The organism is Paenibacillus sp. 1_12, assembly GCF_900114475.1.
Classification (GTDB): domain Bacteria; phylum Bacillota; class Bacilli; order Paenibacillales; family NBRC-103111; genus Paenibacillus_S.
This window is the reverse complement of the sequence record NZ_FOTE01000007.1, coordinates 57672-173014: the sequence shown is the minus strand read 5'-3', so window position 1 is coordinate 173014 and position 115343 is coordinate 57672. Positions and strand designations below refer to the sequence as shown.

The 115343-nt window shown below is 43.8% G+C and carries 106 protein-coding genes, 1 pseudogene and 2 riboswitches (1 of these 109 only partly in view); of the genes and pseudogenes, 25 read left to right on the top strand and 82 right to left on the bottom strand.

All coding sequences use genetic code 11. The features are described 5' to 3' along the window. The 4 genes from BM210_RS17410 to BM210_RS36280 all read left to right on the top strand — a co-directional run. A protein-coding gene (locus BM210_RS17410; RefSeq protein ID WP_256223708.1) for an MFS transporter crosses the window boundary here: on the top strand, window positions 1-313 show its 3' end. The gene continues 890 nt to the left of window position 1, outside the view; the window shows 313 of its 1203 coding nt (coding positions 891-1203); its start codon lies beyond the left edge, outside the window; its stop codon occupies window positions 311-313. 349 nt (window positions 314-662) lie between these two features. Beyond that, on the top strand, window positions 663-1043 hold the full coding sequence (locus BM210_RS17405; protein WP_091170661.1) for a VOC family protein: 381 nt from the start codon (window positions 663-665) through the stop codon (window positions 1041-1043). A gap of 208 nt (window positions 1044-1251) precedes the next feature. Further along, window positions 1252-1581 (top strand): glycoside hydrolase family 130 protein, encoded by a 330-nt coding sequence (locus tag BM210_RS36285; RefSeq protein ID WP_371263490.1) that lies wholly within the window; start codon window positions 1252-1254, stop codon window positions 1579-1581. A 295-nt stretch (window positions 1582-1876) separates the two neighbouring features. Beyond that, window positions 1877-2110, top strand: coding sequence for a maltose acetyltransferase domain-containing protein (locus BM210_RS36280; RefSeq protein WP_091171054.1), 234 nt, complete (start codon window positions 1877-1879; stop codon window positions 2108-2110). A 530-nt stretch (window positions 2111-2640) separates the two neighbouring features. On the opposite strand, the gene BM210_RS17390 is transcribed toward BM210_RS36280, so the two are convergent. The 9 genes from BM210_RS17390 to BM210_RS17350 form a co-directional block, all read right to left on the bottom strand. Continuing rightward, window positions 2641-3018 (bottom strand): response regulator, encoded by a 378-nt coding sequence (locus tag BM210_RS17390; protein ID WP_091170658.1) that lies wholly within the window; start codon window positions 3016-3018, stop codon window positions 2641-2643. Between the two features lie 154 nt (window positions 3019-3172). After that, window positions 3173-4195, bottom strand: a complete 1023-nt coding sequence (locus BM210_RS17385) for an ROK family protein (protein WP_177237865.1) — start codon at window positions 4193-4195, stop codon at window positions 3173-3175. A gap of 29 nt (window positions 4196-4224) precedes the next feature. Beyond that, complete coding sequence (locus tag BM210_RS17380; RefSeq protein WP_091170654.1) at window positions 4225-4428, bottom strand: LbetaH domain-containing protein; 204 nt, start codon at window positions 4426-4428, stop codon at window positions 4225-4227. 112 nt (window positions 4429-4540) lie between these two features. Next, window positions 4541-5329 (bottom strand): sugar phosphate isomerase/epimerase family protein, encoded by a 789-nt coding sequence (locus tag BM210_RS17375; RefSeq protein WP_091170651.1) that lies wholly within the window; start codon window positions 5327-5329, stop codon window positions 4541-4543. A 512-nt stretch (window positions 5330-5841) separates the two neighbouring features. Next, on the bottom strand, window positions 5842-7227 hold the full coding sequence (locus tag BM210_RS17370; RefSeq protein ID WP_091170650.1) for a protoporphyrinogen oxidase: 1386 nt from the start codon (window positions 7225-7227) through the stop codon (window positions 5842-5844). Between the two features lie 310 nt (window positions 7228-7537). Beyond that, window positions 7538-9130 carry a hypothetical protein gene (locus BM210_RS17365; protein WP_091170647.1) on the bottom strand — a complete coding sequence of 531 codons (1593 nt, stop codon included), beginning with the start codon at window positions 9128-9130 and terminating at the stop codon, window positions 7538-7540. Further along, complete coding sequence (locus BM210_RS17360) at window positions 9127-9840, bottom strand: ABC transporter ATP-binding protein (RefSeq protein WP_091170645.1); 714 nt, start codon at window positions 9838-9840, stop codon at window positions 9127-9129. The genes BM210_RS17365 and BM210_RS17360 overlap by 4 nt, the downstream gene beginning before the upstream one ends. A gap of 4 nt (window positions 9841-9844) precedes the next feature. Further along, the gene (locus tag BM210_RS17355) at window positions 9845-10225 is read right to left on the bottom strand and encodes a GntR family transcriptional regulator (protein ID WP_091170642.1); all 381 of its coding nucleotides are present in this window, start codon (window positions 10223-10225) and stop codon (window positions 9845-9847) included. 109 nt (window positions 10226-10334) lie between these two features. Next, entirely contained in the window at window positions 10335-11690 is a 1356-nt protein-coding gene (locus tag BM210_RS17350) for a sedoheptulokinase (RefSeq protein ID WP_091170639.1), read from the bottom strand. A gap of 308 nt (window positions 11691-11998) precedes the next feature. On the opposite strand from BM210_RS17350, the gene BM210_RS17345 reads away from it, so the two are divergent. Next, a complete protein-coding gene (locus tag BM210_RS17345) occupies window positions 11999-12484 on the top strand; it encodes a PCYCGC motif-containing (lipo)protein (RefSeq protein ID WP_091170638.1) in 486 nt (161 codons plus the stop codon). Between the two features lie 12 nt (window positions 12485-12496). Next, a complete protein-coding gene (locus tag BM210_RS17340) occupies window positions 12497-12955 on the top strand; it encodes an SRPBCC family protein (RefSeq protein ID WP_091170635.1) in 459 nt (152 codons plus the stop codon). 101 nt (window positions 12956-13056) lie between these two features. Here BM210_RS17340 and BM210_RS17335 read toward each other — a convergent pair whose 3' ends face one another. The 22 genes from BM210_RS17335 to BM210_RS17230 all read right to left on the bottom strand — a co-directional run bounded on the left by BM210_RS17335 (window position 13057) and on the right by BM210_RS17230 (window position 38740). After that, entirely contained in the window at window positions 13057-14688 is a 1632-nt protein-coding gene (locus BM210_RS17335) for an MDR family MFS transporter (RefSeq protein WP_256223707.1), read from the bottom strand. A 364-nt stretch (window positions 14689-15052) separates the two neighbouring features. After that, on the bottom strand, window positions 15053-17314 hold the full coding sequence (locus BM210_RS17330; RefSeq protein WP_091170632.1) for a helix-turn-helix domain-containing protein: 2262 nt from the start codon (window positions 17312-17314) through the stop codon (window positions 15053-15055). A 125-nt stretch (window positions 17315-17439) separates the two neighbouring features. Next, window positions 17440-18315: a carbohydrate ABC transporter permease gene (locus BM210_RS17325; protein WP_091170630.1), complete on the bottom strand. Its 876-nt coding sequence runs from the start codon at window positions 18313-18315 to the stop codon at window positions 17440-17442. An 18-nt stretch (window positions 18316-18333) separates the two neighbouring features. Next, window positions 18334-19290, bottom strand: coding sequence for an ABC transporter permease (locus tag BM210_RS17320; RefSeq protein ID WP_091170627.1), 957 nt, complete (start codon window positions 19288-19290; stop codon window positions 18334-18336). Window positions 19291-19410: 120 nt separating this feature from the next. Next, on the bottom strand, window positions 19411-20925 hold the full coding sequence (locus tag BM210_RS17315) for an extracellular solute-binding protein (RefSeq protein WP_091170626.1): 1515 nt from the start codon (window positions 20923-20925) through the stop codon (window positions 19411-19413). Window positions 20926-20995: 70 nt separating this feature from the next. Continuing rightward, a complete protein-coding gene (locus BM210_RS17310) occupies window positions 20996-22042 on the bottom strand; it encodes an amidohydrolase family protein (protein ID WP_091170623.1) in 1047 nt (348 codons plus the stop codon). A 29-nt stretch (window positions 22043-22071) separates the two neighbouring features. Beyond that, window positions 22072-22539: a Rieske (2Fe-2S) protein gene (locus BM210_RS17305; protein WP_091170622.1), complete on the bottom strand. Its 468-nt coding sequence runs from the start codon at window positions 22537-22539 to the stop codon at window positions 22072-22074. A 48-nt stretch (window positions 22540-22587) separates the two neighbouring features. Beyond that, the gene (locus tag BM210_RS17300) at window positions 22588-22824 is read right to left on the bottom strand and encodes an amidohydrolase family protein (protein ID WP_177237863.1); all 237 of its coding nucleotides are present in this window, start codon (window positions 22822-22824) and stop codon (window positions 22588-22590) included. A 414-nt stretch (window positions 22825-23238) separates the two neighbouring features. Beyond that, the gene (locus tag BM210_RS17295; protein ID WP_091170617.1) at window positions 23239-24693 is read right to left on the bottom strand and encodes a response regulator; all 1455 of its coding nucleotides are present in this window, start codon (window positions 24691-24693) and stop codon (window positions 23239-23241) included. Beyond that, entirely contained in the window at window positions 24671-26425 is a 1755-nt protein-coding gene (locus BM210_RS17290; protein ID WP_091170615.1) for a sensor histidine kinase, read from the bottom strand. Before BM210_RS17290 ends, BM210_RS17295 begins: the two co-directional genes overlap by 23 nt. A gap of 122 nt (window positions 26426-26547) precedes the next feature. Beyond that, window positions 26548-27519 (bottom strand): aldo/keto reductase, encoded by a 972-nt coding sequence (locus BM210_RS17285; RefSeq protein WP_091170613.1) that lies wholly within the window; start codon window positions 27517-27519, stop codon window positions 26548-26550. Window positions 27520-27546: 27 nt separating this feature from the next. Further along, entirely contained in the window at window positions 27547-28452 is a 906-nt protein-coding gene (locus BM210_RS17280; RefSeq protein ID WP_177237862.1) for a phytanoyl-CoA dioxygenase family protein, read from the bottom strand. Window positions 28453-28562: 110 nt separating this feature from the next. Then, window positions 28563-29447, bottom strand: coding sequence for a carbohydrate ABC transporter permease (locus tag BM210_RS17275; protein WP_091170609.1), 885 nt, complete (start codon window positions 29445-29447; stop codon window positions 28563-28565). A 17-nt stretch (window positions 29448-29464) separates the two neighbouring features. Further along, window positions 29465-30358 carry an ABC transporter permease gene (locus BM210_RS17270; RefSeq protein ID WP_091170606.1) on the bottom strand — a complete coding sequence of 298 codons (894 nt, stop codon included), beginning with the start codon at window positions 30356-30358 and terminating at the stop codon, window positions 29465-29467. 63 nt (window positions 30359-30421) lie between these two features. Beyond that, window positions 30422-32143 carry an extracellular solute-binding protein gene (locus tag BM210_RS17265; RefSeq protein ID WP_091170604.1) on the bottom strand — a complete coding sequence of 574 codons (1722 nt, stop codon included), beginning with the start codon at window positions 32141-32143 and terminating at the stop codon, window positions 30422-30424. Between the two features lie 348 nt (window positions 32144-32491). Continuing rightward, complete coding sequence (locus BM210_RS17260) at window positions 32492-33559, bottom strand: amidohydrolase family protein (RefSeq protein ID WP_091170601.1); 1068 nt, start codon at window positions 33557-33559, stop codon at window positions 32492-32494. A gap of 23 nt (window positions 33560-33582) precedes the next feature. Further along, window positions 33583-34668 carry an amidohydrolase family protein gene (locus tag BM210_RS17255; RefSeq protein ID WP_091170599.1) on the bottom strand — a complete coding sequence of 362 codons (1086 nt, stop codon included), beginning with the start codon at window positions 34666-34668 and terminating at the stop codon, window positions 33583-33585. 435 nt (window positions 34669-35103) lie between these two features. Next, window positions 35104-35697 carry a kinase gene (locus tag BM210_RS17250; RefSeq protein ID WP_091170597.1) on the bottom strand — a complete coding sequence of 198 codons (594 nt, stop codon included), beginning with the start codon at window positions 35695-35697 and terminating at the stop codon, window positions 35104-35106. Between the two features lie 87 nt (window positions 35698-35784). Continuing rightward, window positions 35785-36375, bottom strand: coding sequence for a chloramphenicol phosphotransferase CPT family protein (locus BM210_RS17245; protein ID WP_177237861.1), 591 nt, complete (start codon window positions 36373-36375; stop codon window positions 35785-35787). A 10-nt stretch (window positions 36376-36385) separates the two neighbouring features. Next, window positions 36386-36949, bottom strand: coding sequence for a GNAT family N-acetyltransferase (locus BM210_RS17240; RefSeq protein WP_091170593.1), 564 nt, complete (start codon window positions 36947-36949; stop codon window positions 36386-36388). A 375-nt stretch (window positions 36950-37324) separates the two neighbouring features. Continuing rightward, window positions 37325-38092: a hypothetical protein gene (locus BM210_RS17235; protein ID WP_091170591.1), complete on the bottom strand. Its 768-nt coding sequence runs from the start codon at window positions 38090-38092 to the stop codon at window positions 37325-37327. Between the two features lie 219 nt (window positions 38093-38311). Continuing rightward, window positions 38312-38740, bottom strand: a complete 429-nt coding sequence (locus BM210_RS17230) for a penicillin-binding transpeptidase domain-containing protein (RefSeq protein ID WP_256223752.1) — start codon at window positions 38738-38740, stop codon at window positions 38312-38314. 298 nt (window positions 38741-39038) lie between these two features. Here BM210_RS17230 and BM210_RS35370 point away from each other — a divergent pair, with 298 nt between their 5' ends. Further along, window positions 39039-39164, top strand: a complete 126-nt coding sequence (locus BM210_RS35370; protein WP_218184936.1) for a YjcZ family sporulation protein — start codon at window positions 39039-39041, stop codon at window positions 39162-39164. Window positions 39165-39315: 151 nt separating this feature from the next. On the opposite strand, the gene BM210_RS17225 is transcribed toward BM210_RS35370, so the two are convergent. Continuing rightward, the gene (locus BM210_RS17225) at window positions 39316-39948 is read right to left on the bottom strand and encodes a CAP domain-containing protein (RefSeq protein WP_091171049.1); all 633 of its coding nucleotides are present in this window, start codon (window positions 39946-39948) and stop codon (window positions 39316-39318) included. A gap of 15 nt (window positions 39949-39963) precedes the next feature. Next, a riboswitch (cyclic di-AMP (ydaO/yuaA leader) is annotated at window positions 39964-40097 on the bottom strand. 277 nt (window positions 40098-40374) lie between these two features. Between BM210_RS17225 and BM210_RS17220 the strand changes: the two genes are divergently transcribed. From BM210_RS17220 to cydC, 4 genes are read left to right on the top strand one after another with little or no spacing between them, the layout of a single operon-like run. Next, window positions 40375-41778 (top strand): cytochrome ubiquinol oxidase subunit I, encoded by a 1404-nt coding sequence (locus BM210_RS17220; RefSeq protein WP_091170587.1) that lies wholly within the window; start codon window positions 40375-40377, stop codon window positions 41776-41778. Next, window positions 41762-42778, top strand: coding sequence for a cytochrome d ubiquinol oxidase subunit II (gene cydB, locus BM210_RS17215; protein WP_091170585.1), 1017 nt, complete (start codon window positions 41762-41764; stop codon window positions 42776-42778). Before BM210_RS17220 ends, cydB begins: the two co-directional genes overlap by 17 nt. 41 nt (window positions 42779-42819) lie before the next feature. Beyond that, window positions 42820-44514: a thiol reductant ABC exporter subunit CydD gene (gene cydD / locus BM210_RS17210; RefSeq protein ID WP_371263489.1), complete on the top strand. Its 1695-nt coding sequence runs from the start codon at window positions 42820-42822 to the stop codon at window positions 44512-44514. Further along, window positions 44511-46280 carry a thiol reductant ABC exporter subunit CydC gene (cydC, locus tag BM210_RS17205; RefSeq protein WP_256223699.1) on the top strand — a complete coding sequence of 590 codons (1770 nt, stop codon included), beginning with the start codon at window positions 44511-44513 and terminating at the stop codon, window positions 46278-46280. The genes cydD and cydC overlap by 4 nt, the downstream gene beginning before the upstream one ends. 91 nt (window positions 46281-46371) lie before the next feature. Here cydC and BM210_RS17200 read toward each other — a convergent pair whose 3' ends face one another. From BM210_RS17200 to blaOXA, 3 genes are all read right to left on the bottom strand, one after another. Then, window positions 46372-46701: a hypothetical protein gene (locus tag BM210_RS17200; protein WP_091170580.1), complete on the bottom strand. Its 330-nt coding sequence runs from the start codon at window positions 46699-46701 to the stop codon at window positions 46372-46374. A gap of 195 nt (window positions 46702-46896) precedes the next feature. Further along, a complete protein-coding gene (locus BM210_RS17195) occupies window positions 46897-47616 on the bottom strand; it encodes an FHA domain-containing protein (RefSeq protein ID WP_177237860.1) in 720 nt (239 codons plus the stop codon). Window positions 47617-47639: 23 nt separating this feature from the next. Then, window positions 47640-48425 (bottom strand): class D beta-lactamase, encoded by a 786-nt coding sequence (gene blaOXA / locus BM210_RS17190; protein ID WP_256223751.1) that lies wholly within the window; start codon window positions 48423-48425, stop codon window positions 47640-47642. 369 nt (window positions 48426-48794) lie between these two features. On the opposite strand from blaOXA, the gene BM210_RS17185 reads away from it, so the two are divergent. Beyond that, entirely contained in the window at window positions 48795-49859 is a 1065-nt protein-coding gene (locus BM210_RS17185; protein WP_091170575.1) for a copper amine oxidase N-terminal domain-containing protein, read from the top strand. A 178-nt stretch (window positions 49860-50037) separates the two neighbouring features. Here the strand turns inward: BM210_RS17185 and BM210_RS17180 are convergent, their stop codons facing one another. From BM210_RS17180 to BM210_RS17110, 15 genes are all read right to left on the bottom strand, one after another. Further along, window positions 50038-50832 carry a protein-glutamine gamma-glutamyltransferase gene (locus tag BM210_RS17180; RefSeq protein WP_091170572.1) on the bottom strand — a complete coding sequence of 265 codons (795 nt, stop codon included), beginning with the start codon at window positions 50830-50832 and terminating at the stop codon, window positions 50038-50040. Between the two features lie 169 nt (window positions 50833-51001). Next, window positions 51002-51955 carry an EamA family transporter gene (locus tag BM210_RS17175; protein ID WP_091170569.1) on the bottom strand — a complete coding sequence of 318 codons (954 nt, stop codon included), beginning with the start codon at window positions 51953-51955 and terminating at the stop codon, window positions 51002-51004. 77 nt (window positions 51956-52032) lie between these two features. Beyond that, window positions 52033-52132, bottom strand: a riboswitch (purine riboswitch). A gap of 117 nt (window positions 52133-52249) precedes the next feature. Beyond that, entirely contained in the window at window positions 52250-52813 is a 564-nt protein-coding gene (locus BM210_RS17170) for an LOG family protein (protein WP_091170567.1), read from the bottom strand. A 163-nt stretch (window positions 52814-52976) separates the two neighbouring features. Continuing rightward, window positions 52977-54944, bottom strand: a complete 1968-nt coding sequence (locus tag BM210_RS17165; protein ID WP_218184935.1) for a glycoside hydrolase family 127 protein — start codon at window positions 54942-54944, stop codon at window positions 52977-52979. 25 nt (window positions 54945-54969) lie between these two features. Further along, complete coding sequence (locus tag BM210_RS17160) at window positions 54970-55932, bottom strand: sugar phosphate isomerase/epimerase family protein (RefSeq protein WP_091170564.1); 963 nt, start codon at window positions 55930-55932, stop codon at window positions 54970-54972. Between the two features lie 65 nt (window positions 55933-55997). After that, complete coding sequence (locus BM210_RS17155; protein ID WP_091170561.1) at window positions 55998-56837, bottom strand: carbohydrate ABC transporter permease; 840 nt, start codon at window positions 56835-56837, stop codon at window positions 55998-56000. Further along, window positions 56834-57772: a carbohydrate ABC transporter permease gene (locus BM210_RS17150; RefSeq protein WP_091170559.1), complete on the bottom strand. Its 939-nt coding sequence runs from the start codon at window positions 57770-57772 to the stop codon at window positions 56834-56836. The genes BM210_RS17155 and BM210_RS17150 overlap by 4 nt, the downstream gene beginning before the upstream one ends. A 58-nt stretch (window positions 57773-57830) precedes the next feature. Next, window positions 57831-59084, bottom strand: coding sequence for an ABC transporter substrate-binding protein (locus BM210_RS17145; RefSeq protein ID WP_091170557.1), 1254 nt, complete (start codon window positions 59082-59084; stop codon window positions 57831-57833). Window positions 59085-59290: 206 nt separating this feature from the next. After that, entirely contained in the window at window positions 59291-61168 is a 1878-nt protein-coding gene (locus BM210_RS17140) for a sensor histidine kinase (protein WP_091170553.1), read from the bottom strand. Then, the gene (locus BM210_RS17135; protein WP_091170550.1) at window positions 61161-62678 is read right to left on the bottom strand and encodes a response regulator; all 1518 of its coding nucleotides are present in this window, start codon (window positions 62676-62678) and stop codon (window positions 61161-61163) included. Before BM210_RS17135 ends, BM210_RS17140 begins: the two co-directional genes overlap by 8 nt. Window positions 62679-62976: 298 nt before the next feature. Further along, window positions 62977-64362, bottom strand: a complete 1386-nt coding sequence (locus BM210_RS17130; protein WP_091170549.1) for a sulfatase family protein — start codon at window positions 64360-64362, stop codon at window positions 62977-62979. Window positions 64363-64406: 44 nt separating this feature from the next. Continuing rightward, window positions 64407-65354, bottom strand: a complete 948-nt coding sequence (locus BM210_RS17125; protein WP_091170547.1) for an ABC transporter permease — start codon at window positions 65352-65354, stop codon at window positions 64407-64409. Next, window positions 65351-67621, bottom strand: a complete 2271-nt coding sequence (locus tag BM210_RS17120) for a helix-turn-helix domain-containing protein (RefSeq protein WP_091170544.1) — start codon at window positions 67619-67621, stop codon at window positions 65351-65353. The genes BM210_RS17125 and BM210_RS17120 overlap by 4 nt, the downstream gene beginning before the upstream one ends. A 61-nt stretch (window positions 67622-67682) precedes the next feature. Then, a complete protein-coding gene (locus tag BM210_RS17115; protein WP_091170543.1) occupies window positions 67683-69263 on the bottom strand; it encodes a type 2 periplasmic-binding domain-containing protein in 1581 nt (526 codons plus the stop codon). A 55-nt stretch (window positions 69264-69318) separates the two neighbouring features. Beyond that, complete coding sequence (locus BM210_RS17110; RefSeq protein ID WP_091170540.1) at window positions 69319-70176, bottom strand: carbohydrate ABC transporter permease; 858 nt, start codon at window positions 70174-70176, stop codon at window positions 69319-69321. A gap of 482 nt (window positions 70177-70658) precedes the next feature. On the opposite strand from BM210_RS17110, the gene BM210_RS17105 reads away from it, so the two are divergent. Continuing rightward, window positions 70659-71162 (top strand): C40 family peptidase, encoded by a 504-nt coding sequence (locus BM210_RS17105; protein WP_177237859.1) that lies wholly within the window; start codon window positions 70659-70661, stop codon window positions 71160-71162. Window positions 71163-71570: 408 nt separating this feature from the next. On the opposite strand, the pseudogene BM210_RS17100 reads toward BM210_RS17105, so the two are convergent. The 9 genes and pseudogenes from BM210_RS17100 to BM210_RS17060 form a co-directional block, all read right to left on the bottom strand. Further along, window positions 71571-71921, bottom strand: a pseudogene (locus BM210_RS17100) (S-Ena type endospore appendage); the annotation flags it as partial. Window positions 71922-72367: 446 nt separating this feature from the next. Then, entirely contained in the window at window positions 72368-74056 is a 1689-nt protein-coding gene (locus tag BM210_RS17095; protein WP_305728465.1) for a BclA C-terminal domain-containing protein, read from the bottom strand. 354 nt (window positions 74057-74410) lie between these two features. After that, complete coding sequence (locus tag BM210_RS17090) at window positions 74411-74953, bottom strand: NADPH-dependent FMN reductase (RefSeq protein ID WP_091170534.1); 543 nt, start codon at window positions 74951-74953, stop codon at window positions 74411-74413. A gap of 85 nt (window positions 74954-75038) precedes the next feature. Beyond that, complete coding sequence (locus BM210_RS17085) at window positions 75039-75371, bottom strand: hypothetical protein (RefSeq protein WP_177237857.1); 333 nt, start codon at window positions 75369-75371, stop codon at window positions 75039-75041. Beyond that, a complete protein-coding gene (locus tag BM210_RS36275) occupies window positions 75347-75574 on the bottom strand; it encodes a hypothetical protein (protein ID WP_091170529.1) in 228 nt (75 codons plus the stop codon). Before BM210_RS36275 ends, BM210_RS17085 begins: the two co-directional genes overlap by 25 nt. A 153-nt stretch (window positions 75575-75727) precedes the next feature. Beyond that, window positions 75728-76180 (bottom strand): GNAT family N-acetyltransferase, encoded by a 453-nt coding sequence (locus BM210_RS17075; RefSeq protein ID WP_091170526.1) that lies wholly within the window; start codon window positions 76178-76180, stop codon window positions 75728-75730. A 260-nt stretch (window positions 76181-76440) separates the two neighbouring features. Then, on the bottom strand, window positions 76441-76758 hold the full coding sequence (locus BM210_RS17070) for a rhodanese-like domain-containing protein (protein WP_091170523.1): 318 nt from the start codon (window positions 76756-76758) through the stop codon (window positions 76441-76443). Window positions 76759-76809: 51 nt separating this feature from the next. Beyond that, a complete protein-coding gene (locus BM210_RS17065; RefSeq protein ID WP_091170521.1) occupies window positions 76810-77076 on the bottom strand; it encodes a metal-sensitive transcriptional regulator in 267 nt (88 codons plus the stop codon). Window positions 77077-77387: 311 nt separating this feature from the next. Then, a complete protein-coding gene (locus BM210_RS17060; protein WP_091171037.1) occupies window positions 77388-77732 on the bottom strand; it encodes a potassium channel family protein in 345 nt (114 codons plus the stop codon). Window positions 77733-77944: 212 nt separating this feature from the next. Between BM210_RS17060 and BM210_RS17055 the strand changes: the two genes are divergently transcribed. After that, window positions 77945-78502, top strand: a complete 558-nt coding sequence (locus BM210_RS17055; protein WP_091170518.1) for a DJ-1/PfpI family protein — start codon at window positions 77945-77947, stop codon at window positions 78500-78502. Between the two features lie 134 nt (window positions 78503-78636). Here the strand turns inward: BM210_RS17055 and BM210_RS17050 are convergent, their stop codons facing one another. The 3 genes from BM210_RS17050 to adh all read right to left on the bottom strand — a co-directional run bounded on the left by BM210_RS17050 (window position 78637) and on the right by adh (window position 81981). Then, window positions 78637-79911, bottom strand: a complete 1275-nt coding sequence (locus BM210_RS17050) for an erythromycin esterase family protein (RefSeq protein WP_091170515.1) — start codon at window positions 79909-79911, stop codon at window positions 78637-78639. A 171-nt stretch (window positions 79912-80082) separates the two neighbouring features. Continuing rightward, entirely contained in the window at window positions 80083-80448 is a 366-nt protein-coding gene (locus BM210_RS17045) for a DUF779 domain-containing protein (RefSeq protein ID WP_091170512.1), read from the bottom strand. A gap of 12 nt (window positions 80449-80460) precedes the next feature. Beyond that, window positions 80461-81981, bottom strand: a complete 1521-nt coding sequence (gene adh / locus BM210_RS17040; protein WP_091170509.1) for an aldehyde dehydrogenase — start codon at window positions 81979-81981, stop codon at window positions 80461-80463. A 491-nt stretch (window positions 81982-82472) separates the two neighbouring features. Between adh and BM210_RS35720 the strand changes: the two genes are divergently transcribed. Together BM210_RS35720 and BM210_RS17030 are read left to right on the top strand one after the other, a co-directional pair. Continuing rightward, the gene (locus BM210_RS35720) at window positions 82473-82613 is read left to right on the top strand and encodes a helix-turn-helix domain-containing protein (protein WP_256223691.1); all 141 of its coding nucleotides are present in this window, start codon (window positions 82473-82475) and stop codon (window positions 82611-82613) included. 137 nt (window positions 82614-82750) lie between these two features. Further along, window positions 82751-83488: a ZIP family metal transporter gene (locus BM210_RS17030; protein WP_091170504.1), complete on the top strand. Its 738-nt coding sequence runs from the start codon at window positions 82751-82753 to the stop codon at window positions 83486-83488. Here the strand turns inward: BM210_RS17030 and BM210_RS17025 are convergent. From BM210_RS17025 to BM210_RS34860, 8 genes are all read right to left on the bottom strand, one after another. Then, window positions 83453-84778: a putative bifunctional diguanylate cyclase/phosphodiesterase gene (locus BM210_RS17025; RefSeq protein WP_091170501.1), complete on the bottom strand. Its 1326-nt coding sequence runs from the start codon at window positions 84776-84778 to the stop codon at window positions 83453-83455. The genes BM210_RS17030 and BM210_RS17025 overlap by 36 nt on opposite strands. 5 nt (window positions 84779-84783) lie before the next feature. Next, a complete protein-coding gene (locus tag BM210_RS17020) occupies window positions 84784-85197 on the bottom strand; it encodes a PAS domain-containing protein (protein WP_091170497.1) in 414 nt (137 codons plus the stop codon). Window positions 85198-85240: 43 nt separating this feature from the next. After that, window positions 85241-85528, bottom strand: a complete 288-nt coding sequence (locus tag BM210_RS17015) for an STAS domain-containing protein (protein WP_091170494.1) — start codon at window positions 85526-85528, stop codon at window positions 85241-85243. Between the two features lie 211 nt (window positions 85529-85739). Then, on the bottom strand, window positions 85740-86594 hold the full coding sequence (locus BM210_RS17010; RefSeq protein ID WP_091170492.1) for a hypothetical protein: 855 nt from the start codon (window positions 86592-86594) through the stop codon (window positions 85740-85742). Between the two features lie 32 nt (window positions 86595-86626). Next, window positions 86627-89062: a heavy metal translocating P-type ATPase gene (locus BM210_RS17005; RefSeq protein WP_091170489.1), complete on the bottom strand. Its 2436-nt coding sequence runs from the start codon at window positions 89060-89062 to the stop codon at window positions 86627-86629. A 31-nt stretch (window positions 89063-89093) separates the two neighbouring features. Next, a complete protein-coding gene (locus tag BM210_RS17000; RefSeq protein WP_091171035.1) occupies window positions 89094-89294 on the bottom strand; it encodes a copper ion binding protein in 201 nt (66 codons plus the stop codon). A 207-nt stretch (window positions 89295-89501) separates the two neighbouring features. Next, window positions 89502-89819, bottom strand: a complete 318-nt coding sequence (locus BM210_RS16995) for a metal-sensitive transcriptional regulator (protein WP_091171033.1) — start codon at window positions 89817-89819, stop codon at window positions 89502-89504. A 104-nt stretch (window positions 89820-89923) separates the two neighbouring features. Continuing rightward, window positions 89924-90535, bottom strand: coding sequence for a TetR/AcrR family transcriptional regulator (locus BM210_RS34860; RefSeq protein ID WP_177237856.1), 612 nt, complete (start codon window positions 90533-90535; stop codon window positions 89924-89926). A 243-nt stretch (window positions 90536-90778) separates the two neighbouring features. Here BM210_RS34860 and BM210_RS16985 point away from each other — a divergent pair, with 243 nt between their 5' ends. Then, a complete protein-coding gene (locus tag BM210_RS16985) occupies window positions 90779-93970 on the top strand; it encodes a bifunctional cytochrome P450/NADPH--P450 reductase (RefSeq protein WP_091171031.1) in 3192 nt (1063 codons plus the stop codon). 150 nt (window positions 93971-94120) lie between these two features. Here the strand turns inward: BM210_RS16985 and BM210_RS16980 are convergent, their stop codons facing one another. Both BM210_RS16980 and BM210_RS16975 read right to left on the bottom strand, forming a co-directional pair. Beyond that, on the bottom strand, window positions 94121-94399 hold the full coding sequence (locus BM210_RS16980; protein WP_091170487.1) for a DUF2277 domain-containing protein: 279 nt from the start codon (window positions 94397-94399) through the stop codon (window positions 94121-94123). 95 nt (window positions 94400-94494) lie between these two features. Further along, window positions 94495-95535, bottom strand: coding sequence for a YeiH family protein (locus BM210_RS16975; RefSeq protein WP_091170485.1), 1041 nt, complete (start codon window positions 95533-95535; stop codon window positions 94495-94497). Between the two features lie 165 nt (window positions 95536-95700). Between BM210_RS16975 and BM210_RS16970 the strand changes: the two genes are divergently transcribed. Continuing rightward, entirely contained in the window at window positions 95701-96585 is an 885-nt protein-coding gene (locus BM210_RS16970) for a LysR family transcriptional regulator (RefSeq protein WP_091170483.1), read from the top strand. A 235-nt stretch (window positions 96586-96820) separates the two neighbouring features. Then, complete coding sequence (locus tag BM210_RS16965) at window positions 96821-97954, top strand: GNAT family N-acetyltransferase (protein WP_177237855.1); 1134 nt, start codon at window positions 96821-96823, stop codon at window positions 97952-97954. Window positions 97955-98137: 183 nt separating this feature from the next. Here BM210_RS16965 and BM210_RS16960 read toward each other — a convergent pair whose 3' ends face one another. Further along, complete coding sequence (locus BM210_RS16960; RefSeq protein WP_091170478.1) at window positions 98138-98611, bottom strand: SRPBCC family protein; 474 nt, start codon at window positions 98609-98611, stop codon at window positions 98138-98140. Window positions 98612-98674: 63 nt separating this feature from the next. After that, on the bottom strand, window positions 98675-99580 hold the full coding sequence (locus tag BM210_RS16955) for a MerR family transcriptional regulator (RefSeq protein ID WP_091170476.1): 906 nt from the start codon (window positions 99578-99580) through the stop codon (window positions 98675-98677). Between the two features lie 192 nt (window positions 99581-99772). On the opposite strand from BM210_RS16955, the gene BM210_RS16950 reads away from it, so the two are divergent. Both BM210_RS16950 and BM210_RS16945 read left to right on the top strand, forming a co-directional pair. Next, on the top strand, window positions 99773-100699 hold the full coding sequence (locus BM210_RS16950; protein WP_091170473.1) for a methyl-accepting chemotaxis protein: 927 nt from the start codon (window positions 99773-99775) through the stop codon (window positions 100697-100699). A gap of 148 nt (window positions 100700-100847) precedes the next feature. Further along, on the top strand, window positions 100848-101399 hold the full coding sequence (locus tag BM210_RS16945) for a hypothetical protein (protein WP_091170470.1): 552 nt from the start codon (window positions 100848-100850) through the stop codon (window positions 101397-101399). Window positions 101400-101526: 127 nt separating this feature from the next. Here BM210_RS16945 and BM210_RS16940 read toward each other — a convergent pair whose 3' ends face one another. Next, entirely contained in the window at window positions 101527-101943 is a 417-nt protein-coding gene (locus BM210_RS16940) for an organic hydroperoxide resistance protein (RefSeq protein ID WP_091170467.1), read from the bottom strand. A 101-nt stretch (window positions 101944-102044) separates the two neighbouring features. After that, entirely contained in the window at window positions 102045-102839 is a 795-nt protein-coding gene (locus BM210_RS16935) for a helix-turn-helix domain-containing protein (protein ID WP_091170465.1), read from the bottom strand. A 269-nt stretch (window positions 102840-103108) separates the two neighbouring features. On the opposite strand from BM210_RS16935, the gene BM210_RS16930 reads away from it, so the two are divergent. Further along, window positions 103109-104665 (top strand): ABC-F family ATP-binding cassette domain-containing protein, encoded by a 1557-nt coding sequence (locus BM210_RS16930; protein ID WP_091170463.1) that lies wholly within the window; start codon window positions 103109-103111, stop codon window positions 104663-104665. Window positions 104666-104927: 262 nt separating this feature from the next. Beyond that, on the top strand, window positions 104928-105419 hold the full coding sequence (locus BM210_RS16925; protein WP_091170461.1) for a C40 family peptidase: 492 nt from the start codon (window positions 104928-104930) through the stop codon (window positions 105417-105419). Window positions 105420-105503: 84 nt separating this feature from the next. Here the strand turns inward: BM210_RS16925 and BM210_RS16920 are convergent, their stop codons facing one another. Then, window positions 105504-106160: a phosphatase PAP2 family protein gene (locus BM210_RS16920; protein ID WP_091170460.1), complete on the bottom strand. Its 657-nt coding sequence runs from the start codon at window positions 106158-106160 to the stop codon at window positions 105504-105506. Window positions 106161-106387: 227 nt separating this feature from the next. Between BM210_RS16920 and BM210_RS16915 the strand changes: the two genes are divergently transcribed. After that, window positions 106388-107554 (top strand): glycosyltransferase, encoded by a 1167-nt coding sequence (locus BM210_RS16915; protein ID WP_091170457.1) that lies wholly within the window; start codon window positions 106388-106390, stop codon window positions 107552-107554. 33 nt (window positions 107555-107587) lie between these two features. Here the strand turns inward: BM210_RS16915 and BM210_RS16910 are convergent, their stop codons facing one another. The 5 genes from BM210_RS16910 to BM210_RS16890 form a co-directional block, all read right to left on the bottom strand. Next, window positions 107588-109054 (bottom strand): SGNH/GDSL hydrolase family protein, encoded by a 1467-nt coding sequence (locus tag BM210_RS16910; RefSeq protein WP_177237853.1) that lies wholly within the window; start codon window positions 109052-109054, stop codon window positions 107588-107590. A 188-nt stretch (window positions 109055-109242) separates the two neighbouring features. Continuing rightward, entirely contained in the window at window positions 109243-110868 is a 1626-nt protein-coding gene (locus BM210_RS16905) for an MDR family MFS transporter (RefSeq protein ID WP_091170453.1), read from the bottom strand. Between the two features lie 190 nt (window positions 110869-111058). Then, window positions 111059-111487, bottom strand: a complete 429-nt coding sequence (locus BM210_RS16900; RefSeq protein ID WP_091170451.1) for a cell wall hydrolase — start codon at window positions 111485-111487, stop codon at window positions 111059-111061. Window positions 111488-111762: 275 nt separating this feature from the next. Beyond that, complete coding sequence (locus tag BM210_RS16895) at window positions 111763-112440, bottom strand: hypothetical protein (protein WP_091170449.1); 678 nt, start codon at window positions 112438-112440, stop codon at window positions 111763-111765. A gap of 28 nt (window positions 112441-112468) precedes the next feature. Then, complete coding sequence (locus BM210_RS16890; RefSeq protein WP_091171029.1) at window positions 112469-113830, bottom strand: arsenic transporter; 1362 nt, start codon at window positions 113828-113830, stop codon at window positions 112469-112471. 218 nt (window positions 113831-114048) lie between these two features. Between BM210_RS16890 and BM210_RS16885 the strand changes: the two genes are divergently transcribed. After that, window positions 114049-115269, top strand: a complete 1221-nt coding sequence (locus BM210_RS16885) for an IS256 family transposase (RefSeq protein ID WP_091170447.1) — start codon at window positions 114049-114051, stop codon at window positions 115267-115269. Window positions 115270-115343: the final 74 nt, after the last annotated feature.

Sequence of the window (115343 nt, the reverse complement as noted above, 5' to 3'; positions counted from 1 at the left end):
TTTCACACTAATCTCATTCATTATTGTTGGGACAGGGCTGGCGCCGATCTATCCATCCATGCTGCATCAAACGCCCATTTATTTTGGGCAGCATAACGCACAGGCGGCTATGGGCATGCAAATGGCATTTGCCTATACCGGTACTACGCTGGTTGCGCCATTGTTCGGTCAACTCTTTGCGCACTTCTCCTTCTCCTTAATGCCTTATGTGCTTCTCACTTGCGGCGTTGGATTGCTGATTTGTAGAGAAATGTTAACGCGGGCGTATAAAAAGAAAGCGGGCGTTCACAAAAGCGCTTCTCTGGAGAGCTAAGTGTTTAAAGTAACAGGCCGGCAAATGTATATTGAACAGAGGGGGAGATGAAATCTCCCCCTCTGTTCAATATTAGTTTGCAGATAAAAAAAGCAACGATCATGAATAAATGGCCGGAGAGATTTTACAGGGCTATCAGGATAAGGATTGCTTCTTGGAAAACGGACTTCCTGATTTGGCAAAATTGAAAATTCCGCTTTATGTCGGATGTTCTTCGTATCGGGAGCTTAACCAGGATAGTACAAAAAAATCATCCATTGTATCTTGAACGCTAATTGAAGCAAGTAGATTGCGAGGTAGCTAAAGAAGAAACAGAAGAACACATTTAATGTAGAAAGGCGGATGAATGATGCGAATTGAACATGTCGCAATCTGGACCAAAGACCTTGAAAAGATGAAATCGTTCTATGAGAAATTTTTCAACGGCATCCCAAATAACAAATATGTGAATGAAAAGAAACAATTCCACTCCTATTTTTTGACCTTTGAAACAGGTGCGCGTTTGGAGTTAATGCAAAAAACCGAACTTACGGAGTTGGAACCTGCCGAGTATTACGGCATTACTCATTTTGCTTTTTCCGTCGGTTCTGAGGAAAAGGTGAATGAATTGACGGATCGCTTAAAGAAGGAGGGCTTTCAGGTTTTGGATGGGCCGCGAACAACCGGTGACGGGTACTACGAAAGTATTGTGCTTGACCCAGAAATGAATCGGTTAGAAATCACGATTTAAACGTATCCCTCTTTCTCCGTCACACCCCACTCGGCGACAATGGGCTAGACCGGGCTCAGGTGTTGGAGAAAGAACCTATGAAACCAACATTCAAGGAGAGTGAAAAAAATGGACGGCTGCTATTAAATTACTTCGTGCAAAGGTTATCATGGCCCAACCATCGGGATGGCGTACACGTACGACTTTTAATCTTTCCATCAGATGGAGAATGTATTTTGCAATATTTAATCGCAATAATTTGCTGTTCACACGAAAAATAGGCGACGGGTACGCGATGCTAAGCCGTCCAAGTGACACCGAACATACGCCATTTGGCGATATTTTCTATAGAGAAAGCCCCGACCTCATCTTTTGGGGCAAACACCGCAATGTTATAAGTACTATCGGAGGGGAAGAATCAGCTTGGCAATCCCAAAAAAATGGTTCTGGGCCAATCCCCATTGAAACCGATGAAGGTTGGCTGCTGATCGATCACGAAGTGATTAATACTTGCAACGGTTTCGTGTATCGCATCGTATGCGCCCTTGGCATTTACTAAGGCTGTGTGGATACGGTGACCGGCTTAGCTTTTACAACCGTGGACGAATTAATGAAATACATGAAAAAGTGTATCCACTATAATTCGCTTCTTGGTGTTTGAGAACAAATGAGGTAACCATTCCATGATCCATGCCTTCACGTTTGAAAAATACAAACCGAAGTCGAGTGGCTGATTGTGGAACAGGATTTTGTCAGAGCCCACCGCTGCAAAGCATTGAAAAAAGCTATGCATGGATAAAATGAAACAATCTTACGTGAATGGGGTTTCATTGCAATGAGTATTAAAGAAGAGTATTAAAGAAAAGCTGCACAATGGCAGTTTATATTTACCTGGGGACGAACAGCTAAGCCAGGAGCAGCCCCTTTACCTTGAAAAGCTTTACGATCTTAATCAAACACGTCCGCTGGAGCAGAAAAAAAGGGCAGGCAGCATAGTTACGCAGGATATCCCTTCCAAAGTAGTTTCTGTAGGCAATCCATGCAGAGTGCTCAGGAAAATAATTGACGAACATGATAGACAGTATTAATTTAAGGAACGAAAAATTAACTTTAAGAATTTAGTCCAACTGTTCACCTTATTTCACTTAAAAGACAACGACTCTCGTCGTTGTCTTTTTTAGATTAGATGGAAAATACTACACAGTGTAAACGTTTCCTATTACTTGGTTGGATCGAGAAGCGCTTCGTAAAGGTCACGTAGCATTTCCTCGGCTCTCAGTATAACCCCATATCCGTTCCCCTCGGGGAGGAACGAACAGACAAACAAGAGGCACACATGCCCGCCGTTGGGTCGTTGTAGTCACTGCTTTATGGCTCAATCGCTTTCAAAAGCTGTTGGTTCATTTTAAGAAGAAAGCCTGCGATTACAAGGCTTTGCTTCATTTTGCCTGTGCCTTGATCACTTGGAGAAAGCTAATTTCCTTACATTATCGGTAGTTTATTTTAGGATTGGCTCTAAGTCCTCCTATCACACAAAATAAGTTATCATGAACGTTTGGATTCGAGTGCAGATACGTTTATTTAGGAGTTTTTTCACTTCCTAATTTACCCAAATCATCTAATTGCACGACTCAGTTGAATTAATAAGTTTGCTTATCGTTTCAGATAGTTCTGATTTAGAGAATGGTTTTAATAAATAATCTTTAACTCCTAGTTGCATTGCTTTGCGAGTGTAAATGTGTCCGCTGAGCCCAGTCATTACAATCCATTGAGTATCTATAAATCTATTACGATAGGTCTCAATAAACGTCATTCCATCCATGCCCGGCATTATAATATCTGTGAGTATGATATCCATATGGATCACTTCCATAATTACAAGAGCCTCTTTGGTAGAAGAAGCTTCATATACGTTAAAATCTGGGAAATTCTTCATTAGGGTGCGTTTAACACCGCCTTTTATTATGAAATCATCATCGATAATCAGAATATTCATGACCTTACTCCCCTATCGTTGAGAAGATTCAAGTAAATGTGGGTTCATCTGAACCTACATGGGCCAGGAAGTACCAAGCAAGGAAGCGGGTAGTCCAAGGCTGATAAATACCAGATAAATCAATATGATAAGATCATATCCATTCTCCGATGTCTTAGATGTTTTCGTTGTCCTGTCGATAATTTCCGCGCAGACCAGACTGATATGCTGCAATCGCCTGTGCAATCAAACCATGAAGGATGTCGGTATCTAAATCACTTTCATAATTAACAACAGGGAATATTTTCCTCAAACGCTCTGAAGGTATTGCTTGCTCAATCGCTTCTTTTAAAGCTTCGGAAAAAAAATCACCGTAAAGAACAACATATTCGGGATTAATTGTCCCACAAAAAATACTGATTAATTTAGAAATGGCAGCTCCGAGCTCTTTGGGATCATCATAGTTAATCGTTCTCCAGTCAACACCGATCGGAAGCAGATTGATTTCACCAGCATAGCCAGTGACCCCTTTATGAATGTTGCCATCAATCACAACGCCTGCACCTGGACCAAAAGTACGAGGGAAATAAATGCCGACAATAGAGGATACTTTTTCTGTATGTTGGCTAAAACCAAAAGCTGCTGCATTGACATCATTCTCAACAATGACCGGCAGCTCATACTTTTTCTGAAAATATTCTGTAAAGGAAGTCCCCTTTAATGTTGTAAAGTCATTTTCCAAAATAACTCCATTACGCTCCACACCCGGCAGGGAAAAAGCAACAAGACTTATAGTCGAATAGTTTCGCAGGGCCTCATTGATCATCTGATCAAAACTAGAAAGTTGAATGGTATCAAACGGCTCCTCTGCGTCCCATACGCGTTCCCCGTAAAGATTCCCGATACAAGCACTGATTATATTCTTCCCCTTGCGTACCCGCGCCGATAACCCAAGCACATGTGCGAATTCTGCATTAAAGCTATACGCTTGAGACGGCCTTCCTCCCGTTGCAGAATACATTTTACCGAGTGTGACTTCTCCGCTTTCTACAAATCCATTCAGTATGTTTCCAACGGTAACAAAGCTTAATCCTGTCGTTAGAGCCAATTGTTTAATAGTGGAGGTTTTGTATGAACAAAGGCTCCAAAGAACTGTTTGTGAATTGCTCTCTTTCATATCCAGCATATTTATTCCCATAAAAACCCCCGGCCTGTTAAATCCGATTTTCATTTCATAATGTTGCAATCTACCATAATTTCCGGACTATGATTCATGCTATCCGTTTCTGTATTTTTCCGAATCACTTTGCAGGGAACACCAGCGGCAAGCGAGTCAGGCGGAATAGCTTGTAGTATAACACTTCCTACACCAATGACGCTGCGATCTCCAATGGTTACGCCACCGCAAATGGTGAGCTTGGTTGAAGCCATACATCATTATAAGGTTATGCGCGTGTGAATTTTAGGCCCGAAACTTTGGATGGGCTGGACTAAATAAAATTCCTCTAAAACATCTTTGTTCATCATATTCCCCTGTATAAAACTACTCGCTGTTGTTTTGCAAAACATTTGCTGATGTGATACCCGATTTCGTTAGATAATCCAAGCTCTCTTTTGCACAATCGAAGGCGTCTTTCTGCCAGTTTTCTTGCTCGACCAATCCCCATTTCACATCGGTTCGATGACAAGCCTCAAATATGGGCAACCAATCAATCCGACCTTGACCAAGTGGAACCAAGTATTCTTTCCCCTCGGTTGAGAGTGCGGAATCTTTAAAATGACATATGTTTATGCGCCCTTGATACCGTTCCAATAAAGCCACAGGGTCCTCACCTGCCCGAACAGTGTGATACACACATAAGGTTAAGCCCACATTAGGCAACTGTTCCATTACGATGTCTATGGCACGAATACCATTTATGTACTCATAGTTGAACCAGAGCGGGTGGAAGGTGAGTGCGATACCATGTTCACCCAGCGTCCTAGCCATTTGGCCCATTGCGTCACAAAATTCCACGATGCCTTCCGGTGTCATTAGCTCACGCGGGATGGTACTGACACATAAGGAATCACTTTCCCACAGCCTATTCATCGTGACATAGTAATCCAGATTATTTCGCACTACCGTAAAATTTTCTTGAGTTGCTATACATTTCAGCCCTGTTTCTCGCAAAGCTTCTGCCGTGAATGCCAGAGGTACGGCAGGATCGATCCATTGTAGCTGTACATCGCGATACCCCATATTGTGCAGTTTACGGAATGTATGTTGTACTTCATCTGCTGTCGTAAGATAGGGTCTAAGACTGGAAGCTTGATAGCCAAGTGATGTCATAATTCACCCTCCATGTTTATTAATTGATTATTAAAATGAATTTAATAAATATAAGTTAACTATACCCCTGTCTGTAGAATGAGTCAAGGCATGGAAAAAAGATGTCCGCAAAATCGATAATTGGACCTATAACGCCGAACAAGATACGTAGTGCGCAGCTGGACTAACCCTCCTTTTTTACAAAATGAGCAAAGAGAAAACGGAAAGTGGAATCGAAATCGAGTACCACCATTACCGTACTTCGAGGCTTACCCATAGTAAGTCTGGAGGTCGGGTGGCTTTGGATTTCCCATATCTTTTTGAAAAAAGCAGCAATAGACGCAAAAAGAAAAGAAGTTAAGCACAGACAAGCTGCTTAACTTCTTTGCTCGTTTAATCATTCATCTTCACTGAAGATCCGATGTGTCCCGCGGATCTTTAATTTTCACTTATGGGATAGCCTCTTTTTGGTGTTCTATTTCATTGTTGATAAGATGGACTAAAGAAACACACTGCCTGAGTTCCTTTATTTCTTATAAACGTTCGGCAATCCACTCGGCGGTCTTCTCGCCGTTCATAATACAATCGGGAATACCCACTCCATAATAAGAGCACCCGGCCAAAATGACATTTGGATAATTTTCAGCTAACTTATTTTCTAAGGATTTCACAAGTTGAGGGTGTTTTAAATGATAGTTGGGCATGGTTTCATGCCATTTGGTAATATCGGATGAAATCGGCGTACCTGTTATCCCAAGACTATCTTCAATATCTTTTCTTGCTATTTGAACGATCTCTTCTTTTGTCATTTGCAGGAGCTTTTCATAATCACGGCACGTACTCTTGTAAAATAGCCTTACCAATAAACGTTTTTTCTCCGAGGTATGCTCCCATTTGCGGCTCGTCCACGTGCAAGCGTTGCAAGACAAATCGCTGTCCTCTGCGACGATAAAACCGGTTCCGTCCTTGGGCAGCTCGCTGTCCGGTATGTCAAATCCAAGATAAACACTGATCAAAGAGCTATTTTTCAATTGTTCGAAATCCTCATCTAACGCTTTATCGAGCATAAGGTGCTGTGCAACAGGATGCAGTGTACTGAGTACAATGAAGTCCGTTTCAATCTCTTTGTGATTGGACAAAGAAACGAGGTACCGCTCCTGCTGTTTCTTGATTTTTTCAGCCTGGACACCTTTATATAGATCCACATCAGTTAGCCGCTCTTCTATTCTATCCACTAAAGAAGATACACCATGCTTGAACGACAAAAACTTCTTGTCGCCTGTTCCCAAGAAACGTTGTTTGTTCTCGGCCAACCCTTGAATAATACTACCGTATTTATTTTTATAATCCAGTAAATAAGGAAGCGTCGAGGCAATCGTCAAATCCTGCAGTTGACCGGAATAAACGCCAGACAAAACCGGAGAAATTTGCTTCTCAACCAGCTCCTTACCCAGAAAATATTCCAGAAATTCCCCGATGGAATGCTCCTTCGTAAAGGTTTCATTCGGTGTGTAGAAATCTTTTAAGGCTTCTACTTTCCCCTTCGCGGATACCAAATTAGATTTAGCTAATGATTCCAGACTGAGTGGGATACCGAATACCGCTTCCTTCGGAATTGGCTTCAATTCGCCATCTGTATAAATATAAGAGATTCCTGTTGCGTTATAAACGACATCCTTCTGTATATCCAGCTCTTCTAAAAATGGTGCTACATTCGTTTTACGAGATACAATCGAGTCTGCTCCCGTTTCCATTATAAATTCACCCTCATGAGCAGTTCTGATTTTGCCGCCCAAGGTATCATTCGCTTCCACCAGTACAATTTTTGCATCCCGATTTTGGGCTTTTATCGTTTTCTGAAGATAGTACGCAGTAGATAGCCCTGTAATGCCACCGCCGATAACCACTATTGTTTTCAAAGTGATTCCACCTAACTTGACTAAAATATTAATAAACCAGAAGCTTGATATCCGAATTGTAATACCATCGGTTTACACTACATTTATTATACGTCTACTTGCCTGCTTAAACCAATATTTCTGGGTCCCATATGGGGCTGAATAAGACAATATTCATACATCAGACAATTTTGTATGAGCATTCACAGCAATCACGCCGATAACACAGCTGCTGCGATTACTGCTCAATTTCGTCGTAATTTCCTTTGCGCAGTTCTACTTAATGGTGAGCTAACGTAAGTTGGTCATTATTTGCTGCTCAAGTCTCAGATCACTGCTCTTTATTCCTCAAACTTCGGACCCAAATAGAATTTTTCATCATCGAGTACCTGTTTAAATACTTCCCACCAAGTCCAAAGCCGATGAGAGATACCAGTATGCCGATTCCGTAAAGCAGCATAAGATGTGGCAAAAAGTCAGGAGCAGGGCCATTTCGCAAAGTAAGCCAAGGTAACCGATCTGGCATAATCCATAGATTAGGCAGCTGAATGCTCAATCCGTAACTAATTAATAGAGGTAAAAGAAAAAGGATAAGAACCGGATATTTATTAACGGCGGGCGTAATTTGTACAGCTAGCACATAAAACACGGCAAGAGGAATCATGAGGACGGCATTTTCGATGAAATACAGTCCGGCGATGCCAAGATCTCCCCCCGACATCGGATTGATTCCTTGCCTCAGAAGGACTCCAACAACAGCACTTAACACGGCTAACAACCAATAAGAAACCATCGACACTAAGTAGGCAAATATGCGACTGCCAAGCAGCAGGTAACGGGAATGTGGAAATGCCAGCCACCATAAGGCAAACCCTTTGCCGTAATCTGCATTTCTATTAAATCCATACACCACAATACCCATGTAACCGATCATAGTTAAGGTTGATTGAAACAAGATCACATCCGTCAGGCTGCCGCTGTTATGATAGCCCAAGAAGGTGAGAAGTGCCATAAGCGTAAAAACTAACCAGCGAATACGTCTCGGAGCATGACGACCTATCCATTGATACCGACGTTTCTCCATAGCAACCATTGCCCAGAAAGGACTCGCTCTTCGCCCCGCCCTTTGCGTTGGCACCACATTCTGTGAAAGAACCGAATCCGGGGAAGATAAAGCCGCATAGCCAGTAAAGCGTAACTGAGCTAACTTCTTCATACCCACTGTGCTGGAAAGCCAAACACCTGCGCAAGAAAGCAGCCAACCAGCTAAAATCAACACAATTACAGTCTGTGTCGAAGGTAACGTGAATTGAAGACTGATCCAAATGGAGCTGACCACGAGGAAAGTAACGATAAGCAGCTGCATCGAAATATATAAGAAGACAATCATAGTTCCGATACGTGCCCACCACATCTGAAACACAAACATGAGCAGACCTAAGCTGGTCAGGACAGGGAGAAATACGAGAGCCAGCCACCCAGCGGTTCCTGCCGCATATCCGATGATCATTGCGTCTGCCTGTTGGATACTCCCCCATACGAGCAATAACGCATAGTGAGTAGTACAGAGCAGAAGCATAAACATAATCAAGTACAGTCCCAGCCACAAATAGCTAAGACCCTTACCGAGAACAAGTGTTAGCCGTGAATAGGGCAGCAGCAGCCACCACTTCTGGTCCCGTCCGTTGCGGCCAACGCTGAGCGCCTCCCACACCATGATGATCAGCATCGTTTCCAAGAACACGACCAAGCCAAATGCATATAAGCTGCTGACGGTCGTCTCCCCTCGCGACCATGCCATACTGACCACAAGCAGCAAAAAGAAGATCAGGCCAATGCGCCTATAACTGCTTTTTGAAGTTCCCGGCATATACGCGCTATATCGACTCAGTTCAAACCTGGCAAGAGTTAAGATCGTCCTCATGAGAACACTTCCCTGTAACGGGATTCTACAGAATTCCCTTGTTCTCTTAGGCTGTCCACGTCATGATCGGCAGCAATCCGACCATTTCCTATCATAATTATCCGATCAAATAACTGCTCCATTTCACGTATATCATGCGTTGCAATGAGGAAGGTTCTATTACCATCCGCCAAATCAGCAACGACTGACGAAGCAATCTGCTCTCGGGAAATCATATCGACACCAGTGAACGGTTCATCAAGCAGGATCAAGGGTGAGGTTCGTGCCAGACAGCTGACAAGCTGTAACCTGGCTTCCTCCCCGCGGGATTGGGCGGATATACGTGTCCCCAAATCGATTCGTAATGACTGAACCAATTGCGATTCCCTATCGCTATCCCAGTCAGGGTATATTTGTCCTGCAAAATGAAGCCATTCCCCAGCCGTCAACCATCCGGGCAGCTTTCCCCGATCCGGCAGCACTGCGATAGAACGCAGGGTTTCTGTGCCAGCAGGCTGGCCAAAGATCCGTACCGATCCGCTTGTAGGCTCCGTTAGTCCAGAGCAAATACTCAACAGGGTTGATTTGCCTGCGCCATTCGGACCCAGGAGCCCGGCTATACGCCCCTTTTCCAAAGAAAACGTTACCTCTTGTAAAATCTCCTTTTTTCGCACTTTCATCGTAACCTGTTTGCACTCCAAGGCTAATGGAATGGCAGTATCATTATGCATATGCTTACTCCTCCTTCTCTAGTGCCAGTTCGAGCAACTGGTCAACTGTTAGGTCAAGCGATTCCGCGATTTCCCGCAGATGCTTTACGGCTTCCCTTACGATCGTCCTCTTGCTTTCCCAAATGGCTTCGGTATCGGTGGTCACATAAGTTCCCTGCCCACGGAACGTTACGAGCAGTCTATCTCTTTCAAGCTCCTGATACGTCTTCATTACGGTCGTCGGATTGACACGAATGGTCGCTGCCATTTCCCGCACTGAAGGCATCCGAACGCCCGGAGCCAACACACCGCGTACGATCATGGCGCGAAGCTGTTCGACAAATTGTTCATACAGCGGGCGAGCAGGGTCAATTCGAAACTGATCCGACTTCCAAATAAAATCCATCTACGTTCACCTCTGCTGATAGGTTAGATCTATCATCTGCATTATAGTATGTACTGTATCACAACACACCACACACTTCAATATAAAATAATACGCTGTTAACAATCTATCAACGGAAGCTTATTTGTCGAAAATCTGGGAATACGGCACAGCCTACTGCTGCACATAAACTGGCACCATACGCCGCCTCCTCAGGATGAGCCGAGATTTGTAACGGAAGGTTAAATACATTGCAAAGTCTGCTGCACAAGGTCGAATTATTACGTATTCCATTGCCTGACCCGACGAGAGACTTGATCTGCTGCTGGCATTCACATGGGAAAGCATCGTAAAATTGGTGAAGCTCCGCTATGATTCCATCGATTACTCCAATAATTAGATGACTGGGAGTAAAGTTAAGCGAGTCCATACCTTCAATGGAACCTTTCCTGTCAGGGTCCGTTCTGGAGCCAAAGAACTGTGTGTGGACCTGAAGCTTTCCATCCAAGACTGTACTTTCCGCTAGCTGAGACATCCTATCATACAGTCTGCCCGGGTCCTCCAAACCGCCAAGCTGAATACAGACCTCACGAAAAAAGCTTTCCAGCAGAGCATATGATTTTCCTCCGCTAAGGGAAGCTCCTACAAGCAGATAGCCTCCGCCTGGGAATGGGCGAATATCCAGTGATTCAATCTGATAATATCGTTCGCTGAACACCGAAATTTGAGAACCAGTCCCCACATTCAAAAGCACCGAGTCAGCGACCTCACGAACAGAACCGAGAAAACTTGCTTGATTATCTCCGAGCGAAACCGTCACTGGTATTCCTGTTTGCGAATGACCAATAAGGGTTCCTGAAAGGACCACCTCCGGGAGCATCCTTCTATCAATCTCAGCCGCTTCTAGGGTATGATCCTCAAAGTCCAATAATTTCATGTTAAATAGTCCCAAGCTTGCCGCATTAGTAGGATCCATATACGGCGTATGCCCGCCAGTTAACTTCATGGCTGCATAGTCCGCAATGGTGCATATGTAGGAAGCATTTGCCGGAATAAGTCCGTTTTGCCGATTGTAATCATGGGTTACCAGCCCGAAGCCAGTTGCGAGCGGCATTGCTGTAATTCGAGATAAGCGATCTACGTAGGTTTCACCACCACTTCCGTTAACTGATAGATTCCCTCTCTGATCCTGCCAAGTATAAAGCGGCGATACGTAATTTCCAGCTTCATTCACATACAGGATGCCATGCATTTGTCCGGTTATTCCAATACCGTCAATTTCAACACAGTCACTCGTCAATTCTTCAAAAATGTCAAAGACCATCTTGAGAATTGCGCCTGGATCCTGAATGAATTCCCAAGTGTGCACCGATTCGAGAGAAGTGTTGTTGCTTCTAGTCACGGAATTAAGGATCTTGCCTTTTTCTGCTTCCATTACAATGCCGCAGATCGATGTAGTTCCTATATCTAAACCGATAAAATTCATGTCCTTAGCCTCCAGCAGCAGTCCTTAGTTAAAAGCTTTGTTAAGCCTTGTTTAGCGGTACTGTCAATATGAGTTTAGGCTATAAGAAAAGCAATTGCCTGTCAACATTCTGTCTCTGGTACAAATAGATTATGTAATCACATAAATGCAATGGGAATTGTTACAGAATTATCTCCCATTTGCCTAAAACAAAAAGGCTTCAATCACTTGCGTTGTCAAGAGGCCGCTTGTTTAGTATGCTAATGTTCAGCAGCTCCAAGATCAACCACCAAGATTATTTATAATAACGATTTAACAGGAGGATAATAATGAAGTTAACAACAATTCGGATTTCCTTATCACTGCTCGCGATGCTCACCTTGGCTGCTTGCAGCAGTAAAGGGGTCACGGAACAAGCTGGCCATCCGGCAGCTCACCACGGAGATCTGCAGGAAACGACCAGTTCAATCAACACCCTTCCAACATTTCTTAAAAACCAACCCGAGCAAACTCAAAAGATTTATCAAATCGCTTCTTTAAGCATAGATAAGCTGCAGTGGATCCCTTGTTATTGCGGATGCGGGGATGAAGTCGGTCATAAAAATAATATGAATTGTTTCATCAAAGAATTAAAGAATAATGGAAGTGTCGTTTGGGACGACCATGGGACACGATGTGGAGTTTGTATGGAAATTGCCTTAACTACAGCTCAATTAAGTAAAGATGGAAAATCGATTAAGGATATCCGAAATTATATTGATACTCGTTATAACAAAGGTTATGCCAAACCTACTCCTACACCTATGCCCGCATAAAAGCAGCTCTCCATAGCTGGAGAAAGTGAGCTAGTATTCAAAGTATGGACGGATTCCAAGCATCTACAGCATTGGTGGGCACCTACTGGTTTTTCCATTCTTGTCTCCAAGGCTGATAATCGCCCCGGCGGTGAATTTCATTACTGTATGAAATCCTCTGAAGGTCACGAGATGTGGGGCAAGTTTGTTTATCACGAAATCGTTTCTCTAGACAAGCTCGTTTTCGTCAATTCTTTTTCTGATGAGGAAGGCAACATTGTTCGAGCACCCTTTAGCACAACCTTTCCACTGGAAATTCATAATGTATTTACGTTTACTGAGAAAGAAGGCAAGACGACGATCACGTTGCGGGGAGGACCTATTGTAGCTACAGATGAGGAACTCGACTTCTTCCATTCCATGCTAGGCTCCATGCAAGAAGGTTATGCTGGAACTTTTGGCCAACTCGACGAATACCTTGCTACTTTATAAGTAATCAGCTGCTTAAACATAAATAACCCCTCTTTGAAAGCTCCAAGCACCATCAAACACATGGATAGCTATGGAGTTCAAAGAAGGGTTATTGTTTGTGTCTATGATACCGTTCCAGTTTCTGTTTCGAGCCCCTCATCGCTTTTCTTTGAGAGCACCTCTTTTTTCAAAAACCAGCAGAGAACAAACGCGGCGAGCGCAAATACGAGAGAAATCACGAACATATTCTGAAACGCAAGACTAAATACTTGCTTAATATCATTGATCACAGCTGCTGGCAGCCCTACGGGAATATTACCCGTTTCGATATTCACGGTCGCTCCATCTGGTAACCGACTGCCGAGTGCGGCAATTCCGTCTTTAATGTGCTTGGAGAGCAAGCTGCCGAAAATACTGAGACCGATGGTTGCTCCAAGCGCTTGGAACAGCTGGACCGTAGACAGTGCAATGCCGCTGTCCTTGCTGTCTACCGACTCCTGAACGATCAGGTTGTCTCCGCCGAACAACGCTCCAAGGCCGACACCGAGTATGAAAAATGCCCCTACAATGTAGATCCAAGTGGTTCCAATGCCGATCTGCGTCAAAAGCAGGAAGCCTGCAATCGGCAGCAGGAATGATACAATAAACAGGTTGCGGTACGCTATCCGCGTGATCAAGAACCCGTTCACAATGCTTGCCGGTATTGCCCCTGCCATAAATGCCAGCGATAAATAACCTGCTTCTGTCGGCGTCAGCCCCATTACATGCTGCGCGAAAAACGGAAATGTAGCCATGCCGCCCATGATACCAAGCATCAAGATAAATACGAGCAGCGATAGCACAACTACATTGCGGTTGCGGAACAGATGTAGTGGAATGATCGGCTCTTTAGCTTTGGCTTCGATCCATACCAGCAGTGCGAACAGCAGTGCCGACAAGCTCAGTAGACCAATAATGATGGGTGACGACCAGGAATAGCCCTGATTGTCGATCAGCACTGGTGTCAAAAGCAGCGAAAGCAGCGCTAGAATCAATGTACATGCACCTGCCCAGTCGATATACCTTTTCTCATTTCCAATCGATTCTCGCATGCCCTTGGCTACAAACAACGCTGCGAGCAGTCCAATTGGAATATTGATTAGAAATACCCAATGCCAGTCGATATTGCCAACGATATATCCACCAACCGTCGGTCCCAATAGCTGCGGAATAATCATCATCGGTCCGAACAGACTTTGGATTTTGGCCCGCTGTTCAAGCGGATAGGCCTCGCCGATAATGACCAGCGCGAGCGGCATTAACCCCCCGGCACCGATCCCTTGTATGCCTCGGCCAATCAGCAGTATCGTCATAGACGATGCCATGCCGCTGACGATGGAGCCAGCGATAAACAGACCGATACATATCAGATAGATACGTCTGCGGCCATACAAATCGGCCAGCTTGCCAAGGATCGGCATAAACATCGTTAAGGTCAGCATATAAATGCCTGCTACCCAGCCATACAGGGACAACCCGTGCAACTCTCGGATGATCGTCGGCATTGCTGTAGAGACGATGGTCTCATCGAGTTCGGCAAATATCAGGCCGATCAAAAGCCCGATCAGGATCAAGGTTTTGTTGCTCTTTTTTTCGATAAGAATCACCTCGTAAAATGTAGCCTCGGACGTTCGGCCGAGGCTTTGTTTGAGTAGCATATCGCACTTGTTTAAACCGAATTTAAACGGATTGCTTTTTTTAGCCTTTATTAACATTGCATAAAAGGGGTCCTGTTAGCAACGGTAAGTTTGGTTACAACGAATATTTCCCCGTTTTATCTTGCGAGTTTGTCTTACTGGAAATGCAACTTTCCGGGTTCACTTTCATTAAGTTAAGTAATTTGCTGCAAAAAGTTGAGTTGATTTTGGACGAAATGATCAGCTGTCTGACAATCGTATATGTGGAAGTCTTGCAAGTTGCTGATAGCAAAGTGAAAAAGCAGCTCTGTCAAAAACCAGGATATTTCTGCTATTTTCTTATGTTCTTGGCTGTTGCTATTCTGTGCACATCCCTAACACACAAAAAGACGAGCCTCAAATTACTTCAAGGACTCGTTTCGTTAGTTTGGGTCTGTATGCTTTACTTGAGCTTTATCCGATATTGGCCTGGAGTTGTTCCTGTGAATCTTTGGAATATGCGAATTAAATTCCTCTCGGAATAGCCTATCGCTACTGCAATTTCACCCAGACTCATATCCGTCCTGGCAAGCATCTGTTGAGTCCTTTTCACTTTATTTTCCATGACATACTCCTGAAAATTAATGCCCAGCTCCTTTTTAAATAAACGGCTGATATAGGATGGGCTCATCTTCACCAGTTCAGCGCAGCGCACTAACGAAATATCGGACTCGATGTGCTCATGGATATGCTGACAAATCTGCTTAATAATTTGTTTGCCCACGTCGGTTTGGTACGTGCTTAACAGCTTCAATACGAGCGGAAATACTTTTTGCGAAAACAAGTAATCGATATCCTTGGCCGTCTGACATCGCTGCAGCTCCCCTAACAAATCATGCTCCATAATTTCCGAAATACTGATCTGCTGAACCTCCATCGCAGAAATGATCGACGAAAGCAGCATATGGTAGGACTGGAATATAAAACTTCGAGATTCTGATTCACGGACAACATTGGAAAATTGGCGCAGTGCGGTGGCTGCCTGCTCAAGCTCGCCTTCAATCAGGTTTTTTATAATTTCCTGATCAATGGTGCGAGGATAATAAAGTCTGGTTTGCTTTTTCAACGCTTCGAGATCCTCTATGTAGAGGACAGGCTCCGTGTCTTTATACAACCGATATTGCAAAGCCGCCTTGGCCTCATTACAGGAAACAACGATATCTGCAATATGGGAATAAATTCGTCCGATACCGATTGAAACTTTAAATGTCAAATATTTACGCAGCGATTCGTACACGGCCTCTGCATAGCTGCGTGCCTGCTGCTCCATCCACTGCTCCGTATGGTCGTCTCCGAACGACAGGATCGCTATCCCGTTGCCGTTGCTGCTTCTGACAATGTATCCCTGCAGCTCACTATTTTGGGATTGCAGCTCTTCCATCACATTAGTGATTGCGAAACTGATTATCGGCCCGTCATCAGGCTGAAACCTGTTCTCAACGGTCACATTTTCCACCTGTACGACCAATACGGCGTAATGATGATTAATCGTAATATTGTAAGCATCACAGTCCTCTCTAAGAAGATGCTTATTGTTATAGTTACCTTCCAGCAACTGCTGCAAAAATCGCTCCCGTAGGCTTGGCTGCATCTTGCTCATATAGCTCGACACCGTTTCTGATTGAAGCTTCAGATGATCAAGACAATCTCTAATAAAACCAACCTCGTCCGTATGGCCACTGTGCATCCTTCCTCCGCTCAGCTTCGATCCATAGCTCATCAATTGTGAAATGGGGTTATACGCCCGCTGAATAAAAAAAGTAACGAGGCTGATGCCGAAGCAAATAAGCAGCAATAGCGTTGAAACCGACAGCAGCTGCAGTCCGTAAACTTGTCTGGTGATGTTTTCTTTTGGGATCATCGAAATATAGGTGCGTCCATAAGCGGTTTTTGAAAACGTATACAGCATATTGTGGCCATTCTTATCATCGGCAAAGAAATCCCCAGTACCGATTTCATTGTCAATAACTTTACGAATTTCAGGATCAAGCTCGGCAGGATAAGGTTTTGCCGTATTCATGGAACGAAACACGACCTCCTGCTTCTCATTAAAGACATAAATATTCTTTTCACCGCTTAATGAAAAATAATCCTCTAAATAGGTCGAAACTAATTTTTCCTTGATCACAAGCATAATAATGCCATTGTACAAATTCCCAGTTGAGCTGGGAAGCCTTCTCATGAAAAAGTAACTGCCGGACTGGGAATTCCCCTGTGATCCCTGAAAATATTTCCAATACACATTTTTATTTGATTCGAGCATTTTGTGCATGTTCGCCGCGGGTGCAAAGTATTGAAGCTCGGAAAACCCGATTTCTGCTGACAGCGCAAATTCGTCCCCTTCACGATAAAAAAACACATCTTCAAATAAATCGCTTGAAAAGCGTGTCCGACTTAACGTTTGATTAATTAATTTCTGCTCTTCAAGAAGGCTTCTGTAGTTGGGAGCCGTCATGACATTTACAATCGTCGGGTCCAACGCTAGCTGCAGGGAATCCTTCTCCAATTGTTCAAGCAATCTTTCCATCCGGTCCTTCACATGCTGTAAGGAACCTTTGCTTTCTTCCTTGATTTCGTTGGTGGTCCGGTTTACGGACCAATAATGGTAAAACCCGCCAAGCGAGATGGCGGGGACGCAGACCGCCAAAATTGCGATCCAGATCATGGTATAAAATAGGTTCCCTCTTGTCCGGTTAGACGAATGGGAGCCCCAGCTTAATTTGAATCGTTTGAAAATACGATCACCCACTCGTCTTGTACAATTGACTGCTTCCTAAATTTTAGCACAATTCAACCTTTTACAGAACCTAAAAGCACACCTTTGGCAAAATGCTTTTGCAAAAACGGATAAATAACGAGAATCGGCAGAATCGCGATCACTACGGAAGCTAATCGAATTGATTCCACAGGCAGCACAATATCCTCCGGCATAACTCCATCCACACTATTCGCATTGGCATCCATAATCAGATTTTTGACGAGCACCTGCAGCGTCCACTTTTTGGCATCAGACAAATAAATCAGCGCGTTAAAATAAGTATTCCAATGCGAAACTGCGAAGAACAAAGTAAAAGCCGCTACCGCAGGCATAGAAAGCGGAAGTACAATTCGCAGAAACACGCCAACTTCGTTGCAGCCATCCATCCGGGCTGAATCCTCAAGCTCGGAGGGCAGACTATCGAAGAAGCTTTTGACAACGATCAGGTTAAACGAACTGATCATTGCACTCCAGATTAAGGCCCAATGGGAATTCAGAAGACCCAGCTGTTTGATCAATAAGTAGTTAGGTACAATACCAGCCTGAAACACAAGCGTAAATACGACGATTCCAATAATAAACTTGCGGTGCGGCAGTGTTTTTTTGGTTAAACCATAAGCCATCGTGAACGTAAACAGAAGATTAAGTATAGTTCCCACGACCGTGATGAATACCGTATTCGTTAATGCATGTTTAAAGCTTTTTGTCGCCAAAATATACGAATAGGCGGCAAGTGAGAATTTTTCCGGAAAGATGTAAAATTTGTACGGCTCGTAAACTGAAGCATCGGTTAATGAAACGCTAACCACATAAATAAAAGGCAGCATACAAACAGTGGAAATGATCAACAGCAAACCGTAGTTGATATAATCAAACAAGGTTAAACCTTTCTTCTGAACGAGACTCATCCGTTTGTCATCCTCTCCTCAATAAATGCCTTCATTGCCCATCTTCTTGGCAAAATAGTTGGAAGCCATTACAAGGATCAAACCGATAAATCCTTTAAATAAGCCAACGGTAACCCCGACACTGATCTGTCCACGTGAAATTCCCTGCTGAAAAGCATACGTATCGAATACATCGGAAACGGACAGCACCAATGGGTTCATCATCAGTAGTATTTGCTCGAAGCTGACGTCTGCCATATGGCCAAGCCGGAGTATTAACAAAATAATAATGGTTGGACGAATGGCCGGTAGCGTTACATGCCAAATTTGTCTCCATCGACCCGCACCATCGACAACTGCTGCTTCATAGCGTTGAGGATCGACCCCAGCCATCGCTGCCAGGAACAGAATTGTCCCCCAGCCTGCATCCTTCCAGATGCTTTGTGCTGTAATCATCGCCCAGAAGTAGTTAGGATTCGTCAAAAAGGAAACCGGTTCTGCTCCCGACCCACGAATCACTTTATTAACCATCCCGACGTCCTGCGAGAGCATGAAATAAGTCAGACTTGCGATCACGACCCAAGATAGAAAGTGAGGCATATAAACAATCGATTGATGAAACCGTTTCATCCACTCGTGGCGCACTTCATTAAGCATTAAAGCAAGAACGATCGGAATTGGGAAAAAAAACACCAGTCCAAACAGATTGATCAGCAGTGTATTTCTCAGCATCGTGTAGAAATGGTCGTACGTAAATAGATCAATAAAATTATCGAGGCCTACCCATTTACTTTTTAAGATGCCTAATGCAGGACTGTATTCCTGAAAGGAGAGGATCAAACCCCACATCGGGGCAATTTTAAATACCAGATAATACAATAAGCCGGGAAGTACGAGCAAATAAACGAACCGATGCTGGACATACACCCTCCAAGGCTGCGCCAATAATACCCTGCTCTTCTGTACTTCCGTTCTTTTTCTAGCAACAGCTTTCATAGCAGCCTCCTCGCTTATACTGAAAATGGTCTATGGAGCGTTTGAAGATGCTCTTGAACCGCAGAGATTGCTTTCATAGCAGCCGATTGCTACCCTGCGGCCTGTTTTTTGGATGAGACATTATTTTTTGAAAATTCTTTTGTAATCGGTCGTAAACTCCTGATACGCTTTTTTGAAATCTGCACTTTCATTCAGCTTGTCGACATATTTTTTGTATTCGTCCATTGAGATCTGTCCAATGATCGCTTTAACCCTCATGGACTCCCATTCCTGCGTATATTTAGGCCATACTTTTGACCAGGTGTCGCTCACAAGGCTTTGATAATAACGCTCTTTACCTATCTTCTCCTGAATTTCAAACTTTTTGATTTTGGCGTCATTCCATTCCTTTGTCGCTGCCGGATTAACTACCTTCTCCCAGCGATTCGGATTCAATACGATGAATTGTCTGACACTAATATTGACTTCCTTGGTACCCAGATCAGTTGGCTTCAAAACACCGTTTTCCTCGTTGTAATGAACGCCTTTAATCCCGTTATAAAACAGGTCACTGAGTTCATCGCCAGCCGTCTGATTGAAGAAATCCAGAATCCGCAGCATTTTGTCTTCAGGTACCTTCTTGGAAATGAGAATCGCTCCATTATAGCCTTCCGTAATATTAACAGCATAACCTTTAGGCCCCTTGAGAGCGGGAATCGATTCCACCTTGGCACCAGTCTCTTTTTTCTTCAATTCCTGCTCGTAGGTCCAGTCGTGATAAATATTGCGCATATAGGTAGCGGAACGGCCGGTTTTAAATATTTCCTCGACGTTTTTAATAACCGAGAACTCCTTGGACATCGAACCGTCCGCATAAAGTCCACGGTACCATTCCACCATGTCCGTATAAGCCGGATTCAATTGGAAATTGATCAAACCCCCTTCGCTGTTATAGGCAGGATCGAACATTCCAAAGGCTCCCCCATACGTATCGTTGAATTCGATGCCAATCGTATCGTCCTTGCCGTTGCCGTCCGGATCGCTGCTGACGACCTTCTTCAGTGCTGTCCGCAGCTCGTCAACTGTTGTTGGCTCAGGAATACCCAGCTTGTCGAACCAGTCTTTACGATATTTGGGGGCTTGATCGACGAGCGCTCTCGTTCTGGGCAAGTAGTACAACTTGTCATTAACCTTCAAATAATTCCAGGCGCTGGCGGGTACATTTTTTTTCAGGTTCGGATATTTATCCAAATTGGTTAAATACGGTGTCAAATCCCAAAACAAACCTTGCTTGATAGCATTAACCAGCGGCAAATATTTCTCGCTTGTTGCAACCATAACCTCGGGCAGATCGCCGGAGGCGAGCACCAGGTCCAGCTTGCTGGAATAATCCGTATTCGGAATCCAGTCTACATCAAGCTTGGTATTCGTCCGTTTTTGCACTTCCGTCCAAAATTGATTGTTCATTTCCGGTACATCTGTCCATAGTGATGACATGATCTTGAGCTTGAGTGGCTGTGTGGCATCAGCTGTTTTGGTTGTATCGCCGCTTCCCGAATCGGTCGCGCTTCCGCAGGCACTGAGCAGCAAGGATAAGGTAATGGCAGCCGTACAGGCTTTTTTAGCTTTAGAGAACCGCTTGCTTGAATAACTCATGAATAAGTGACACCTCTTTCATTCATTTTTAAGCGTTTACAAATTGTTGGTTCATGGAACTGAAGCCGACTTACAGCCTATAAAATTGTTTGGCATTCTCGTAGTAAATCCGCTGCCGAAGCTGTTCAGGGAGCTTGGGGAAAGCAAATTTCGGGGAATCGAAATCCCAATGAGGGTAGTCACTCGCAAACATCAAGATGTGCTCTGCATCCATCATCTCCAAAATTTGCAACAGCTGCTTATCATCATCAGGTCTTTCCAGTGGCTGTGATGTGATCCGTACATGATCTCTCACATATTCACTCGGTCTTTTTGTAACCCAAGGTACCTCTGAGCGGAGCGCCTTGTACTCTGCATTCAATCTCCATAGTAAGGCTGGCAGCCAGGAGACGCCACCTTCCACGAGCACAACACGAAATTGAGGAAACTTTTCAAAAACCCCTTCTGTCAGGAAACTGATCAAATGCGATTGAAAGGCTAACGAAATACTGGTGTGCCACTCAATGTAATGGGTTGGATAGCCAGGTGATGCTTGGACATTAATACCCATTCCGTCCGTACCTGGGTGAATCGCGAGCGGCAAATTGTGCTTATTACAGGCTTCATAAATCGGGTTGTACTGCCGCTGTCCAAAAGGCGCGCGAGCTCCAGAGTCGGTCATAACCTGTACGAAATGAGGATGTCCCGCCCAACGTTCTATTTCTTTTGCCGCTGCCAGCGGGTCCTGGTGGGCAATCGTGATTGACCCCTTAAACACGCCATCCCCATTGTATTTGCCGAGCCAGGTGTCCGCCAACCAATCGTTGTATGCCGCGGCTACGGCAGTTGCAAAATCCGGATCCGGAAGCAAATTACAGAAAGCTCGTGGCAGTAGAATCGCATGCGCTTCGTCGTAGGCATTAATCAGCTGCTCCCGCAAAAAATCCGGGTCGGTCGCTGGCCCTCCTCCATTGGGTGGAATCGCATCCTGCCGATTGCCATGCACAGGGTTATCAAAAAGTCCGCGTGAGGAGCCTTTATAGCGATCTTTCCACGGATTTTTCAAATAAGAACGAATTTCATCGATGTGCTTGGGATAAGGGTGTACATCGCAATCAATAATTTTTGATTTACTCATGCTTGTCCTCCGATCATAGGGGGTACCTATTATTTTGCAGCTACAGCTGCAGTTGCTCTGGTTCTGTCCGCGATGTATACAACGACCTTCTCATCCTCGACGGCTACCGGATAAGTTTCCAGATGAGGTGGTTCCTCCTGGTCGATCTTCTCAAGCTCTGTTTCGCCCTGCTCCACGGATACCGGATAGCTCTTGACCCAGCATCCATTCGGATCATATACAGATTGACCAGTAGTAATATCGAACTCCCAGCCATGCCACGGACATCGGATAATTTCTCCTTCTCTACCGAAAATGTACTCACCTGGCTTGGATGGCAGCGTTGTTCCTGCGATTGTACCCACACAAAGTGGGGCCTGCTGATGAGGACAAGAATTTTTAATCGCAAAATATGTTTTATTTACATTAAAAACACCTAGAGAAATACCCTCCAGCACAACCAGTTTTCTGCCTCCGGGAATGATTTCACTTACGTTTCCCACCACATGTCTGCCCATAAAACGTGTACCTCCTGCCTATTTTATATTTTCAGGCTGTATAACCTGTTACTTTAATCCGTAAAACGCTTCGGCATTTTCGAAGAAAATCCGATTGTAGAGCTTTTCTGGCAGCTTGGGAAATGCCGACTGGGGGCTGTCAAAGTCCCAATGCGGGTAATCACTAGAAAACATTAATAAATGTTCTGCATCCATCATCCTCAGCATGTGAAGCATGTCCTCATCATTATCGGGTCTTTCCATCCGGATATGGTCACGCAAATATTCGCTGGGTCGCTTTTCCAAAGGATTTCGTATCGCTTCGATTTATACTCCATATCCAGTCGCCACATCAACGGAATCAGGCATTCGCTACTACCTCCTTGTATAGTTCCACCCCAGATATGAGTCTTGTTAGCTGGATGACCGTTCTTCTGGAAATAAGTAGGGTCTAAGCGGATACGTTTATTATAAAGTCACCCAGTCTTTCATTTATACTGACAAATCTTATTCCACGGCGTATGAGCAGCATTTGTCATGACGATGCAAGCCGAATGCAGATGGAGAAAGGGGTTTCTAATACCCTGTGCAGTTATTGTCACACGAGGTTCTCTACGATTTACGTGGACTCCAGTGTTATTCGATCACTCTCACAGTGATGGGACAACCGTTTTAAATGAATACATAAAATGAAAAATGGGTTAAGCAAGTGATTCCTGCCTAACCCTTTATATTTTCGTCTTGTATGCTAAGTTTATTTTCAAAATCGCGGCATTTACGCAGTTCACTTGGAAGCTTACCCTCTTTTCTCTTGAATACCTTACTGAAATATTTTTCATCCGGATATCCACATTTTTCTGCAATTTTATAGATTGGCTCATTGGTTTGACCTAGCAGTGACTTGGAAAATTCGATTCTGGCGTCCCTTATATACTCATTGAATGTTTTCCCTGTAATATTTTTAAAGCATTCGCTAAAATAACTTCGGCTAATATGTACCTCCTCTGCAACTTCAGTCAGCTTCAGATCCATACTTAAGTTTTGATTGATCGTATCGACAGCTTTCATAATACCGGCCATCACTTCATCTGAATAAATGGATGGCATACATTTCCCGCGAATATGTGTCCTTATTTCTCTAAGCCACTGCACACGGTCAATCCAAAAACGATAATCAGCGAATTCGAATAAGTGGCTGGTCTTTTGCGATGTATTTTTCTCCCATTGCATGATGATCGAATAAAACATACTGTCTAATTTCATTACCGAAGGCTGTATTCTTTCCAACTCCTTGATCAAGTCTTGAAACCGTTGCTGATGATAAACTATGTCCAGTGACGACCAGCTCTCCTTTAACAAATACAGATCTTTTTCCGTTAGCTGTGGTTTGTCATAAGTTAATTGCTCCAAAGTGACTTCATATATACTTTGGTCTCTTCTATATTCGTAGAAAAATTTTTGGTTGATGTAATCCTCCAGCAGCTTGTACATCAGCTTATTATTGTGCTCATTCATTCCGGATATTTTGGAGACTACCCACTTGTCTCCCAGATGCAGCCTTTCGAACATGGCACTCACAATGGTTTGTTCATCTTCAGGGTAAGCTCTAGTTAATAGCCATGCGTCTTTATGAACCTCGTACACAAACTCATATTGATCCGGAGACAATAAGGATTTCAAAAAATCAGGCCGGTTTCCGGATTGCAGTGCAATAAGCAACAGAGCCTTATAACATTTATCATTATCAACCAGGCTTGAAATAGGCGTCATGGGCGATGAACCGAAACGAACCACCTGATTACCATGAATTTTATTCAAAATTCTCCGCAGAATTTCACTCATATTTTCCTTTTCCAATTCAATCTTGGCAATATAATCAATCGCCCCCAAGCGCAATGCTTCCTGAACATATTCAAAATCCTGGTGAAAGGTGAGCATGACAATCCATATGTGAGGAAATTTTAACCGCACTTCACGAATCAATTCAATTCCTGACATCGTAGGCATCGCAATATCAGTAATAAGCAGACCTACTTGATGTTCCTCCAGAAATTGCAGCGCTTTTTTTCCATTCTCAGCTTCACCCACCACCTGAAGACCAAATTCAGTCCAGGGCATCATAGAAATAATCCCTTTTCTGGCTAAATGATCGTCATCTACTACCAGGACTTTCATCGCTATCAAGTCTCCTTTCTTGTAGTGGCAGCCTCATCATAATTTGGGTGCCGATATTAATACCGCTTTTAATGTGAAATTGGGCATGCTCACCGAATTGATCCTGAATCATTCTTTTTACATAATTCAATCCGATTCCCAAGCCCGATTTTTTATGATCAGGTTCCGGTTCATTATTTAGCAGCTGCTGAATCACCACGTCCTCCATTCCCGATCCATTATCGATCACTTGAAGCAGCATATGCGTATCACTATCTTTAATGATTTTCACATGGATGACTCCATCGTCCATCATCCCTCCATGATACAACGCATTCTCTACTAACGGCTGCAATATAAATCTGGGAATGAGCGCGTTATGCAGATTAGGATCTGTAGCAAAACGTACATCAAACTGGAAATTGTAGCGGATTTGTTGGAGCGATACATAATTCTTCAATGCCTCGATTTCATCTTCGATTATCGCTGTTTTACCTTTACCCAGATTATAATAAAGCACCTTATTCAAAGTGGATATCAAACGATCGATTTCATCCTGACCTGACAGTCGAGCCAACCAACGTATCGTGTCGAGCGTATTGTGTATAAAATGCGGATTGATTTGATAAAGTAGCTTTTCGACTTCTAAAGAAGCTTTGCGCTTTTCTTTTACTTTCACTTCGTTCAGCAGCTCCCAAACCTTTTGGCGCATATCTTGAAAACGTCTAAGTAAGAAATCAAACTCTTTTACTTTTGTGAATTTAATATGAGAATGGAAATTACTTTTCGACATATGCACTATTTCACTGTTCAAGCTTTTTAGAGGTCGGTACACCGTCCGCCAAATTACCCAAGCAAACATTAAACTGATCCCTAGTGAAGACACCGTCACGACGAAAAATTGGAAAAGCCATAAATTAATTTCTCGATTATACTCTGACTTGGGGATGATAGAAGTAACCTTCCACCCTTGATCACTCTGGTCCTCAAACAAATAGTAGGGCTGATGATTCTGATCCAAATAAGACTTTCCAACCCTATAGTCCTTTCTCATATTATCGCTATAAGCTATGATTCCATTACTATCAACAATAATATTGGAAGTATTTGTTCTTATCTGATTTCTACCTAGCACATTCTCGACCTCGGTTTCGACAAAAATATACAGACGTTCTCCTTCCAATATTTGAACCTCGCGAGCTAAGGATAACACCGTATTACCGTGGTTTTTTTTAATTGTCCGGTGTGGTCCTAAATAAGTAAATCCTTTAAGTGCCGAGTAATCTGCTAAAATCGGTAAGGAACCAAGATCGAAATGGTCTGATACATCATAATTGGAAAACAAAACTTTATGATTGTCAGGCATGTAATAATATATCAAGGCGAGGGTTGGATTGGTAAAGCTAATCAAATTAATATCTTTGACAATATCATCGTAATACTGTTTTTTTTTATATAACTCGTCGGTGGTTAAATAATTTCGCATGTTCAACCCAACGCTGCCATCGAAGGAAAGCTGCTGGGAAACCTTGTTAAGCAGATCAAGTGATTGACTAAGGGAAAGTTTTACTTGGTTTAAATCGTTGCGAACTCCAGCTTCTATTTTATTGTCTAGTATAGAATAAATGGTATAATACGAAATCGTCCCAATAAACGTTAGCGGAATCAATGAGCTAAGCAATAAGACAACGATTAATTTGCTCTTGATTGAACGCGGCCATCTAGATAATCGAAGTAAATATCGTTTCCACATTTGCAAACCCACCGCCCCTTCATTGTATTACCAGATAAATATTTAATGGTAAAAAAGGGGAAAAAGTCCATAGCTGACGCATTGGACTTCCGTATATTCCCTACTGCTATTGAACTATTAGGTTAGACGCTGCCACGTGAGGATACGTATAGAGTGTACCATTCTTCACGAGTCATGATGCTTGCTTGCCGAATAGCGTCCTGACATCGAAGTATCCGCTCAGGATTTGCCGAGCCAATAACCGGTTGGATATAGGCAGGATGTCGCATTAACCATCCCAGTACGATAGCCTCATCCGTAGTTTCTTTATTGGCTGCCATACGCTGCACGTATGCTTTCGTTTTCAAAATAGCTTCAGAAGCATTTTCCAAAGTCCGACCGGAATACGTTCCTTTTGCAAGTGAAGACCACGCCTGAATTTGGATATTCTCCAATCTGCAGTGCTCCATGATTCCATCAGCGAAGTTCACCTGAGTACCAGCCTGCTGATTGACGAGAACACCTTGATCGAGCCATGCTGTATGCAATAAGCTCATTTCCAGCTGATTCACCACTAGCGGATCTGAACAGAAGGCTTGCAGCAATTTGATTTGTGCAGAGCTCATATTGGAAACCCCAAAATGACGAACCTTTCCAGAGCTTTTCAAAATGTCGAATGCCTCTGCAACCTCATCGGGTTCAACCAAAGGATCTGGACGATGCAGCAAAAATATATCTAAATAATCAATACCAAGTCTGTTTAAGCTGCCATCCACTGAATGAAGGATATGTGCTTTGGAGAAGTCATAACGACCCGGCACTTCCCCTTCCGCAAATCGAATACCGCACTTGGACTGGATTACCATGCTCTCCCTTAAACCAGGATTGCCCTTTAATACGGTGCCAAAAACCGTCTCCGCTTTACCCGCATTATAAATATCGGCATGATCGAACATCGTAATTCCTATAGAAAGTGCAGCATCAATAGCCCGTTCCGCTTTTAGAATAACCTCATCCGTAATTGGATCATAATTACTATTTCCTCCAAGTCCGGTGGTACCGTAAATCAGACGGCTAGTTGTAATATTTCGTTGTTGCAGCGGCATCACTTTCATCATTTATCCTCCTACGTTCTACTCTTATTATTTCATAGCTTCCTTAATGCGCTGCTCAAGATCACGCTGTGCTTGATGAAACTCCCCCGAAACACTTGTCATTGGAGTATGTCGGTCGGAAATGTCCTCCATGCGGAGCAGGTATTGGGAACGCGGTGGCAGGCTGTCGAATACATCACGGGGAATCGGCATTCTTGCACTGGTTGCATCCCATGAACGCTGGTAAATAATCGTAAACATGCCGCGTGGCTTATCGGATTTATTCGGGCAACCACGGTGCCAAAGCCTTTTATCCCTGATCAAAAAGGAGCCTTTAGGCATGATCGCTCTTTCAAAGTGCATGGCCTCTGCAATCTTTCTTAACATCTCTCGATTATCGCGTCTAATCACATGATCAGGACTTAAATGGGTTCCTCCTGGCCAAAACTCCGTAGCGCCGTTTTGCTCGGTAAAATCCACCATCGGGACATGAAGCACCAGACTGTGAGTCGGAGTATGCGAATGGTAGGTTTCCGAGAATAGAGGGCCGGTGTCCGGGTGCGTATGCTGCTTTTGAGTTCCACCCGGCATCGAGCTATTCGAAGCCAAATAACGGAGGGTTAGATCCTCGCCCAAAATCTGTTCGGCGATATCGAGAAAGATTGGGTTTGCGATGACATCTGAGTCAATAAAAGGTGAAAGAAACGGCAAATCCATCCGAATATGCTTGGTTTCTCCATGAGCATTGAACTCACTGCCAGCATAGCCATGCTCCGCTTCATATTGGTGCAAAATATTTACGAATTCTTCATTAATATGGTCTATGCGATCCGGTTCAAGCACTCGTTCAATAATGATGGCTCCATTCGCTCTCAACAGAGCGACAGCAAACTCAAGCTTATCTGGGTCCATTGCCCGGTTCTTACGTTCTTCTTCGGTTAATTGAATTTTCATAACTAATCTCCTCCAAATTCGTATATGAATATTTACAGCCATCTCCTAAAACATTGCCGTAAGTTTTACCTTGTACCAACCTAGCTGCTGCTCTCATCAATTACCTAATCCTACTCTTTGACAGAGCCAATCATAATACCATGAATAAAATATCTTTGAATAAACGGATATACAGCAACGATCGGCGTCATGGAAACGATAATCTTAGCGGCATTAAGCGTCTTGTTGGAAATTTCCAATTGCCTTGCCGCTTCTTCTCCTGACATACTTTCCAGATTGACACGGACGACCAATTGCTGAATATATGTCTGCAGCGGGTAATCTTCGGTTTTGCTCATATAGATTAAACCATCCAGAAAACTGTTCCAATGCATTACAAGACTAAACAAAGTAATCGTGGCTAGTGCCGGAACCGATAAAGGAACATAAATCTTGAACAGCGTATTCCATGGACCTGAGCCATCCATAATCGCGGCCTGATCAATTTCTTTAGGAATGCTGCGGAAGAAATTCATCAGCAATATCACGTTAAACACCGGTACAGCGACCGGCAGCACCAGAGCCCAGATCGAATTGACCAGACCGAGCCCTTGAACTGTCAAATAAATAGGGATTAATCCACTTTTAAATAGCATTGCAAATACTAAAAACCACATAATGACATTTCTCAACTTAAATTCATTAGGCGATCTTGATAAAGGAAAGGCCATCAATATCGTTAAAATAAAATTCGTTAGTCCTCCCAGCAATACGCGTTGAACGGATACTCCGAAAGCCATGAAAAATGCTTTATCACTGATGATTTGCGAATAAGAGCTCAAATTAAAATGAACTGGCCATAGGGTCACCATTCCGGCGCTTGCTGCTGCACTGCTGCTAAACGACATAACTAGCGTATGCCAGATTGGAGCAAAACATAAAAATGTCACTACTAACAAAAAGCTAACGATGATTTTATCCCCTATACGAGCACCCCATGAAGTGTTCTTAACCACAACATCACTCCGTTACTTTAAAAAATGCGATAATCGTTAAATCGATTGGCTACGGTATAGGCCACAATAATGAGGATGAAGCTCAACACTGACTTTAATAGTCCTAAAGCGGTTGCCAATGAATATTGCATCTGAAGCAAACCAGCCCGGTACACATAAGTATCAATGATATCCCCCGACTGATATACAGCGGGATTGTACAGGTTAAAAATCTGGTCGAATCCGGCATTTAAGAAATTAGCGATTCCAAGCGTAGCTAATAAAATGACTGTTGAAGAAATTCCCGGTAAAGTAATATACCAGATCCGTTGAAATCGAGAGGCTCCGTCTACCTCGGCTGCTTCATATAATGAAGGATTAATTCCGGCCAAAGCGGCTAAATAAATCACCAGATTAAAGCCAAGATCCTTCCATACATCGCTGCCGATGATAATGCCAGGAAACCATGAATTTTTGGCCAAAAACATAATCGGTTCGAAATGAAAAAATTTCAGCATTTGATTGACAATCCCGTTTAATGAAAGAATTTCAGTCAAGATCCCGGCCAGAATAACCCAAGATAAGAAGTGCGGTAAATATAAAATCGTTTGAACCCATCTTTTCATCACAACGCTGCGCACTTCATTTAACAAAAGTGCGAAAAATAGCGGAATCAGCAAATTAAAAAAGATCTTCATGCTAGCAATAAAAATGGTGTTCCCAAAAATAATTTTGCTGTCACCCATCAGAAACATGTACTCAAAATTGTCCAGTCCAACCCATTCCTGATCTGCAAAAGGGACTCCGGGAATATAGTTTTGAAAAGCCAGGACTGAGCCGAATAAAGGAATGACTTCAAATAACAACAGCAAGATCAATCCCGGAATCAGCATTAATAAATAATGGTATTGTGTTTTTAAAGTAATACGCATACTTTCACCTGTCCTATCCAGCGCCGAGCTGCACATGAACCCGGCGCTAACCAGTAACGAAAATTACTTTTTGATCATATCCTCTACCTCTTTGATAATGGTGTCTCCACCTAATTTCCTCCACTCCGTTACAAAGCTGTCGAAGGAATCGAGAGGCGCTTCACCGATAATGATTTTCAGAAAGGTTTCATTTTCAAGCTTTGACAGGTTAGCCCATCTGGACTTCATCGTTTCCGTAGGAATATACAGCAGACTTTGTACACCTTCATAACCCTTGGCCATAGGTGCTCCACCTACGATATAAGCAAGAGGACCAGCCATATCACTCATTGTGAAGCCATCACCTATTACTTTGGGATAGTATTTCAACACCGTAGTATCATCAATATATTTGGAAAGAATATTGTACATAGGAGCAATTTCCCCATCCAATGACGCAGGATCAACTGTTTTGTTCATCGCACCTAATAACGCATTTCTTCTGTTCGTCACCGCGTTAATGTCATCTGTCACCACTCTGAAAATATCGAGAGTATTACTGATTGAAGTGGTTTTGATTTCATTTTTATATTGATCAGCAAGCGCCTGTGGGACTTCCTTCGCTTGACGGTCAATTCCAATTTTTAAATTAACTCCTTTAACAAGTGCCTCAGGGTGTTCATAACCTTTTCTTATGACTAAATATTCTCTGCTTACTGCTTGCAAATGGGTTACAAACTTCCCGGATTTATCAACAGGTGCTGCATAAGCTTTCCATACTTGATTTGGATCCGTCTTAAAACCATTCGCAAGCGATGTCCATGCCATCCACCACGGACCAAAGAACATTCCATTTTTTCCACTTAAAAATAACTCGTTGGGATCCTTACGCAGGAAAAATTCTTTATCAATAATGCCATCGGCATACATTTTTCTCAATACAGCAAGTGCATCTTTGGTTTGTGACTGAATGGAACCATAAGTGACTTTTCCGGCATCATCCTTAACCCAATGTCTCGGAAATGATCGATATGAGCTGAAGACAGGATCAAAACCGTGTGTGCGATTTCCTTTCTCGTTAGCCAATTCTGGAGTGTTGGGTCCCGTTAAACCAATAGTTCCCTCGCCCCCCATTTTATTGTCGATGAATGCCTTGGCAATTTTGGTGATATCATCCATTGTCGTTGGTTCCGGTAATTTCAGTTTGTCCAGCCAATCCTTGCGTAAGAACAATACGGTAACGGCATCACCCTCGATGGAAATATTCGGTATGCCATAGAGCTTGTTATCAAAGGTAGCTGTCTTTAAGGCTTTCCCTCCTGCGAGGTCATTGTGAAGACGTTTGATGTTCGGAGAAGCGTATTTATTGTATACATCTGTTATATCCTCCAGCAAACCTGCTTTAACCATCGTTCTTAACTGTTCCTCATTCACTTTCATCGCATCTGGAATTTTTCTGCTAGCTATCGCCAACATGACCTTCTGATCATAGGGTTCACCCGTTACAGCATTCCATTCCCGATTAAATTTAATATTAAGAGACTTTTCGTAAAAACGGGTCATCACGTTATCCTCTACCGTATTACCTGGTGGCAGCATCGCATCGCCGGGCGGCAGCTGCTGGGCAATTGAAATAGTAACAGTTTTATCAAACGGACCGTATGGATCTATCGGTTTAGAGACAACTTCTGGATCTTTCTTCATTCCTTTTTCAGCTTCACTATTTTTTGCGGTGTTCGTACTGCTACTACTGCAAGCGGTTACAAATGTGATAAGCAAAACCAACATTCCTGACATCCATTTCATTTCTGGACCCCCTCAAATCATATTTTACAATCATCAGGAGGTCTAAACTTGAACTGAGGTTCAGCCTTCTGATAAAGCGTACTCCAAATGCGACAACAGAGAAGAGGTTTTCTTACGGCCGCTCCTCCTTCATGCCGCTTCTCTTCCGTTCATCCGCACTATTGAACACGCTCTTATAGGTTTATTATAATAAAGAACTAAATGGCATGTAGGGGTGATCGGTCTTCAATCAAGTGTTCAATCATCCACATTCCAATTGGATCGTTTGTTATAGAAGATAATTATCCCCCTTTATTCGTATCATTTTACACCTCTCGATAACATCGAGTGATATACCTTACGCTTTCTTTAGAGTTGATACAGCTCTTTGGCATTATATGAGAGAATTCGCTCTCTTTGCTCGTATGGTAGCTGTGGAATCGTTTGTTCGATGGATTCGAAGCCGCTATAAGGATAATCGGAAGAAAACATCAGCATACGATCGAATTGGAGCATACTCAGCATGTCCAGAAGACGGGGATCATTCGCCTCACCTTCCAAAGGCTGTGTTGTAAACCGGACATGATCAACTAAATATTCGCTAGGCTTCTTACTCAGCCATGGAACCTCCGAACGCAATCCCTTGTATTCGGCATCCAAACGCCATATCAAAGCCGGCAGCCATGCTGCTCCACCTTCCGTCAAAATGATCTTCAAGGTCGGGAATCTCTCGAAAATCCCCTCCGTAATCATGCTAACCAAGTGTACCTGCATTGCGAATGACAAACCCACATAATATTCAAGATAATAAGAAGGAAAACCTGGTGAGGCCAGAGTATTGATCCCTTCTCCATCGGCGCCTGGGTGCAAAGCTAGCGGCAGATTGTTGCGTGCGCAAGCTTCGTAAATGGGCCAATATGAACGCTGCCCAAATAAATGACGTGATCCCGTATCCATCAGCACCTGTACAAAGTGGGCGTGTTTGGCGCAGCGATCGATTTCCGCTGCAGCAGCGGACGGGTCTTGATGAGCAACGGTGATAGAACCCTTGAATGCTCCATCCTCATTGCCTTGATCCAACCATTCATCGGCTAACCAACGATTATAAGCATTCGCAACAGCTGTCGCATAATCCGGATCATGATTCGCACTGACTCTGGCTTTAGGCATCAAGATAGCATGTTTGATCCCATGCGGTTCCAGCAGCTGTTTTCTAATCAGAACAGGATCAGAACCTACGGGACCACCACTCTCGGGAAACAAATTTCCATCTAATTGTAGGGGGCTGCGGAAGAACGTATCGACCCGAAGCTGAAAGCGATGCTTCCAAGGTTCCTCGAGATAAGCTTTGATGACATTCGCATCTTTTGGATTCACATGTACATCACAGTCGATGATTGGCAGAGAAGTTGCCTTCAAGTGCTCTTTCTTTTGCATCGGTCGTTCCCTCCATTTGTCATTTATAATTTATATAGTTCCTTGGCATTTTCGTAATATATTCGTCTTTTCAATGATTCTGGCAATTTGGGAAAAGCAAGCTTCGGTGAATCGAAATCCCAGTGAGGGTAATCACTAGAGAACATCAGTACGTGCTCCGCATCCATATACTCCAATATACGAAGCAAGTGCAGGTCATTATCCGGGCGCTCCAAAGGCTGAGAGGTAATTCTTACATGGTCCCGGATATATTCACTCGGGCGGCGTTTCAAATGGGGAACTTCAGAACGGAACCGATCGAATTGGTGATCCAGTCTCCACATTAATGAGGGCAGCCACGAAACTCCACCTTCAACTAATACAACACGCAATTTAGGGAAACGTTCAAATACACCTTCCACCAACATGGAGACTAAATGAGCTTGAAATCCGATCGAATGACAGGTGCTCCATTCAATATAACGTGAGGGATAGCCAATAGAAGCCTGAACATTGATACCTATACCATCCGTTCCCGGATGTATGGCAAATGGGAGATCACATTCTTGACACGCCTCATAAATCCGATCATAATACCGTTGTCCAAATGGCATCCGCGCTCCTGAGTCCGAAAGTACCTGAACCATATGAGGATGTCCAGCCATACGATGGATTTCTTGTGCAGCGGACAATGGATCCTGGTGAGCTATTTGAATCGAGCCCTTGAAAACATGATCATGGTTATAATCAGTAAGCCAAGTATCAGCAAGCCAATCATTAAACGCTGCAGCTACAGCCGTAGCGTAGTCAGCATTGGGAAGCCCATTGCAAAAAGCCCTGTGAAGCAAAATACAGTGGTCAATTCCATATTCATCGACATGCTGAAGTCTCACGAAATTCGGATCAGCGCCGATTCCCAGTCCACTGGGAGGTTTGGCATCCACACGCATTACATACGTCGGGTGTTCATACAGATCCCGGCCTGAAGAAGCATAGTAATCTCTCCATCGCGGATCAATGCGTGAACGAATCTCTTCCTTGCTTTTGGGGCCAACGTGTACATCACAGTCAATGATACCCAGTTTCTTCTTCATGACTACAGGATCTTGCTTCTGTAGTATTTCGGACATGTGAAACCCTCCTTTTGTTGACGTTTCGTTGATATTGACTTACTCCATACCATCATAGACGCCTAAAAAGTGAAATGTAACTGACAAATGATGAAGGCTGCCCTTTGTACTTTATTTGTCAGTGATTTGGTCTCAATGTCGTTATATTTCGTGGTACCTGTCATGCATGCAGTTCATCATATGTCACTTAGATTTTTTGGAAATTTATGCAAAAAAGCCTTGTTCGTGGATTTTCAGTCCATGAGCAAGACTTATGGTGTACAACCCTGGAGGTAATGAGGAACGATATGAAATGTGTAATTGTATTGTAGGCGTATGGAGTTGAATGATAACAACTGTAAGTGATTAGAGGTATTTTCCCAGCATCTAGCGATTACAAGCAGCTTGAGCAAGAGAATTAAATAAAGAAGAAAATTTTGGGGAACAAGCTGAATACTAAGTATTTAAAACCAAATGCGCTTGTTTGATGGGAACAACTGTCTGTAAATAGTAATCTTCTGCTTTCCAATATCGATTCCTCAGTTTTTCAATGTTCTGTTGGGTGATGTCACTTTCACGTAAAAACCTTTTATCTCTGGGACAATCCAAATATACCTTATAGTCATAAAAGCCTCTCCACTCTTCACGTTGAAGAAAGACTCCTTCTATGAGAATAACGCCTGTCTCAGGAATTACTATGTTCTGTATATGATGAGTATCAGTTTCATTATGATAAAATGGGAGTTTGAGCAAGCTATCCCCCCTAAGTTTATCGAACAAATGCTCCCTTAACCATTCAGCGTCCCACTGCAAATTATAATATTCGAACCATTCTTCGTGTTGAGTGCTGTAACGTTTGCTGCGTTCCACAATGTAATCGTCCATATGAAAAATGCAAACCTCCAAGTTCTCCTCCTTCAATTTCTGACTAAGCTCTTTTACAATTGTTGTTTTTCCCGAACGACTTAACCCATCTATTCCCATAATAAATCGACCCCCTGCCGCAATTTTGGGGATACATTCCAACAATTTTGATACATTATTTCCCATATTGTTAACTCCTTTAAAATCAAATAAAAAAAAGCTTTTACTCCGATAAGGCAGCTTAGATCGATCTTAAATACATCAATCTGTTGACTACTCATTATGATCGTTAAGCTCTATGAAAGCTCTTGGTGGATGAGTACTAATCAATTGTTTAATCATCCTAGCACAATCATTTATCGAGTTCGTATGCGTATTCACTTCAAGATCATAGATACGATGTTTATGTACGATTTCAAACTGTGCTTGAGCCAACCCTATCGGTCGATCTCCTCTTATTTGTTCTCTACGTTCCAGTTCATCAAACGGACAACGAACCCCTATAAAGTAGGTTTGTGTGTGCTGCAGTAGTTGAATACATTCCTCCAACCAGCCAGGCTCAATCAGTACATGATCAACAACGATGTTCTTACCCATCCTGGAAAAAGCCAGGATATAATGATGAAATAGGGATACTACGGAGTTTTCTATGATTTCTTCTCTCTCAATTGTTCTTATTTCTTCTTTGGATATGTGATTGCCAAACATACTCATCAACATGTCATTTACACCAGCAATCGCATTATCGACTGACAGGTATATGAAATCTTCCTCAAGCAGTTGAATAAGTTCATTAGAAATACTTGTTTTTCCTGAACTTGAGGTGCCATTCAAAAAAATTACGGTGCCGCTATGGATCATCATGGTGACCTCCTTATTGAATCTCACTGTCATCTTTTATATACTCTCTCTTAACTATTGCAAACATGACAGCATCCACAAATTGATTTTTCTCATAGAAGTAATCTTTTAAATGACCTTCTTCTTGGAAGCCTGCTTTTTCCAAAAGCTTTCTAGAGCTTAGATTGTCTGGGTCTATCAACGCTTCAATTCGGTTTAGTCCAAGCTCCTTTAATCCATAGGTTATCCCTACTTGTAGCACTTCTGTCATAATTCCTTGCAGCCAATATTGTGGTGCTAGTTCAAAACCAATTTCTGCTTTAAAATGTTCTATTGATCTATTCACGAAACCGAATGTTCCTATAATGCGATTCTCCGGTTTAATGGTTATTCCCCATCTTATTCCTTGTTGATTTTCATATTTATCATTCCAATTGTGAATTAGGTGTTCAGCTTGTCCTATTTCAGTAAAGCTTTCCAAGTCATAATATTGAGTAACTTCGTCTTTGGAAAAGTAATCATACAGATCTTTTGCATCTTCAGTTTGTAGCTGTCTTAAAATGAGTCTAGAAGTTTCCAATATTGGGAAAGAAGGCATGAACATGATTCCTTTCGTTATATCTCAGCTAGACCAGCATGATTAATCAGAGAATGTGGATGCAGCCGTTTGTATGTAAGTTGCTGCCCGATTCAAATCAAAGAAATGAACATGTCCTTGATCTAAAAGCAGTTACTGCTCGTTTCATCAACATCCTAAAAGGGTCCCAGTTCAAATGCTAATGCCATGATTGGACACGATAAAGCCCCGATGATAGTCGCAATGGCAACACACTTTTTTAAAAATTAGACGCATTGATCCGTAGGTATGTTGCACGAATATATATATAACCATACATTTTTACCTATTTTTAGTGATTATATTCATGATTGCAAAAAATTTGAATTTCACGCAAACTTGACTGCATCCTACTTTCTAACTCGTCCTTTGGTAAGGAGGTTCTGTACCTCCTCCACCCTTCCCTCCCATTGTTCCACGACTGACCTCATAGATCATTCGTTGTTCTCCCGCTTCTCCTTCTTTGCGCCAACGCTCTATGAAAGTTACTAGATACTGTTCCTTTATGGCTGTTTCAACAACCGTCGTTTCCCTTTCAACCTCATATCCTTCAATTTGCAGCTTCTGCATTCCAATATGTTTGGGAAACTTATCGATTGTGGTACCGCTGCCCGAAGTAGCGAAATCGACTGCATCTATAGCGGTGAACGGAGGTTTTGGCGGTGAAGACACATACAGGGTACCCACGATAAGTCCAAAACAAATAACAGGTACGGCCAGCAGCAAGATGCGAGTACTCCTCTTCATGAATGGTAAGAAGCGGAGCATTATTCTATCAAAACCAAAGAAAAGAATCGCTGCTATACCGCCCATAATACTAAATAATGAGGACTGAAACATAATTCCGAACAAAAGCCCCATAACAACATGGCAAAAGCCAGATACCAACCCTTTAGCCGAATCCGTAACTTTCCATTTCTTAATTGCAAGCTCCAGAAGTGATGAGATGAGAATGCCATAGAGAAAGATACTCGGTATCGCGTATAACGCAATGACAGAGGCCCACGACGAATAGGTTCCAGCGGCATGCCAAGATGTACCTCCCACAGTCATAAATGGAAAGGAAACCAAAAGTACGATCGCCCATGAAGAGAAATATGCAGCTAGACATTTTCTGAAGAGCATCTTTATGTCCCCCTTTTGAACTATTGTCCATGTAGTGAGCTTTACGTAGATCAATATGAAAAAAACCTGAATTCTCCGATAGATTCTCCTTATTCACTTGTAAACGATTGTACCATATTGAATACAATTAGATCTTTGTCTATATACAAATTTATCCACATATATTGTGATGCCTTGATTTGCAATCCCCTCCTGTACCAGTTGATCAATGAAAAAATTTCATTTTCGAGATAAGAAAAGCGAAAAATGGCTCTTTCGCAAACGCTGCGAACAGAGCCATGTATTTACCAAGTCGTTCGTTTTACCATATTTGAGGAATATCTTTTTGGCTTTGGCTACGACATAACCGCTGCCTCCCCGTTTCTTTACATCCTCAATCATCATCGTGAGCAGCAGTTGTTTAAGACTTGCATCGAACTCGATAAACCAGCCGTTCTCCAGCCCGTCCTCGCCCTTCTTCAGCTTTAATTCCGCTGTTCCTGTCTTGCCTGCGATGTTCATACCTGAAATATAAGCGCCGTGCCCAAATCCCCTCGGGTTTCGGACTGCCTCCACAAGATCTTGACGCACAATTTCGGCAACCTCCGGTCGGATAACATCTCGCTTCCATATGGCATCAGCCGAATGAGTAGCCGATTTCACCACGATCGGTGCAACCAGATTAATATAACGAAATTAGGCCTCCATTAAAATAGACAAACGATCACAGATTGCTGACATTTCAAATGAAAATAGACGATCCCATGAAGGGAACCGTCTATTTAGGAGTGATCTATGGGTTAGCATAGGAGCAGTTGGCGGCTTCTCCCACATCTTAGCATATGTAAATCTATCAACTGAGGAACGACTAGTTACTCCCTTACAAGCGCACATTTTTGATAAGTACAATCCATCAGCCTTCGACCATCATAACATACATTAGGACATACGGAAGGAGGCTGGAATTATGGGATATTTAGGCGGAGCTGGCGTAGGTTGCGGAAGTTGTGCAGGTTTTGGTCTGGGGACTTCTACAGGTGTAATTCTTGTTCTTTTCATTCTGCTTGTGATTATTTTGAGAACCTTCATCTAACATGAACGGCTAATATCTTGATTTAATCAAAAAACAGTAACCCTAAGGGAATGAATTCCCATTAACGGTTACTGTTTTTTTCATCGCGAAGCCTGTAACAAATATTGTCCATCACTTCAGTATTTAAGATCTCATAAGGTTTAGATGAAGCTTAATTCGCAATAAATTCCTGAACCCACTCGCTGTTATAATAAGCAACACCGATTTTCGTATAATTAGGGCTCAAAATATTTTGTCGATGCCCTGCACTATTCATCCATGCAGTCATTACATCCTGAGGTGTCTTCTGACCCATGGCAATATTTTCACCAGCATACGTATACCGGATACCATAGGACTTCATCATGTTGAAGGGAGAACCATAAGTAGGGGAAGTATGATCAAAATAATGATTGTTGTACATATCCTTCGCTTTATCCAATGCCATTGCCGACAAAGCGCTGTCGCTTGCGAGTGGTTTCAAACCTGCTTTTGTGCGTTCCTGATTCACCAATGTAACCACTTGACTCGCAAAAGCGGAAGTGGTTGTCGAGCCGCCAGTTCCCTGTTGAACAGTGGGTGCTGAACTTGTCCCAGGAATATTCAATACCATGCCCGGCCAAATGTTATTGGCGTTTGTCACCTGTGGGTTGGCTTGAACAAGCGAGCTTAAGCTAATCCCATGCTGCTTGGCGATCGTCCACATCGTATCGTTACCTGTTACTGAATAGGGTGCAGCCGAAACTGCCGTGGCTCCGATGATCGTGCCCAGTGCAAGCAAACTGGTTAATACAGACTTCTTCATAAACATAGTAAACATCCTCTCTTTTTTTACGGCCTACGAGGTTAGCTGACGGGTTCGGGTCAAAGAGCAAGCACCCTGCCATACATATGGCTTCACCCCAAACGATGGGTTCCCCATGCCTCAATAAGAAGCTTCGGCCTAACTGATTCTCTCAAAAAATAAGATGCTCAGCCTGAAATTAGCTGTTCTTTTAAGAGAGTTTTATTTTAACATGTGAAATGGCGAAGCACACTGCACAAAGTTTTCCATTCATGGTCTCGAATTTGAATAAGGATGAGACATTCATAGAATCGTCATTGTTCCTCTTATGTTTAAGCTATTATGTGATTTAAATCACATATCTCTTGCAACGAATCTGGCATGATAAGAGCAAGAAATTTGCGTAATCTGGAACCATTTATTTGAAGAAAGTGAGGAACGGTGACTATGGACTTAATTATGCTAGCACGCACGCAGTTTGCTTCAACAACCATTTTCCATTTTTTCTTTGTACCCGTATCAATTGGTCTCGCTCTGTTAATCGCGATTATGGAAACCATCTATGTGGTTAAAGGACGGGAAGAATACAAGCATATGGCTCAGTTCTGGGGCAAGCTTTTCCTGATCAATTTTGCCATCGGAATTGTCACAGGTATTTTGCAGGAGTTTCAGTTCGGCATGAACTGGTCCAATTATTCCCGCTTTGTAGGCGATGTATTTGGAGCTCCATTAGCTATTGAAGCACTGCTGGCTTTCTTTATGGAATCAACCTTTATCGGAATATGGATTTTTGGTTGGGATCGCCTCTCGCCCAAGCTTCATTTGCTCAGCATTTGGCTGGTCACGCTGGGCACGTCCATGTCAGCATTTTGGATATTGGCCGCCAATTCGTTTATGCAGCGCCCTGTCGGCTTTACAATAGCCAATGGAAGAGCTGAGATGAATGACATCTTTGCCCTGTTAGGAAATGGGCAATTATGGGTGGAGTTCCCCCACACCTTGCTTGGAGCTTTTGCCACTGGAGCCTTTTTAGTTACTGGCATCAGCGCGTGGAAGCTGCTTAAAGGCCAGAACATGTCTTTCTTTCGCAAATCGTTTCAAATCGCTGCGCTTGTAGGCATGATTGCCTCCGTTGGTGTTGCCTTGTTTGGTCATCAGCAAGCTCAGTATCTGGTCAAAACACAACCCATGAAAATGGCTGCCAGTGAAGGCTTATGGGGAAAAAGCGGTGATCCAGCTGCATGGACTGTTGTTGCAAGCATTGATCCGGTTAAACAGACCAACCGCGGTGAAATCAAAATCCCATATTTGCTCAGCTATTTATCACACAGTCAATTTTCCGGTGAAGTGAAGGGTATGCATGAACTGCAGGCTCAGTATACCGAGCAGTATGGGCCCGGAAACTATATTCCACCTGTACGCACGACATTCTGGAGCTTCCGCATTATGGTGGCTGCCGGATCGGCTATGATTCTGCTCGGGATGTATGCTGTCTATTTGTGGATACGCAATAAAATGGGGAAGCCAGCTGCATGGTTTATGCGATTCATGATTGCCGGCATATCCCTGCCGTTTATTGCCAACACCGCTGGGTGGATTATGACCGAAATCGGGCGCCAACCGTGGACGGTTTTTGGACTTATGCGAACCGAGGACGGGATTTCCCCATATGTAACTGCAGGCCAGGTATTGTTTTCACTGATCTCATTTACAACGATCTACTCGGTGCTTGCTATATTAATGGTTGTGTTATTTGTTCGTATTATTAAAAAAGGACCTTATGATTCGGCCATATCAACTCCCGAATCAAGTGATCCTTACGAGGAGGGGTATCATGCTGTCACTAAATGAACTATGGTTTATACTGGTTGCGGTATTGTTCATTGGTTTCTTTTTTCTGGAGGGGTTCGATTTTGGTGTCGGGATGTCGACCTCGCTTCTTGCGCGTACCGATATCGAGCGACGGGTGTTGATTAACTCCATCGGTCCATTTTGGGATGGCAATGAGGTATGGCTGATTACGGCAGGAGGAGCCATGTTCGCCGCTTTTCCACATTGGTATGCAACCATGTTCAGCGGCTTTTATACGCCACTTGTCCTAGTGCTTCTCGCTTTGATCGGACGTGGAGTCGCTTTCGAATTCAGAGGCAAGCTGGATAGCAGCCAGTGGAAGAAAGCATGGGATATCGTCGTTTTTCTGGGCAGTCTTCTTCCTCCCCTGCTGCTGGGTGTTGCCTTTTCCGGCATGATAAAGGGACTACCGATCGGCAGCGATATGGAAATGAGGGCAAGCTTTTGGGACATCGTCAATGGTTATACTTTGCTTGGGGGAATATGTGCTGTAGCGCTTTGTCTGCTGCACGGGCTTCTGTTCATTACTCTGCGCACCACTAGTGATCTGCAGATACGGGCACGTCTTCTGGCGAAAAGACTGCTTCCTTTTGTTGCGGTCCTGCTCATAGTGTTTACCTTTATGACCTATGGGATGACTGATCTGTTCGAGCAGCACGGCGTTATGTTAACTTTAACTGCTGCCCTCAGCTCAATAGCTTACCTACTCTCAGGTTTGTTTATAAATCGCAAGATGGATGGATGGGCGTTTGGAATGACAGGAGCCGTTATAGGATTGTCCGTCGCCTCTATCTTTATCGGCCTATTCCCGCGTGTCATGATCAGCTCGATCAACAGCGCGTTCAGCTTAACGATTCATAATGCCGCATCAGGAGCTTATTCGCTTAAGATTATGGCCATAGTATCTCTATCCCTTCTGCCCTTTGTCCTTGGCTATCAGCTATGGAGCTACTTTGTTTTCCATAAACGGGTCCATGAAAAGGATCATCTAGAATACTGATGGGCCGCGAGCTCATGATGTTCAAGGGAATAAGGGCTGTCTTGAGTATCATAACGGTTTTCACTCTTGTTCAATGCGGCTGCATGATCGTAGCTGCCAAAGTATTGGCAGAGCTCATTTCTGAATTGTTCGCAGGAGCGGCATTGGACACCCAAGCGGGCAAGCTGCTGATATTTACTTTCGCATTTGTAGTCCGCCACCTGATGGCATTTCTGCAGCAGCGATCCGCGGATCACTTCGCCGCAGCAACAAGTAGTACAATGAGACAAAACCTGATCAACAAGCTTTTTCAGCTCGGACCCAGGTTTACGGGTGCTCAAGGTACAGGCAGCCTGACAACACTTGTACTTGAAGGTGCAGGACAATTTCGCAGCTATTTGGAGCTGGTCATTCCACGAATGGTCGGGACAGCGGTTGTTCCGGCCGTTCTTCTTATCTATATTACGTTCCAGGATGCTGCAGCAGGTTTGATTCTTGCTATCACGATGCCCATTCTAATCGTATTTATGATTCTGATCGGGGTTGCGGCTAAAAGTCAGGTCGAAAAGCAGCAGGACTCGTACCGAGGATTATCGAACCATTTTGTGGATTCCCTCCGTGGCATAGAGACACTGAAATATCTTGGGTTAAGCGACAACCATGCTTTAACCATTGAAAAAGTAAGTGACCGGTTCAAAGCAGCCACGATGCGTACACTTAGAACGGCTTTTTTATCCTCCTTTGCCCTTGATTTTATTACGATGCTGTCCGTTGCGTCAGTCGCTGTAAGTTTAGGGTTACGTCTTGTGAATGGAACCATTCTGCTCGCTCCTGCTCTGACGGTGCTGATCCTTGCACCCGAATATTTTCTTCCCGTTCGACTGCTTGGCTCCGACTATCATGCTACATTGAAAGGTAAAGAAACGGGAGCGGCCATGATGTCCATCCTTCAGCTTCCAGCCCAGAACTTGCCTTTCATGGAGCCAAAGAAAGAGATAGCATTCATGTGGAATCAAGCTAGCTGTCTGACCCTATCATCGGTTGGTGTGAAGCACGACGAGGAGTCCCCCTGCTCTCTTGAAGGGATCTCCCTAGATATAAAAGGCTATCAAAAAATCGCCATAATCGGTGAAACCGGAGCGGGAAAATCGACCTTGATTGAAGTAATCGGCGGTTTATTGGCTCCTTCAACAGGCCATTTGGCATGGGATGGCAGTAAGCTGGCAGACAATCACCTGCATGAGGCTTGGTGCATGGAAACCGTTTATATACCACAGCATCCTTATTTGTTCAGCGGCTCCATGACGGACAATATTCGATTTTATAGGCCTGATGCAACTCTGGAAGAGGTTCAGCAGGCTGCTGCCCACGCTGGTTTGAGAGCATGTATCGACAGCCTGCCGAACGGCATGAATGAGTTGATTGGCGGCGGTGGACGACAGCTTAGCGGCGGACAGTCACAGCGTGTCGCGCTTGCAAGAGCTTTTTTAAGCGACAGACGTGTGCTTTTATTGGATGAGCCCACCGCCCATCTGGACATTGAGACCGAATATGAGCTTAAAGAAACGATGCTGCCCTTATTTGACAATAAGCTGGTTGTTCTGGCCACTCATAGGCTGCACTGGATGCCGGATATGGATCAAATTCTTGTATTGGAGCATGGAAAGCTGGCTGAGGCTGGCACTCACAGGCAATTGCTTGATAAAAAAGGCTTATATTATAGAATGATGCTGTCCCAGTTGGAGGAAGTACTATGAAGCCAGATACTATGAAGGAACGATGGCTCTCCCCCTATTTGCGGCCTTTTTTCGGGTCATTTCTATTGATTGTCGGATTAGGCGTATGCACACTTGCTGCAGCTGCTGCTTTAACCTTTACTTCAGGTTATCTCATATCGAAAGCGGCTCTTCGGCCTGAAAATATATTAATGGTTTATGTCCCAATTGTTGCTGTCCGCACTTTTGGAATCAGCAAGGCCGTTCTTCATTATGTTGAGCGGTTGGCTGGTCATCATACCGCTTTGCGTATTCTTTCCTTGATGCGAGTGAGGTTGTACCGAATGGTTGAACCGCATGCCCTGAATTTCTTCACCAAATTCAAGACGGGTGATCTTCTGGGGATATTATCGGATGATATTGAGCAGCTTCAGCATCTATATCTTCGAACATTGTTTCCAAGTGCGGCTGCGCTGATTTTATACGGCGTCATTACTGTTGCTCTTGGTACAATGGACATCAGCTTTGCTTTCCTGATAGCGATATATTTGGGGTCTCTTCTGTATATCATGCCCTTAATTTCATTACTGCTCACGAAAAAGCGGCAGAACCAGCTTCAGCATCACCGTGGTCTGCTGTATCAGAAATTAACGGATGCCATTATGGGAATGGCGGATTGGACCGGAAGCGGCAGACAAAAGGATTTTATTGAAAGCTATGAGGCAGATGAACGTCGAGCTGCCGAAGCCGATCAAGCTTTACGGCGGTGGGAACGCTGGAGAACCTTACTCGGACAATGGATCGCTGGGATTGCTCTATTATCCGTAGTGATATGGGCAAACAGCCAAGTTAGTGGACAGCATATTCCTGTTACATGGTTGGCTGCTTTGGTGCTGGTTGTGTACCCAATTATGGATATTTTTCTTTCAGTCATGTCCGCAGCAGATAAGCTGCCGCAATATAAAAACGCATTGGTTCGACTTCAGGCTATAGACAAGAGCATGCTTCTCTCCTCTGATTACAATCAAGATGCCACACAATTGAAAGATGGACTGCCAGCGAGTCTGGACTATATCCATATTCAATTGGACAACATCAGCTTTCAATATGATCAAGCAGCTTCATGGACCGTGAAGAAGCTTAGTCTTGACATCCCGCAGGGTAAGAAAATTGCGGTTATCGGGCGCAGCGGAGCCGGTAAATCTACTTTGCTTAAGCTGCTGCTTGGGGCATTACAGCCGAGCACGGGAATGATCTCCGTAAACGGTATTAAGATCAATAGCTTGGACCAACCAGTACAGCAGTATATTGCGGTTCTCAACCAAAATCCTTATTTATTCGATACAACTGTAGCGAATAATATTCGACTTAGCAATCGAGCAGCCAATGAAAAGCAGCTGCAGCAAGCTATGGAACAAGCACAACTTACTCGGCTTCTTCAAGGACTACCCTTGGCCGAACAGACCATGATGCATGAAGCAGGCAAGCGTTTTTCCGGAGGCGAACGCCAGCGTGTAGCGCTTGCCCGGATTTTACTACAGCAACGTCCTGTAGTGCTATTGGATGAACCTACGCTGGGTCTTGACCCAAGAACTGAGAGAGAGTTGCTCTCCACTCTGTTTCAAGCATTGGAAGGAAAAACAATCATTTGGGTGACCCATCATCTGGTTGGAATTGAACAAATGGACGAAATTGTCTGTATGGATGACGGTGAAATTGTGATGCGCGGAACGCATCAACAGCTCTTGCAAAGTTATCCAAGATACAGGAAGCTGTACGCTCTTGATAAACCCCCCATGCATGCGTAGTAGGGAGGTACTGCCAATGCTGACCCTTTTTCCATTCGCTGTTCACCTGTGTTCAAAAATAACCAAAGCTATGCAGATCGCCATGTACTTGCTACCAGTTCCAATTGCTCTTTTGGAGTCCGAATCTTTCCATCCATGCAAGAAGTAAAGGCTTATGTACTGCTTGAAGTGATTGTTCTGTACACGTTGATTCTGGTATATAATCAAGTTCCTTTGCCTTTTTCATGGTTGATTCCGACAGATTGTTCGTAATCACTGCCTGGTTAAAGCATGGAGGCGCAATATAGAATCGATTCGTACGATCCAGAATCATTCGTGTATGATCGGGAGGTGTAACCTCAACCTGAACAGTCATTGAGACAACCAAAGCAACAACGAGGATAACGGTTCCTGTAAAAATACGTTTTGGTATAGGTTTCATTCCTGACACCATCCTTTGCATAATCTTGTACTCTACTACTTTACAGGATATAGCAAATAAGTTGTATGACTACAAAGAGCTATTTACGGCACAAAAATCAAAAGACAGGATCTCTGATTTGCAGAGAATACCTGTCTGTAGCATTCGAGTGGGAGCCATCCTTCGATTAACTCCTTTCCTGTCGTGTTAATCCTTTTAGCCGCGCAGCTTGGGCAGCATTTGCTGCAAATCGAGCATGTAGCCGTAGCGAGGCACGGAAATGATATATTTGCCGTATTTAGCCAGCTTCTTGCGCAATCGATATACTAAGGTATTGACTTCCTCTCGACCGACATCAGGAATATCGTCTATTCCATTAGCCGCTCGTTCAGGCCAGATGTTCATCCGGATTTCATCATAGCTCACGGCAGAGTTAGCCATTTGATACAGCAGGCCAAACAGCTCGGTATCCTTGCTGGACAAATAAATTTGCACGCCGTCAATCATGATCTCTCTCCTGTCCATATTTACAAACAGGCCGTAATGTTCTTCCCTGTCTTCATCGGTTGGAAGCGGAAATTCCAGAGTATCCCCGACACGTTTTTCATTCATTTTATGAAAAGTAAGCACCGCAACGCCTCTAGCCAAACTTATGATGTCACCATCATGCAGCAAAAAGGGTTTATTATTACCAATAACAGTATGATTGACCCGAGTTCCATGCTTGCTCATCAAATCGATAATAAAAAATCGATCATTCTCTACAACAACGACGGCATGCCTTCTGGATATATATGAGCTGGCAAAATGGATATCCGGTACTACCTGTTCCCACACACGCCCAATAACGGTTTCCTCTTTCAGCAGGTAGCAAGGATTTTCCTGATTACCGGTTTCGCCCTGATTGATAGTCATATACACGTCGTGATCGATCATTTGCATAACTCCTTTACAAACAATTACTTAGGCTCGATAATCCTGTATTCCAATAATATATCGGTTGCCAGATCTTTTATTTTTTGTGGCGATATCGTTCCCTGTCCGTCCATATTAGCGGCAAAAACATACGCCTGCTGTTTACTTTCGACAAAGCCTACATACCATCCTGCTAGAGGATTGTTCCTTGTTCCTGTTTTTCCGTAAAGTGTATAATGTTCTCCTTCGTCTTGAATCAGCATCCGTTTGACAGTCTTCATCATATTTTTGTCTAAAGGAAGCTTTTCCTGAACCAAACAGCTGAGGAAATCAACCTCCTCTAGAGGTGAAATTTGTAACGAGCTGTTCAACCAAAAGGTATCGATTCCCGCTGATATGTCCTTATTCCCGTAGTTAAGCTTATTCAACCATTCCTGCATACGCTCCTTGCCAATATCACGGGTTATAGCTTGATAATACCATAATGCGGAAGTCCGCATAGCAGATCCCAAGGTGTGATCCTTATTCCATTCCTCCCTGGTTCTTTTCACACCATCCCAGCGTTTTACATCGTATTCATCTTTTACCGCCCCGACCTGTAGACCGATTAAAGCATTAACAATTTTAAATGTCGACTCTGGAGGCTGTCGCTTAAGAGCCCGTTCTTTATTAAATATAAAAGTTTGATCCGAACGCAAATTACGCAAAACAAAGGTACCTTCATTATTGGGAAAATACTTGTCCACATTCATTATAGAAATGTCTAAATGTTCGATCTGCGGCTTACTTTCTCGATCCGCTTCTCCTTGTATCAATTTCGTATCGACCATGGTTTGGCTTGAACAGCCAGCAACCATTGCTGAGAGCAGCAGCAACCCAGGGATGAAAAGTTTATTTTTTTTCAAGAGTCATTTCCCCTTTTGCTTATCATTAGTTACTACACGTGAACTGGCTTAATAGGATTTAATATAATGGAATGAGGCACTTTATTAAATAGACAATCGATAACAGCTTGCTGACATTTTCGTTATTTCCGTTTCACTTGAAGGTCGTTTTTTTAGGATTCTCACCTGATCTTTAATCTTTTTGCAACATTTTATCCGTCTTTCCCGTTTGTATTAACATAGAACGACAAACCATATGCTCCCAGAGCTCCATGGGTCCTATTCTAACAACAACCAACAGGAGGTATTACCATCATGAAACAATTCAAAGTATTAGGGGCAGTCCTAGCTGGAGCCCTCATAGCAGCCAACGTCGTATCCGCAGCTCCAAGCGAGCCAGTGCCCGTCGTGAAACCCATGCCGATTTCTGCATCCATTCCGCAGGATTCCTACGGCAGTCTGAAATTCAATCTCGTTATTAATGGAAAAGGATTTTCGCCAGACGAAGCTTCCCTATACGTAGGTGCAAACAATACTATTATGGTACCGATCCGTGCTGCAGCTGAAGCTCTTGGCTATAATCTGACTTGGATGCCAACCACGCAGTCACTGGAGCTCATCAAAGGCAATCAATTTCTAACCCTTCAAATTGGACAAGACAAATACAGTTTTGCTAAAATGCTCATTCAGCTCGAAGTTACGCCGGAGCTAAAGAACGAGAAAACATATGTACCGTTGTCATTTTTTGAAGAAGTGATGAAGCTTCAAGTTACGGCTAGCCCAACGGGGACAATCACGATTAGTTCCCAACAACAGGGCGGCGAGGAAGCTGTTTCGGATACAACCAAGCAAGGAACTATCACCAGTATCACTTATCGTGAAAATGGTGGAGAAATCGGCGTGAATGGCTACGCTCATGGCGTTCGTCTAAACATTTCCAATGAAACGGAAATCGTATCGTCCGACAACCAAAAGCTGAAGCTCGCTGACCTTCAGCTTGGCATGTCCATCACAGCGGAGCACAGCATGGTTATGGCCATGAGCATGCCGCCAATGACCAATGCAAAGAAAATTATCGTAAAAGAAGCTCCTGCTGCTCAACAAAGCTTAGGCACGACGGGAGTCATCGAAGAAGTGACCCCATCGGAGGAAGGCACAACACGGCTTGTGGTCAAAGGTACTAAACTTAGTGATAATTCCTTCGAAACCATCGTATTGAACGTTTCAAACACCACGGCGATTATCGGCACCAAAGATAATCAACCGATTGCCGTCGATCAGTTGAAGCAGGGCGATAAAGTGTTTGCATTCTACGGTCCTATCCTGACCAAAAGCTTGCCTCCAATCGGCCAAGCAGTCAAAATCGTCGTAGAAAACTAAGTTCGCTAGTCGACTCATATTTGCTAAATAAAGCTGGCCCACAGCCGCTGAATCCTGATTTCGCTGCACTCCTGAAGCTGCTGTATGCGAAAGTCTTGATCAGCGTAACTTGGGCCATTTTTTTTATACTATTCATCTCTAAAAGGACTCGATAAAAGTTCACTAACTATTTTGACTCTCAATATATATAAGATCTGGCACCTACTTTTGCGATAATAAGCTTCCTGGGATCGCTACTGGATATAAGCCGCCAAAGGAAGGCAAAGTCAAGTTGATCGTACCGATCCGATAAGGATGCCGATTCGGTGCTTCCAGGCTTTCTGGATTTGTTCAGGCCCGTAATGATCTCATCACTAGTTCTGATTCCGATGCCATGCCCATAATAAAGATCCTGCTCCATCTTGACGACATTTTCCCCTCTCCACCAAGGGGTGGAAGGATCAAAATCAGGATTATTAAAATAGAGAATATCCCCTGCCACAGCTTCATTTGGATCCGTTTTGTCATTCAGGCGTAAGTTGCTGTTAAAATGCCAATCATATAACAAAAGATCCGAATACAACATATCGAACTGTTTGGGATCAATAGATTCAAGCACGGCTTTATACAAAACGATGGTCACAGCTGTTGCACACTCAAACGCATATAAGCGTCCATTCTTAAAAATATCCCTTATCCCATCCTGTGAGGAAACTCCATTCTTTAATTGAAATCCTCCATTATCGAGACGATCCCAAAATTCCTCGTTACATCGGGAATGTTCAAAGTCGGAAAATTGGACACCGCTCTTGTTGAGCGACCGCGAGGATTCTACGATATGGAATCGTACAGCCAATTCAAACAAGAGACCCTCAACGGAATCATACCGGTACTCCAAAGAGCTGCTTTTCATGGTCCGATACATGCTTTGTTCCAACCCGGACAGTGTACTATCGTCGAAAGCCGTTTCGCTGTTACCCGCAATTATGATCATCGACTTCTCCTCCTATCACATCATTTTTTAGGCATTTGTTTATTTTATGGGTTTTTACTTAATACGTGCCTCATGAAACACAAGGTTGTTCTACAACTGCTGAACCATTTATAAAAGAGCATAAAAAAAAGGCAAGTCCCTCAGCGGAGGAACTTGCCTTTTTTATTTGTTATGAATCGAGGCTAGAAACGGAATAGCCATCGGAATGCCGCCTGATTCTTTTAAATAACTCGGGAAGCGCAACGCCAACCATGACCAGTACGACCCCTATCCACTGGAGTGCACTTACGTGTTCATGCAGGACGATAGCGGATAAAAGCACTGCAACGGGTAGTTCGGAGGCACCCAGAATACCGGTCATGCCTTCTCCAATATGAGGAACCCCTATCGCAAACAGGACTGGAGGTAAAAAAGCACCGAAGAGACCGAGCATGAATCCAAACAGTAGGAGGTTTCCCAATAGAAGTCCGTTGATCAGAAAGTAAGGTGGGAATAAAATGAACACGAGCAGCATTCCACCTGTAATCATCCAACCGCTGCGGTATGCCGGATGAATGGAAGGCAATACCTTGCCGCTGAGCAGAATGAACATGGAATAGCTCAACGCAGATAACAGCCCCAAAGCAACCCCGATCCAGTTAAATCTCGACATCCCCTGCTCTACGATTCCTGCAGCCAGTAAAGTTCCACCGAACAAGATGACTAGCGTGAGAAGCACGATTCCATTCGGCCGTTTTCGATGACTTATAGCGTGAATCAGAACCCCGATCCAAGTAAATTGGAATAATAAAATGATAGCCAGAGAATTCGGAATGTACCGAAGCGATTCGTAATACAGCAATCCAGTTATGGCCGTAGGCGCTCCGGCAGCCATAAGTAACAAGCGTTGTTTCCAACTCAGTTTCGAGGTTACGGTTGATGCTTTCCTTGATATGGATCCAGACTTACCTCGTTCCCGCCACTTCGTAAACAGCATGAATCCCCATGCCAGAATAAATCCTACGAACAACTGGCTGCCAACAACTTCTCCGAGCCCGTAGCCTTCCCCATACGCCGTAACGACAATGGTTGAAAGGATGCCGTAACAGATCGCACCTAAAAAAACAGATAACAAATATTTCATTTCTATGATGTCCTCCCTTATTTCTCGCAGCCTACAAAAAAGCAAAAAACTCCCTAACTATGAATACAGAAAATCATCTAAGATGGTCCTGTATTCGTAGTTAGGAAGTTAAGGCTTCCTGTAGAAACCCTCACCCTAAAGTCGTGAGGTTATACGAACGAATTATGAATGATGATTACAACAATAAATTGAATCATACATGGTGTGTCAGCTATTGTCAATAGGATGAGCCGTCCACTCCGACTGATGACTATTGTAACACAAATCATTGTGTTTAAAAGCTCTTGAGTAAAACTACCATTTTTGGATATAGTCTGCTTTATAGTCCCTCAGCTTTTCAATTAATGCTGCTGCGTCATTGTCAATTAAAAATAAATGCTTATAAGCTTCTCTTACAAACCCTTGTTCAATCATATGATCAAAAAGTGATACAACCGGTGTATAGTAATTATTTATATTTAGCAATGCACATGGTTTATTATGATATCCTAGTTGAGCCCATGTAAAGACTTCAAACCATTCCTCCAAAGTGCCTGTTCCACCAGGGAGTGCGATAAATCCATCAGCATACTGTGCCATGAGTGCCTTTCTTTCATGCATCGTATCCACGATATGGAGCTCTGTTAGATGTTTATGAGCAATTTCAACATTTGCGAGTTTTTTGGGTATCACTCCAATTACCTTGCCACCCGCTTCCAGAACTGCATCGGCTACAGCCCCCATACAACCGACTGTTGCTCCTCCGTATACAAGGTCAAGACCATTCGCTACCATAGCTTTCCCCAATTTTCTAGCTTCATTCATATAGATAGGATCAATTCCTGAACTCGATCCACAGTATACAGCTAATGTTCTCATAGTTTCGTTCCCACTTTTCTCTATAATATTTGTTATCATACATTATATTAAAAGATGGCTATATACAAGAAAAATTTGTTTGCAGGCATATAGAGCTGCTTTACTTCTTGGTTCTGCTCTTTAACGCAGCAACAGGCCACCGCGGCGGCCTGCTGTCTTTAGCTTATTGACTACATATCCAAACTATCATTTCACCCGGAGTACGGTTGCTCCAAGCAAAATAAGGAATCGCTTTGATTGGGGCTGGTACTCTTTGATAATTCTGCGTTGTATAGAGTGCATTGTCGTCCTTTTTCACTTCGCTGCGAGTACCTGTTCCCGTGATTACCGTAACTCCACCCAGCAGCCCAGCATCAAAGTACGTATCCAATTGTATATCATTTGGAAGGAAAATGTCCTGAAGATTCACTCCATTGTCTTCTTCCTCTAAACAAAACACCACCGGACCGCGCTGCAGCGCAGCTTTTCCTGCATTCGTCCTCACTTTTGGATTGGATCTGATGATTTCTACCGGCATAGAAAGGTTCAACTCTACCAGGTCGCCATTTTCCCATGACCGATTTATTTGAGCGTACCCGTTGTTGTTGATAACAAGTTCTGTTTCTTGTCCGTTGATTGAAATTTTCGCATCTTTACACCACCCAGGTATACGCAGCGAAATTGAAAATTCCGTAAGCTCATCCATGGTAAGCTCTAGTGAAACCTGACCGTCCCAAGGATACTGTGTTTGCTGATTCAATGTAACAGGCTTACCGCCGATTTCCAGTTCTACCTTGCTACCGATATATAAATGAACATAAAGCTCAGAATGATCCTCGTCTTTTGCATAAATGTATTGTCCTAAAGAGGAAATCAACCGAGCGATGTTCGGCGGACAGCACGCACAACCGAACCATGGTTGTCTCGTTACTTTTACCTTGGACATGTCATCGCGAAAATTTGCAGTTTCAGGCCACACCTCAAGCGGATTGACATAAAAATAGCTTTTACCGTCAAGAGAAATACCACTTAATACCCCATTGTATAACGCAAGCTCCATAACATCAGCATAATCGCGGTTCATATCGATCTGCTGCAGCCGGTGCGCCCATAACATCAACCCGATGGCAGCACAAGTTTCCGTGTATGCTCGATCATTCGGCAGGTCAAAGGGAACCGTAAACCGTTCCTCATACGCGGAAGAACCAATGCCGCCGGTAACATACATTTTAGTCCGTACTACGTCATTCCATAGCTCTTTGCAAACGTTTAGCAGCTCTAAATCATTGTATTCAGCAGCTAAATCAGCCATTGCACTGTAAAGGTAGACAGCCCGAACAGAATGTCCTTCGGCCGTCTTTTGCTCCCGAACCGGTAGATGCGCCTGATAGTAATCGTGCATCCGTTTGTTTTTATAGCTTTTTCCTTGGGACTCTCTTTCCTTCGCTTCCAGATCAAAGAAATGCGGCTTTTGGCCGCGTTCATCGACGAAGAATTTGCTGAGTTCCAAATAAGCTTGTTTGCCCGTAGCTTGATACAGCTTCACCAAAGCAAGTTCAACTTCTGGATGACCGTCGTAACCGGGTTTCTTACCCTCCTCTACACCGAAAACCGTACCGATGTAATCCGCATATCGGCTCATAATGTCGAGAAACTTCTTCTTGCCAGTCGCATCGTAATAAGCTACGGCCGCTTCCATTAAATGGCCTGCACAGTAAAGCTCGTGATCTTCTTTTAGATTGGTCCATCGAGCACCTGGCTCTTTCACTGTGAAATATGTATTTAAATAACCATCCCGCTGTTGTGCTCGGCCAAGCAAATCGATGACCTCATCAGCAATTTTTTCCAACTGTCTATTGCTTTTTTGAGAAAGCACGAATCCTACAGTCTCTAGCCATTTGCCAAGATCACTGTCTTGAAAAACCATTCCATAGTAATCACCTTCCGTATCTCCTGCTGCAATACGAAAATTGTCTATGGTATGGCTCGGCTCTGCACCAGGAATCGCATCGTTCAAAGCGTCCCACTGATACGGGACAACGGTTTCAGCTACATTACGTTCTCGTGTTGACCAAAAGGAATCTTTTATCGTCACCTGCTTAAGAGATACTGCTCGTACTCGTTGTAGAATCCCCATCCCCATATCCTTCATGACCATTCTCCTTTTCTATTTCAGGTTAGGCCCAGTACATTTCACCTGAGTTTTCCATGATGATCATATCTTTTAAGAAATCAACAGCTTTGCTAAATCCTTCTTGGATTGACATCAGTCCATCTTCGTGTTCGATGCTGATTGCATGATCGTAACCGACCATCTGCAACGCGCTGATGATTGCTTTCCATGTCTCAGTTCCATGACCATAACCTACCGTTCTAAAAACCCAAGACCGATTATTCACATCCCTGTAAGACTTCGTATCCAACACTCCATTGACGGAAACATTCTTTGTATGAATGCCTGTATCTTTGGCATGAAAATGATAGATTTTATGTTTCAACTCCAGAATGCATGCTACCGGATCCATCAGCTGCCAAAACAAATGGCTGGGGTCAAAATTAACGCCGATATGATCGCCACCGATTTCACACAGCTTTAATGCCGTTTCACTGTTATAAACGTTAAATCCAGGATGCGGTTCTACAGCGATTTTCACACCATTTTCTTTAGCAAACGAGCCCATTTCCTTCCAATATGGAATCAGCTTGTGTTCCCATTGCCAGTTGACCACCTCACTAAAATCAGTTGGCCACGGACATGTGATCCATACCGGATATAGGGAATGCTCTGATTCACCTGGACACCCCGAGAAATTGACCACAGTACTTACGCCGAGTTCTTTGGCCAGAAGGATGGATTTACGAAAATCATCGTCGTGTTGACGGGCAATTTCCGGGTTCGGATGAAGCGGGTTGCCATGGCAGCTTAAGGCGCTGATTTCAAGCTGATGTCGATCGAGCAGCGATTTCACTTTGTCGATTTCATGTCTGGACTCGAGCACACGATGTGGATTCAAGTGATGATTACCCACATACCCACCTGTTGCAATCTCTACGGTTTGCAAGCCTTGACTTGCAACCATTGATAACGCCTCTTCAAGCGAGTATTTACGAAATAGTGTCAAAAACACGCCTAGCTTCATAGAAAAATTCCTCCTTGTGATATATGAAATAAATGACTTGTGGAACTCGTATGGCCTTAAAAGAATCAATCTTTCATCGAACCGCTGGTCAAGCCGCTGACTATATATTTTTGCAAAGAAATAAAAATCGCGATGATAGGAATTGCCGCGATCGTAGCGACAGCCATTAAGTTATTCCACTGCGTACCGTATTCACCGCTGAACTTGCTTAACCCCATTGTCAGAGGACGAATTTTCTCGTCGGAGGTGAGTGTAAGGGCGAAGATAAAGTCCCCCCATCCCCACAGAAAGCAGAAGGCGCCAACCGTCATTAATCCAGGTTTTACCAATGGAAGGATGATCCTCCAAAACGCAGCAAATTTATTGGCGCCATCAATGAGGGCTGCTTCCTCCAGACCACTTGGCAAGGAAAGAAAATAAGGACGAAGTACCAAGATTGCGAACGGCAGCGAGTGGGTCGTATTGGCGATGATTAAGGCTGTATAGCTGTTAATCAGTCCCATTTTGGAAAAAGCTATAAACAATGGCATGGCAAGCATAATGCTCGGCAGCATTTGCGTGGTCAGCAAAAGGATCAATACGAGCGGTTTACCGCGAAGCGGCAAGCGTGCCAAAGCGTAAGCTGATGGCGCCGCAAGTATTAAGGTCAACACCATACTGCCAAAGGCGATAATAAAACTGTTGCCAATATAGTTGAAAATCGATTTGTTGTGGACAAAGTTATTAATGTAAGCCTCAAGTGTCGGTTCAAAAGGAAAATAATGCGGCGGGTTTGCAAACAATTCTGTAGACGGTTTAATTGAGGTTATAAACATCCAATACAAGGGAAACAAATAAATCAAAGTGGATACTGCGGCAATGAGTGCTGTCGTATATTCCCGCTTGTTAGTTCGATATCCCGTCATTGATGCTCCTCCTTCCTAACTATCCATAAGTAAACGGATGCCAAAGCAATCAATACGAAAAACATGAAGCTTGCAGCGGTAGCTCCCATGCTTAAGTCATAATTCGTGAATGCCATACGGTAAGCATATAACGGGAATACGGTAGTTGAATTGACAGGTCCGCCTCCAGTCATAATGTAAATCAAATCGAACACTTTGAAAGTATAAATAATACCCAGCATCAAAAGTACCATAATCGTCGGCTTCATTAATGGAAGCGTAATGTTCGTAAATTGGCGAAATCGGCTCGCCCCATCAATTTTGGCAGCTTCATACAAATGATCGGGTAATGATTGTAACCCTGACAGCAAAATAACCATATTGAACGGAATACCAATCCAGATATTGGCCATAATGGTTCCAGCAAGTGAGGAATGATGTTCAGTCAGCCAAAACACAGGTTTATCGATAATCCCGATTACTTGCAATAGGTGATTGATGACTCCAAAATCGCCTGCAAACATCCACTTAAATAAGGTAGCGGTAATAATGATCGGCATCATCCAACCCAATAGCATAATAGAACGCATAAAATCACGTCCGGGAAATTTACGGTTGAAGAACAACGCCAGCGCAAAACCGATTGTAAACTGAAATAATATACTGGCACTTGTAAATATAGCTGAATTGGAAAAGGAAACTGTAAATAACGGATCTTGAAACATCGTTTGATAATTTTGCCACCCGACAAACTCATGCTCACCGCGTAAATTCAACAGGGTCACATTTTGAAAACTGAGCACAATATTGTATATTATCGGAAATACCATGAAGGTGACCATAAACAGCAGTCCAGGGAGGATGAACACATAATTACTCCAACTTCTCCACTTCCATGACGAAGACGTCCGGGAATCAGGCTGTGCTGTACGAATGACTGTCTGTTTCTCTTGCATGAAACTCTCCCTTTCTTGTTAGAGATAAGGAGGAACGGTTAGGTTCCTCCCACTAACATTACTGAAGCAGCGGTTTAATTTTGGTTTCCGTTTCCTTAACTGCATCCTCGGGGGATTTCACTCCAGTGAGAACTTGCTGCAGCATCTCCTGCACAGCATCTGATATTTTAGGATAGTTGGGTCCGTAAGCTCTTGCTTTGGATACATTCATGGAATCGGCAAAAACCTTCGTTGATTTATCATTTTGCCAAGTGGCATCATTGATCATATCTGTACGGCTGGGCAACCGCCCTGAGGCGATAAGATAGTCCTTTAAACGAGTCGGTTCCTGGGAGTACTTGATGAGATCCCAAGCCGTGTCTTTTACTTTAGATGTCGAGGTTATAGCCCAATTCTCGCCGCCCAAGATTGTCCCGCCTTGCTTATTAGCCGGTAAAGGCACAACCCCCCATTTGAATTTGGCGTCCTTCGCAACCAAAGGAAGCTGCCAAGTGCCGTTAACTACCATGGATACTTTACCTGCGATGAATTGAAGCATGACAGCCTGTTGGTCTTGGGTCAAAACTTCTTTGGACATTGCCCCTTCATCGACCATTCCTTTCCACAGCTTCAGCGCTTCGACCGTTCCCGGAGTATTAAAGCTGTTCAAATCCGACCCTGCCTGCCATATAAAAGGAAGAAATTGAAACATCCCTTGTTCGTTGCGAATAGCCGATGCAGCAAAACCATAAACGCCGCTTTTAGTTAATTTTTTAGCTGCGTCCTGTAATTCCTTCCAGTTTGCCGGCGGTTTTTTTTCAGCTGCATCCAACAGGTCAGCATTGTAGAATAATGCCAGATTATTGCTGCTTGTTGGTACTCCATAATTTTTATCCTTATACATCGTTGAAGACCAAGGCCCTTTAAAATATTTATCTGCTTGTCCCCAATCCTTTATCTCTTTGGAGATATCAGCCAATATACCGGAAGCCGAGAAGGCTTGATGGTCCGGGTTATCTATCCATACAATATCCGGGAGCTGACCCGCAGCCGATCCAAGCAGCAGCTTATTTTTAATATCCGCAAAAGGAACATAGGTCCGTTCAATTTTCACGTTGGGATGTTCCTTCTGATAGTCCTCAATCAATTTGGTTAATGCCTTGACTGTGGCTTCTGAAGAATTGTAGTCCCATAAGGATACTTTTACCTGCTCACCGGCTTTAGCGGCGGGTGTGTTGGCATTACCCGAGCTCGGTGTCGTTGTTGCCGCTGATGAGCATGCCGACGTAGCCAGTAAGATCATTGATGAAATGAGCAATAAACTTTTTTTCATTTCCAAGCCTCCTAATATAGATAATTAAGGATTACCATCTTGCATCGATTCATAGCGTATATACGTAATTAAACCGCTTACATAAAGAATCATAACGGATAATCCACTACCTATGAATCAACAAAGTTAAGCTATGGACATGAAGATAGTTAATACTCACTGTATTTTCAAGCCTCACAATTCACACATTTAACCTTACTGATCGCCTAACCGGTTGTTTGCTTTTTGATCATTGCCGCTTCTCTCACGTAAATTCGAATCACGGTCCCACCATTGGGTCCACGTTCGGAACATATCGTTAATCCATATTCATCACCGAACATCAACTTTAAACGGGAATCTACATTTTTCATGCCGTAACCTGCTGATGTAATAACACCCTCTTCCATCAAATCTGAATTCAAGAGCGTAGATTGCTTCCTAACTTGTTCGGTGTCCATACCTACGCCATTATCTGCGATTTCGATCACAACGTCATCATCGATCCTCCAGCCTTTTACCGTAATGATGCCCTTTGATCTCAAACGGCGAATCCCATGTACGATGGAGTTTTCAACCAATGGCTGCAAAACAAGCTTACCGATTGGATAAGAGGATATTTCCGGACTGAGGCGAATGTCATAATCGAATCTTGCCTCAAAACGGATTTTTTGAATTTTCATATAAATCCCGATCATATCAAATTCCTCTTGCAGCGTGTTGGTCTCTTTTCCTTTATTCAGAATAATCCGGAACAGTTTGGACAGTCCGTTGACCATTTCACTTATTTTGGGTTCATTGTTGTCGAGTGCCATCCAATGAATCGAATCCAAAGTATTATAAAGAAAATGCGGATTAATTTGATACTCCAATACTCTCAACTCGAACAATCTTTTTAACCGCTGCTGCTCCTTCACGTCATGGAGCAAGTCTTCTATATGGGCTGCCATTGAATTAAAGGTGTCCCCGATAATCCGAATTTCATCCTTTCCTTGCAAATGAATCCGAGTGCCCCAGTTCTCCTGACCAAATTGCCTCATCGCTTTGATGATTAATGCGATTCTTTGAGATAATACCTTAGCCCCTGTCAAAGAAATAAAGACAGCCAAAATCAGAAAGAACACATAACCAAAGTACATATTATTACGAAATTGGTTGGCTTGTTTGTCAATGTATTGGGTATTCAAACCGATAAATAGCCTATCTCCCATATCCAAATTTCTCATAACTGTTCGCCACATCTTGTCGTTGTAAGTGGTATTAGATAAGGAAATCCCGGCATTGTTATGTAGATTCAGATCAAGCTTTCCGTATCCTCCGGATATTCGTTTATTGTCGTAGATCATCCACGTATTTTCAGATTTATTGATCATGCCAAAGATCATATCCCCAAAATAATTATAGGTTTCGAAAGAGTTTCTGACCGCATCTAATGATAAATTCACAATTACATAACCGACAACATTCTCTGGTTGGTTCGTACCGTATATTTTGCGGGCTATGGTAATCATATCCACATTTTTCGTTAAAGCATCGTTCACACTCCATGCCAATCCTGCTTGGTTCGGTAAAGATACTTGTTTGAGCAATACGGAATTGCTCAAATCTTCAGGATAAATTTGATAGTTCTCACCGGTGTTAACATATATGCCTTTATCCATATCGATGATGGCTATGGAGTAGATGTTGTTCCTCACCAATCGGTACCTCGACAATAAATCGCGTATGATTGCCTGATTGTCATAGGTTTCAAATAGCGCCTTCCGGTCATTTATGAACTCTGGAGGAAGATTCGGTTTTTCAATAGAAGCTGTTCGTGATGCAGAGAGAATACGTTGAACTTCGGATTCAATCAAAATTTGATTAGTCAAAGTAGTTACGTCATTGAACAAAGCGCCTATTTCCCTGTTGGTAGCATGCTCTAATACAAGTAGTGTATTATTCAGCTCTGCAATCTTTTGTTCAATCTGTTTATCCATCAATTGATTGATCATAATAACCATAAGCATATTGGGGACAGCGATTAGAAGAACCAGCTTAAAGAAAATTCCGCGATTCAGTGTTTTATATCCTTGTGTCAAAAAGACGTATATCCACTTAAACATGGAAATCACTCAGTTTCTTGTAATCGGACGGGTTCATCCCGACCCATTTTTTGAAATAACTGCTAAAATACAGCGGATTTTCATATCCAACGATTTCAGAAATTTGATTGATTTTCAACTCATCACTATTTAAAAGCTCCTTGGCCATTTCCATCCTTAATCGGGCCAAATACTGCATGCATGACAATCCGGTCTGCTTGCGAAATGTTTGGGTCAAATAGTTTGGATGCACTGAAACCACATCTGCCAGTCTTTGCAGGGAAAGTCCACAATCTCCGTAATGTTCTTCCATAAATGACGTGATCCTTATAATCAAATCATTATGATGTTTGGTTTTGAGCGAAGCTCTTAGGGAAATGCAATCTTCCAACCAATCCTGCATTTGCCGTGATATTTCCGGTATAAATAACCCGACTAATCGAGGTGCGGCAGGTTTTTCAAGCCCAAGCTCCACCAATATCAGATGTATCGATTCGATCAATTTGTAACAGGCTTGCAGAATCGGCTCCAAACCAAAACGGCTCTCCAATACCAAACCAATAAAGGCATCTGCACTGATCCGCGCTTCCTCCGCATGCCCATTTCTGATGGCCAGTCGCAGCCGCTTCTCCGCTTCCAGTGGGTAATTAAACAGGGATTTCATTTTATTCTCCATACGCTCCAAAGTATCAGCAACAGATAGGCCAAGCTGCAGTAAATCACGCGCTTCCTCATCCACACCTAAAGCAATAGGGATGCTAAGAACACTTTCCGCCAAATAGGAAAACTGCTGGACTGCTTCTACTGCTTCCGTATACCCGTCTGACAATCCAAATACGAGCGTGTTTGTATCCTTAATCATCACAAAGCCGCGGCACTGAACAAGTATCGTTTCGGAAAAGAGTTGTTTAACAGCTACTGAATATAACAAGTAATCCCGGTTGGTTAACTCGGCAGATGCTTTTAAAATACGGATAACCCCACCGTGAAATTGGTTTTCAAGTGAAAACGGAAAATACTCTGCAAAACAGCTGATTTCTCTGACGGAAACCAATCGCCCTTCAAATAAGTCCGATAATAACTTATCCCTCACATACAAGGAAGCGTTGGTGGTTAATTGTTCTTTGCGCAGCAAATCAATTTTATTCTTCTGTTCCTTGTGTATTTCTTGACGAATCGTTTCCAGTACTGCATACAGTTCCTTGGGTTCTACCGGTTTCGTAATATAACGCAGAACCTTTAGGTCTATTGCCTTTTGGGCTAAGTGAAAGTCTTCATGCCCTGATAAGATGGTGCAGCGCACACCTGGATAAAGCTCATTTACTTTGGCTATCAAATCGAGCCCGTCAATATATTGCATGAGGATGTCGGTAATAATCAGATCAGGAAGATGGTCAGTTTCACTGAGCCATTTCAATGCGGTTTCCCCATCATCCGCAGTACCCACTACCTCATAACCATCAAATTGCTGAATGACTCTTTCCATTCCATGGCGAATAATTTGTTCATCGTCAACGATGAGTACGTTCATCCTATCGGCTCCTTCTGCATTAGTTAACCATTTAAACTAAGTTTAGCAAAACATTTATGATTAGGATAGATCACTAAGCAAAAGGATGGAATTGAAATAGAATCGTACCAAGATGATGAAAATGAATTCTAAAAACACAAAAAAGGATCTATCGCAATTCATACGAACAAAGCCGTATTTGTGCAATAGTTCCCAAAAGGTTATACACTAGTATTGGTTTTCTTCTTATTAGAAGTATTTTCAAATTCTAATAAAACAGTCGTAATAATAGTCTGGGTCTGCTCTAACATCTTTCTATTTACAACTGAACTCTCAGATCCTGTACGGACACTCTGCGCTGATCATTTTTTCTGACCTCAGCAGGTGTTATCTTGGGCTTTGCTTCCCCCGCTTCGAGCATACGTGCCTCGAGTCGGGATCTCAGCTCGGCTGTCACCGAAGCGTAACTTTCAATCCCAATCAGATTGTTCAGCTCATGCGGGTCAGCATGGAGATCATACAAGTGCTGCTCCACGTATACATCTGCAGCGGCGTCCGTCCAACCGTCCTTGTCAGGGGCATATACACTGTATTTCCAACGATGTGTCCGAATGGCGCGCCCTACCTCCGATTCGCTGATTTGCAGGAACATCTCCTTAGGCCAATCCGTACTTCGTTTCTGCGCCAAGGGCAGCAATGAACGTCCCTGCATCGCTTCCGGTACGGGTATTCCTGCAGCATCCAGCAGTGTCGGCGGAAGATCAAGCAAGCTGACAAGCTCCTGAATTTTGCCTCCTGCATGGAAGCCCGGACCGATCAAGGCCGTCGGAACTCGAATCGAGCTGTCGTGGCAGGAGCGCTTGTACTCTGAATTACGCGTTTTAAAGTGGCAGCCATGGTCAGATGTAAATAAAACAATCGTATCTTCATGCAGCTGCAGGCTGCGCAACGCATCCAATAAGCGACCAAGCGCTTCATCCAGCCGCTTGATCATTCCATAGTAGCCACCCAAATGCTGGTGCGCCGTACCACCGAGTGCAGCCAAATCCGCCGGCGTCCATTGTCCGCTGTATTGACCTTCATATCCGATAGGTGCTGGATAATTATCGAGATGATTTTGATGGTGAGGCTCAATATAGGAGAGGAACAAATAAAACGGATCCCCCGACTCCTGCAGCAGGTTTCGCTTATGCTCCTGGTGAACGAACTGAATGGCTGCATCGGTGAGCGCATCCGCGCGGTACCCCGGAAGGTGGACAGGTTCATTCTCATTATTGTACATGACCGTATCATAAGCATCGGAGGAAAACTCCAGAATGTTGGAGGCAAGCCAATGCTCATAGCCTCCTCTTTGCTCTTCTGGCACTGGCTCCGTGTCCGCCAAATGCCATTTGCCGATATACCCTGTACGGTAACCTGCTTCCCGAAAATAATGAGCTAACGTCTTACTGTCTGCTGGCAAAGGGATTCCATTGCGGTAGCAGCCCGTAGATGTTGCGTATTTTCCTGTCTGCAGGCAGGATCGAGCTGGACCGCATACCGGCTGGCAGGTAAAAGAATGATTTACATGTGTGCCTTCAGCTGCCATCCGGTCAAAATTTGGCGTAAGTCCCAGAGGGTTGCCATGCGCTCCTGTGGAATCCCACCTTTGTTGGTCGGTGAAAAAAACAATGACATTGGGACGTTCCGTTCTCTTTGTATTCATTGCCTGCCAGCTCCTTCACTATATAAGTGGATAGACTACGTAACTTACCATAACCCTTGATCGTCGAATCGTCGTGCTAGCCAGTTAGTAAACAGCAGCAGCAGCAAACCGGCCACAGATTGAAACAAGCCGGCCGCCGTGGCTATAGAAAACCGCCCCATGCTCAAGCCTACACGGTAAACATACGTATCTAATATATCTGCAACATGCAGGACAACATCATTTGATAAAATAAACACTTGATCGAAGCCTGCGGATAAAATCTGCCCTGCTCGCAATATCAGCAGGATGACAATAGTTCCCGATATCGCTGGAAGGGTCACATGTCGGATCAGCTTGTATCGACTTGCTCCATCCATTCGGGCCGCTTCATACAGCTCGGGATTAACACCCGCTATAGCTGCAAGATAGATGACGGTCCCCCAGCCGATTTCCTTCCAAATGTGTGAAATAACGAGCAGCGATCGGAATGATTCGGGCTGCATCAACGGAGAACTGCTGAACCCCAGCCAGGACAATAAGCCAGTAGAAGGAGACAAGATCGTAAATAAAATGCCCCCCAGCACAATCCAAGACAAAAAGTGCGGGAAATATAAAATACTTTGAATCACCCGCTTGAATCGTTGATTCATCACCTCATTCAACAGGACCGCAAGAGCGATAGGTGCTGGAAAGCCAAAGATCATCTTATAAAAACTAATCAACACAGTATTATACAGCGCATTCCAGAAATCACCGGTAGAAACCAGGATCTCGAACCATTTCAGCCCAACCCAAGGGCTACCAATAATACCCTGCGACAGCTTATAATCCTTGAACGCAATGATGACGCCGCCCATCGGGATATATTTGAATACAATGAAGTAAATAAGACCCGGCAGCAGCAATGCATAATAATATTTGTAATTGTTTAATGCTCGGATCAGACTTCTTGATGGTGCTCCATAAACACGAGGGGCAGAATTGCCTGCACCGATATTTTGCCTGCTCATAGGGCACCTCCTTTTTCCAGCTGAAGTTTACGATATTCTCCGGGGGTCATGTTCTCCCATTTCTTAAAAAAACGAATAAAACTTTGCACATCATGATAGCCAATCTGACCGCATATTTCCTGAAGTGAATATTTACAATCGCCGAAAAAAAGCAGCTCCTTGCTTTTATCGATTCGCAGACGTGTCAAGTAATCCAGCGGCGCTTTTCCGGTCTCGGTGCGAAACATACGACTTAGGTAGCTGCTGCTTACGCCGACATGCTCAGCTACTTCCGATATCGATTCAATCCGGTCATATTGCGCCTGCATATATTCAATGGCCTTGCCAACAAACGTATTGCTTTGCGATTTATCCTGAAATTGTTCAAGCAGGTTCATGATATCGGTAATGTAGCTGTAAAAGAGCTCCTTCACTTGACCTATATGCGTACATTCACTTACCGATTGGAACCGCAAATGAACCTTGTCGAGCGAATAACCGTCTTCATACAACTCCTGGACGATCGCTCCCATCATCAGGGTGACAGTATCCTGTACGGCGTCACGAGTATAAGCTTTGCTGACCATATAACGGTCGAACAAATCGTCAAGGCAGAGCTTCACCAGATCCCGGTCCACCGACTTCAATCGTTGCAGCAGCTCCTTCTGAATAGTCAATGGATAACTCCATTTCCCCCAGTCAACTGAATCATCGAAAAAGATGCAGTCTGCATGGCGGGTCCAAGCCGTATGATGCGCAGCCTGTTTGGCTTCATGATACGATTTGTTCAAGAAATTCATTTCCGGATAAATGCCTCCAAAAGACGTCTGCAACGTGATACCGAAATTATCCTGCCCAATGTGACCGGCTTCCCTGCAGCAAGCGTGAAGCTCCTGCTTAAGCTTATCCAAATATTCGGCTTCCGGCACATTCAGGATAAAGCCAAGATGATGGTTTTCCAATATCGTACCTACTACAAAAAATCGCTTCTTCAGTTCATTCTCGATAACACTGAACAGCAGCAGCCGGATTTCGTTGTAGTCATCCTGCTCCTCATAAGCCTGCATATCTGCTTGAACGATGACCGCCGCATAATAGGAATGGGGAAACACGATGCCCAGATGCTGAAGTCGATTGGTCATTACTGACGTTTCAAGCACTCGGTTCGTTAAAATGTCGTAAATCAGCCTATAACGGATGATGGGCTCACTCTGCTCCAAGGTATGCTTGATGCTGCGATTTTCCTGAACTAGCTCGCGGATTGCTTCAGCTATAAGCTCACTTTCATCCTTTCTCGTGATGTTGATTCCTTGGGGTTGAATATATTCTTTGACAATATTTTTCCAGGGTCTTGTAAATCGAATACTGAACAAGCAGGCGAGCACCATGCCGATCAGTATAACGGCTCCTGCAATCTGAAGCACATGATGAAGCTTGGCATTCAAAGCATCCTGATAAACGTAATAAGGAATACGATTTACAACCATCCACGGCATATGGTCTGACCGGACATAGCTGAGCAAATACGGCTTTCCATTCCATTGTTGTTGAATCATCCCTGACTTACCGGACAGCTGATGCCCGGATACGAGAATCTGCAGGGATTCGGTAAAGCTCCTATTCTCCGGGTCACTGCTCGATAGAACAGCCATGCTTTCATTGTCTACAATAACCATCTGCCCGTTGTCTGCATTGGTATAGTGGAATAAAGCATCAAAGAAAGCCTGCCGTTTTACATTCAGAATCAATTCGCCTAGCGGTTCCTTTGCCGTAAGTGGTACAAGCCTATGAAACGTAATCAAATCGACAGGATCATTTTGTGATGAATCATACAGTCTGCGAACCTGATATCCTTTACTACTATGGGAAGCAAAGCTCATTGTGATCATCTGACGGTCAAAAAAACGATCGAGACTATACAGACCTTCGTTCGTGGTCAAAATGCGATCTCCCAAACGAAAATACAAATATATCGAATACAGCAGATTGTTGGCGCTGACCTCTTCCTTTATTTGATCCTTTAAGGATCCAAACTGGAGTATGGAAAGCGGGTACGGATTCGTTAAGGCTGTGTTCATGTCCGGCTTCAAAGCGATTTGCAGAGAAAGCTGCTCTACACTCTCAATTAACGAATCCGTATGCCTGAGCATGCGTGACATTTGGTCATGGGAGGCTTGCTCAATCTCCGACTTGACATCATGGGACACAATCATCAGATAGGACGAACCGGCCGCTAGAACGAGAACCACTATGATCGTTATGTAGGATACTAGCATTTTGTTAAACATAGACGTTTCCTCTTTTCCTTGTCGTACGCGTTCGATCCGTCAACTATCGGATGGCGGGAACTTATTTGGTTTTCTTCCATTCCGCGTTGACCTGCTTCTCGATCTCTTGCCCGCCCTCTTGGTAATAACGTTTGACAAATTCATCCCATTTCTCAATAGACCAGGCACCGGTAACGATTTTGGCAAAATACTCATCCCACAGCTTTTTAATATCTGGATAATCGTTCATAGCTTGCACGCTTTTCCAAAACTCATTGCGAACCAGATTGTTCCGATCATTAGAAACGGTCATCGCTGCAACGGCTTCATCTGTCAGCCAGCGGCGGTCAACGACTTGAAGGAACCGGATTGGATTGGAGAAGCCTTTCTTGTAAAGCTCAGAATAATTGGCAACCAACAGCTTGATTTTATTTTTATCCTTATCGAATTGGTAATCCTCATTCTCGATCCCGTAGGTCACCAAATCAAAGCCCGGACCTGCCGACCAGTTGATCAGCTCCAACAATTTTTCCGGATTTTTGGCTTTCGCCGAGATGGCTCGAATATCGTTGTATGCAGGAGAGTTTTCGGCTGTCCCCTTCTTCCCAGCGGCTCCTGCGGGCGGAGTCAGAAATGCCAGCTTCGCTGTTGTAACGGTTTTCTTCAATGCACTGTAGTTTGCTCCTGTCGGATCGGCATCAAATGCTGTCCCTTCAAAAATTCCCGCTTTGGAATTAACAATTTTCTCATTCATCTGCTTCTGCTCCATAATGGGGAACTCTGGATCAATGATACCCTCTTTGTACCAGCTTTGCAGTAAGGCAAGCGCCTGCTTCGTTTCGGGGAGCACCATTCCCTGCTTCAACTGCCCGTCACGCTGCTGCCAAAATGTAGGAACAACACCGAACGCGCCGAAAATAGGGCTGAAATACGTGCCGTATGTACCGACTCCCGAAAGCTTGTTGGTCGTAATTCCAAATGTATCTTTTTTTCCGTTGCCATCTGGATCATTAAATGTAAAAGCCTTGAGTACATCATGCAGCTCATCCAGTGTTGTTGGTGACTTCAGATTCAGGGTATCCAGCCAATCCTGACGAATCAGCAGTCCGTTCGTGTTGGGCCCATTAAACGGTTCAGGGCGATAACCCGGTGGTAGCCCGTAAAGCTTGCCTTTATATTTGAGCATTTCCAGGTCTTCGGGCTTCAGGAATTTCATCACATCAGGCGCCTTTTTAAGCAAATCGTCCAGCGGAATTATCAAGCCCTCGTCCGCCAAACGGTTCAACGTTAGTAAATCAGGTACACTGAAATAGTCCGGCAGATCCCCGGAAGACGCTAGCAAATTCAACTTCGTCTTATACTCCTCCCCGGAGGCCATCGACACCTTGTAATCGACGCCTTTGATACCAGCCTGCTCCAGTGCGGAAAGCACCTTTTTCTTGGCAGGACCGCCATCCGCAGGATATTCGGGCGCTTGAAAGCTGCGGAAAATATTGTAGGTTACTTTGGCCATGTCGCTGCCGCTGCCTGAAGGACTGCCCTGCGATGCAGCCGTACTGCTTTTACCGGTACCACCTGTCTCTGGTTGGGCACTGCATGCTGCGGCAAGACTCGCCACTAAGGATAAAATAACGATAGATTTGAATTTATTATGAGATAGCATAGCTTCTTTTCCTCCTGTACATGATGAAACTATAAATTCGTGTCTTGCTGTTGTCTCATGCCTTGACCGATCCGATCAGTGTGCCTTGTACAAAATATTTTTGCAGGAACGGATACACGATGAGGATCGGCAGCACCGCCATAATCGTCGTTGCCGCAATAACGGATTCCGTTGATGAGCCTGTACTTTCCCCAGTCATTTGTGCCACAGTCTGTCCATTGATAATATCGCGCAGCAGCACAGGGAGAACGTATTTGCTTTTGTCATTCAAATAAAACAAAGCCTGCAAATAATTGTTCCAGTAGCCGACCGCTTCCCACAGTGCAATCGTTGCCAGCACCGGCTTGGAAAGCGGGAGAATAACACTAGCAAAAATGCGTACGGCATGCGCGCCATCCATCGTTGCTGATTCCTCCAGCTCCCGTGGCAGCGTTCGAAAGAAACTCATCATGACAATGACGTTGTAAGCAGAAATCGCTGTTGGCAAGATTAAAGACCATAAAGAATTGATCAGCCCAACATTTTTCACCAGCAGATACGTAGGAATAATTCCCCCATTAAATAGCATGGTGAACAGAATAATAAGAACAACGGATTTTTTACCCGGTAAATCACCTTTAATCAGTGGATATGCCGTAGCCGCCGTCAGCAGCACACCGATAAACGTCCCCATCAGTGTAATGAACAGACTGTTGCCATAGGCAAGCCATAAATACCGGGAATGTACAATGTTGACATAAGCGTCCACGGTGAACCCCTTCGGCCATAAAAACAACCCGCCCTTAAGAGCCTCTTCCATACTGCTGAAGGACACCGCCGCCTCACGCCACATGGGGTACAATGTAACTAGAGACAATACAATTAAAAAAACACTATTGCTAAGTGAAAATAAGACGCCTCCTTTTTGTTTCATGGTTGTCTCTCCTTCTACTTGGAAATGTTAGGCGTTTTCGGTTAATTCCGAGTAATTTGATTATGTATAAAATCGCTCAAATAATAAATAATGAATTTTTGTTCTCATTATAAAAATTTGATTTTTTTCATAAATTCGTTGATTTATCAGCATTTTTCACATAAAAAAGACTCCCCCTAATGAAAATAACATGAAGAGGAGTCTCCGGCAGTCCGGTCAACTGGATTTAATCATACCAATTAACTTGTATTTATTCAAACCTTGCTTTTCACCAATTTATAAAACAAATTTAAGATTTGTTTTCCATGGGAAATATTTCGTCAAGTGCTTTTAGATTAAAATTTTCTCATTAATTTCTAATAAAGATGATGTATACCAAGCCTGGCAAGGCTTTCTGAGGCTTCTAGTAAATAGTGGAAATTTCTTTTGTGGTAAGGTGGATTTGGGTAATCACCCGTCCATAACTTACCTTAGGAGGAAACATGAACAGCATGAATAAACGCTATGGTAAAACTATAATTGGTATTGGTCTCAGTCTCTCGATCCTTTTTTCAGGCAGTCTACTCGTCACACCTCCATCGGCTTATGCCGCAACAGCCTCCAGCACTTCGGTGGCCAATAAAATATTTGCTACCGGTAAGAAATATTTAGGAGTTCCTTATAAATTCGGAGCATCCTCCGGTATCACTTCAGCATTCGATTGCTCATCCTTTACTCAGTATGTATATAAGAAGAATGGAATTAATCTTCCGCGCTCTTCTGTACAGCAATCCAAAGTCGGTAAATATGTTTCAAGAAGCCAGCTTAAGCCGGGGGATTTGATTTTCTCTGACACGAACAAAGACGGTAAAATCAATCACGTTAGTATTTATATGGGCAACAACAAATTACTTCATACCTACAAAGTCGGCGTAGGAGTTACGATATCCAATTTTTCTGGAAGTACTTGGGACAAGACATACGTGACGGCACGTCGTGTTCTTTGATCAATTAATTCACTTCGCATATTGAAGAGTTCGGATACAGTTGTATTTATCCATACTCCAACGTCTCGGTATACCTCATTAGGCGAGCTGTACGAGTGATACATACAATTGAATCCGGTTGAAAATAGTATAGTTACACATTAGGGACATTTGTGCGCTTTTTTAGCAGCCACGAATGTCCCCATTTTGAGTATGTACACGATCAAAAAACGCCTCCAATACACAATTCTCCTTAACCTAATCTCACCATCCAATCATTTGCAAGCACTTCCAAAACCTTTAGAATCACACGGTTAATTTATCTTACACGGATTAAGAAAATAGATCATATTCGTGAGTCGCTGAAAAGCTCTTGATCATCAAGGGCTTTTCAGCAAGTTTTTAAATATAAAGAGGATTGTTGTTATATTAGGTGCTAATAGGATAACGAGGCGTTACGCAAAGTTCGCCAGTAATATTCGGTGTAACACCACCTGCTGTGACTTCTAATTGTATGGTATCGAATCCAGTTTTGGTGAAGGCAAGAGCAGTACCAGGTGTAATTGTATCGGTTTCAACAATAGTTCCTGCAGGTCCGCCAAGAAGGAAGTTGACAGTGATAGTTCTTCCAACTGGAGCGGCACTTATCAAAAGAGTTCCTGAGACATATAAGTTATTGGTATTCATATTTAAGTGGTATAGATCTTGGGCGAATGCGGAGCCGACTGGTGTACTATTAATTGGAAAACAAAGTTGATCTTGAACGAAGGTAACTTGATTACAACAGGAGAAATTACTTTCGTTACCCTCTTAGCGGTTAACACAGACACCAAATTGCGAGTCCAAATGCGACAGATAGAATAATATAAATATGAATTTGTGGGGAATTAAAATGGGTTGTCAATCATCTCGAGGTCCAATAGTTGCCGGCATCTGTCAGAATACAGAACGATACCAATTGCGAAATGCAAGCCATTATAAAAATGAAAACAAAAGAAATTGTCCAGATGATCGGACAATCGCAGCAAGTCTCCTTGGTTCTGCCCTCCATTAAAAGCTTAACCATCGTATGTAGCGGAGAAGCAGCCCCAGTAGCCAGGGGAAGCTATATTATTAAATATCGCAGAGCTCATAGAATCCTATAGCATTCGAGATGAACGTGGTGAAACATCATATACGGCCCACTTGAGGAACCGTATAGCTGTTTCATATTTTTTTGCCCCGTTTTAGCTTAAACGAATAATCGTCAAAGCTGCTCCAGCACCGCTGCCTAACAATGTAGCCAAACCTAGTAATCCGAACAATTGCAAAGAAATAGTAGAGTTGGCTCCCAGAGTTACAATAACATCATTATTAAAATTAGTGAGTGATAAAACTGGTGAGACGGTAGAAGCCAGATTTGCGGCTCCATTGATAAGCAATCTTGAACTGATTAATAGCGCTGCTGTCAAGTTGATTTGATACGTAATGTAGTATCTTCCAGCTATTGAGACTGTAAACGTGTCATTAGCGCCGTTAATGCTTATACCCGGTCCTATATTTTGAGCATTGGGAAGTTGTACATTGGTTCCTCCAAGAATCACCGAAATAACTGTCCCTGACGTATTGGCAGCAAAAGCAGAGTTAGTCGTTTCACTAGAACCTGTTGCCCCTGTCGGTCCTGTCGCACCCGTCGGACCTGTCGCTCCCGTCGCACCCGTCGGACCTGTCACTCCCGTCGCACCCGTCAGCCCCGTCACACCCGTCGGCCCTATCGCACCCGTCGGCCCCGTCAGTCCTGTCACTCCCGTCGGACCTGTCACTCCCGTTGCCCCTGTCGCTCCTGTCACTCCCGTCGGTCCTGTCGCTCCCGTTGCCCCTGTCGCTCCTGTCGGTCCCGTCGGCCCTGTCACTCCCGTCGGCCCTGTCGCACCCGTCGGACCTGTCACTCCCGTCGCACCCGTCGGACCTGTCACTCCTGTCGCACCCGTCAGCCCTGTCGCTCCCGTCGGTCCTATCGCTCCCGTCAGTCCTGTCGCTCCCGTTGCCCCTGTCGCTCCCGTCAGCCCTGTCACTCCCGTTGCCCCTGTCGCTCCTGTCACTCCCGTCGGTCCTGTCGCTCCCGTTGCCCCTGTCGCTCCTGTCGGCCCTGTCACTCCCGTCGGCCCTGTCGCACCCGTCGGACCTGTCACTCCCGTCGCACCCGTCGGACCTGTCACTCCTGTCGCACCCGTCAGCCCTGTCGCTCCCGTCGGTCCTATCGCTCCCGTCAGTCCTGTCGCTCCCGTTGACCCTGTCGCTCCCGTCAGCCCTGTCGCTCCCGTTGCCCCTGTCGCTCCCGTCGGTCCTGTTGCTCCCGTCGGTCCTGTTGCTCCCGTTGGTCCTGTCACTCCCGTTGCCCCTGTCACTCCCGTCGGCCCTGTCGCACCCGTCGCTCCCGTTGCCCCTGTCACTCCCGTTGCCCCTGTCGCTCCCGTCGGCCCTGTCGCTCCTGTCGGCCCTGTCGCACCCGTCGGCCCTGTCGCACCTGTCACTCCCGTCGCTCCCGTCGGCCCTGTTGCTCCCGTCGGACCTGTCGCACCCGTCGGACCTGTTGCTCCCGTCGGTCCTGTTGCTCCCGTCGGTCCTGTCGCTCCCGTCACACCCGTCGCACCCGTCGCACCCGTTGCACCCGTCGGCCCCGTCGCTCCCGTCGCTCCCGTCGGCCCTGCCGCCCCTGTCGGTCCTGTCGCACCCGTCGCACCCGTCGCACCCGTCGCACCCGTTGCCCCTATCGCACCCGTCGGCCCTGTCACTCCCGTCGGACCTGTCACTCCCGTTGCCCCTGTCGGCCCTGTCGTACCCGTCAGACCTGTCGCACCCGTCGCCCCTGTTGGCACTGAACTTTCGTGGCAACAAGAGAAATGGGAATTACTTACATATATTCTCTGCGACACATGTATCACCGCCAATCTTTTATATAGTTATAGAATGCAAATTAAGGAGTTTGAGGAAATGCTTTTGTACTTAGCAATCCGCGTATTTTTGACTTTATTTTAGTCACATCAGCATAAAGTCTACTATATGAAGTAAGTCACAGTTATAAAATGACTTTTCAACCATTTCTCCAACCCCATTCCCTGGTGACCTTACATACCAAATAAACCATTCAATAAAAAAGAAAAAAGCTTGATAACTCAAGCTTTTTCAAAAGTAAAACGCATATATTTTCTTCACCTGTGAGGTAGGTAATTATGATAACTTAAACATGTTTCTCTATTAATATCTCATTTGAAGTGCAGATAGTCTGATTAACGGCAAGCTTGTTCAAGCGCACGTAATACGGCTAGCAGCCTCTGCTCCATTTCTGAGTCTGTAATAACACCTTCTTTATTTAATTTCAAAGTGATATGGGGTATCATCATCAATCCTTCTTCTATAATCTCAGCATTAATCATTTTGAGAGTAAGCAGAAGTGAAGCATGTGCTTTATCTCCACCCATTGGCGTTGGTGACGCGCTGATGACGGCTGTAGGTTTATTCATAAACTCGCCTGAGGATACGATCCAGTCTAGAGCATTTTTTAGGACGCCCGGAACACCATTCCCATACTCAGGAGTGCAGATAAGTACACCGTGTGCCTCCTTAAGCTGCTGCCTTAGCCCTTGTACCGAAGAAGGTCCATCGTCGAGATCGAGGTCAGGATTAAAATGTGGAAGATCGCCCAACCCACCATAAATGGTAAATTGGATGTCCGCCGAGGATAATCCAATAATGGCTTTCATTAATGCAGTATTAGACGATTTTTCACGAAGACTTCCCGATATAGCCAAAATTTGAATTGTATTTTCCATAAAACATCATTCCTTCTTTTATTCTTAATGACTCTTAAAGTCCAATTCGAGCATAAATAGTAATTGTATCCATAATGGCTCTTATTCAGCGGCTTGAGTTGGTCAAAAGGTCCTTGCTCTCAGGTCCATTCATTAATTCTTCCCTTGCTTCAAGCAGCCATGGATGCACCAACCTCAGTTGATTTCTTTGGCCCCAAACATGATTTAAGTAAATCAATACGGCTCCGTCTAGGTCCGATGCTACAATTTTTTCTCTCATTGCTTCTTGATATGGATGTTCTCCGGGCAGATCCCATGATATTTTATCAGCAACAAACAATATCTTATCTAGCTTGCTTGCACCAGCTTTAAGAGTCGTATGACATTCAATTGCATTTAAAACCTCAGTATCCGTCATTCTAAATGTTTCTCTTGCCATGTCTTTTGAAGTTTTTGGTGTACAATTCGAGGAAATAAACGCTCCTCCTCCAATATCTCAATAAGCAGCTCTTCTGCCATACCCATCATTTTCGTTTTAGGTATGACGTTACTAATGTCATGTAATAATCCTACCTGCTCTGCTAGCTCTGGATCTATTCCAAATAAGGATGCGATTCTACTTGCCTCATGAACGACATTCATTGTATGTACAAAGGTATCATGCTCACTATGGGATTTAAAAAAACTTCAATATCATTCTTTAGGGTATGATTAAATACACTTCCTTCAACATACTGCTTATAAATCAGATTCATGTTTTCCATCCTTTACAGGGATTTTTATTATGGAATCTCCTTATAATCTATACTTAAAAATAATCTCTGTAGAGTCCCCAATGTTTTGTTCAAGCTTTTCAACTATTGAAATTTGTTTGGTTTGAACATATTTTTCAAAAAACATCTGACTGGCCATATTGCCTTTTGAAATTGTTAGATCCATAAATTGGTAACCCTTCTCCCTTGCACTAAAGATGGAAGAATCCAATAGTAATGTTGCAATCCCTTGGTTTCTATAATCCTGATGAATACAAATTTGCCAAATAAATAATGAAAGCTTATCAGCACTCGGCATACCACTTACAAAACCGATTATCTCATTGTCAATTTCCACAACTTTACATGTTGAAGCGTAATAGTTTTCTAGCATCCAATACACGTAGAGGTTATGCGCTACCACATAGGGCCCACATTGTTCAACAAATCTAAGTATTCTAGAGGCATCCCCCTTACAAATACTTCTAATATCCATGGAAATCCCCCTACAATTTATATTTCTTTATTAGTTCCTGATCCATAAAGTTAACATCGTGGAGCATATCCAGATCTCTTTCACCACCATTTTTATACTTCTTCCTGTAAATAGGAACCTTATTTTAATTATATCAGTATTTGTATTTATTGGTAATCGAGCATTATACAAAGAACCCTCTACCCATTATAAAAATGGGACTGAAGGTTCTCTATCTTTTTTGCATAATGTAGCCATTTTGAGGAGCGATCGAGCCGCGTTCATCCCCTTACTAATTCATCAGTCCAAGCAAGAAGTCCACCCGTCATGTTGACGACATCAAATCCTTTTTCATTCAACAGCTCACATGCCAATCCACTGCGATTTCCGCTTCTGCAGATCATAATGGTTTCTTGCTTGGCATCCAACTCATCCAATCTGTCCTGCAGTTGTCCGAGTGGAATATGCTTGGCGCCGGCAACATGTCCTGCATCCCACTCATCAGGCTCTCTCACATCCACAATTGTGAGGGCTTCACCCTTTTTCATACGTGCGACGAGTGCTTGTGGTGTTATCTCTTTGGTTACTTGAAAAGCCATTGTAATCTCTCCTCATGGATTCTTTTTTTTACTTTCTATCGAGCTTTTGAACTAACGACTTTTGACTAACAAATCAACGGCTTCCTGAACAATCTTGCTTGAATCTCTTCCAGCGGCTTGTTCTTCCAGCAAGCATTGCTGTAAATTGACAGCGACGATCTGTGCGATTGCCTTGTCTGATGCATTTCTTACCGCAGACAATTGGCTCACTACTTCCTTGCAGGTTTTACCTTCTTCCATTAATCTTAGAACTCCGCGAACTTGACCTTCAATTCTTCTCAAGCGTTTTTTCATATCCTCTGTATACGTGTAATCCATTATTCAACGCACGCCCTCCCTTAAACGGATACCTGTATTAGGCATATTCTGATTAGCGTACTATTTATATACACATACCCCTATGGGTATACGAAAATACTAAACAAATTATAAGTTCATGTCAAGCGATATCGGACTTACAAATTATTGAAGCGAGTGAATACAATCAAACGGAGCCTTCTGGAGAAACGAAGTGTTCGCCTTTGCAGATGGATTCTTACCCCTTTGGGGCTAAGTACGGTGGGTTCTGATATATGACAAAAAAAGCCGTTGTTACCCGATACTTTATCGAGTAACGACTGCGACTTTTATTATTTATTTGGTTTACTATTGTCATCCTTACGATTCAAAATCGCACGTGCAACATGGAACATCATACCCAAAAACAATCCAGTTCCCACAACGATATATATCATTGTAAATACTTTACCAATTCCCGTCTGTGGTTCGAAGTGAGGATGTCCAACAGTGCTGAGTGTCGTAATGCAGAAGTACAACGCATCCAATACGGACAGTCCTTCCTCTGCCGTGTAAAATAACGTGCCCGACAACAACATCAAAATAATGAGGACAAACAACACTTGAAAGTCCTTTTCTTTGAAAGCTCTCCATATTCCCTTTATTAAACGCATAAACGTGATCAAGAAGGATACCATGCCCAGAATTCCTTTCGACAAGTTCAAGTTTATTTCATGTTCCCTCTTGTTGTTGATTTATATTCACCCCATGGATCCCTACACGTTTATACTGAGTAATCCATGATGATCAATGAACAAAAAGACAAGTTAAATCCCTCTTTACAATAGACAAATGTTCTATACAATTAGAATATGGGATAAAAACCCAAATTTGTTTCAGGAGTGATTGCATGTCTAAAAAGGTCCTTTTCATCACAGGAGATGCAGTGGAATCATTAGAAATTTATTATCCGTACTATCGTGTTCTGGAAGAAGGTTACGAGGCGGTAATTGCTTCACCAAAGAAAAAAGTGCTGCGGACTGTCGTACATGATTTTGAGGGCTGGGACACGTATACGGAAAAACCGGGATATCAGCTGGAATCACATGCAGCCTTTGATCAAATTGACCCCACTGAATATGACGGACTCATTATTCCAGGCGGCCGTGCCCCCGAATATATTCGATTAGATGAAAACATTCCACGGATCGTCAGTCATTTTCTTGAAGCAAAAAAGCCAGTTGGTGCGATCTGCCATGCGGTTTTAGTACTTAATGCTCTGAAAAGCAACCATTATTTCGAAGGACGAACCCTAACAGCCTATACAGCTTGCCGCCCGGATGTTGAAAATTTGGGTGCAATATACTCATCCGAAACCTTGCAGGTAGACGGCAATATCGTTTCAGGACATGCTTGGCCTGACCTGCCGGGCTTCATGAGAGAATTCCTTAGTTTATTGAAGAAATAAATTTCACATCGATACAGCGAATCTGCACAACGAACCAGACCTCCGGCTCATTATGGCTGAAAGTCTGGTTTTGTCTGTTTGGGCTGCACGTGAGCTCATATTTGCATCATTTTAAATAAATCACCCACTGTTGGTCATCTCATTTCAACGTAGGATGTATGATTAAATAATGGAGACAGCGCTGTCGTTTGATCGATATAAATAAAAGCATCATAACGCTTCGAAATGACTGTAGGAACGTAATTGCCTCTTTCCCGATCTGGATGATATACGACGCCGATTGCCCGATGACCAACAAGGGTCTCATCCAAAACGGGCTCCGATACATCGAATAAGAGTAATTTGTCCTCTGCCCCATCCCGGTGCAGTAATTCCTCCCAGCTATTCACGATAGCCGGCGGCATGCGCATTTCCTCCGGTTCAGCGCCCCATGCCTTACCTGCTAACACAGTACCCTGATAGGAACCGAAGCCAATGGCATATACATCATGACCATGCTTCTCCCTGAGCAACTGACCAACGTTGACCATCCCTTCATCACTCATATCCGTCGCACGAGCATCCCCAATATGGGTATTATGTTCCCAAACAAGAGTCCGAGCATCTTCACCGTGAAACTCCATCAGCTTCTCCAGCGCCTCAACCATGTGGTGGTCCCTGATATTCCAAGAATCAGCGTCATGATGAATCATTGTCCGGTAGTACGCTTCCGCCCCTTTTACCGCAAGTGCGTTCAGTTCGGCACTGAGCGCGTTCTCCTTATCCATCGAATGGGCGTCCTTCCATTTATCCTGCAGCCGACGAAGGAGAGAGACGACATCGTCCTCACAGCCTTCTCCATAAATAGAGGCTGAAATTCCGTAAGATTGCTCATCACGGCCGTACGGTTCAAAACACTCAAAAGCCCGCTTTGCCACCTGCAGATCTGCGCTGTCCTTCGTACTAAGGTACTTCAGAATTTCATTCATAGATTCCCAAAGACTGTACACATCAATCCCGTAGAAGCCGACTTTTGCTTTGTCAGGTTTGTCCGCGTTATACTGACGTAACCATTCGGCAAGCTCAAGGATTTCGCTGTTAGCCCACATCCAGGCAGGCCATCGATTAAAATCCTTTAACGCTTCCTTCGCATCGACCGCGGCATCAGGGTATCCCTTGACGTAACGGTTCAACGTGTAGCATGACGGCCAGTCACCTTCTACGGCTATGAATTGGAAACCTTTTTCTAGAATCAACCGTTTGGAAAGCTCTGCACGAACAGAATAAAACTCCGTAGTTCCATGCGACGCTTCCCCTAAGAGCACATATTTAGCATTGCCTGCCTGATCGATTAATTGTTTGGTGCTTTCTTCTTTAGTTAAAGGTCTTGCTAGCTTGCGTATGGAGTGCATAATCAATTTGTTATTCATCCATCGTCACTCCTCACTTGCTTAGTCAAATTAATTCTTCCAAAGTTTGCACGCATTCAGGACAAAACATGCATTCCTTAACCCGAATAGGTACACCGTTGAAAATAAAATAAACCCTGCTCCCTTCGATACACGAAGGAAACAGAGCTTATGAATCACGCAAACTATAGCTTACAGACCAAGCTCACGCCGCTCCTCGTCCGTGAATATCCTCGAGCGCGTCAGAAAACGTAGTCCTTCTGGACCTTCAAGTGAGAACATCCCACCTCTGCCTGGTACTACGTCAATAATGAGCTGCGTATATTGCCAATACTCGTATTGAGCCTTACTCATATAGAAAGGTGCATCTCCGATGTCGCCCAGCCATACATCGCTGTCGCCAATCATAATGTCTCCCAGCGCGTAGCACATCGGTGAGCTGCCATCACAGCAGCCTCCGGATTGATGGAACATAACAGGGCCATGCTTGTTCTTAATCGTATCGATTAGCTCGAGTGCCGTATCAGTGGCTACAACCTTGCTAACTCCCGTCGTCATGGCTCAACTCTTCTAAAAGAATCCAAGGGCATCGGGACTGTAGCTGACAAGCAGATTTTTCGTTTGCTGGTAATGCGAAAGCATCATTTTGTGATTCTCGCGGCCAATACCTGAGCTCTTGTAACCACCAAAGGCAGCATGCGCAGGATAGGCATGATAGCAGTTCGTCCATACACGACCAGCTTGAATGCCGCGGCCCATTCGGTAAGTCGTGTTCATGTCGCGCGTCCATACACCGGAGCCGAGTCCATAGAGAGTGTCATTGGCGATAGCGAGCGCCTCCTCCTGATCCTTGAACGTCGTCACGGAGAGAACCGGTCCAAAAATCTCCTCCTGGAAAATTCTCATCTTGTTATGTCCTTTCAGAACGGTGGGCTGAATATAGTAACCATCGGAAATATCGCCTTCCACCGCTGCTCGATTTCCTCCAATCAGGCATTCAGCACCTTCCTGCGCACCGATATGAATATAGCTCATAATTTTCTCAACCTGCTCGGTGGAGGCTTGAGCCCCAAGCATCGTGTCGGTATCTAACGGGTTGCCCTGCTTGATAGCAGCAACACGTTTCAAGGCTCTTTCCATAAATTGGTCATATATCGATTCCTGAATTAAGGCACGAGACGGGCTGGTGCACACTTCACCTTGATTCAGTGCAAACATTGCGAAGCCTTCAAGCGCTTTATTGAAAAAGGCGTCATCATGTGCCAGCACATCCTCGAAAAATATGTTAGGTGACTTTCCACCCAGCTCCAGAGTGACTGGAATCAGATTTTGCGATGCATACTGCATAATTAATCGGCCTGTTGTCGTCTCTCCAGTAAAGGCGATTTTTGAAATACGGCTGCTGGAGGCAAGCGGTTTACCTGCTTCAAGTCCGAAACCGTTAGCGATATTGAGCACGCCCGGCGGCAGCAAATCCTGGATAAGCTCTGCCAATACCATAATGGATGCCGGTGTTTGCTCAGCAGGCTTCATGACGACCACATTTCCTGCGGCAAGAGCAGGAGCAAGCTTCCAGGTTGCCATGAGCAGCGGGAAATTCCAAGGTATAATTTGACCGACGACACCAAGTGGCTCTACAAAATGATAAGCTACCATATTGTCATCCAATTGGCTGAGTGAACCTTCTTGGGCTCGAATGCTGCCTGCAAAATAACGAAAATGATCAATCGCCAGCGGCAGATCAGCCGCTAAGGTTTCCCGAACCGGCTTGCCATTATCCCAGGTTTCGGCAACCGCCAGCATTTCCAAGTTCGCTTCCATCCGGTCGGCAATCCTGTTCAATATGAGTGCACGCTCCGCAACCGACGTGCGACCCCAAGCATCCTTGGCCGCATGAGCGGCGTCCAAAGCCAATTCGATATCCTCGGATGTTGAGCGAGAAACCTCACAAAAAACACGATTGTTTACAGGTGAAGGATTATCAAAATATTGACCTTTAACAGGTGCAACCCACTGCCCTCCAATAAAATTTTCATACCGTTTTTTAAATGTAACTTTGGATTCAATTTGTCCTGGTTGTGCATAAATCATATAGCTCAGCCTCCTTAAAAATAAAATACAATATATATACAAGCAAAAATCGTGCCAACATGTTGGATATGCCTTTATCAGCCTTATTTGTAAGCGATATCTCGTAAGTGTTTTATTCTGATACATCGGTTGTGTTTCATTTTGGTACAATCTTTCCTTCAGCTACCTTTAATGAAAGCAACTATGTTATGATCGATTTAGGATACCGATTACGATGGGGGTGTTCATATTTTAACAGTAAATAATAACCTTCTATCCGAAGCAGCAGCGTTATCTTGGAAGCGGTGTCATGAACTTGGATTAAAACCGGGTGATCCTGTCGATGATGTCATCTTAACGGAAAATCGTCTTCAAGCTCTGCTAAGGCATAACGAGCAAACCATCCATTACGCGGAGCAAGTATTCGAGCAAATGCATGCCAGCATCAAGCAATCTGGCCAGATAGCGTTATTAATCGATTCAGAAGGAAAGGCGATAACCATCTGCTCACTTTGAGAGACGCGGAGATCACAGCCATCAAGAGGGCGCTAAAGGCTGCCGAATGGAATCTTAGCAAGGCTGCCAGTCAATTAAAAATCGGACGAACAACTTTATATCGTAAAATCGAGGAATACAACATTTCTTTATTATAATGGGATAGAAAAAGAGAAGGAGCACACACGGTGTTCCTTCTCTTTTTCTATCCCATACTTCCGAGGCTTCAATTCTATTTTTACAGGTTGTACATATACCTATTAAAAAGATTGGATGGTCCATCTGGAGGTTTTTCATGAATGAGATGATGATTGGTGGCTTTCTTTCAGCAGTTTCAACCGGAATTGGCGCACTGCCAGTTCTTCTTTTCAAAAAATTGTCCCATCGTCATATGGATATACTACTCGCTTTGACTGCAGGTATTATGGTTGCAGCTTCCGTTTACGGATTAATGCCTACCGCATTAAAGCTATCCAATTTGTTTGTATTATGCTGTGGGGTTTTATTGGGTGTGGCATCCCTCAGTGTGTTGGAGGAATATCTCCCTCATGTGGATATCGAGCATTCCAAATCGGGAGTAATACATTTACTGGATTCCAAGTCCTTCCTACTTGTTGTGGCCATGTCGCTGCATAATCTGCCTGAAGGCTTATCCATTGGTGTTAGCTATGCTAGTCAGGTTGAGGGTTTAGGCAATGTAGTTGCTCTCTCTATCGGATTGCAAAATGCACCGGAAGGTTTACTTATTGCCTTATTTCTGACTAATCAGGGTTTACGCCGCCTTACTGCCATTGGATTAGCTGTGTTCACCGGTTCTATTGAATGGTTTGCATGTATCCTCGGCTCCCATTTGACATCTTCATTTTCTAAGCTGATCCCGTATGGACTTGCCTTTGCCGCCGGTGCGATGCTATTCATTGTGTATAAAGAACTAATCCCGGAAACACACGGCCATGGGCATGAAAAAGCAGCCACGTTCTCGTTTATCGTGGGTCTGTTAATGATGGTTTGCCTGCTTGTTTGGTTTGGATAAATTCTCGTCAGATGTCTGCAAATAACGTGTTTCGAGCTGCTCAGGCGGCATAGGCGGATCAATCACAAAGCCTTGTACAAGGTCACAGTTCATCCTCCTCAAACATTCCATTTGCTCCAGAGTTTCAACTCCTTCCGCAATGACTCGGAGATTCATACCATGCGACATGTCGATAATGGCTTTCGTAATGACCAAGCTCTTCGAATCACTAGTCAGCTCCTGGACGAAGCTCTTGTCGATCTTAAGAATATCAATGGGAAACTTTTTCATATAACCAAGTGCGGAATAACCTTTTCCAAAATCGTCAATCGCGATTTGAAAGCCATATGATTTAATTTCGTGCAGAATCTGCAGCACCGATTCCATGTCGTGTATGCTGCTGCTCTCTGTTATTTCGATTACGATTTGCTGAGGGCTGCAGCAGGTCTCGCTTACAATATCGCGAATACTTGCAGCTAAATCTGGCGCCAGAAACTGCCTTGCTGATAAATTAACAGCTATCGCGGGTACGGCAAACGAGGCCGAACGCCAACGATCGAACTGAACACATACTTCCTTTAATACCCATTTGTCGATTTCCATAATGACACCGGTTTCCTCAGCGATAGGGATGAATTCTGCGGGGGATACAGAACCAAGCGTTGGATGATTCCAGCGTAATAACGCCTCCATGCCCTCTATGTAACCGGTTTCTGTGCACACTTGGGGCTGATAATAAAGAGTCAGCTGATTCCTGACGATGGCCCATCTCAGCTCATTCTCCAGATCAAGCTTTCTCAGGAAGGTGCTAATGATGCTTTCGTTAAAAAATTGGTATCCTCCGTTTTGGATTTTGGCTTGGTACATAGCTAAATCCGCGTGCTTAAGCAGTGTTTCGAAGTCGCTGCCATGCGTTGGATACATGCAAATTCCAATGCTTGCGTTAATATAAAGCTCATTGTCCTCCACCCAGAAAGGCTTTTTGATATTGGAAATCAGATGAGTAGCGATATACCGCGCTTCTTCCATATCCTGTAAATCCTGCAGAACGATAATAAATTCGTCGCCCCCCAGACGAGACACGATATCATCCTTTCTAACGACGGAGCTCAGACGCTCGGCAACTTGCTGGAGAAGCTTGTCCCCAGTGCTGTGTCCCAAGGAGTCATTGACCATCTTGAACCGATCAAGATCGATAAAAAAAACAGCCAGCTTCTGGCTTGTTTTCAATGTCCTTATGGTAGCTTCATGAACTAGTTCACTAAGCAAGGTACGATTAGGCAGCCCTGTTAATTTATCGAAATGAGCCAAATATTTCAGGGCTCCTCGGACTGCTTACGTTCCGTAATATCTGTGAACATTCCGATATAATTCGTGATGTCCCCCGTTTCATTCCGCAAGGTCGTAATAGACAGCCATTCGGGGTATAGCTCACCGTTCTTTCGTTTGTTCCAAATCTCACCTTCCCAGAGACCGGTCGTGTGAATAATTTCCCACATTTTTATGTAAAAATACTGATTCTGAAGTCCGGAATGTAGTAATCGCGGTGTATGGCCGGCAGCTTCGTCCTCTGTATATCCAGTCATTGTCGTAAATGCTTGATTAACAGATAAAATTTTAAGCTGCTTGTCCGTAATCATAATGCCTTCACTGGAATTGCTGAACACTTGTGCGTGCAGCCTAAGCTTGGAAATTGTATTCTTGCGATGGGTAATATCATATGTATTCATTAAGAAGACCCCTCTCTGCAGCAGTGCCCTTGCATCTCTTGCTTTATAACGTTATACCTGCCATGAGAAGACGCGCTTTTAATGGTTCATGGACGTCAGTAAACGTAATAATAGCATTGTAATCGGTAGCAATTTTTTGTACTGCCAACATGAGGCCAAGCCCGGAGCTGTCCATTTCTGTTACGTTTCCGAGATGGAAAGTGATACTGTGAAATTGTTGTTGAATGATCGGGAACAATTTTTGTCTGATGGAGGTAGCTTCTTTTACGCTGATAAATCCGGTTAGTATGACGTCGATCTGTTGGTCTCTATCCTTTATTTCATAGCACATAAGCATTCCTCCCAATGGAATTTCAAACGTAATCTACCTAACCTTACTGCATATACCAATATTTATCTGTGATATGGATCACTTGAGATAATGATAGAGATTCAGGAAGTGATGAACAATATAGTAAAATCCCCATACATCAATAGATGTACAGGGATATGTGAAATTCTTATTAGTCTATGAATGAATCATCCTTATGACGTTACTCCATTTACTTGATATCAACGACAAAAGGTACGGTAAAGACTTTATTATGATGTTGAAATTGTGCCCATAGCTTATAAACACCACTTTTCGGAAAAGAGGTTGCGAACTGTGCTTTGGGGCCGGATGACTTTTCGTCTACCGGGTGAACATGGATATATTCCTCCACGTTAGCCGACAGGATCACCACGTGTCCCACAGCGCCCAAATAAGGCTCCAGGTTATTAATGCCCTTCTTCGTCTGAGCATCACGAATATTGAACGTTAACATAACTTCTTCTTTGGGTTTGGTGCTGCTTAACGCGAGCTCGATTTCTTTACCATCGGTCTCCTTGACAAGCTTTGCGTCAGCAGTAATGGCATTGTGCACCCCTTCTTTACCTTCTACCTTTACCCATTCGCTTAGCGTTGTGCTGGAGCCTTTGGTTGGAATAAAGTCCGCGAATAGTTTGTAGTCACCGCCCGCTGGAAAAGAAGTACTAATCGTAAACTTACCATTTCCTTTGTAATCGGGATGAATGTGATTAAAATACGATAAATCATGGTTGACGACGATGAGATGCAGCAGTTTCTCATGATTAAGATTAAACTCGTTTACTGACATCCCATCTTTCCCATTAATTTGAATGGTCAGTTCGGTTTGTTCATTCGCCTTCACTCCTGTTGGAGCAAACGTAAACAACGCTTTAAAATTATCAGTAACCATTTGTTGGCTCATATTATGACCTGAATGGTCCTCTGCATTCCCTTGTTTAGAGCTTGTCTCATGGCCAGACGTGTGATTGCTGTTGCTTGTAGTACCGCAGGCAGACAATAATCCAAGGGTAAGTACAGTTAAGAAAATAATTATTTTCTTATTCATTGGCTTAACTCTCCAATCTTTTTCTGAGAGGACTAGTGACGTATTTTTACCCGCTGCAGCCTGAGCGCATTGAGAACAACGGAAACCGAACTTAAAGCCATTGCCGCTCCTGCTACCCATGGAGCTAACAACCCCATCGCAGCAATCGGTATCCCGAGCGTGTTGTAGCCAAGCGCCCAAAATAGATTTTGCTTGATATTGCTCATTGTTTTGCGGCTCATATAGATCGCATCCGGGATGCTGGATAGATCGCCGCGCATTAGTGTCACATCCGCTGCCTCCATGGCCACATCGGTGCCTGTACCGATAGCCATGCCAATGTCCGCCGTCGCCAGAGCGGGCGCATCATTGATGCCATCTCCAACCATGGCAACGATCCTGCCTTGTTCCTGCAGCTTTTTCACTTCTTTTGCTTTTCCTTCTGGAAGCACTTCAGCGAGAACATAATCAATTCCGACTTGAGCTGCTATTGCCTTCGCCGTTCGTTCGTTGTCACCAGTAATCATAATCACCTGAATGCCCATTTCTTTCAGCCGGCTAACCGCGGCTTTCGAGGTTTCTTTGATTGTATCCGCTACTGCCACCATACCTGCATATTGGTTGTCGAATGCGACGAGCATCGTTGTTTTGCCGGCTTCTTCCAAACGAGCCATCGTATCAAAAGCATGTCTGGCATCCACCTCGTATTGTTCCATCAAGCGGCGAGTGCCGATCAGCAGCTGTTTGCCTTCTACCACAGCTTTGATTCCAAAGCCAGGGATCGCTTCAAAGGATTCAGTACCCCGCAGCTCAATATTACGTTCCCGGATGCCTGCAACAATGGCTTCCGCAAGAGGATGCTCCGAATTGATCTCCGCTGTGCCTACAAGTCTGAGAAATTCCAACTCGTCACCGTTCGTTATCACATCTGTGAGCTCTGGCTTCCCTTTCGTGACGGTGCCTGTTTTGTCCAGAATAATCGCATCGATCTTATGGGTTTGCTCCAGATGCTCGCCACCTTTGAACAAGATACCGAACTCTGCGGCTCGTCCAGAGCCTGCCATGATAGAGGTCGGAGTTGCCAGACCGAGCGCACAAGGACATGCGATAACGAGGATAGCAATTGCTTTTTCCAAAGCTCCTGCAAAATCTCCAGGTGTAACGAAGAAATACCATACTAGGAATGCAATAAGCGCAATACCTACAACAACAGGGACAAATATCCCGGAAATGACATCCGCCACCCTTTGAATTGGCGCTTTGGAGCCTTGTGCTTCTTCTACGACTTTAATAATTTGCGCAAGCGCTGTTTCTTTGCCGACTTTAGTCGCTTTAATCCGCAGCATGCCGTTTTTGTTAATTGTCGCTCCTATTACCGTGTCACCGATTTTCTTTTCAACAGGAAGGCTCTCTCCCGTCAGCATCGATTCATCCACCGACGAAAGACCTTCCAGCACCTCTCCATCCACGGGCACCTTATCACCAGGACGGACATGCACGATATCCCCCGCTATGACTTCATCCACCGGTATCGTTAATTCTTGACCGTCCCGGACAACTAACGCGGTTTTCGCTTGCAGTCCCATCAAGGACTTGATCGCTTCCGAGGTCCGGCCTTTGGCGAGTGATTCGAATAATTTCCCCATGATGACCAGTGTAATCAATATCGCACTCGTCTCATAATACAAAGAAGGTCCGTGATGCACACTTCCGCCCCCGATGGACCAGGTAATCGTCAAATACAAGCTGTAAAAATAAGCAGCCGAGGTACCCAGCGAGACCAATACGTCCATATTGGCACTGCCATTGCGCAAAGCTTTATAGGCACCCACATAAAACGGTTTGCCAACATAAAATTGAACTGGAGTGGCGACAATAAGTTGAAACCAAGGATTCATGAGAATTTCTGGCATGTAAATCCACGACGTGAATGAAAAATGGGCAACCATGCTCCACAAAAGTGGTAAAGAGAGAACTGCTGAAATGAGCAGTTTGCGTTTTTGATTCTGCACTTCTTTCAAACGATGCTCGCCAGGGTTTACATTTTCCTGCTCTGTGACCGCTTTATAGCCGAGCTGCTTGACCTTGTTTTGCATATCGGTGATTGTGACTTCACCTGGCGAGTATTGCACGCGTGCTGTTTCCATTGCAAAGTTGACAGATGCGTCAGTGACACCAGGCAGCTTGCCAAGTCCTTTTTCTATACGATTCGCGCACGCGGCGCATGTCATACCTTCGAGCTTAAGATGGGCAACCTCTTTGACGGTATCGTAGCCTAATTTCTTGATGGTATCTTCCATATTGCTAATGCCAGTTATGGCTGGATCATAGGTTACACTTGCTTTTTCCAATGCGAAGTTCACATTGGCAGAGGTTACGCCTTCGAGCTTATTTAAACCTTTTTCGATGCGATTTGCACATGCTGCACAGGTCATACCCGTGATAGGTAAGGTTGTTTGTTTGGTTGCGTCGGTCGCACCTTGTACCATAGTGATTCACCCCCTGTCCACTAAAGATGGATTACACAACATCGTAGCCCTGCTCTTCAATAGCTTCTTTTATACGTTCTATGGTTAGTTCGTTATCATTATAAGTCACTTCAACAGTGCTATTCTTAAGATCAACTTTTGGGGAAGCTCCCATTTCTTTTAAAGCTCCTTCAATGGAATTCACACAATGCTGGCAGCTCATTCCTTTTACGTGCAATGTCTTGCTGTTCATATTCCTCATCCCTTCATCTTTTCCATTTTGTATAAATATCATAATTTTCTTGATTGGCTTTAAGATTGATTTCAACTATTATCATCTCGCTTTTAGTATACCCCCTCACCCTATATTTAGTCAACATTTTTTTACTATACCCCTGTACCCTATCTGAATTTCTAAAGAAAAAGCAGCCTACTCTGCTGCCTGATTGGAAATATAGGTTTATTTCATTAATTTGTTTACCGTTGTCATAAGTTCAGTAATTACTTCTGTATCGCCTTCTTTAATACGCTCGACGATGCAGCTTTTCATATGATGCTCCAACAATAGCTTACCAACCCCATTCAATGCCGACTGAACGGAAGCGATTTGATTCAGAACATCATCACAATAGGTGTCCTTTTCTATTAAGCCTTTAATTCCGCGAATTTGGCCTTCAATTCGATTCAATCGATTCGTTAAGCTGCTTTTTACTTTGTCTGAATGATGGCTTTTTCGTCCTGTCTCCTCGAGCGAGCAGCAACCAGATTCTTGATCCATGGATGAATCCAGTGTATCGATTTCCACGTTCATTTGACTCGCCTCCTTTACCTTTCCTTGAATTATACTATACTCCCACACCCTATACAATCCTTGACTGGCCATCAAACACGCTCACTTCGGATAAATCCAGCAGCTTGTATCGGACCCTTTGTAATAACTTCTGACATGATAGCTGTCATTTGTTCGGCAGAATAATGAAAATCATGCTCCACCCACCATACTATCGTGCCAATATACAGAGATGACAAGCAATTTTCAAGAAAATCGTTAGGGATTCCCTTTGAATCTTGCAGCTGTGAATGATTCTGGTTTAATACTTGATGAAAAATATGATGAATAATCTGTTTCATTTTATCATGAAAGCGCGGTACTTCATGTTTGCCGAGCATAGCCTTACAAAAAACAGAATGCTCCAAAACATGCTCGAACACGATTCGTATAATAGCTTGTGACATGAGGAACTGATCGGATTTTTGGGCGATAACGACCGTAAGCTTGCCCGTCAGTGCATCAAGCACTTCATCCGTGACAGTTTCAAGGAGATCCTTTTTATCTGTATAGTGAAGGTAAAAAGTATTCCGATTCGTCATGGATCGCTCAGCGATATCCTGTATTGTTATGGCATCGTAACCCTTTTCCCTGATCAGCTCAAGAAAAGCGCGGCGGATCCCTTCTCTGGTTTTGATAACGCGCAGATCGGTTTTTCTAGTCATCGATAACTCCTTAACTGTAGCAATATGGTGAAGTTATTAGCATAAATAGACAATGTGATGTATAAACAGCAAATCGCATGTAAGTCCATATTGAATCTAAAAGAAGCGAGCCTATAATTTAATTATAAACATGATGTTGATTACTTAACAAATCGTATGTGTAATAATTCCTGCACAATGTTCAAATAGTAATCTGGTGCATGCAGCCGGATCAACGATTAGGAGGTAATAACATTGGAAAATATGACAGCTCCACAAATTCCCCAACCCAAGACGTACGGTCCGCTTGGCAATTTGCCGCTCATTGATAAGGTTAAACCTGTACAATCGATGATTAAGCTTGCAGAAGAGTTCGGCCCCATCTTCAAACTGGAATTACCGGGTAGAACGATGACTATGATCTCTGACCATAAACTAGTGGCAGATGCCTGTGACGAATCCCGTTTTGATAAAAAAGTGCATACCGCTCTGATGAACGTTCGCCCCTTTGCGGGTGACGGGTTGTTTACGGCTGATACAGAAGATCCTAATTGGCAGAAGGCTCATCATATATTATTGCCAAGCTTTTCGCAGAGAGCCATGCAGGGCTATCATCATATGATGGTCGATATCGCTACGCAGATGATTCAGAAATGGTCCCGTCTGAACCCGGACGAAAGCATCAATGTGCCTGATGATATGACACGGCTGACGCTGGATACAATAGGTCTGACTGGCTTCAATTATAGGTTCAACAGCTTTTACAGAGAGGAACCGCATCCCTTTATAACGAGCATGGTTCGTTCACTGCATGAAGCTATGAGCCAGCTTCAGCGGCTTGGACTGCAGGATAAGCTGATGGTACTAACTAAGCGTCAGTACAAGCATGATATTCAGTCCATGTATACGTTGGTGGACAAGATCATTGCCGAGCGTAAGGCGCAAGGCAGCCAAGGTGTAGACGATTTGCTATCGCATATGCTGGAGGGGAAAGACCCCGAAACGGGCGTAGGGCTGAACGACGAAAATATACGATATCAGATTATTACATTCCTGATCGCCGGACATGAAACAACTAGCGGTCTGCTGTCATTTGCCATCTATTATTTACTAAAAAATCCGGAAAAGCTGCAAAAAGCTTATGAGGAAGTGGATCGTGTGCTGACTGGGCCTATTCCAACCTACGGCCAGGTCCGGGAGCTGCATTACGTACGTATGGTATTAAACGAAGCGCTCCGGCTATGGCCGACTGCTCCCATGTTCGCGCTCTACGCCAAAGAAGATACACTGCTTGCTGGCACATACCCAGTGGCAAAGGGTGAGGCTATATCTGTACTCATCCCTCAGCTTCATCGTGATAAGAGCGCATGGGGCGACGACGTTGATGAATTCCGACCAGAGCGCTTCAAGGACCCAAGCCAAATTCCTCATGACGCTTACAAACCGTTCGGCAACGGTCAACGTGCTTGTATCGGACAGCAGTTTGCGCTGCAGGAAGCAACGCTTGTACTCGGCATGGTGCTTAAACACTTTGAGTTGATCGATCATACGAACTATCAGCTGGATATTAAGGAGTCGCTAACTTTGAAGCCGGATGGCTTTACGATCCGGGTCCGCCCGAGAGGTAACGCAGGGGTAGGGACTGTACTATTAGACGGTTCTGAAGTTACTTCTCCACCTTCTCCACAATCCAAAACAAAGCAGGCAAGCCATCCAGATGTTAGTGTTCAGACCCATAACACGCCGCTGCTCATCCTGTACGGGTCGAATATGGGCACAGCCGAGGGCATCGCCAGAGAGCTGGCTGATGAAGCCAAGCTGCAGGGATTTCGCTGTGAAATCGCGGCAATGAATGACAGAGCAGGCAAGCTGCCGAAGGAAGGCGCTGTATTTATCGTGACGGCGTCATACAATGGCAAGCCGCCAAGCAGTGCTCGTACCTTTGTGCAATGGCTTGAGACTATAGGGTCAGGGGATCTGAATGGAGTTCAGTATGCGGTATTCGGATGTGGTGACCGCAACTGGGCAAACACGTACCAGTACATTCCACGCCTGATAGACGAACAGCTGGCCGCCAATGGTGCTACCCGACTTGCAGAGCGTGGTGAAGCGGACGCTAGCGGCGATTTTGAGAAGCAGCTGGATGAATGGAAAGAACAGCTGTGGCCAGGTGTGATGGATAAGCTCGGTCTGCAGTTGAATGCTAAGACTGATAGCGAGCGCAGCACACTGACAGTCCAATTCGTCAGCGGCTTTGTTGGCACCCCATTGGCTGAATCTTACGAAGCAGTACATGCAAAGGTATTGGATAACCGCGAGCTGCAGGGTGCAAGCAGCGAACGCAGTACGCGGCATCTGGAGATTGAGCTGCCGGAGGGCATCACTTATCAGGAGGGGGATCATCTTGGTGTGCTGCCGTGCAACCGTCCAGAGCTGGTAGAGCGAGCACTGCGTCGCTATCGTTTGAACAGCAATGATCATCTTATCCTGAAGGCAACAGGACGCAGCGCAGCACACCTGCCGCTCGACCGTCCGGTAAGCCTGCATGACCTGTTGTCTCACAACGTGGAGCTGCAGGAAGCAGCGACTCGTGCCCAGCTGCGAGAGCTGGCGGCATACACTGTCTGCCCGCCACATAAAAAGGAGCTCGAGGCACTGCTAGCTGAAGACGTATACCGGGAACAGGTGCTGAACAAACGGCTCACGATGCTCGATTTGCTTGTTAAATATGAAGCCTGTGAGCTGCCTTTTGAACGATTTATCGAACTTCTTCCCCCACTTAAACCTCGGTACTACTCGATATCCAGCTCGCCGCGCGTTCAACCGGAGCAAGCAAGTATTACGGTTGGTGTCGTGCGTGGACCTGCATGGAGCGGTCAGGGTGAATACCGTGGAGTCGCATCGAATTATTTGGCCGGTTGTCACGTTGATGATGAGGTAGTTATGTTCATACGAACCCCGGAGTCCGGTTTCCAACTGCCGGAGAATACGGAAACGCCGATCATCATGGTTGGGCCGGGAACAGGAGTGGCTCCATTCCGCGGTTTCCTACAGGCACGAAGCGCCTTAAAGCGTCAAGGAAAGAAATTGGGTGAAGCACATTTGTTTTTCGGCTGCCGGGGCGATGACGACTATCTATATCGTGAAGAGCTGGAACGATTTCAAGAGGAAGGGATCGTCACTCTGCATTGCGCATTTTCACGGAAAGTTGACACACAGAAAACGTACGTCCAGCATTTGATGGGCCAAAACGCCAAGCTGCTGGTCGACATCTTTGACAATGGAGGCATACTCTACGTATGCGGGGACGGCAGCCGGATGGCTCCGGATGTAGAAGCTACACTTATACAAGCTTATGGCGAAGTCCATAACCTGGATGAACAACAAGCAAAGCAGTGGTTAGACCGCCTACAGTCCGAAGGACGATATGCTAAGGATGTTTGGTCAGGCGTATAAGTATTGAAATTGGTGTATTCGCAAAACGTTAGTATCATTAATTATTAATGCAATAAATCTTGTGTAAAGGGGCTGAAATTCACAAAGACGTTTTGTGAGTTCAGCCCCTTTACATTCCTGTTCTTTCATGGTTCCCCCTTCCCTATCTTCTCAATCCTTTGCTGCTCCAAACCTTTTTGCAGATCGGGCTCGTGCGCGCTCAATCTCAACCTCTCGATTACGAGATTCGGCATTAGTTACCAGCGTATCCAACAGATTCTGCGCTACCACAGTCACCTCCGCTATAGCGAGATTGAACGCTTCCTCATTGGACTTCGAAGGCTGGTTGAAGCCCGTTATTTTTCTCACGAACTGGAGCGCGGCAGCATGAATCTCATCTTCAGTAGCTGGTGGATCGAAGTTAAATAGGGTTTTAATGTTTCGGCACATCGTATTCTCCTTTGGATTACCGTTTTTTATTCATTTTACAACACTCCCTTCCCCACATGCCAGCTGGAAAATTCTTATTTTCCATTTTATCTTAATCAATTTAATCCAAATAGAAAGACTAGCATGTAACCCAAAACAGACAGCAACACCGATCCTATCAGTCCTGCGGCAAACGACTTCATTCCAAGACGACGAAACGTAAGGATATCCACATTAAGCCCAAGTCCTGCCATGGCCATAGCAATTAATAAATAAGCTGCCACAATGAATTGATTCGTAACAGCTGATGGAATAATACCAAGTGTGTTGACACCGCTCATCGCTAAAAAGCCAACAATAAACCAAGGAATCGGGATCGAATTCAAGCTCGATTTCTGTCCATCACCCTTTGTTTTACATTCCTCACGGTTCGCCCAAATTCCAATAATGATGGCTACCGGTACCAAAAGAGCGACGCGTGTCAATTTAACGATAATAGCCAAATCCACTGCCTCTTGACCACCCGGAGCTGCAGCAGCGATTACATGAGCAACCTCGTGAAGCGTTCCACCTGAGAAAATGCCGTATCCTTTGGCTGTTAAACCAAGCACTGGGTAGAGCAACGTATACGCTAGAGTAAAAATAGTTCCCAATATGGCGACTGTTGCGGCCCCAATCGCCGTTTCATTGTCATTTGCCTTGATTTGCGGTGATATAGCTACGACAGCTGCTGCGCCACATATCGCCGTACCGCATGCCGTTAAAATACCTAAACGTTTTTCCACTTTGAACAACTTGGTAATGCCATATACGACAAAAATCGTAAAAACAATATTGATGATCGCAATAGCTACAACCTTTGGGCCCGCATGAACGATATCGATCAGATTTAATTTCATTCCAAGTAAAATAATGCCGTATCGTAGAAGCTTTTTGCTTGAAAAGGCAATGCCTTGCATGGCTTGCTGAGGCACGCTAACTACCGCTCTCCACACGATCCCCAACAAAATCGCTATAACTAGCTGACCCATGATACTTAGGAACGGTAACACCGCCAAATATTTGGCTGTAACAGCAAGAAGCAACGTTAAACCAATGCCGGGCGCAAAACCCCATATTTTATTTTGTTTATTTGGCAAGGCGTAGGTCTGTACCATTATCCTCACTCCCAATCGTATAGTTACATTTTATAGCTTCACTATAAGACTGTTTCAACCATTAGTGAAATATCAATTCCTTATTTGTATGATGAGAAAAACTTATGATTAAAGTTGTTGTATTTCAAGAGCACATGTAAAATGTTATTGTGAGGTGAATTTGAAATGATTGTTGAAACCCTTCGAGTTTTTGTAATTGTAACAGAACAAAGAAACTTTTCGAGAGCCGCAGAGCTGTTAAACTTGTCCCAACCAGGGGTCTCTCTGCACATTCGTAACTTAGAAAATGAATTTGGCGCAAAACTTATGCATCGTTCACCGAAGCTTGTCAAACTAACAGAGGCAGGTGAAATTCTTTATAAACGAGCGAAGCAAATTCTTTCCCTTCATCAAGAAGCCAAACAGGAAATTCAATTATTGAATGAAAAAGTAACAGGATCCATACAAATTGGTGCCAGCTTCACAATTGGTGAATACATCCTCCCGCGGGTGCTCGCGCAATTTGCCGCACAATTTCCAGAAGTCGAAATGTCCGTTACGATTGCGAATACAGAAGAAATCACTCAAGCTTTGAAAGCTAATAAACTTGATCTCGGCTTAGTTGAGGGTAATGTAGCGTCTAGTGGAATGATCATTACTCCTTACATGAAAGACGAAATGATACTATTCACTTCTGCAGAACATCCTTTGGCGTCCAAAAAAACCGTGAAGCCGGATATGCTTCATGATCACATCTGGATACTTAGAGAAATTGGTTCGGGGACGCGTGCCTTCAGCGAACAGTTTATCCAAGCAGCTGGAATTTCAATAAAACGTTCCTATGTATTCAACAGCAGCCAAGGGGTCAAAGAAGCGGTTTCTGCGGGTCTTGGTATTGCTATTCTCTCACGCTGGATTGTACGAAAGGAGCTTGAATCGGGAGAACTGTGTCAAATAACTGTAATCCCCAAGCTGTTGGAACGTAATTTTTGGATGCTTCGAAATCATGATCATGCATCTACAATGGCTGTGAATATGTTCATACAGAAACTAATTCATAATAAGAGCTGAAAAAACCCACTCTGAGTGCTCGCATAAAAGCGTCTTCCAACCGTCTATGCTGTGATAGCAAACTTTTATTCTTGTAAACTAAAAATGTGTTTGATTTCTATTTTGTTTGTGTTACTATTTTTGCAAGATTAACTTTTACATAAGAAGACATTTAGGAATACAGGGATTGCTGCTAGAACCTGTGAGCTCGCTTTTAAATGGGTCTTAATAAAAGATGATATGGAGTGAATGTGAAATGGAGATTCGATTAGTAACAAACCATGAACTCAAACAGGCTGTCCAGCTTGCAGACGACGTATTCCGTAAACCGGGGCAAAGCTCAATGGGTACAAGCTTTCCGTTTCTTTTCGCACCGGGTTTAAGTCATTCCTATGGAGCTTTTGATGAAGGTCGACTCGTTTCCTTTATGGGACTTGTTCCTTTTGTGATTCATACTGGCGGAGCGAGGCTCAATGTATTTTCTATGGGAGCGGTGTGCACGCATCCGGACTATCGTGGACAAGGCATCGCAGGCCAACTGCTTGATCGCTGCAAGCAGCATGTCGATGAAGCCGGCGCCTCCCTGCTCTTCATTTCGGGCGACCGCTCACTCTATACGCGAGTACATTGCTATCCATTTGGAAGTACGGAGCACTTTACATTGGATACAGAAGGTGCCGTTCGACTTAAAGCTGCAGTATCTGCCCTACTTACCGGAGACAGCCCTATTGAATCACGATCGTTCCAGTTGGCAGACTTATTCGCTCTGCAAGCGACAGCGGCAGACCGAAAAGTCGCATATGAGCAGAGCGTTACCGACCTCGGCTTAATGATTGAAGCCGAAGCTTATGCCAGCTGTCTAAGACTGGAGCATCGTACACTTGTAGCTGCAGGAGAAGCCAGCAGCGTCGATTCATTCGCTGTGATTGCGGCACCTGGTCACTCTGCGGACAGTAAGCCCCCAATAACCATTGAATGGGCGGGTCCTGCTGCTCACGTTGGTACCCTGATTGCCAATGCAGTTGAGCAATTAAATCTCACTCAGTTGAAAATTCCAGTGTGCTGGCACGAACAGAAGCTAATTGAACTGCTGCGAGAAGCATCTGTTCCTTCGGAAACAAAAGCCAACAATGGAACCGTATATATTGTGAACGCGCAGCGGGTTCTAGATCAAGCTTTTCCTGGTTCTAACAAGGATCAACAGCAGGCGTTTATGGTTAACTCCATGGAGGATGGTACCTATAAGGTAAAGACTGGAGATACGAGCCTCGTCATCACTCCTTCCGAGCTCGTTACATTGCTGTTCGATCCTTCCTCCCTCCACAAGCCACTCCTGCCAGGGTGGTCTACAATTCCGCTTCCCCTTACAAACGGACTTAATTACATTTAAATCTATAGGATTAGAGGATGTGCAGCAGCTTATATATCACGATTTTGCCAATTTACACAGCATGATCTACGACAAAGAGTAGGCCTCGGCCTACTCTTTGTTTACTTTATATTCAGTTCAATTTAGGAATGACTGCAGCTATAGGCTGCCCTTCCCTTATTGATAAGTCGGGACTTAGAAAATTCATGATGTTCTCGCTGTCATCCGTTGATCAAGCTGTTCAAGCACAAATGGCCAAGCCTGATCGTGCGCATCCCTTGACGCCTCGTCCTGAAAGCCTTCATGTGTGAGGCGTAAATACGTACCTGTGCCTCGGGGAGTGAACTCTACCGTGACCACCGTTTCAGCTCCAAGTGTTCCACCCGCCCCAGTAACCCATGTCATTTCCACAAGACGTTCACGCACAAGCCTTAGGAAACGCCCGTAATGCGGATGGCGCCTTGCCTCTTTTTCCGACTCTACTTTGTAGCTCGTTTCAAAAAAGAAAACAGAATTGACCTCACCTTTCATAATTACCGAACCAGGAGCAGCAAACCATTCATCGAACTGCTCTGTCCATGCGCGATATAGTACTTCAGACGATGCAACCATCAATCGTTCCGTGGTTAAACGGAAGGGCCTGGCCGAAAGATCAGGAACTGAAACAGACATAGTCATATACTCAAATCCTTTCGCTAATAAAATATGGATCTCGATTACTCCACTCTTCTACAAGCTGCCTCATACAAAAGATGGCTTGGCACCCATAATATCCATCTTGTACCACATTTCCCAGCTATTCTGATCATCGGGTTGGACATAAGTGGATATATGTGATAAGCAATGTTGAAAACCCGTTCCACCAAGCACAAATTTTAGATTCGGGTATTTTACCCGACATTCATCGATCCAATGCTCCAACGCTTCGATAAGTCCATGATCAGTAACCGAAACAGCCACTACAGAAATCTGCTTCTGCTCAATGACTAGTTTCAAATCACTTAAGGGTGTATTGGGGCCTAAATAAATCACATCCACACCCTTTTTTCGTAAAAATAAGCTGAAGAGCATCAAGCCCATATGATGATGTTCTCCCTCAGGACACAAAGCCAGCACTTTTGGCAGATCAGGATGAATGGGAAGAACTCTAAAAAACTGTGTTATTCTTTGCATTACCAATTGGGAAGAGAAATGCTCCTGAGCAACCGTTACGTTCCCTCTTTCCCACTCTTCACCCATTTGATATAATACTGGAACCAGAATATGATGGAACACATCGTCATAATGATACAAGGCAAAAGCAAGATCGATTATTTCGTGTGACTGGAATGTATTGAGATCAACTAAGTGTCCAAATAGCCTTTCAATTAGATCATCATAGGGCTTACCGACTTGTGTTCGTTCAACCGCTTTAATGGGTTTCTTAAGACTTCTTTGTTTCAGCAGCCACACAGCCTCGCTTACTTTCATTTTGTTCTCGTCAATTTGGGTTTTTATCCATTTAAGTGTGTCTATATCGGCATCGCTATATAAACGATGTCCACCATTCCCTCTAATTGGATTTATGATCTGGTATCTATTTTCCCAAGCTCTTATGGTTACTGTGGGAATACCTAGCAATTCAGAAGCTTTTTTAATGCTATACATATCTTACCCACCTCGATTTAATTATACATAAATTATACAAAATGAATAGTGCAAGAGCATTACTCATATAAATTCAATGATATTAAAATATATGTTGCATATTTTGTATAGATTTTGTATAGTTTCTGTATATTTTATTATATAAATCTATACATAATCTATGCATATATTATACTCAAGAAGGAGCCCTACATGATTAGTGCAACAAATGATAAGCATACAAGCAACCAAGTGCTTGATGAGAAAGCTGTGCTTTCAGCCATTGATCGGTCATTGGCCATGATCGAGTTCGACATCCACGGTAAAGTATTATGGGCAAATGATAACTTTGCAAAGACTATGGATTATGAAACAGCCGAAATGCCAGGATTGATGCATCGACAGTTCTGTACACCAGAGTTTGTCAATAGTCCGGAGTATGCCGCGCTATGGAATGATCTTAAGCGCGGACATCCTTTTCAGGAAAAAATATTACGAGTTACAAAAAATCGACGTTTATTATGGTTCGAGGCTACCTATAGCCCGGTTTTTGACGCAGAAGGTCAAGTGCAAGCCGTAATTAAAGTGGCAACGGACATCACAGCTCGTGAGAATGCCACCACCCAAGTTACAAGTGATTTGCAGCAGATGGCACATGACCTTTTACAACGTGCAGAGGAAGGGATTTTTAGCAGCCAGCAAATTGCATCAGCCGTTGAAAGTGTCGTCAAAGAGGCTAATGACAACATCCAAGTGCTGCAGCTATTGGAAAATAAGGCTAGCTCCGTTCGCGGGATCATGAGGACAATTCGGGATATCGCTTCACAAACAAATTTGTTGGCTTTGAATGCCGCTATCGAAGCCGCGCACGCAGGAGAACATGGACGCGGCTTTAACGTGGTGGCAAACGAGGTTCGTAAGTTGGCTAAGCAGGCAGAGGAAGCGACAGCGGAAGTGAACTCTAATTTGGAGGGAATTGCTGCTCAGGTAACAGAAATTGCAAAAGGTACAAAACGTTCGCAAACCTTAATTACTGACAGTCAACGTCTTACTCAGCAGGCAGTTGATGAATTTACGGGTATCGGCCTTGCTGCACAACAATTGGATAAACAGGCTCACGCATTAGGTGAGCTACTGTAAGTACGCGAAATTCGGTCTGATCCATAGATGGCTCAACCATGATTGAATGGATGGGGATATCCGTAAGGTATCCTTGTCTCATGATTAGAATTCGAACGATCTCGTTTTCCGAGAATCAACTGATTGTGTACAGATAAAGGAGCAAACCATGACCCTCTTCTACTATATAGCCTCAGATAAAAAGCTGCCAACAGGATCTTTCGGTAAAAAGAAAACCATAATGAAGCTTAAAGATGCTCTGGAACTGCATCCACCCCAGGCTAACTCACTACCCGCCACAATCGAACTCACTCATCTTTATGAACAGAATACTGAGGTATATGAGACGGAGGAGGATGCTGCCGGCCTTTATATCAGCGGTCCACTTACCAATCAGGATACTTCACGGCATTTTCGGCATCCGTTCGTTTATCAGGTTGATCACGACGGAGGCTCGTTCAGTATCAGCAAACGGAATCAAGAAATTAGGCCACAATCTTATCTACTGGGCAAAAAATGTTTGACAGAGCTTTTCACCTACCTTAACCGCATTCTCGAATCAGGTGAAGATGCAGAGCTCTTTGCTTGTTGGGCACATGGAATTGAGAGATTCGAAGAACCGCGAAACAGCAAGCTTGATCTTGTACTCGACTTGAATATATTTGAACTAGGAGACGAATTTGAATGGCAGGAAAGACAATATATCGTGGTGAAAAAGTAATCGGGTTTAGAGGAACATATCCATGTGTACTGAAGGGAATATTTCAAAAAAAGTGTACAAGCTGAAGCAGCAGCCAGTTAAGGACCTAAGTGTCTCCGGCAGTCTTCAGCTGGTACACAGTATAAAGTTAAACAAGATGTAGTTCGACGGTTATATTACCTCTCGTTGCTTTGGAGTATGGACATACTTGATGTGCGGCTTCAACCAATTCTTTTGCTACTGAGGTTTCAATCCCCCGTAAGGCAATATCCAATTTCACTTCAAGCACGAATCCGCCATCTGCTTCCTTACCAATAGTGACGTGGGCCGTAACCTCTGTACTTTCCACCTTGATTCGTTGTGTTCTGCACACCAAGTTTAATGCACTCTCAAAACACGCAGCATATCCGGCTGCAAAAAGCTGTTCAGGATTGGTAGCCGCACCACCTGCACCTCCTAATTCTTTAGGCATCCTTACTTCAAGATTCAGAATGTTATCGCTGGACACAACCTTGCCATCTCTTCCACCTGATGCTTTTACGGTAGCTGTATACAATTTTTCCAAGCTGGCTGCTCCCTGCTTAAATGTATTTTTATTTTATAGGTTAAACATGTATTATAGTTACCATTTAGCGGGCATTTCATTCTCTACGATTCTGGGATGGCTTATCGATTACTATGCTGCATAGTTCGATTGAGGAAGTTACTCATCAGCAAGGGAAGGGAAATCAGGATGGGAGGGTCATCCAAGCGGGGAACGTGAAGCGTAACTTGCTGATGTGGAACGTCGGAGCAGGATTGGACTACGATCGGCTCTCTTGAACGAGTACGTAAGGTTGTATGAGGAAGCAGTATGTCCGTAGCCTGCATTCCCCAGGAGACCGATGTCGCCATCAAATAATAGGTGCCTGGTTGTACGCCCGTAAAACAAAAATCTCCCAATGAAAACAGCAATGTTCCGTGTAAGGGTAGTCCTTCAGGAATAGGTTTGGGAAATAAGCCGATCAGTATGACACCATCAAAAGGAATCGTGGATTGGATGGTCCCTTCTATTCTTCCATAATGATTGTTATCAGAGTGAGAAGTACACAAGTCTTTAAGGTTATGTAAAGAACGGAACTCGCTGCTCGCTTCAAGTGTTGAGTTTCGAAAGTCGGTCGGCGTCATGCCTACCCGTTCGGTGAACCGCGTCGTAAAGGTTCCCAGACTTTGCTGTCCAATTTCTAATCCAATATCCCGAACACTCAAATTCGTACGAAGCAACAAATCCTTTGCTTTTTGCAATCGGAGTGAAGACACATAATATAATGGGGATAGACCCATTCTTTCTTTGAAAATACGAGTGAAATGATATGGACTATAGGCAAGATGAGATGCTAATTGGGACAAAGAGATCGGTTCATCGATATGCTGATGGATGTAGGCAATCACCTGATCTATTTCTGAATACCGTTCCGTCATCAATCCCGCACCTTCTCTCTATTTTATCGGAACGTTTGTTCCCGTTTATTCTAACACAAAAACATATTTTAGAAAATAAATAATTTCATAGATATTACCACATTCCATTCTCTCACATTTTCCATTTTATACCTTTTATTCAATTATGAATACAGCTGCAACAGCGATTGGAAGACGGGGCTGGACAGTTGTTGTTTCCGATATTGAGTTATTCCTCCTTTACAGCTTATAATAAGTGAGAACAAAGTTTATAAGAAAAGGTGTCAATGATGAGCATATTAAACGTAGAAAAACTAAGTCACGGTTTTGGAGATCGTGCGATCTTCAAAGATGTATCATTCCGCCTGCTTAAAGGCGAGCACATTGGACTTATTGGTGCTAACGGTGAAGGCAAGTCCACCTTCATGAACATTATTACGGGTAAGCTTCAGCCAGATGAGGGCAAGGTTGAATGGTCCAAGCGTATGCGAGTAGGATACCTTGATCAGCACGCGGTGCTCAGTAAGGGTCTAACGATGCGTGATGTTCTTAAGGGCGCCTTCCAATTCCTGTTCGATATGGAACAAGAAATGAACGACATGTACGCAAGAATGGGCGATGTAACTCCAGAGGAGCTTGAACAACTGCTTGAGGATGTTGGGACGATTCAGGATACATTGACAAATCAAGATTTTTACATGATCGATGCCAAGATCGACGAAACCGCTCGCGGACTGGGACTTACCGATATTGGATTGGATAAGGACGTCAATGACCTAAGCGGTGGACAGCGTACGAAGGTTTTACTTGCCAAGCTGCTGCTAGAAAAACCAGACATCCTGCTTCTAGATGAGCCGACGAATTATCTGGATGAGCAGCATATTGTATGGTTGCAGCGATACTTGCAGGAGTATGATAATGCATTTATTTTGATCTCACATGACATTCCGTTCCTGAACAGTGTCATTAACCTGATCTATCATATGGAAAATCAAGAGTTAAACCGCTATGTTGGCGATTACGACTACTTCCAGCAGGTCCACGAAATGAAAAAACAGCAGTTGGAATCCGCTCATAAACGTCAGCAGCAGGAAATCGCCGATTTGAAAGACTTCGTAGCTCGTAATAAAGCGAGTGTGGCAACAAGAAATATGGCAATGTCCAGACAAAAGAAGCTTGATAAGATGGAAATCATCGAAATCGCCAAAGAAAAACCGAAGCCAGTTTTCAACTTCAAGGACGCGAGAACGTCTGGAAAGCTGATTTTTGAAGCAACGGATCTCATCATCGGTTATGACAGCCCTTTATCCAGACCACTCAATCTTCGTATGGAGCGCGGTCAAAAAATTGCACTTGTAGGTGCGAACGGTATCGGTAAAACGACACTACTTCGGAGTATTTTAGGTGAGATTCAGGCTCTGTCAGGTACAGTAAGGCTTGGTGAACATCTGAATATTGGCTACTTCGAGCAAGAAATGAAGGACGCCAATTACAATACCTGCATTGAAGAAGTGTGGAAGGAATTCCCTTCTTTTTCGCAGTTTGAAGTGCGCGCGGCGTTGGCCAAGTGTGGACTCACAACCAAACATATCGAGAGTAAAATTGTCGTGCTCAGCGGCGGCGAAAAAGCAAAGGTTCGTCTTTGCAAGCTGATCAACAACGAAACGAATCTGCTCGTGCTCGATGAGCCGACGAATCACTTGGATGTGGATGCCAAGGATGAACTGAAGCGGGCTCTAAAAGCTTACAAGGGCAGCATCCTGTTAATTTCCCACGAACCTGAGTTTTATCGTGATGTCGTTACCGAAACCTGGAACTGTGAATCATGGACGACAAAGGTGTTTTAAACTTGTTCCCCCACAAGGATTGCTCTTTACAAAAGAGCGATTCTTTTTTTATGTGAAAAATGAGAGTTAACTATGCCACAATCCTTTCTGTTCGTAAAGACAGTTACTATTAGAATTTTCTTATTTCTTTTTAATAAAGTGAAATAAAACCATACTACGCATGCCTCTGAGTCTCTGTTAGTAAATAAAGGGTTTTTACGATGTGCTATAGTGGGCACAGGTGATCACCTAACTAACAACATGATCCAGAGGAGGAAATCGTATGTTCGTAAATCACCGTGTAGGAAAATGGTCAGTAAGTGTTGCTCTCAGTCTTACTTTACTATTAGGGTCAGGCAGCTTTATGGGGAATGGTGCCGTAGAGGCAGCATCCGCCGCTGCAATCAATTCCAGCAAAGCCAGTCAAATAATAGCTACAGGAAAACGTCTTATGGGAGTTCCTTATATGTATGGCGCGCCAACGGGGACAACGAATGTATTTGATTGCTCTTCCTTTACTCAACATGTATATAAACAATACGGTATCCAACTCCCGCGCTCTTCAAAGCAGCAATCTACGGTTGGCAGCTATGTATCCAGGAATCAGCTGCAGCCTGGTGACCTGGTGTTCTTCTATTCACCAATTCATCATGTGGCTATTTATATGGGGAATGGTAAGATTTTACACACGTACGGTGGACCGGGGGTCACCATATCAGATATGAACTCCGGCTGGTGGAGCTCTCATTACAAGACAGCACGGCGCGTTTTGTAGTATTACAACGGCACTATCAGACATATAGGATTGTATAAGCAGCTCTGCCTCTTCGGAGGTAGGCTGCATTTGAGTAGTAACTTGTCAAGGATGAACTTTCTTAGCAGCTCCAGCATAACCATATTTATGAAAGAACCATATGGATGCCGCAAGCCAGGAGCCACTCACCATGTATCCACCCAATACATCGCTTGGATAATGTACACCTAAATAAATGCGGCTTATACCGATCATTAGAATCATCAGCATACTGAATAAGATCAGCATACTACGTTTAAAAACACTCGATACATGTCTCCACAAAAGAAAAGTAACGACACCATATAGTGTAAACGCAGCCATCGAATGTCCACTTGGAAAGCTGTAGCCGGTTGCCTCAATGATACGATGAATAGTAGGACGAGCCCGATGAAAGATAATTTTCAACACCTCATTTAATAATGAAGAGCCTATAATAACCCCTATGAAAAAGACGAGCTCCCTTCGATGCCCCAACACAAAGTATAAAAATACAGCAACGCTAGGAACCAAAATAGCGACAACCATACCGGATCCAATTAAGGTAAATCCCTTCATTACGTTCGTTAAGGCTGGTGATTCGAGTCCTTGAATCCACTGAAGAATTGTTTGATCAAATGCATCCAATCGACGATCATGAATCAGTAAAGCAATCAGACCGAAACAAACTGCACATATAACACTGATAATAAAAGCACTCGCAAGCTGCTGCTTAATATTCATATATTCCCTCCTCCCGCTTCCAGTATATACTTCCCTGCCCAACCTTTAATCATTTGAAAAATTAGAATAACCCACTGGATAACGATGACGAAATGATGAGAAAACGAAAAGCTGATGAAAATTCTCCTAGCCCTTACCAAGGCTGCCCGGCAAGCATAGGATATCGCAAACGATTTACAACCATTTTAAAATAAAAGGGAGCTATTGCTCCATAAGGATGGTTAACTGTGAAAAATTATCAAGTCATTTGGAACGGTCCTGTTCTGAAATCAACTGGAATTGGTACCGCAAGCCGAGAGTATGCCCTAGCCTTGCATCGACAAGGAGTAGACGTGAAAGTGGCGACGAACCGGAGCAGACCTCTACTCTATACAAGGAACAAGCTTGGTGTTCTTAGTTCTTTAGTCAAAAAGCCAATTGCACCCAAAAAGACACACATTTTAATCTACCATGGATTACCGAACACGCTGGACTTGAAAAAAGCTCGTAAACAATATCGTTATATTGTACTGAATACCGTTTGGGAAACAACACGTATACCTACAAATTGGCGCCCTTATATGAACCGATATGATGCGGTTATTGTGCCTTCTGTACAGAACAAGACTGCAATGAAAGCCAGTGGAGTCAAGGTTCCCGTATTTATCGTTCCTCATGGGGTGAACACTCAAGCTTTTACTCCTAGCAACAGAAAGCTGCCCCTGTCTTTAAAGAAAGGGACCTTTGTATTTGTTTCTGTTTTTACATTCCAACACCGTAAAAATCCCGAAACTTTATTAAGAGCTTACTGGGAAGAATTCTCTCCCAAGGACCGAGTTGCTTTAGTGATCAAAACCAATGGAATCGGTTCAAAAGAATCCGGTAGTTCTATTCACAGACGCATCCATGCCTACAAGAAAAAATGCAGATGCGGCCATACTGCTCCATTACATCTGATTACCGGCCATACAAGTCCTCAAAAGCTCAAAGCTCTATATGCGACCGGGAATGCGTTTGTTCTTCCTACACGAGGAGAAGGTGTCGGCCTGCCATTTCTAGAAGCATTGTCCAGCGGGCTCCCTGTAATCGCTACCCGTTGGGGCGGTCAAATGGACTTTCTGAACGCTAAAAATTCGTTACTGATTGACTACAAGCTGCAGCCTCCGGTTCTTAGTATGAAGAAATCTATATCCCGAAATTTCCGCAATTTGTTCGCTCAGCGTGGACAGCTTTGGGCTGAGCCTAACCTAAAACATTTAAAAAAACAGATGAGGTTTGCTTATCAGCATCCAGCAATTTGTCGCCAAAAAGGAAAACAAGGTCGAAGCGATATGCGAAATCATTCCTGGAATCGAGCAGGAATCGCCATGAAACAAGCCGTGGCCGCAGTAATCAGGGCTAAAAAATCGAGATAGCCTTTTCACTCTAACGAAGAAGCTCTACCGTACTTAAAGCTTCATATTGGTGACAATGGGATAGTACAGCCATGCATCGCCTGTCCAGTTGGTATGGATATGATACCAATCCCCTTTTTTTTCAAAAGCTCGTACCATTTGGGGCGAGAGCGCTCCTAAACTTTTTGCTGCCAATGTTGTAGGTAATTCGGACAAAGCTGTGGTCGTTGTTAGATTAATAACTTGGTCAACTGGAACAACCTTATTCGAACCCGCAAATTTTCCATAATGGTTATCCAGCAGGGTATTCGTTGCACTGGATGGAATCCATAAATCACCATACCAGGTCTTGATTTTATACATATAATTCCCTACGTCAATCACTTCCACAGACTGCGGATTAATGGAATACCCTGTGCTCGTGTCGGTATAAGCGTCTTTGTACAACAAGGTTCCATTCATCACTTTCACTGTTGTTTGTTTGTTGTTGACTGGATGAATGTTATGGACCCATTCGGTATAACGTACAATCGGTCGGACAGCGTGAATCCATTTTTCACCAAGCCAGGTTTGGACCTGATACCAGGTCCCCGCTGCATTCCCCTCGTCGATCTTTTCCTTCAATACGGTCAAAATTTGCGGTTCTACATAGGAAACAGGTTTGTGGTTAAGCTGCTGCCAATCATCATAAATGGGAGTCGCTTGTCTTAATTCAATAGTGAAGGTTTTCGGGTCATAAGCCATATAATGCCATTCTCCCGCTGCCGTTCCTCCCGTGATTCGGTCAGCGATAGCATCCGCTATAGCTTGATAGCCAGCATCGTTGGGATGTAATATATCCTGCATTAAAATGTGTTCTGGCATTGCTTTTCGACCAAATACTAAACTGGGGATATCAATAACATCTACCCGATCGCTATAGTCTTTAAAGCTTTCATAAATTCCCCATAATTGATCAGAATATAGCTGTGCATTTTCTATAGGCGATACCAGGACAGAATCCACGGGATTTCTTGATAAAAAAGTATTCGGTGTGCGTAGTAGAATACTCCCCTTTGTTTCTTTTAGCAAACGATCGATAGTTGTCTTAAGATCCGCTTTAATTTGAGTTGGACCACTTGCTCCGGTGGTGGAGCTTCTGCGAATGTCGTTAATCCCATAAGAAATAATGTACAAATCCGCGTTATCTTTAATAACCTTACCCAACGAATTTCCATTAGCGGTGTTATCGTTAACAAAGTTATGCAGCGTGTTGCCGCTTGCTCCACGATTATTTATCGTTACGCCTTGAAGCGCTCCGCCTGTGACAGCATATTGCTCTAAAAAGCGCTTAAACATAGCAGGGGCTGATTCCGTCGTACTGTCACCCACAAAATCGATGACCTTACCAGACTTGGAGCTTTCATAAAATAGTCGAATGCTTGGATTCGTTTCATTGGATGCAAATGCAGTTAACGGTAAAGAAAAGATGATGGAACCTATTACACATAGCTTTACCAGTTTAAAATAAATATTACTCAATCGTACCATTTCCTTTCTTACTCAAAAAATTCATTGACTTATACATATTAACCAAAAAGTACATACAAGGAAAGTTATGCATAACGTTGTATAAAGCGTATATGGATTTATAGCGTAACGTTTATACGTTTGCTGCAATAAAAATCCGCGCTGGGCGCGGATTTTAGGCAGGTTTCTAAACAGGTTTTTTAATGTGCAGGTGCTTTGACTTTTCTTTTCAGAACTTCTTCTTCTTCTGGCTGCTCCTTCTTCACATCATTGGAGGTGCGTAACGGAATTTCCTTTAAGAACAGGACCAGCAGAAATGCTAACACCAAAAGTGCAGTACCAAACAGAAACACAACAGTCAGCGTATCACTGAGCACTGAACGCAGCATAGCAATAAGTTGAAGAAACAGCGGCTCTATATTAGGCGGTAATGTGGTTTGCAGCTCTTTGAGTTTCGGTTGATCCAGAAGTATTTGCGGATTTAAAAAACCTGATAGCTGACTAGCTATTGCCGGATCCAGCTTCGTTAAATCGACTCCTTGTCCGGAAGTCATTGCAGCATTCAATTTTTTAGTTAGTGTGCTGTTCATTATGGTACCCATTACGGCAATACCTATGGTGCCACCCAAATTTCGGAACAATGTCGCGGTAGCTGTTGCCACACCCAAATCAGAAGGCGAGACCGCATTTTGTACGGTTAACGTAAACACCGGCATCGCTATTCCTAACCCTATCCCGAATACAAGCATACTGGCAACAGCCATTGGTATACTGTTCATGAAAGCCATCATCACCAGACCCGCTACCAAGAAAGGCATTCCTATAATCGCATACCGCTTGTATTTACCTGATTTGGATATCCATCGCCCCGATAACGTGCTGAGAACAATCATACTTATCGACATCGGCATATTGACAAAACCAGAATTGGTTGGTGAAACCCCTTTGACACCTTGCACGAAAAATGGTAAATAGATCATAGCACCCATCATCCCTGCGTTCATAAGAAATCCGACACTGTTGGAAATCGTTACGATTGAGTTTTTGAACAGGGACAGCGGCATCACAGGACTTTTAGCTTTGCGTTCAATGAGAATCAAAATGATTAAACAAACGGCGGCAGCCGCAAGAAGACCAAGGATTTGTGATGATCCCCATGTATATTTGGAGCCAGCCCAAGAAAATCCGAGCAGCAAAGCAATAATAGCTAACGACAGAAACAACGACCCCAAGTAATCAATCGATTCCGTTTGTACCCGAGAGGTTTTGGGAAACATGAACCAAATCATCACAAAAACCACCAAACCAAGTGGAAGGAAAATCCAGAAAACCCAATGCCAAGCCATATGATCGATCATAAATCCGCCCAACGTAGGACCAATCACACTCGAAAACCCAAATATCGCCATCATAACTCCGGTCCATTTTGCCCGCTCTCGTGGAGCGAACAAATCGCCTACAGCCGTTACCGTTGCTGACATCAGTATACCGCCGCCTAAACCCTGTATACCCCGATAAGTAATTAAGTGAAAAATGGTGGATGCTGTTCCGGAAAGGAACGCTCCGATAACGAAAAATACAATTCCCGTTAACAAAAACGGTTTACGTCCATAAATATCGGATAGCTTACCCACAAGCACCGTGGCGATTGTAGATGTCAACATATACATCGTAATAACCCAAGTATAATACTCTATCCCTCCAAGAATCGCAATAATTCGCGGCATCGCTGTACTTACGATGGTTTGATTAATGGCTGCAAAAAACATCGCTGCCATTAATGCAATCATAATCGTCACTTTTTTACTTGATGATAAATGCTCCATAAACATCACCTCTTGACTTTTTAAGATATCATTCCCCCTCCGAAGTGAAACTAAACTAAAAAAACCGACTATTCCGTGAGATAGAATAATCGGTTTTATCGGTTTATGAGGTTTCTTACAGTACTGCTTTAATTGGGCATTGTCGTATTGACCCAGAAATGAAAAAAAGAGCCTTTCGACTCCGTAATTCTTAAAACGTATTGTAAATATTATCACAGGTTTCAGAGGTCGGCTGGTAAAAACAATGAGCTTTGTACCTTGCTACTAAAGGCTGATTATACCATTCATCTGGACAATCACCCTCAGGTCTAAAATACCACAGACTGAATTTGGCCGGCCAAACCCTTTCTCCCTCTACGGATCTTTTAGCTAACCTCACATCTCTTTCTCTTGCTTTTTGATAAAAATAGCCATGCTGTGTAGCTTCAAAAGCATGCGGCTGATAAATCATTTGGGGAATCGTCCGAAGTCCCTTAAAATCAGAGCAGTTAGCTCGAATTCGATTTATCCCTACGTTGCCTACCATCAGCATACCTTGATCACCTTCACCCTCTGCTTCAGCACGAAGCAGCCTAGCCAATAAATTAATGTCCTGATCTCGGGCCTTTACAACCGCCATAGTATCACCCCACTATTTATTTATCGAGGAGGCGTTGCATTTAGACCTATGGGACAATAGGTACCTATTTAAATATTTTTCCGCTGTCCAGTTTTATTGATGCTATCGGTCTCATAAAAGAGTCTATCAGATGCTTATTAAGCTTGTATAGTTAGAAGTGGACTTTTAAAAGAATAGATTGATATCTAGTACAACTTTTAACATCATGCATATATTAAATTATGAATTCACTACCACGATCAATGATAGGATGTTGCCTTTCGAAGGAGGGAGTATTACTCAGGAAAACATGCCATTTTGATATGATGAATATTCCAATATAATACTTTTTGATCTGCAGTGATAATTTCAGCCATTTGGTTCTGGATAGTTTTCAACAAGCCGATTTTATCTGTGCTGGTACCTAAATCAAATACAACCATTTTCCCTTCCAAGCTCTTAAGATGCTCCTCGAAAGTTCCAGCTAATCGGAATTGGGATGGCGCGATCGGTAATACCTCGTTTTTTAGAGTATAAGGTGCCTTGTTCTCTGGATATGGAATCAGCCACTTTATATGAAACATAGGGATAAATAATGTTTTATATACAGAAGACTGAAAGACAACATAGTCCTTTAATACTTTTGTTATATATCCGTAAACCGATTGATTATTAGAGATATAAACTTGTAGAAGCATCCCCATGGACTCATTTAATATTTTCCGGTAAGATAGTTCATCATCACCATCAAGAATTGTGTCTGCTCGTTGGTAAGTATATTCTGATGATTGTGGTAATGACTTTAAGGCAAGTCTAATATTCCGGATATGTCCGAAGGGCATATACAAGTAATTGGTTCCATCAAATAGAACTATTATTTCCGGGCTATAATCTATTAGGATACCTAGTCGATGAATCTGACCTGAAATTTCCAATTCAATGGGTTTACCAACAAGAGATCTTAAAAATGTCATGTTTAATCATACCTCCCTCTTATAAAAATTAAAATATAAAGTACGTTGTCCAAACGTAAAGTCCGAATAGACTTAGGATCAAACTAGCTGGAACGACAAACAATGTTACTCTCAAGTATTTCCCCCAGTTCATTGCGATATTGTATTGTCTTAAGGTGTGAATCCAAAGAAGTGTAGCGAGGGTTCCCATAGGTAATAACAATGATCCGATATCAGAACCAATTACATTGCCTAAATAAGCCACTTGCATGGTATGGAGATCCAAGCCCATCTCTTTAATAGCTAGTGTACCAATCATTATAGAAGGAAGGTTATTGCATATGTTAGATAAGATAGTAAGCAAAAATCCCATGATAAAAATTGCATAAAGTGGACTTTTTCCGACGCTGTCTCCGAATTGATTTATGATAAGTGCCGTCATTCCAACGTTATGAAGACCATATATAATCACATACATGCTAAATGCAAATAATAGTATGTGCCATGGGCTTTTCTTCAATATATCCATTACTCCCATCCTTTTCTTATACCATCTTATTACAATTAATAGTATCGCTCCGACAATGGCAGGCCATTCAGTTGGGATACCCCATGGGGCGAGCACGAAAAAGCTGATACGAATTGCTACTACTATCCCTATACAAAGTCGGAACATCTTCCAATCGATAGGTTCTTCCTTCGCCCGTTTGGGTAACAAAGGATGTGCTAGCTTACCTGAAGTATATACCGAGAATGCGGTCTCCTTATATTTAATCGTGGAAACGTTAATTGAAATGTCCCTTTTGAACAAAAAGAAGAGCGAAATCGTGATACACCCAACGCCCAGCATTGAGGGAACAAACATCATAGCAGCATAAGAGTTTAAATTAAGACCTACAATTTTTAAAGCAATCAAATTGGCTAAATTGCTGACCCCGATAGGGGCACTAGCTGCTGTTGCTACTAATGCACCTGAGATTAAATACGGAATTTTTTGATGCGGCTTTAACTGGAGTAAAGAGAGCGTTCGAATAATAATAGGTGTTGTAATTAGAATGCTGCCGTCGTTGTTAAAAAACAGCGTCATTAAAAAGCAAAGCAAATTAATATACCAAAATAATTTAATTCCAGATCCGTTAGCCTTTGCCGACAAATTAGTAGCCGCCCACCGAAAAAAACCAATGCTTTCTAATACTATAGACATAACTATGGTGGAAAGAATCGTGATTGAAGCCCCACTAACAATTTCAAATATATTTAGAATATCACCAAGTGGAACGATTCCTAATAAAAGAATAATACATGCTGCGATGGAAGTAGGGATAGATTCATTAATTCCAAACGGCCTCCACATGATAAAAATCACCGTAAGAGCGAATATAATAAGCATCCATAACAAATCTACATTAATCATTTATCTTCGCCATGCTTTGTAAAGCCTGATTCACAAAATGGTCCGTTTGCACCTTGTTTGCATTTGGAAGTGCAGCAGCCGACACAGGCTTTAAGAGCATATACAACGACATTCCACTGAGTAATAAAAAGATTACAGGGATGAGTCTATAAAATAGATTGTGTAAACTCCAAAACCTATTAAAATGAAATTATAGGAAAGGTAGGGGAGCACACATGGGATTATGGACCAAACAACAGCTTCGTCAGTTCATTAAGGAGAACAAGCTGGTCACCGCGCAAGATGCACAAAATGCCTTAAAGGATCTATTTGCTGAAACCCTGCAGGAAATGCTGGAAGCCGAAATGGACACCCAGTTAGGCTACGACAAGCATGATACGAAGAACAAACAGACCCCGAACAGCCGTAACGGTAAAAGTAAAAAAAACATAACGAGCGAATACGGCGAACAGGAAATTCAAGTCCCGCGAGATCGCCAAGGCGAGTTTGAACCCCTCGTTGTGAAGAAACACCAGTCGAATGTAACGGGCATTGAGGACCAGATTATTGCCATGTACGCGAAGGGAGTTAGCACGCGGGATATCCAGGACCACCTGGAGCAGCTGTATGGTATTGACGTATCGCCGACGATGATCTCCAACGTGACCAACAAAATCGTTCCCCTCAATAAAGAGTGGCAAAACCGTCCGCTGCAAAGCGTCTATGCGGTTGTTTTTCTGGATGCGATCCACTTCAAAGTCAAGCAGGACGGACATATTGTGAATAAAGCAGCTTACATGGTGATCGGCATTGACTTAGACGGAAGCAAAGATGTACTGGGGATGTGGATAGGCGAAAATGAGTCATCCAAGTTCTGGTTGACGGTCTTAAATGACCTAAAAAACCGCGGCGTGCAAGATATTTTAATTACCTGCGTGGATAATCTCACAGGTTTTTCCCAAGCGATTGCTGCCTGCTATCCCCAAACGGAGATCCAAAAATGCATCATCCACCAGATCCGAAATTCCACCCGCTTTGTGTCGTACAAGGACCTTAAGAAGGTAACGGCCGATTTAAAACCGATTTACAAAGCAACAACCGAGGATGCAGCCTTGCTGGAATTAGACCGCTTTGAAGAAATCTGGGGAAGTAAATATCCACTGATCATCCGGTCTTGGCGCACGAATTGGGACGAACTCGCAACATTCTTCAAGTACCCACCCGAGATTCGAAAGCTGATCTACACGACCAACATTATTGAAAGCTACCACCGTCAGCTCCGGAAGGTGACAAAAGGAAAAAGTATTTTCCCGACCGACGAGGCGTTGCTCAAGATGCTCTATCTAGCCACGATGGACGTCACCCGCAAATGGACAGGCCGCGTACAGAACTGGGGCCAAATGCTGCTTCAGCTGTCGGTTTTCTTTCCCGAACGAATTGGCCAGCATTTGCGCTAATTTTCGAAATTTTCCCCCTCGGGGGAAGGTCTGTAAAAGAGTTTACACAAAAGATTTGACAGACCCACAGGGAT

What these genes read in the sequence shown, in the direction of transcription:
- BM210_RS17405 (WP_091170661.1), top strand. Translation starts at nt 663, where the DNA reads ATGCGAATTGAACATGTCGCAATCTGGACCAAAGACCTTGAAAAGATG.
- BM210_RS36285 (WP_371263490.1), top strand. Translation starts at nt 1,252, where the DNA reads ATGTATTTTGCAATATTTAATCGCAATAATTTGCTGTTCACACGAAAA.
- BM210_RS17390 (WP_091170658.1), bottom strand. Translation starts at nt 3,018, where the DNA reads ATGAATATTCTGATTATCGATGATGATTTCATAATAAAAGGCGGTGTT.
- BM210_RS17385 (WP_177237865.1), bottom strand. Translation starts at nt 4,195, where the DNA reads ATGGGAATAAATATGCTGGATATGAAAGAGAGCAATTCACAAACAGTT.
- BM210_RS17380 (WP_091170654.1), bottom strand. Translation starts at nt 4,428, where the DNA reads ATGGCTTCAACCAAGCTCACCATTTGCGGTGGCGTAACCATTGGAGAT.
- BM210_RS17375 (WP_091170651.1), bottom strand. Translation starts at nt 5,329, where the DNA reads ATGACATCACTTGGCTATCAAGCTTCCAGTCTTAGACCCTATCTTACG.
- BM210_RS17365 (WP_091170647.1), bottom strand. Translation starts at nt 9,130, where the DNA reads ATGAGGACGATCTTAACTCTTGCCAGGTTTGAACTGAGTCGATATAGC.
- BM210_RS17360 (WP_091170645.1), bottom strand. Translation starts at nt 9,840, where the DNA reads ATGCATAATGATACTGCCATTCCATTAGCCTTGGAGTGCAAACAGGTT.
- BM210_RS17355 (WP_091170642.1), bottom strand. Translation starts at nt 10,225, where the DNA reads ATGGATTTTATTTGGAAGTCGGATCAGTTTCGAATTGACCCTGCTCGC.
- BM210_RS17350 (WP_091170639.1), bottom strand. Translation starts at nt 11,690, where the DNA reads ATGAATTTTATCGGTTTAGATATAGGAACTACATCGATCTGCGGCATT.
- BM210_RS17345 (WP_091170638.1), top strand. Translation starts at nt 11,999, where the DNA reads ATGAAGTTAACAACAATTCGGATTTCCTTATCACTGCTCGCGATGCTC.
- BM210_RS17335 (WP_256223707.1), bottom strand. Translation starts at nt 14,688, where the DNA reads ATGTTAATAAAGGCTAAAAAAAGCAATCCGTTTAAATTCGGTTTAAAC.
- BM210_RS17330 (WP_091170632.1), bottom strand. Translation starts at nt 17,314, where the DNA reads ATGATCTGGATCGCAATTTTGGCGGTCTGCGTCCCCGCCATCTCGCTT.
- BM210_RS17325 (WP_091170630.1), bottom strand. Translation starts at nt 18,315, where the DNA reads ATGAGTCTCGTTCAGAAGAAAGGTTTAACCTTGTTTGATTATATCAAC.
- BM210_RS17320 (WP_091170627.1), bottom strand. Translation starts at nt 19,290, where the DNA reads ATGAAAGCTGTTGCTAGAAAAAGAACGGAAGTACAGAAGAGCAGGGTA.
- BM210_RS17315 (WP_091170626.1), bottom strand. Translation starts at nt 20,925, where the DNA reads ATGAGTTATTCAAGCAAGCGGTTCTCTAAAGCTAAAAAAGCCTGTACG.
- BM210_RS17310 (WP_091170623.1), bottom strand. Translation starts at nt 22,042, where the DNA reads ATGAGTAAATCAAAAATTATTGATTGCGATGTACACCCTTATCCCAAG.
- BM210_RS17305 (WP_091170622.1), bottom strand. Translation starts at nt 22,539, where the DNA reads ATGGGCAGACATGTGGTGGGAAACGTAAGTGAAATCATTCCCGGAGGC.
- BM210_RS17295 (WP_091170617.1), bottom strand. Translation starts at nt 24,693, where the DNA reads ATGAAAGTCCTGGTAGTAGATGACGATCATTTAGCCAGAAAAGGGATT.
- BM210_RS17290 (WP_091170615.1), bottom strand. Translation starts at nt 26,425, where the DNA reads ATGTGGAAACGATATTTACTTCGATTATCTAGATGGCCGCGTTCAATC.
- BM210_RS17285 (WP_091170613.1), bottom strand. Translation starts at nt 27,519, where the DNA reads ATGAAAGTGATGCCGCTGCAACAACGAAATATTACAACTAGCCGTCTG.
- BM210_RS17280 (WP_177237862.1), bottom strand. Translation starts at nt 28,452, where the DNA reads ATGAAAATTCAATTAACCGAAGAAGAACGTAAGAACCGGGCAATGGAC.
- BM210_RS17270 (WP_091170606.1), bottom strand. Translation starts at nt 30,358, where the DNA reads ATGCGTATTACTTTAAAAACACAATACCATTATTTATTAATGCTGATT.
- BM210_RS17265 (WP_091170604.1), bottom strand. Translation starts at nt 32,143, where the DNA reads ATGAAATGGATGTCAGGAATGTTGGTTTTGCTTATCACATTTGTAACC.
- BM210_RS17260 (WP_091170601.1), bottom strand. Translation starts at nt 33,559, where the DNA reads ATGCAAAAGAAAGAGCACTTGAAGGCAACTTCTCTGCCAATCATCGAC.
- BM210_RS17255 (WP_091170599.1), bottom strand. Translation starts at nt 34,668, where the DNA reads ATGTCCGAAATACTACAGAAGCAAGATCCTGTAGTCATGAAGAAGAAA.
- BM210_RS17250 (WP_091170597.1), bottom strand. Translation starts at nt 35,697, where the DNA reads ATGGGAAATAATGTATCAAAATTGTTGGAATGTATCCCCAAAATTGCG.
- BM210_RS17245 (WP_177237861.1), bottom strand. Translation starts at nt 36,375, where the DNA reads ATGATGATCCATAGCGGCACCGTAATTTTTTTGAATGGCACCTCAAGT.
- BM210_RS17240 (WP_091170593.1), bottom strand. Translation starts at nt 36,949, where the DNA reads ATGCCTTCTTTCCCAATATTGGAAACTTCTAGACTCATTTTAAGACAG.
- BM210_RS17235 (WP_091170591.1), bottom strand. Translation starts at nt 38,092, where the DNA reads ATGCTCTTCAGAAAATGTCTAGCTGCATATTTCTCTTCATGGGCGATC.
- BM210_RS35370 (WP_218184936.1), top strand. Translation starts at nt 39,039, where the DNA reads ATGGGATATTTAGGCGGAGCTGGCGTAGGTTGCGGAAGTTGTGCAGGT.
- BM210_RS17225 (WP_091171049.1), bottom strand. Translation starts at nt 39,948, where the DNA reads ATGAAGAAGTCTGTATTAACCAGTTTGCTTGCACTGGGCACGATCATC.
- BM210_RS17220 (WP_091170587.1), top strand. Translation starts at nt 40,375, where the DNA reads ATGGACTTAATTATGCTAGCACGCACGCAGTTTGCTTCAACAACCATT.
- cydB (WP_091170585.1), top strand. Translation starts at nt 41,762, where the DNA reads ATGCTGTCACTAAATGAACTATGGTTTATACTGGTTGCGGTATTGTTC.
- cydC (WP_256223699.1), top strand. Translation starts at nt 44,511, where the DNA reads ATGAAGCCAGATACTATGAAGGAACGATGGCTCTCCCCCTATTTGCGG.
- BM210_RS17200 (WP_091170580.1), bottom strand. Translation starts at nt 46,701, where the DNA reads ATGAAACCTATACCAAAACGTATTTTTACAGGAACCGTTATCCTCGTT.
- BM210_RS17195 (WP_177237860.1), bottom strand. Translation starts at nt 47,616, where the DNA reads ATGATCGATCACGACGTGTATATGACTATCAATCAGGGCGAAACCGGT.
- blaOXA (WP_256223751.1), bottom strand. Translation starts at nt 48,425, where the DNA reads ATGGTCGATACGAAATTGATACAAGGAGAAGCGGATCGAGAAAGTAAG.
- BM210_RS17185 (WP_091170575.1), top strand. Translation starts at nt 48,795, where the DNA reads ATGAAACAATTCAAAGTATTAGGGGCAGTCCTAGCTGGAGCCCTCATA.
- BM210_RS17180 (WP_091170572.1), bottom strand. Translation starts at nt 50,832, where the DNA reads ATGATCATAATTGCGGGTAACAGCGAAACGGCTTTCGACGATAGTACA.
- BM210_RS17175 (WP_091170569.1), bottom strand. Translation starts at nt 51,955, where the DNA reads ATGAAATATTTGTTATCTGTTTTTTTAGGTGCGATCTGTTACGGCATC.
- BM210_RS17170 (WP_091170567.1), bottom strand. Translation starts at nt 52,813, where the DNA reads ATGAGAACATTAGCTGTATACTGTGGATCGAGTTCAGGAATTGATCCT.
- BM210_RS17165 (WP_218184935.1), bottom strand. Translation starts at nt 54,944, where the DNA reads ATGAAGGATATGGGGATGGGGATTCTACAACGAGTACGAGCAGTATCT.
- BM210_RS17160 (WP_091170564.1), bottom strand. Translation starts at nt 55,932, where the DNA reads ATGAAGCTAGGCGTGTTTTTGACACTATTTCGTAAATACTCGCTTGAA.
- BM210_RS17155 (WP_091170561.1), bottom strand. Translation starts at nt 56,837, where the DNA reads ATGACGGGATATCGAACTAACAAGCGGGAATATACGACAGCACTCATT.
- BM210_RS17150 (WP_091170559.1), bottom strand. Translation starts at nt 57,772, where the DNA reads ATGCAAGAGAAACAGACAGTCATTCGTACAGCACAGCCTGATTCCCGG.
- BM210_RS17145 (WP_091170557.1), bottom strand. Translation starts at nt 59,084, where the DNA reads ATGAAAAAAAGTTTATTGCTCATTTCATCAATGATCTTACTGGCTACG.
- BM210_RS17140 (WP_091170553.1), bottom strand. Translation starts at nt 61,168, where the DNA reads ATGTTTAAGTGGATATACGTCTTTTTGACACAAGGATATAAAACACTG.
- BM210_RS17135 (WP_091170550.1), bottom strand. Translation starts at nt 62,678, where the DNA reads ATGAACGTACTCATCGTTGACGATGAACAAATTATTCGCCATGGAATG.
- BM210_RS17130 (WP_091170549.1), bottom strand. Translation starts at nt 64,362, where the DNA reads ATGAATACAAAGAGAACGGAACGTCCCAATGTCATTGTTTTTTTCACC.
- BM210_RS17125 (WP_091170547.1), bottom strand. Translation starts at nt 65,354, where the DNA reads ATGAGCAGGCAAAATATCGGTGCAGGCAATTCTGCCCCTCGTGTTTAT.
- BM210_RS17120 (WP_091170544.1), bottom strand. Translation starts at nt 67,621, where the DNA reads ATGTTTAACAAAATGCTAGTATCCTACATAACGATCATAGTGGTTCTC.
- BM210_RS17115 (WP_091170543.1), bottom strand. Translation starts at nt 69,263, where the DNA reads ATGCTATCTCATAATAAATTCAAATCTATCGTTATTTTATCCTTAGTG.
- BM210_RS17110 (WP_091170540.1), bottom strand. Translation starts at nt 70,176, where the DNA reads ATGAAACAAAAAGGAGGCGTCTTATTTTCACTTAGCAATAGTGTTTTT.
- BM210_RS17105 (WP_177237859.1), top strand. Translation starts at nt 70,659, where the DNA reads ATGAACAGCATGAATAAACGCTATGGTAAAACTATAATTGGTATTGGT.
- BM210_RS17090 (WP_091170534.1), bottom strand. Translation starts at nt 74,953, where the DNA reads ATGGAAAATACAATTCAAATTTTGGCTATATCGGGAAGTCTTCGTGAA.
- BM210_RS17085 (WP_177237857.1), bottom strand. Translation starts at nt 75,371, where the DNA reads ATGGCAAGAGAAACATTTAGAATGACGGATACTGAGGTTTTAAATGCA.
- BM210_RS36275 (WP_091170529.1), bottom strand. Translation starts at nt 75,574, where the DNA reads ATGAATGTCGTTCATGAGGCAAGTAGAATCGCATCCTTATTTGGAATA.
- BM210_RS17075 (WP_091170526.1), bottom strand. Translation starts at nt 76,180, where the DNA reads ATGGATATTAGAAGTATTTGTAAGGGGGATGCCTCTAGAATACTTAGA.
- BM210_RS17070 (WP_091170523.1), bottom strand. Translation starts at nt 76,758, where the DNA reads ATGGCTTTTCAAGTAACCAAAGAGATAACACCACAAGCACTCGTCGCA.
- BM210_RS17065 (WP_091170521.1), bottom strand. Translation starts at nt 77,076, where the DNA reads ATGGATTACACGTATACAGAGGATATGAAAAAACGCTTGAGAAGAATT.
- BM210_RS17060 (WP_091171037.1), bottom strand. Translation starts at nt 77,732, where the DNA reads ATGGTATCCTTCTTGATCACGTTTATGCGTTTAATAAAGGGAATATGG.
- BM210_RS17055 (WP_091170518.1), top strand. Translation starts at nt 77,945, where the DNA reads ATGTCTAAAAAGGTCCTTTTCATCACAGGAGATGCAGTGGAATCATTA.
- BM210_RS17050 (WP_091170515.1), bottom strand. Translation starts at nt 79,911, where the DNA reads ATGAATAACAAATTGATTATGCACTCCATACGCAAGCTAGCAAGACCT.
- BM210_RS17045 (WP_091170512.1), bottom strand. Translation starts at nt 80,448, where the DNA reads ATGACGACGGGAGTTAGCAAGGTTGTAGCCACTGATACGGCACTCGAG.
- adh (WP_091170509.1), bottom strand. Translation starts at nt 81,981, where the DNA reads ATGATTTATGCACAACCAGGACAAATTGAATCCAAAGTTACATTTAAA.
- BM210_RS17030 (WP_091170504.1), top strand. Translation starts at nt 82,751, where the DNA reads ATGAATGAGATGATGATTGGTGGCTTTCTTTCAGCAGTTTCAACCGGA.
- BM210_RS17020 (WP_091170497.1), bottom strand. Translation starts at nt 85,197, where the DNA reads ATGAATACATATGATATTACCCATCGCAAGAATACAATTTCCAAGCTT.
- BM210_RS17015 (WP_091170494.1), bottom strand. Translation starts at nt 85,528, where the DNA reads ATGTGCTATGAAATAAAGGATAGAGACCAACAGATCGACGTCATACTA.
- BM210_RS17010 (WP_091170492.1), bottom strand. Translation starts at nt 86,594, where the DNA reads ATGAATAAGAAAATAATTATTTTCTTAACTGTACTTACCCTTGGATTA.
- BM210_RS17005 (WP_091170489.1), bottom strand. Translation starts at nt 89,062, where the DNA reads ATGGTACAAGGTGCGACCGACGCAACCAAACAAACAACCTTACCTATC.
- BM210_RS17000 (WP_091171035.1), bottom strand. Translation starts at nt 89,294, where the DNA reads ATGAACAGCAAGACATTGCACGTAAAAGGAATGAGCTGCCAGCATTGT.
- BM210_RS16995 (WP_091171033.1), bottom strand. Translation starts at nt 89,819, where the DNA reads ATGGATCAAGAATCTGGTTGCTGCTCGCTCGAGGAGACAGGACGAAAA.
- BM210_RS34860 (WP_177237856.1), bottom strand. Translation starts at nt 90,535, where the DNA reads ATGACTAGAAAAACCGATCTGCGCGTTATCAAAACCAGAGAAGGGATC.
- BM210_RS16985 (WP_091171031.1), top strand. Translation starts at nt 90,779, where the DNA reads ATGACAGCTCCACAAATTCCCCAACCCAAGACGTACGGTCCGCTTGGC.
- BM210_RS16980 (WP_091170487.1), bottom strand. Translation starts at nt 94,399, where the DNA reads ATGTGCCGAAACATTAAAACCCTATTTAACTTCGATCCACCAGCTACT.
- BM210_RS16975 (WP_091170485.1), bottom strand. Translation starts at nt 95,535, where the DNA reads ATGGTACAGACCTACGCCTTGCCAAATAAACAAAATAAAATATGGGGT.
- BM210_RS16970 (WP_091170483.1), top strand. Translation starts at nt 95,701, where the DNA reads ATGATTGTTGAAACCCTTCGAGTTTTTGTAATTGTAACAGAACAAAGA.
- BM210_RS16965 (WP_177237855.1), top strand. Translation starts at nt 96,821, where the DNA reads ATGGAGATTCGATTAGTAACAAACCATGAACTCAAACAGGCTGTCCAG.
- BM210_RS16960 (WP_091170478.1), bottom strand. Translation starts at nt 98,611, where the DNA reads ATGACTATGTCTGTTTCAGTTCCTGATCTTTCGGCCAGGCCCTTCCGT.
- BM210_RS16955 (WP_091170476.1), bottom strand. Translation starts at nt 99,580, where the DNA reads ATGTATAGCATTAAAAAAGCTTCTGAATTGCTAGGTATTCCCACAGTA.
- BM210_RS16950 (WP_091170473.1), top strand. Translation starts at nt 99,773, where the DNA reads ATGATTAGTGCAACAAATGATAAGCATACAAGCAACCAAGTGCTTGAT.
- BM210_RS16945 (WP_091170470.1), top strand. Translation starts at nt 100,848, where the DNA reads ATGACCCTCTTCTACTATATAGCCTCAGATAAAAAGCTGCCAACAGGA.
- BM210_RS16935 (WP_091170465.1), bottom strand. Translation starts at nt 102,839, where the DNA reads ATGACGGAACGGTATTCAGAAATAGATCAGGTGATTGCCTACATCCAT.
- BM210_RS16930 (WP_091170463.1), top strand. Translation starts at nt 103,109, where the DNA reads ATGAGCATATTAAACGTAGAAAAACTAAGTCACGGTTTTGGAGATCGT.
- BM210_RS16925 (WP_091170461.1), top strand. Translation starts at nt 104,928, where the DNA reads ATGTTCGTAAATCACCGTGTAGGAAAATGGTCAGTAAGTGTTGCTCTC.
- BM210_RS16920 (WP_091170460.1), bottom strand. Translation starts at nt 106,160, where the DNA reads ATGAATATTAAGCAGCAGCTTGCGAGTGCTTTTATTATCAGTGTTATA.
- BM210_RS16905 (WP_091170453.1), bottom strand. Translation starts at nt 110,868, where the DNA reads ATGGAGCATTTATCATCAAGTAAAAAAGTGACGATTATGATTGCATTA.
- BM210_RS16900 (WP_091170451.1), bottom strand. Translation starts at nt 111,487, where the DNA reads ATGGCGGTTGTAAAGGCCCGAGATCAGGACATTAATTTATTGGCTAGG.
- BM210_RS16895 (WP_091170449.1), bottom strand. Translation starts at nt 112,440, where the DNA reads ATGACATTTTTAAGATCTCTTGTTGGTAAACCCATTGAATTGGAAATT.
- BM210_RS16885 (WP_091170447.1), top strand. Translation starts at nt 114,049, where the DNA reads ATGGGATTATGGACCAAACAACAGCTTCGTCAGTTCATTAAGGAGAAC.